The sequence below is a fragment of the Flavobacterium sp. K5-23 genome (genome assembly GCF_023278045.1).
Lineage (GTDB): Bacteria > Bacteroidota > Bacteroidia > Flavobacteriales > Flavobacteriaceae > Flavobacterium.
Window position 1 is genome coordinate 1,211,102 of record NZ_CP056783.1, and the last position, 115,343, is coordinate 1,326,444.

General features: G+C 33.3%; 92 protein-coding genes, 2 tRNA genes and 1 riboswitch (1 of these 95 cut by a window edge). Of the genes, 32 read left to right on the forward strand and 62 right to left on the reverse strand.

Translation table 11 applies throughout. The annotated features are described in order from the left end of the window. On the reverse strand, positions 1-234 hold the start of the coding sequence (pckA, locus tag FLAK523_RS05380; RefSeq protein WP_248907344.1) for a phosphoenolpyruvate carboxykinase (ATP). Its footprint begins 1,368 nt before the window's first position; the window shows 234 of its 1,602 coding nt (coding positions 1-234); its start codon is at positions 232-234; its stop codon lies off the left edge, out of view. Positions 235-315: 81 nt separating this feature from the next. Further along, positions 316-702, reverse strand: a complete 387-nt coding sequence (locus FLAK523_RS05385) for a DUF423 domain-containing protein (protein WP_248907346.1) — start codon at positions 700-702, stop codon at positions 316-318. A 153-nt stretch (positions 703-855) separates the two neighbouring features. Between FLAK523_RS05385 and FLAK523_RS05390 the strand changes: the two genes are divergently transcribed. Further along, positions 856-2,214, forward strand: a complete 1,359-nt coding sequence (locus tag FLAK523_RS05390) for a saccharopine dehydrogenase family protein (protein ID WP_248907348.1) — start codon at positions 856-858, stop codon at positions 2,212-2,214. 72 nt (positions 2,215-2,286) lie between these two features. On the opposite strand, the gene FLAK523_RS05395 is transcribed toward FLAK523_RS05390, so the two are convergent. The 5 genes from FLAK523_RS05395 to FLAK523_RS05415 all read right to left on the reverse strand — a co-directional run bounded on the left by FLAK523_RS05395 (position 2,287) and on the right by FLAK523_RS05415 (position 7,846). After that, positions 2,287-3,741: a M56 family metallopeptidase gene (locus tag FLAK523_RS05395; RefSeq protein WP_248907350.1), complete on the reverse strand. Its 1,455-nt coding sequence runs from the start codon at positions 3,739-3,741 to the stop codon at positions 2,287-2,289. Further along, complete coding sequence (locus FLAK523_RS05400) at positions 3,738-4,112, reverse strand: BlaI/MecI/CopY family transcriptional regulator (protein ID WP_248908051.1); 375 nt, start codon at positions 4,110-4,112, stop codon at positions 3,738-3,740. Before FLAK523_RS05400 ends, FLAK523_RS05395 begins: the two co-directional genes overlap by 4 nt. A 16-nt stretch (positions 4,113-4,128) precedes the next feature. Beyond that, positions 4,129-4,560, reverse strand: a complete 432-nt coding sequence (locus FLAK523_RS05405) for a hypothetical protein (RefSeq protein WP_248907352.1) — start codon at positions 4,558-4,560, stop codon at positions 4,129-4,131. Positions 4,561-4,734: 174 nt separating this feature from the next. Next, the gene (locus FLAK523_RS05410) at positions 4,735-6,297 is read right to left on the reverse strand and encodes an FAD-dependent oxidoreductase (RefSeq protein WP_248907354.1); all 1,563 of its coding nucleotides are present in this window, start codon (positions 6,295-6,297) and stop codon (positions 4,735-4,737) included. Between the two features lie 160 nt (positions 6,298-6,457). Continuing rightward, on the reverse strand, positions 6,458-7,846 hold the full coding sequence (locus FLAK523_RS05415) for a dipeptidase (protein WP_248907357.1): 1,389 nt from the start codon (positions 7,844-7,846) through the stop codon (positions 6,458-6,460). A 112-nt stretch (positions 7,847-7,958) separates the two neighbouring features. On the opposite strand from FLAK523_RS05415, the gene FLAK523_RS05420 reads away from it, so the two are divergent. Next, positions 7,959-8,040 (forward strand) — tRNA-Leu (locus FLAK523_RS05420). 901 nt (positions 8,041-8,941) lie between these two features. On the opposite strand, the gene FLAK523_RS05425 is transcribed toward FLAK523_RS05420, so the two are convergent. From FLAK523_RS05425 to FLAK523_RS05485, 13 genes are all read right to left on the reverse strand, one after another. Continuing rightward, on the reverse strand, positions 8,942-9,382 hold the full coding sequence (locus tag FLAK523_RS05425; protein ID WP_248907359.1) for a hypothetical protein: 441 nt from the start codon (positions 9,380-9,382) through the stop codon (positions 8,942-8,944). Between the two features lie 965 nt (positions 9,383-10,347). After that, complete coding sequence (locus FLAK523_RS05430) at positions 10,348-10,770, reverse strand: hypothetical protein (RefSeq protein WP_248907361.1); 423 nt, start codon at positions 10,768-10,770, stop codon at positions 10,348-10,350. 4 nt (positions 10,771-10,774) lie between these two features. Then, on the reverse strand, positions 10,775-11,050 hold the full coding sequence (locus tag FLAK523_RS05435) for a helix-turn-helix domain-containing protein (protein ID WP_248907363.1): 276 nt from the start codon (positions 11,048-11,050) through the stop codon (positions 10,775-10,777). Positions 11,051-11,138: 88 nt separating this feature from the next. After that, positions 11,139-11,891, reverse strand: coding sequence for a hypothetical protein (locus FLAK523_RS05440; RefSeq protein WP_248907365.1), 753 nt, complete (start codon positions 11,889-11,891; stop codon positions 11,139-11,141). Between the two features lie 88 nt (positions 11,892-11,979). Further along, on the reverse strand, positions 11,980-13,356 hold the full coding sequence (locus FLAK523_RS05445) for a phage integrase SAM-like domain-containing protein (protein ID WP_248907367.1): 1,377 nt from the start codon (positions 13,354-13,356) through the stop codon (positions 11,980-11,982). Positions 13,357-13,916: 560 nt separating this feature from the next. Continuing rightward, positions 13,917-14,363, reverse strand: a complete 447-nt coding sequence (locus FLAK523_RS05450; protein ID WP_248907369.1) for a hypothetical protein — start codon at positions 14,361-14,363, stop codon at positions 13,917-13,919. Positions 14,364-14,715: 352 nt separating this feature from the next. Further along, positions 14,716-15,408 carry a hypothetical protein gene (locus tag FLAK523_RS05455; RefSeq protein ID WP_248907371.1) on the reverse strand — a complete coding sequence of 231 codons (693 nt, stop codon included), beginning with the start codon at positions 15,406-15,408 and terminating at the stop codon, positions 14,716-14,718. 11 nt (positions 15,409-15,419) lie between these two features. After that, positions 15,420-17,183, reverse strand: a complete 1,764-nt coding sequence (locus tag FLAK523_RS05460) for a DUF885 family protein (protein ID WP_248907373.1) — start codon at positions 17,181-17,183, stop codon at positions 15,420-15,422. A 195-nt stretch (positions 17,184-17,378) separates the two neighbouring features. Next, positions 17,379-17,741 carry a nuclear transport factor 2 family protein gene (locus tag FLAK523_RS05465; protein WP_248907375.1) on the reverse strand — a complete coding sequence of 121 codons (363 nt, stop codon included), beginning with the start codon at positions 17,739-17,741 and terminating at the stop codon, positions 17,379-17,381. A gap of 97 nt (positions 17,742-17,838) precedes the next feature. Then, on the reverse strand, positions 17,839-18,747 hold the full coding sequence (locus tag FLAK523_RS05470) for a pseudouridine synthase (protein ID WP_248907377.1): 909 nt from the start codon (positions 18,745-18,747) through the stop codon (positions 17,839-17,841). Positions 18,748-19,017: 270 nt separating this feature from the next. Then, complete coding sequence (locus FLAK523_RS05475; RefSeq protein WP_248907379.1) at positions 19,018-19,974, reverse strand: geranylgeranylglycerol-phosphate geranylgeranyltransferase; 957 nt, start codon at positions 19,972-19,974, stop codon at positions 19,018-19,020. 234 nt (positions 19,975-20,208) lie between these two features. Next, positions 20,209-20,595: a response regulator gene (locus FLAK523_RS05480; RefSeq protein ID WP_248907381.1), complete on the reverse strand. Its 387-nt coding sequence runs from the start codon at positions 20,593-20,595 to the stop codon at positions 20,209-20,211. Continuing rightward, a complete protein-coding gene (locus FLAK523_RS05485) occupies positions 20,579-22,012 on the reverse strand; it encodes an ATP-binding protein (protein ID WP_248907383.1) in 1,434 nt (477 codons plus the stop codon). The genes FLAK523_RS05480 and FLAK523_RS05485 overlap by 17 nt, the downstream gene beginning before the upstream one ends. Positions 22,013-22,131: 119 nt before the next feature. Between FLAK523_RS05485 and FLAK523_RS05490 the strand changes: the two genes are divergently transcribed. Further along, the gene (locus FLAK523_RS05490; protein ID WP_248907384.1) at positions 22,132-22,698 is read left to right on the forward strand and encodes a hypothetical protein; all 567 of its coding nucleotides are present in this window, start codon (positions 22,132-22,134) and stop codon (positions 22,696-22,698) included. Next, complete coding sequence (locus FLAK523_RS05495) at positions 22,691-23,227, forward strand: IS630 family transposase (protein ID WP_248902447.1); 537 nt, start codon at positions 22,691-22,693, stop codon at positions 23,225-23,227. The genes FLAK523_RS05490 and FLAK523_RS05495 overlap by 8 nt, the downstream gene beginning before the upstream one ends. A 247-nt stretch (positions 23,228-23,474) precedes the next feature. Here the strand turns inward: FLAK523_RS05495 and FLAK523_RS05500 are convergent, their stop codons facing one another. Beyond that, the gene (locus FLAK523_RS05500) at positions 23,475-24,413 is read right to left on the reverse strand and encodes a mevalonate kinase (RefSeq protein WP_248907386.1); all 939 of its coding nucleotides are present in this window, start codon (positions 24,411-24,413) and stop codon (positions 23,475-23,477) included. A 61-nt stretch (positions 24,414-24,474) separates the two neighbouring features. Continuing rightward, positions 24,475-25,554, reverse strand: coding sequence for a diphosphomevalonate/mevalonate 3,5-bisphosphate decarboxylase family protein (locus FLAK523_RS05505; RefSeq protein ID WP_248907388.1), 1,080 nt, complete (start codon positions 25,552-25,554; stop codon positions 24,475-24,477). Between the two features lie 262 nt (positions 25,555-25,816). On the opposite strand from FLAK523_RS05505, the gene FLAK523_RS05510 reads away from it, so the two are divergent. Continuing rightward, positions 25,817-26,293, forward strand: coding sequence for a TspO/MBR family protein (locus tag FLAK523_RS05510; protein ID WP_248907389.1), 477 nt, complete (start codon positions 25,817-25,819; stop codon positions 26,291-26,293). 68 nt (positions 26,294-26,361) lie between these two features. Here FLAK523_RS05510 and FLAK523_RS05515 read toward each other — a convergent pair whose 3' ends face one another. The 11 genes from FLAK523_RS05515 to FLAK523_RS05565 form a co-directional block, all read right to left on the reverse strand. Beyond that, the gene (locus tag FLAK523_RS05515) at positions 26,362-27,117 is read right to left on the reverse strand and encodes a hypothetical protein (RefSeq protein ID WP_248907391.1); all 756 of its coding nucleotides are present in this window, start codon (positions 27,115-27,117) and stop codon (positions 26,362-26,364) included. Positions 27,118-27,204: 87 nt separating this feature from the next. Further along, complete coding sequence (locus FLAK523_RS05520) at positions 27,205-28,413, reverse strand: NAD(P)/FAD-dependent oxidoreductase (RefSeq protein ID WP_248907393.1); 1,209 nt, start codon at positions 28,411-28,413, stop codon at positions 27,205-27,207. A 25-nt stretch (positions 28,414-28,438) separates the two neighbouring features. Beyond that, positions 28,439-29,116, reverse strand: coding sequence for a glycerophosphodiester phosphodiesterase family protein (locus FLAK523_RS05525; RefSeq protein WP_248907395.1), 678 nt, complete (start codon positions 29,114-29,116; stop codon positions 28,439-28,441). A 153-nt stretch (positions 29,117-29,269) separates the two neighbouring features. Further along, positions 29,270-30,928, reverse strand: a complete 1,659-nt coding sequence (locus FLAK523_RS05530) for an alpha-amylase family glycosyl hydrolase (protein WP_248907397.1) — start codon at positions 30,926-30,928, stop codon at positions 29,270-29,272. 4 nt (positions 30,929-30,932) lie between these two features. Next, positions 30,933-33,308, reverse strand: coding sequence for a TIM-barrel domain-containing protein (locus tag FLAK523_RS05535; protein ID WP_248907400.1), 2,376 nt, complete (start codon positions 33,306-33,308; stop codon positions 30,933-30,935). A gap of 149 nt (positions 33,309-33,457) precedes the next feature. Beyond that, the gene (locus FLAK523_RS05540; protein WP_248907402.1) at positions 33,458-33,859 is read right to left on the reverse strand and encodes a GxxExxY protein; all 402 of its coding nucleotides are present in this window, start codon (positions 33,857-33,859) and stop codon (positions 33,458-33,460) included. Between the two features lie 130 nt (positions 33,860-33,989). Next, positions 33,990-35,825, reverse strand: a complete 1,836-nt coding sequence (locus FLAK523_RS05545; RefSeq protein WP_248907405.1) for a glycoside hydrolase family 13 protein — start codon at positions 35,823-35,825, stop codon at positions 33,990-33,992. A gap of 117 nt (positions 35,826-35,942) precedes the next feature. Then, the gene (locus FLAK523_RS05550) at positions 35,943-38,249 is read right to left on the reverse strand and encodes a glycoside hydrolase family 65 protein (protein WP_248907407.1); all 2,307 of its coding nucleotides are present in this window, start codon (positions 38,247-38,249) and stop codon (positions 35,943-35,945) included. An 89-nt stretch (positions 38,250-38,338) separates the two neighbouring features. Then, positions 38,339-38,998, reverse strand: a complete 660-nt coding sequence (gene pgmB / locus FLAK523_RS05555; protein ID WP_248907409.1) for a beta-phosphoglucomutase — start codon at positions 38,996-38,998, stop codon at positions 38,339-38,341. Between the two features lie 118 nt (positions 38,999-39,116). Then, on the reverse strand, positions 39,117-40,478 hold the full coding sequence (locus tag FLAK523_RS05560; RefSeq protein ID WP_248907411.1) for an MFS transporter: 1,362 nt from the start codon (positions 40,476-40,478) through the stop codon (positions 39,117-39,119). A gap of 258 nt (positions 40,479-40,736) precedes the next feature. Continuing rightward, positions 40,737-41,756 (reverse strand): LacI family DNA-binding transcriptional regulator, encoded by a 1,020-nt coding sequence (locus tag FLAK523_RS05565; protein ID WP_248907413.1) that lies wholly within the window; start codon positions 41,754-41,756, stop codon positions 40,737-40,739. Positions 41,757-42,102: 346 nt separating this feature from the next. Between FLAK523_RS05565 and FLAK523_RS05570 the strand changes: the two genes are divergently transcribed. The 4 genes from FLAK523_RS05570 to FLAK523_RS05585 all read left to right on the forward strand — a co-directional run bounded on the left by FLAK523_RS05570 (position 42,103) and on the right by FLAK523_RS05585 (position 50,787). Beyond that, a complete protein-coding gene (locus FLAK523_RS05570) occupies positions 42,103-45,033 on the forward strand; it encodes a SusC/RagA family TonB-linked outer membrane protein (RefSeq protein ID WP_248907415.1) in 2,931 nt (976 codons plus the stop codon). 11 nt (positions 45,034-45,044) lie between these two features. After that, positions 45,045-46,640 (forward strand): RagB/SusD family nutrient uptake outer membrane protein, encoded by a 1,596-nt coding sequence (locus FLAK523_RS05575; protein ID WP_248907417.1) that lies wholly within the window; start codon positions 45,045-45,047, stop codon positions 46,638-46,640. 54 nt (positions 46,641-46,694) lie between these two features. After that, entirely contained in the window at positions 46,695-47,840 is a 1,146-nt protein-coding gene (locus tag FLAK523_RS05580) for a SusE domain-containing protein (protein ID WP_248907419.1), read from the forward strand. 67 nt (positions 47,841-47,907) lie between these two features. Beyond that, entirely contained in the window at positions 47,908-50,787 is a 2,880-nt protein-coding gene (locus FLAK523_RS05585; protein ID WP_248907421.1) for an alpha-amylase family glycosyl hydrolase, read from the forward strand. Between the two features lie 135 nt (positions 50,788-50,922). Here FLAK523_RS05585 and FLAK523_RS05590 read toward each other — a convergent pair. After that, a tRNA-Phe gene (locus tag FLAK523_RS05590) sits at positions 50,923-50,995 on the reverse strand. 99 nt (positions 50,996-51,094) lie between these two features. Here FLAK523_RS05590 and FLAK523_RS05595 point away from each other — a divergent pair. The 5 genes from FLAK523_RS05595 to FLAK523_RS05620 all read left to right on the forward strand — a co-directional run bounded on the left by FLAK523_RS05595 (position 51,095) and on the right by FLAK523_RS05620 (position 57,341). Then, positions 51,095-51,829: a type III pantothenate kinase gene (locus FLAK523_RS05595; protein ID WP_248907423.1), complete on the forward strand. Its 735-nt coding sequence runs from the start codon at positions 51,095-51,097 to the stop codon at positions 51,827-51,829. Further along, a complete protein-coding gene (locus FLAK523_RS05600; RefSeq protein ID WP_248907425.1) occupies positions 51,822-53,072 on the forward strand; it encodes a hypothetical protein in 1,251 nt (416 codons plus the stop codon). Before FLAK523_RS05595 ends, FLAK523_RS05600 begins: the two co-directional genes overlap by 8 nt. A gap of 36 nt (positions 53,073-53,108) precedes the next feature. Then, entirely contained in the window at positions 53,109-53,663 is a 555-nt protein-coding gene (gene lptC, locus FLAK523_RS05605; RefSeq protein ID WP_248907427.1) for an LPS export ABC transporter periplasmic protein LptC, read from the forward strand. Between the two features lie 212 nt (positions 53,664-53,875). Continuing rightward, a complete protein-coding gene (locus tag FLAK523_RS05615) occupies positions 53,876-55,135 on the forward strand; it encodes a hemolysin family protein (protein ID WP_248907431.1) in 1,260 nt (419 codons plus the stop codon). 106 nt (positions 55,136-55,241) lie between these two features. Beyond that, positions 55,242-57,341: a peptidylprolyl isomerase gene (locus tag FLAK523_RS05620; RefSeq protein WP_248907433.1), complete on the forward strand. Its 2,100-nt coding sequence runs from the start codon at positions 55,242-55,244 to the stop codon at positions 57,339-57,341. An 86-nt stretch (positions 57,342-57,427) separates the two neighbouring features. Here the strand turns inward: FLAK523_RS05620 and FLAK523_RS05625 are convergent, their stop codons facing one another. Further along, the gene (locus FLAK523_RS05625; protein ID WP_248907435.1) at positions 57,428-58,357 is read right to left on the reverse strand and encodes a GYDIA family GHMP kinase; all 930 of its coding nucleotides are present in this window, start codon (positions 58,355-58,357) and stop codon (positions 57,428-57,430) included. 112 nt (positions 58,358-58,469) lie between these two features. Further along, positions 58,470-59,786 carry a hydroxymethylglutaryl-CoA reductase, degradative gene (locus FLAK523_RS05630; protein ID WP_248907438.1) on the reverse strand — a complete coding sequence of 439 codons (1,317 nt, stop codon included), beginning with the start codon at positions 59,784-59,786 and terminating at the stop codon, positions 58,470-58,472. Between the two features lie 181 nt (positions 59,787-59,967). Between FLAK523_RS05630 and FLAK523_RS05635 the strand changes: the two genes are divergently transcribed. From FLAK523_RS05635 to FLAK523_RS05655, 5 genes are read left to right on the forward strand one after another with little or no spacing between them, the layout of a single operon-like run. Continuing rightward, positions 59,968-62,136: a S9 family peptidase gene (locus FLAK523_RS05635; protein ID WP_248907440.1), complete on the forward strand. Its 2,169-nt coding sequence runs from the start codon at positions 59,968-59,970 to the stop codon at positions 62,134-62,136. Between the two features lie 6 nt (positions 62,137-62,142). Then, the gene (locus FLAK523_RS05640) at positions 62,143-63,645 is read left to right on the forward strand and encodes a peptide MFS transporter (protein WP_248907443.1); all 1,503 of its coding nucleotides are present in this window, start codon (positions 62,143-62,145) and stop codon (positions 63,643-63,645) included. A 32-nt stretch (positions 63,646-63,677) separates the two neighbouring features. Next, on the forward strand, positions 63,678-65,192 hold the full coding sequence (locus FLAK523_RS05645) for a peptide MFS transporter (protein ID WP_248907445.1): 1,515 nt from the start codon (positions 63,678-63,680) through the stop codon (positions 65,190-65,192). A 42-nt stretch (positions 65,193-65,234) separates the two neighbouring features. Continuing rightward, positions 65,235-67,040 (forward strand): peptide MFS transporter, encoded by a 1,806-nt coding sequence (locus FLAK523_RS05650; protein ID WP_248907448.1) that lies wholly within the window; start codon positions 65,235-65,237, stop codon positions 67,038-67,040. A 51-nt stretch (positions 67,041-67,091) separates the two neighbouring features. Beyond that, complete coding sequence (locus FLAK523_RS05655) at positions 67,092-67,550, forward strand: thioredoxin family protein (protein ID WP_248907450.1); 459 nt, start codon at positions 67,092-67,094, stop codon at positions 67,548-67,550. 5 nt (positions 67,551-67,555) lie between these two features. Here the strand turns inward: FLAK523_RS05655 and FLAK523_RS05660 are convergent, their stop codons facing one another. From FLAK523_RS05660 to surE, 5 genes are all read right to left on the reverse strand, one after another. Next, complete coding sequence (locus FLAK523_RS05660; protein WP_248907452.1) at positions 67,556-69,592, reverse strand: ComEC/Rec2 family competence protein; 2,037 nt, start codon at positions 69,590-69,592, stop codon at positions 67,556-67,558. A 73-nt stretch (positions 69,593-69,665) separates the two neighbouring features. After that, positions 69,666-70,292 (reverse strand): C40 family peptidase, encoded by a 627-nt coding sequence (locus tag FLAK523_RS05665; protein ID WP_248907454.1) that lies wholly within the window; start codon positions 70,290-70,292, stop codon positions 69,666-69,668. A gap of 22 nt (positions 70,293-70,314) precedes the next feature. Then, the gene (gene lpxB, locus FLAK523_RS05670) at positions 70,315-71,442 is read right to left on the reverse strand and encodes a lipid-A-disaccharide synthase (RefSeq protein WP_248907456.1); all 1,128 of its coding nucleotides are present in this window, start codon (positions 71,440-71,442) and stop codon (positions 70,315-70,317) included. Between the two features lie 57 nt (positions 71,443-71,499). Continuing rightward, entirely contained in the window at positions 71,500-71,772 is a 273-nt protein-coding gene (locus FLAK523_RS05675; RefSeq protein ID WP_248907458.1) for a hypothetical protein, read from the reverse strand. Further along, positions 71,765-72,544, reverse strand: a complete 780-nt coding sequence (gene surE / locus FLAK523_RS05680) for a 5'/3'-nucleotidase SurE (protein WP_248907460.1) — start codon at positions 72,542-72,544, stop codon at positions 71,765-71,767. Before surE ends, FLAK523_RS05675 begins: the two co-directional genes overlap by 8 nt. 273 nt (positions 72,545-72,817) lie before the next feature. Here surE and FLAK523_RS05685 point away from each other — a divergent pair, with 273 nt between their 5' ends. Together FLAK523_RS05685 and FLAK523_RS05690 are read left to right on the forward strand one after the other, a co-directional pair. Then, a complete protein-coding gene (locus FLAK523_RS05685) occupies positions 72,818-75,067 on the forward strand; it encodes a carboxy terminal-processing peptidase (protein WP_248907462.1) in 2,250 nt (749 codons plus the stop codon). A gap of 127 nt (positions 75,068-75,194) precedes the next feature. Next, positions 75,195-76,028 (forward strand): DNA/RNA non-specific endonuclease, encoded by an 834-nt coding sequence (locus FLAK523_RS05690; RefSeq protein WP_248907464.1) that lies wholly within the window; start codon positions 75,195-75,197, stop codon positions 76,026-76,028. 23 nt (positions 76,029-76,051) lie between these two features. Here FLAK523_RS05690 and rodA read toward each other — a convergent pair whose 3' ends face one another. From rodA to purH, 6 genes are all read right to left on the reverse strand, one after another. Further along, positions 76,052-77,287, reverse strand: coding sequence for a rod shape-determining protein RodA (gene rodA / locus FLAK523_RS05695; protein ID WP_248907466.1), 1,236 nt, complete (start codon positions 77,285-77,287; stop codon positions 76,052-76,054). Positions 77,288-77,302: 15 nt separating this feature from the next. Beyond that, entirely contained in the window at positions 77,303-79,228 is a 1,926-nt protein-coding gene (gene mrdA / locus FLAK523_RS05700; RefSeq protein WP_248907468.1) for a penicillin-binding protein 2, read from the reverse strand. Positions 79,229-79,230: 2 nt separating this feature from the next. Continuing rightward, a complete protein-coding gene (locus FLAK523_RS05705; protein WP_248907470.1) occupies positions 79,231-79,737 on the reverse strand; it encodes a rod shape-determining protein MreD in 507 nt (168 codons plus the stop codon). Beyond that, complete coding sequence (gene mreC, locus FLAK523_RS05710; RefSeq protein WP_248907471.1) at positions 79,730-80,554, reverse strand: rod shape-determining protein MreC; 825 nt, start codon at positions 80,552-80,554, stop codon at positions 79,730-79,732. Before mreC ends, FLAK523_RS05705 begins: the two co-directional genes overlap by 8 nt. 103 nt (positions 80,555-80,657) lie before the next feature. Continuing rightward, a complete protein-coding gene (locus tag FLAK523_RS05715) occupies positions 80,658-81,686 on the reverse strand; it encodes a rod shape-determining protein (RefSeq protein ID WP_248907473.1) in 1,029 nt (342 codons plus the stop codon). Positions 81,687-81,740: 54 nt separating this feature from the next. Further along, positions 81,741-83,267: a bifunctional phosphoribosylaminoimidazolecarboxamide formyltransferase/IMP cyclohydrolase gene (gene purH, locus FLAK523_RS05720; protein WP_248907475.1), complete on the reverse strand. Its 1,527-nt coding sequence runs from the start codon at positions 83,265-83,267 to the stop codon at positions 81,741-81,743. Positions 83,268-83,464: 197 nt separating this feature from the next. Here purH and FLAK523_RS05725 point away from each other — a divergent pair, with 197 nt between their 5' ends. After that, complete coding sequence (locus FLAK523_RS05725; protein WP_248907477.1) at positions 83,465-84,715, forward strand: ABC transporter permease; 1,251 nt, start codon at positions 83,465-83,467, stop codon at positions 84,713-84,715. Positions 84,716-84,898: 183 nt separating this feature from the next. On the opposite strand, the gene accD is transcribed toward FLAK523_RS05725, so the two are convergent. The 3 genes from accD to FLAK523_RS05740 all read right to left on the reverse strand — a co-directional run bounded on the left by accD (position 84,899) and on the right by FLAK523_RS05740 (position 89,579). Beyond that, entirely contained in the window at positions 84,899-85,753 is an 855-nt protein-coding gene (gene accD, locus FLAK523_RS05730) for an acetyl-CoA carboxylase, carboxyltransferase subunit beta (protein ID WP_248907479.1), read from the reverse strand. A 123-nt stretch (positions 85,754-85,876) separates the two neighbouring features. Continuing rightward, positions 85,877-86,944 carry a class II fructose-bisphosphate aldolase gene (gene fbaA, locus FLAK523_RS05735; protein ID WP_248907481.1) on the reverse strand — a complete coding sequence of 356 codons (1,068 nt, stop codon included), beginning with the start codon at positions 86,942-86,944 and terminating at the stop codon, positions 85,877-85,879. Positions 86,945-87,017: 73 nt separating this feature from the next. Further along, the gene (locus FLAK523_RS05740; protein WP_248907483.1) at positions 87,018-89,579 is read right to left on the reverse strand and encodes a BamA/TamA family outer membrane protein; all 2,562 of its coding nucleotides are present in this window, start codon (positions 89,577-89,579) and stop codon (positions 87,018-87,020) included. Between the two features lie 36 nt (positions 89,580-89,615). Here FLAK523_RS05740 and FLAK523_RS05745 point away from each other — a divergent pair, with 36 nt between their 5' ends. Next, on the forward strand, positions 89,616-90,341 hold the full coding sequence (locus FLAK523_RS05745) for an RNA methyltransferase (RefSeq protein WP_248907485.1): 726 nt from the start codon (positions 89,616-89,618) through the stop codon (positions 90,339-90,341). A gap of 60 nt (positions 90,342-90,401) precedes the next feature. Here the strand turns inward: FLAK523_RS05745 and FLAK523_RS05750 are convergent, their stop codons facing one another. The 8 genes from FLAK523_RS05750 to FLAK523_RS05785 all read right to left on the reverse strand — a co-directional run bounded on the left by FLAK523_RS05750 (position 90,402) and on the right by FLAK523_RS05785 (position 97,015). Beyond that, the gene (locus FLAK523_RS05750; protein WP_248907487.1) at positions 90,402-91,106 is read right to left on the reverse strand and encodes a porin family protein; all 705 of its coding nucleotides are present in this window, start codon (positions 91,104-91,106) and stop codon (positions 90,402-90,404) included. 23 nt (positions 91,107-91,129) lie between these two features. After that, positions 91,130-91,861, reverse strand: coding sequence for a bifunctional demethylmenaquinone methyltransferase/2-methoxy-6-polyprenyl-1,4-benzoquinol methylase UbiE (gene ubiE, locus FLAK523_RS05755; protein WP_248907489.1), 732 nt, complete (start codon positions 91,859-91,861; stop codon positions 91,130-91,132). Between the two features lie 571 nt (positions 91,862-92,432). Further along, positions 92,433-92,915: a dihydrofolate reductase gene (locus FLAK523_RS05760; protein ID WP_248907491.1), complete on the reverse strand. Its 483-nt coding sequence runs from the start codon at positions 92,913-92,915 to the stop codon at positions 92,433-92,435. A gap of 2 nt (positions 92,916-92,917) precedes the next feature. Beyond that, positions 92,918-93,259 (reverse strand): 2TM domain-containing protein, encoded by a 342-nt coding sequence (locus FLAK523_RS05765; RefSeq protein WP_248907493.1) that lies wholly within the window; start codon positions 93,257-93,259, stop codon positions 92,918-92,920. Positions 93,260-93,481: 222 nt separating this feature from the next. Continuing rightward, positions 93,482-94,306 carry a thymidylate synthase gene (locus FLAK523_RS05770; RefSeq protein ID WP_248907495.1) on the reverse strand — a complete coding sequence of 275 codons (825 nt, stop codon included), beginning with the start codon at positions 94,304-94,306 and terminating at the stop codon, positions 93,482-93,484. 127 nt (positions 94,307-94,433) lie between these two features. After that, positions 94,434-95,063, reverse strand: a complete 630-nt coding sequence (locus FLAK523_RS05775) for a bifunctional nuclease family protein (RefSeq protein WP_248907498.1) — start codon at positions 95,061-95,063, stop codon at positions 94,434-94,436. Positions 95,064-95,225: 162 nt separating this feature from the next. Then, positions 95,226-96,194, reverse strand: coding sequence for an electron transfer flavoprotein subunit alpha/FixB family protein (locus FLAK523_RS05780; RefSeq protein ID WP_248907500.1), 969 nt, complete (start codon positions 96,192-96,194; stop codon positions 95,226-95,228). A gap of 74 nt (positions 96,195-96,268) precedes the next feature. Then, positions 96,269-97,015 carry an electron transfer flavoprotein subunit beta/FixA family protein gene (locus FLAK523_RS05785; protein ID WP_248907502.1) on the reverse strand — a complete coding sequence of 249 codons (747 nt, stop codon included), beginning with the start codon at positions 97,013-97,015 and terminating at the stop codon, positions 96,269-96,271. A gap of 267 nt (positions 97,016-97,282) precedes the next feature. Here FLAK523_RS05785 and FLAK523_RS05790 point away from each other — a divergent pair, with 267 nt between their 5' ends. From FLAK523_RS05790 to FLAK523_RS05810, 5 genes are all read left to right on the forward strand, one after another. Continuing rightward, positions 97,283-98,263 carry a pyruvate dehydrogenase complex E1 component subunit beta gene (locus FLAK523_RS05790; RefSeq protein WP_248907504.1) on the forward strand — a complete coding sequence of 327 codons (981 nt, stop codon included), beginning with the start codon at positions 97,283-97,285 and terminating at the stop codon, positions 98,261-98,263. 138 nt (positions 98,264-98,401) lie between these two features. Beyond that, on the forward strand, positions 98,402-100,888 hold the full coding sequence (locus tag FLAK523_RS05795) for a DUF5686 and carboxypeptidase-like regulatory domain-containing protein (protein ID WP_248907506.1): 2,487 nt from the start codon (positions 98,402-98,404) through the stop codon (positions 100,886-100,888). A gap of 146 nt (positions 100,889-101,034) precedes the next feature. Further along, on the forward strand, positions 101,035-101,637 hold the full coding sequence (locus tag FLAK523_RS05800) for a DNA-3-methyladenine glycosylase (RefSeq protein ID WP_248907508.1): 603 nt from the start codon (positions 101,035-101,037) through the stop codon (positions 101,635-101,637). 111 nt (positions 101,638-101,748) lie between these two features. Beyond that, a complete protein-coding gene (locus FLAK523_RS05805; RefSeq protein WP_248907510.1) occupies positions 101,749-102,279 on the forward strand; it encodes an inorganic diphosphatase in 531 nt (176 codons plus the stop codon). Between the two features lie 112 nt (positions 102,280-102,391). Beyond that, positions 102,392-104,851, forward strand: coding sequence for a sodium-translocating pyrophosphatase (locus tag FLAK523_RS05810; protein WP_248907512.1), 2,460 nt, complete (start codon positions 102,392-102,394; stop codon positions 104,849-104,851). Between the two features lie 117 nt (positions 104,852-104,968). Here FLAK523_RS05810 and FLAK523_RS05815 read toward each other — a convergent pair whose 3' ends face one another. Both FLAK523_RS05815 and FLAK523_RS05820 read right to left on the reverse strand, forming a co-directional pair. Then, positions 104,969-105,583, reverse strand: a complete 615-nt coding sequence (locus tag FLAK523_RS05815) for a deoxynucleoside kinase (RefSeq protein ID WP_248907513.1) — start codon at positions 105,581-105,583, stop codon at positions 104,969-104,971. Further along, a complete protein-coding gene (locus FLAK523_RS05820; RefSeq protein ID WP_248907515.1) occupies positions 105,583-106,374 on the reverse strand; it encodes a hypothetical protein in 792 nt (263 codons plus the stop codon). Before FLAK523_RS05820 ends, FLAK523_RS05815 begins: the two co-directional genes overlap by 1 nt. Before the next feature lie 125 nt (positions 106,375-106,499). On the opposite strand from FLAK523_RS05820, the gene FLAK523_RS05825 reads away from it, so the two are divergent. The 3 genes from FLAK523_RS05825 (at position 106,500) to FLAK523_RS05835 (ending at position 110,730) form a co-directional block, all read left to right on the forward strand. After that, positions 106,500-107,390 (forward strand): GLPGLI family protein, encoded by an 891-nt coding sequence (locus tag FLAK523_RS05825; protein WP_248907518.1) that lies wholly within the window; start codon positions 106,500-106,502, stop codon positions 107,388-107,390. A gap of 45 nt (positions 107,391-107,435) precedes the next feature. Further along, on the forward strand, positions 107,436-110,123 hold the full coding sequence (locus tag FLAK523_RS05830) for a carboxypeptidase-like regulatory domain-containing protein (RefSeq protein ID WP_248907520.1): 2,688 nt from the start codon (positions 107,436-107,438) through the stop codon (positions 110,121-110,123). Between the two features lie 100 nt (positions 110,124-110,223). Next, the gene (locus FLAK523_RS05835) at positions 110,224-110,730 is read left to right on the forward strand and encodes an outer membrane beta-barrel protein (RefSeq protein ID WP_248907522.1); all 507 of its coding nucleotides are present in this window, start codon (positions 110,224-110,226) and stop codon (positions 110,728-110,730) included. Positions 110,731-110,794: 64 nt separating this feature from the next. Here the strand turns inward: FLAK523_RS05835 and FLAK523_RS05840 are convergent, their stop codons facing one another. Both FLAK523_RS05840 and metK read right to left on the reverse strand, forming a co-directional pair. Further along, positions 110,795-112,561, reverse strand: a complete 1,767-nt coding sequence (locus FLAK523_RS05840) for a DUF4153 domain-containing protein (RefSeq protein ID WP_248907524.1) — start codon at positions 112,559-112,561, stop codon at positions 110,795-110,797. A 104-nt stretch (positions 112,562-112,665) separates the two neighbouring features. Next, positions 112,666-113,916, reverse strand: coding sequence for a methionine adenosyltransferase (gene metK, locus FLAK523_RS05845; protein WP_248907525.1), 1,251 nt, complete (start codon positions 113,914-113,916; stop codon positions 112,666-112,668). 889 nt (positions 113,917-114,805) lie between these two features. Here metK and FLAK523_RS05850 point away from each other — a divergent pair. After that, complete coding sequence (locus FLAK523_RS05850; protein WP_248907527.1) at positions 114,806-115,009, forward strand: hypothetical protein; 204 nt, start codon at positions 114,806-114,808, stop codon at positions 115,007-115,009. Positions 115,010-115,185: 176 nt separating this feature from the next. Further along, positions 115,186-115,293, forward strand: a riboswitch (SAM riboswitch). The last annotated feature ends 50 nt before the right edge of the window (positions 115,294-115,343 follow it).

Here is a 115,343-nt window from a genome sequence, read left to right on the forward strand (position 1 = left end):
CCAAACTTTGTCTTCAGTAATGCTATCTTTTACAATAAATCGATCAAGAGGAGAACGACCTGTGAATTCGCCAGTGTTAATGGCTAATGCTCCAGTCGAGTTTTCAATTCCTTGACCTGATTGTATGGTCATATCGTGTAATTCGTCGGCTGATAATTGGTAATGAATCTTTGCGTTTTCAATTCCAAGCTCATTAAGCGAAATCGATTGCGTAAACGGTGTGTTATTATTCATAAAATTAATTATTGTGTAGTTTAATTTATTGGGCACAAAAGTAGAGATTATATTTAAGATAGGTTTAATTATCTCTTTTTTTTATGATTTTTTCTTTATGAAATCATAAAATAATATTCCCCAAGCTAGTATTAACAGTAGTCCGCCGATAGGAGTTATAAATCCGATGACTTTAAAATCAAATTGGCTGATGTTATTTGTAGCCAATAAATAAATGGATCCTGAAAATAAAATAACGCCAAAAAGCACTAAATTGTATATCGTTTTCTTGATTTTTTCTGAAATAATGCTTGTTGTTCCAATTAAGATTAAAAACAAAGCGTGATACATTTGATAGCGCACACCTGTTTCAAAAGTTAAAAGTTGTTCTGCTGGCAGTACTTTTTTTAGGGCATGCGCACCAAAAGCACCAAGTATTATGGCTATCATCCCAAAAAGGGCTCCTGTAGTAACTGTTTTTTTATCCATTTTGATTGTCTTTAATTATTTACAAAAGTATCCTAAACGATTTCAATTTAAAAACGAATTTAAATGTTAATTTTTTTTTCGAATATTTAACAACTAACAATTGTTATAAATACAACAAATATATATATTTGTGTTATATTTATACAAAACAATATGAGAGTCATTTTAATAATTGGAGCAGGAAGATCAGCCTCTTCATTGATACAATATCTTCTAGGTAAATCAGAAAAAGAGAAATTACATCTAATAATAGGAGATTTGTCTTTGGCTTTAGCTGAAAAAAAGACAAACAATCACCCTAATGCAACTGCGATAGCGCTTGATATATTCAATGACGTTCAACGTAAAGAAGCAATTCAAAAAGCTGATATCGTGATTTCAATGTTGCCTGCGCACATGCATATTGAGGTAGCAAGAGATTGTGTTGTTTGCAAGAAAAGTTTAGTTACAGCTTCGTATGTAAGTGATGAAATGCAAGAATTAGATGCAGCTGTAAAAGAGAACAATTTAGTTTTCATGAATGAAATTGGTCTTGATCCAGGGGTTGACCATATGAGTGCCATGAAAGTTATAGATGAAATAAGAGATAAAGGAGGTAAAATGCTGTTGTTTGAATCTTTTTGTGGAGGGCTAGTTGCTCCGGAATCAGACACGAATCTTTGGAATTATAAATTCACATGGGCTCCTCGTAATGTCGTTTTGGCTGGACAAGGTGGTGCTGCTATGTTTATTCAGGAAGGTGCATACAAGTATATTCCGTATTGTAATTTGTTTCGTAGAACTGAATTCCTGGATGTTGAAGATTATGGTCGTTTTGAAGCATATTCGAATAGAGATTCCCTAAAATATAGAAGTGTATATGGTCTTGATAAAGTTCAAACATTATATAGAGGTACAATTCGTCGTGTAGGATTTTCTAAAGCTTGGAATATGTTTGTACAATTAGGAATGACTGATGACACTTATGTATTAGAAGGTTCTGAAAACATGACCTATCGTCAATTTACAAATTCATTTTTGCCCTATCACCCAACGGATTCTGTTGAAATTAAAACGCGATTGATTCTTAAAATTGATCAAGATGATATCATGTGGGACAAACTTTTAGAATTAGACTTGTTTAGTAGAGATAAAAAAGTGGGTATGAAAAATGCTACTCCTGCTCAAATCCTTGAGAAAATTCTAAGTGATAAATGGACACTTCAAGAAGATGATAAAGATATGATTGTAATGTACCATAAATTCGGATATGAATTAGATGGTGTGAAAATGCAAATTGATTCAAAAATGGTTTGTATTGGTGACGATCAAACTTACACTGCTATGGCGAAAACGGTTGGTTTACCAGTAGCTATGGCTACATTGCAAATTCTAAATGGTAAGATTAAAACGCCAGGGGTTCAACTTCCCATTAATAAAGAAGTGTATTTGCCTATTCTAGAAGAATTAGAAGAGTATGGAGTTGTTTTTAAAGAACAATCGATGCCTTATATAGGTTATAAACAAGGTTAAAAGTAGTATTATTTATTTTTTAGTTAGACATATCCGCTTCTTACGAGGCGGATATGTCGTTTATACTAAGTCTTATTTTGCTGTTTGTATAGTGATAGGTAAGCTGTATAATACTCTTACAGATTTATTGCCAACAGTACCTGGGATCCATTTAGGGGATAGTTTTAAAACGCGAACTGCTTCTTCTCCCGTGCCATAACCAATGTCTCTAAGGACTTTAAATTCAGAAAGGGCGCCGTCTTTTTCGACTATAAAGGTTAGGTACACTTTTCCTTTTAAATTGGGTGATGATGGAGCTTTGTAATTTTTAGCCACGAAGTCGTAGAATTTGTCCATTCCACCGGGGAAAGTTGGTTTTTCAGTAACCGCTGCGGTATTGTGAATTGTGTTTTTCTTAACCTTTATTGTGGTTATGGCTCTAACACTTATCTCAGCATATTTTGGTCCTACCGCATTTTTTTGATCTTCAAGTTGCCTGCTGGTTTCTTGAGGGTTATTTGGTGCAGGAGGTGGAGGTGGAGGAGGAGGAGGGACGTTTTTCTTTTCTTCACTTGTAAGTTCACTGAATTTTTTATCTGCAATAATATTTCCTTTATCATCCTTAATTAGAAAGGTTGTGTTTTCGAAATACTTCTCCATTCCTGTAATTGTAGTTTCTGCTGTCTTTTCTTTCTCTACAGTTTTTGAGCAAGAAAAGAGTAAAATGCCTGAAAATAAAGGCAGTAATACTAATTTCTTTAGTATTGCTCTAGATGCCGAAGTGGTTTTTGTCATCATAATTAATCTTTTTTTAGTTATTGAATAGTTTAAATTACTGGCCAAGTAATAGTTTGAGTTCACGTTTGCCACTGATAATAATAAATTCTGGTAAAACGGAACATTGTTATAGGATTTCACAACCTTTTCATCTGCAAGGAATTCGTGGTTGAGTTGTATTGCTTTTTTGTATAATATAAAGATAGGGTTGAACCAAAACAACACCTTTAGAGTTTCGATAAACAAGATATCCAATGTGTGTTTTTGGGTTACATGAATTAATTCATGGGTATACAATTCCGCTTCAATTTTTCTGTTACGGTAATCAGTTTCATTAATGAATATCGTATTCAAAAAAGTATGGGGCAAAATTTTCTCTTTTACTAAAACTAATTTGGAGTTTTTATATTCAACAACAGGATTTGATTTTATTCTGGATGTTAGTTTCCAGATGTTTCTTCCAAACCGGATAGTTAAAGCCAAGGTTACAATGCTATAAAGACTCCAAAGAGTTATTAGCCAATAATCAGTCGATTCTTCTATGATTGTTGTTGTGGCTTCTCCAGGTAATATTGTTGTATTCCCTAATAAAGGGTTTAGCGATTCCTGAATTATCTCAATAGTTATAAATGGAATGCTGAATGAAAAAACGATGCAAAACAAAAGGTAAAACCGATTGAATTGATGCATTTTTTCTTTTTCCAATACTACATGATATACCGCTAATAGTATAGTTAAGGAAAGTGTCGATTTAATAAGAAAGTCTATCATTTTTTCTTTTTTTGGATTTCATCGTCTATTATTTTTCTAAGGTCTTCTAATTCCTTGGCCGAAAGATTAGTTTCGGTAGTAAAGAAAGAAGCAAATTGTGAAGCTGAATTATTGAAAAAATTACTAATTAATCCGTTGACATGCTTCGAGAAATAGTCTGTTTTTTTTACCAATGGATAATATTCACGTGAATTTCCAAATTCATTGTAAGCAACAAACTGCTTGTCTATCATTCTTTTTAATAATGTTGCGACAGTAGTTGTTTTTGGCTTTGGGTCTGAATAAGCTTCTAGTAAATCTTTCATAAAGGCCTTTTCAAGTTTCCAAAGGTGTTCCATTAACTGTTCTTCGGAGTTAGTGAGTTGTTGCATCTTTTTATGTGTTATGTTAATTCCCATTTGTTTTGTCAATTTCAGAGATCAATTCGCCATTATCATAATTGCGCATCTTTGTTATTTTCCCTTTTTCATTGTAATAATTCCATTTCCCTGTGTAAAACCAATGTGCATATTTAGCACTAGTATCTAGTTTTGTTTTTCCTCTAGATTGTATTTTTCCGTTTTTATGATAGAATTTTGTTCTGCAATTGTTCTGCGTGTATTTTTCTTTTTTAATAATTTTCCCGTCTAAATAATAACGCCATTTTTTAATTGGGTCATCTTTATAATACTTTCCAATTGATTTATAATTGGCACTGTCTATGGAGTATTTTTCTATCCAAAGCCCTTCTCTTTTTTTAGCGATGGTTTGATTAATGGGTTTGCTCTTGCAAGAAAACAGTATTAATATTCCTAGTAATGAAATAATTGTATAGCGCATATAATTCATTTGTTCTACAAGAATAGATGTTGCTCTACAAATGTAGAGATAATATTGATATGCGCAAGAATTTTATTAATTAATTTATAAACATTTCATTTTTAGGCATAAAACAGGGACGCCAACTTATAAAGCTGGCGTCCCTGTTTTGTTTTGATATTTTTAAATAATTATTTAAGTGATGTTTACGGTCATTTTTTCGCCTGTTATGAATTCGAGAGCCCAGTCTGATGAGTTAATGGCTCCTTCTATAAAACCGGTATAGTCTGAATACGCTTCACCTATGATGTGAACATTTTTCTTGCCTTCATTCAATGAAAAGCCTTTGAATTTTTCCTGGACTTCCCATGATTTCACACCCGGTCTCCAGCAATGGTTTCCTGCGCCGTAAGGTGTACAAGACCAATCGCGTATTCCGTAAGAAACTATAGATGCAAAGATGTCTACCTTGATTTCGTTTAGAGTCATATTAGAATATAACATTAAAGCCTCCTTTGTTAATTTCAATCCTTTTTTAGACATGGCTTCATTCCCTTGAAGAGAACGATATACTTCTTTAGAAAGGAAATTAGCAAACTGTGATTTGATCTCGTCGTTATTGTTGATTTCGGCACGATCGTGTTTTTCCTTGTCTTCAATAAAATAATTCCAAAATTCAGTTGCAGGACGATCGGTATACAAAAGAATCATTCCGTAACCATCAGTGTCATTCGTTTTGGGACGCCTAAAGTAGTGAATCTCTCTTGTAGGCATTCTGTTGGCCCTTGCTTGTGGCGATTGCTCATAGCCCCACCAAGGTTTGTCTAATACAAAAAAGATTTTGGTCATTGCAAAACCGTTTACGGTATCCAATAACTTGCCAATGTCTTTAGGTAGAGAAGCTGTTAATTTTTTTAGCGGATGCTGTGGCATAGCTAATAGCAAATGATCAGCCGTTGTGTTGATGATTTGCTCATTCTTTAAGTAATCAATAGACACTAAGTCATTATCGTCTTTAAATGAAATAATTTTTGCGTCATTAATCAAGGTAACGTTTGGTCTTTCATTCAGTTTTTTCAACATTTGAATGGTGATTTCTTCGGTTCCTTTTTTGATGGTTGCCAATATTTGCCCCTCTGATTTAAAAGCTCTCAACCACCAGATTGCCCATTCGATAGCATTTAGATTATCAGGAATCATGTGGTAAAAAGTTCCGTTATCACGTATTTTCATTAAGGCTTGGTGAGTCAATATTCCGTCTTCACTCAGCGCATTCCAGAATCCAATATTCCACATTGGCACACCATTTAAGGTTGCTTCTTTACGCATAAGGCGAAAGTCATCTTCCGTAAGGCTATCAATCCATTTTTGACAACGGTAGTCCATTGGATCGGTCGGGTTTTTTCCCATCATCAGTAAAACGCCTCGGCGCAATAAAGACAGGGAATCCAGATTTTGTTCCTGTAGCGGTAAGTCGTATTGTGGAAATCGTGATGGATTTGCTTTAGGTCCCGTAAATGGAAGCATTTCAATCTTTAAGTCGGCTATTAGTTTTCCAAATTTGGGTTGGAGTTGTGTTTCAAATCGCATCGGTCCCCATTCGGTTACAAAGCCATTCATTATGGTGGTTTCCATTCGGCCACCCCATCGGTCTGGAGAAGCTTCAATTAAGGTAACATTATACCCTCTTTCACTAAATTGTAATGCACTGTATAGTCCCGAAAAACCGCCACCTGCGATTAGAATATTCTTTTTCATTTTTGCTTTTTTCTTTCAGGGCGCAAACTTACAAAAAGCAAAAAAAATCCGCTCATGATGGAGCGGATTATTAAGGATAACGTAGTTTATTTAGTTTTTTTATCTAAAATAAATGCTATAGATAAAAATAAAACTAGGTTTATGAGTTTTCGTAGAAATATTATTTATTCAATTCCACAAAATATTTATAAAACAATGGAATTGTTTCTATTCCTTTCAAGTAATTGAAAATTCCGAAGTGTTCGTTTGGTGAGTGAATGGCATCACTGTCCAATCCAAATCCCATTAATATCGTTTTACTTTTTAATTCTTTTTCGAATAAGGCAACAATTGGAATACTTCCTCCAGAACGAACAGGAATAGCAGGGACGCCAAAAGTTTCAGTGTAGGCCATATTTGCCGCTTTGTAACCAATGCTGTCAATAGGAGTCACATAACCTTGTCCGCCATGATGCGGTTTTACTTTTACTGTAACGCCAGCAGGGGCGATGCTTTCAAAATGCTTAGTGAATAATTCGGTAATTTGTTCCCAGTCTTGGTTTGGGACTAAACGCATCGAGATTTTGGCAAAAGCCTGGCTCGCAATAACTGTTTTTGCACCTTCACCTATATATCCACCCCAAATTCCATTGACGTCTAGCGTTGGACGGATGGAATTTCTTTCATTAGTTGTATATCCTTTTTCGCCATGAATGTCGGTAAGGTCTAGTGCTTTTTTATATTTTTCCAGATTGAAAGGCGCTTTGGCCATTTCTGCTCTTTCTTCCAGCGATAATTCTTCTACATTATCATAGAAACCTGGAATGGTAATGTGATTGTTTTCGTCATGAAGCGAAGCAATCATTTTTGCTAAAATATTTATAGGATTTGCAACTGCTCCTCCATATAATCCTGAATGTAAATCGCGATTAGGACCTGTAACTTCCACTTCCACGTAACTTAAACCACGCAATCCAGTTGTGATAGATGGCTGTTGATTAGAAATCATTCCTGTATCGGAAATTAAAATCACATCATTTTTTAATTTCTCGTGATTGTTTTCGACAAAAGTTTTAAGATTTACACTTCCAACTTCTTCTTCACCTTCAATCATGAATTTCACGTTACAAGGCAAGTTGTTGTTTTGAATCATGTATTCAAAAGCTTTTACGTGCATGTACATTTGGCCTTTGTCATCACATGCGCCACGAGCAAAAATTGCGCCTTCGGGATGAATTTCAGTAGTTTTAATAACTGGTTCGAATGGAGGAGAGGTCCAAAGTTCGATAGGATCAGCCGGTTGAACATCGTAATGTCCATAAACAAGGATAGTAGGCAAAGACGGATCAATCATTTTTTCACCGTAAACAATAGGATAACCTGCGGTTTCACAAATTTCTACACTATCGCAACCTGCTTTTTCCAAGCTTACTTTTACTGCTTCGGCAGTGTCGATAACATCTTGAGAGTAAGCTGTGTCAGCGCTCACAGATGGTATTTTTAATAAATCAATTAATTCTTTGATAAAACGTTCTTTGTTTTCCTGAACGTAAGATTTTATATTGTCCATATTTTAGTTGTGTTTTTACTAGTTCAAAATTACAAAAAAAAGAGTTTAAAATTTTTTTCGAAAATGCTTTGAAATATAGAACTAATGATTATATTTGCACCCACAATTGCACGCGGATATGGTGAAATTGGTAGACATGCCAGACTTAGGATCTGGTGCCGCAAGGCGTGTAGGTTCGAGTCCTATTATCCGCACTTTTAAAACGCAAACCCTTTATTTATAGGTGTTTGCGTTTTTTGTTTTTAGAACTTGCCCAACCATTGCCCAACCATTTCAAAAACTCCCTTTTTTTTTAGTATAAATCAGTTAACTGAATTAATTAAAATATTAATTGATTAAATTTATATTGTGTCTTTTGAATGGGTTTGAAAAAAACTGATTAATCAAACATTAAAAAAGTATTTAATATTAATGTTTTCAGTCGTTTAATAGATAGTTAGATAATTAAAAAAGATTAATTAATTAATTATTCCTGTATGATTTGTCTATTTCGCTCTACTTTAGACTAAAATTAATTATTACACGCGCGTCAGATAGGGATATAATCAATACAATTCAATTAATTGATTCTATGCACGTGTAACGTATAGGCAAATAATCAAAAAAGTATTCATTAATAATTCTACGCGCGCGTATTGTATGGATTTTATAGTTGAGTCAGATAGTCGGATATGAGTATCAATGTTAAAAGTTATGTTTAAACTTAAAGATTAAAAAAGATTATTAATGATTCTTTACACGCGTAAGAGATAGGGAAATATTTAATATAATTCAATTAATTCTATCGTTCGCGCGTGTCAGATAGTACGATATTTTTAATAAATGTCTTTTTTCTTTTTATTGACCGAAAGTCTTTCTTTTTTATTGATTTAAAGTCTTAGTTCTTTGTAATAAAATCCTTTACAAACAGACTTTCAAACAAGGTGCGCGGTTAGATAAGTACCTTGATAGGATTAAAATATAAAAAAAGAGCAACTGTTTAGGATGCTCTTTTAGGGGGTTAGTTGTTTTAGGTGGTATTTTAATTTCCTATGGCTCAAAATAACATTATTAAAATCATTAGTACAATACCCACTTTTAGTGATATTTAGAATATTATAAACCTAAATAAGATAATAAATTAACCTGTTGGGGTTGGTAAATCCTGTTTTGTTTATTGTTTTGGTTGCTCTTAATGGTTCTAATGTTGTGTGCAATCTCTTTTATTTGCGTTTCAAAATCTGACTCAAACCATTGTTTAGTTAGATACGTTCTTTTGATTTGCTCGAATACTTTACGGTCTGTTTTGTAATAGTATTTTAAACCTGTATGACTTAATAAAATACTACTATCTTTTTGCATTGAAATATTAAAACCAGTTACCTGACAAAGTATGTTTTTTGTTTCAATAGTTTCTCTTTTTAAGGTGTCCGATTCGTCCGTTTTATTTGAATTTATTTCGATATTATCATTTGTTAAGACTACGTGTTTTGACAATATAATTAAAGGGTCATTTTGCGTAGTATTGGTATTTAGAAAATCAATCTTTTTACTCATAATTTCGGACGTTTGAAATTGTATTTTTTGTGAGGTTGTTGAGGTTAATTTTCTGAGGTTGTTTCTATGGTAATTAAAGAGGTCGTTTGTTTTATTATTTAATAGTTCAATCCAATAAAGGGGGTTTTTATAGTTCGATAAACTTCGAGTTTTTGATTGTATTGTGTTGTCATAAAAAAGTATATTGTTGAACTCATTTAAAACCTCATCTTTGAAATTATGCAAACCGTAATTTGCTAAATCCTGTAAATTATAAATCCCGCGTTCGTTTAGTTTTTGCATTTTAGTGTACTTAATCTCAAACCGTAATATTTCGGTGTCAATCTCGAACCCTTTTGACTTGTAATGTAGTGCCTTATTGTATATTTTTATAATATATTGAGAGTGTTGCACCTGTTTATATTTGCCCTCATCTGAATTTTTTTGATATTCAAAAGGTTTTGTTTTGTGTAGAAAACAATAGTCTAAAAATTGGTTTGTTGGTATAGGTGGGATTATGTTAACGCCTATCTCTAAACACTTCAAAATACAATGTTCGGGTGTTATATTGAATTTCTGTTTTAAGTCTTTCAAAACGCCTAAAAACGCGTCAGAATTGAAGTCGTTGTAATTGTGTGCGCCATTGTTCCAGTACTTGTGTAGACTGCCTGAGAGGGTTGTTAATCCGTTATCGTAAATCCTAAACTCTAAACTGTTATAGAACGCGTTTTTATAGGGCGTTATAGTTTGTCCTGTGCGGTTTGTGGTCTTAATTTCGCCAGTAGATAAATTGATATTGTCAAAAAATTCTAATAGGGGATTCGCCTCTAAAGTAGAGGTTTGGAAATCCTTAATTATTATTTTTATAAAGTCAATCAATTGATTATCTTTGTTTAGGTTTTTTACAATGCCTGTTGAAAACTGAACTTTGAACAAATATTAAGGGGACTTGAACAATCCCCTTTTTTTATGCCTTTTAGTTTGTTTTAATAGGTGCAAATGATGTTTTGAAGTAAGACGTTGTTGTGAGGGTAAAAGTCCCTGTAAACGTCTATAAGTAACGTTTGTTCGTCTTTATAGAATGTAAAAACGAGTAGGGTCTTTTTAGTGGTTAGTGATTTATTCAATCTTAACCAATCCCCATAAAAAACGCCCTCTTTTGTAGTTGTTCTCAATCCTGTAATCATTGCGCATTTGCTCCAGTTGGTAGTATTGCGAAGTCTTAAATAGTCGGATATATTCGAGGCGTTGGATTTGCCTTGAAATTGTTCGATTCTGAGAATGTCTGTTAATAGATTTACATTGCCCTCTGAGGTTGAGAGCTCGTAAACGGTATAACTTTTTAATTCGTTTGTTACTTTGTAAGTGTGTCGAATGTAGTCGGGTGTGAAATTGCCTGTTGAGTTCATAAGTTTACACGTTTAAAGATTGTAAACTTGCCTCTACTTCTGAACGTAAAAAGTAAACACGCGAACCAATGCCTAAGGGATTGAGGCGTTTTGACTTGCACCAGTTGTGAACGGTGCTAATATCAACACTAAACATATCCGCTACGTTTTTACGCGTCAAATACTCTTTTGGTTGTGTTGGTTGGTAGAGTTTAAAGAAATTCTCTAATTGATTTTTTACGCCCTCGTTAATTTCGTTTTTAAGTTGGTCGTTGTACTGAATGAATTGAACTGTTTGCATATCTAATTTGTTTTAAATTATTTCGATATACAAAGGTTAAAATGTGGTCGTACTATGGGAAGTACATAGTTGTACTTTTTACGGTACTCTAATGGTTTTGAAGTTTAAACCAGTCTAATGCGAGCGAAAAATCTTCCTCTTTTGGAGTAGTTTTTACATTATCGTACGTTTTTAATTGCCCTGATGTTTCTGAGTATTCTTTATCAAACCAAGTAAAAAATTCTGTTGGTCGTTGATGTATGAATTGAGGTTTATTATTATACATTTTCCAATAGTAAAATATTAAATCCGATTGACGTCCTTTTGTGTTTACTGGTCGAATGTGTTCCTTTAAAATATACTCAAACAGTTCAAAACCATTATTACAAAATATGTTTTCGTGTTTTTGTTTTTTTTGAACTTTGCTAACGTCGTTTTGAATTACAAACACTTCATTTTCGTTAAATTGATTTGCTTTTTTATTATTTAAAAACAATAATATCTTTTCAATAGATGCTCGTACTTCTTTAATTGTTCTAAATTCATCAATAGTTTTATTTTTAAAAAACAGATTTTTAAAATTGATTACTACTTCCTCATTAGAAAACGTTGTTTCTATATCTTCATTTTTAAATTCTTCTAAATTTTCAATATATTCAATAACCTCGAGCGCGGTTTTAAAACTTAAAATTTCGTTTTCAATAAATGAGTTTTGAGTGTTGTCTTCATATTCTTTTAAATGTTCAACTAAATTAATGTAATATGTAAGTTCATATTCAGAGAACACTAAATAATTACTTCTATTCTCTAATCTATCACTATTGTAAACTTCATCTAAAAAGTCTTTTTTGTTTTTAAACATTTTTGCCTGTATTGATTAAACTATTTTGAACGGTTTTTTACTGTAAATAGGTTTATTTGAACTTTTAAACCTCAGCTAATATAATTCTTTATTCGTTGCTAACAATTCTTAATTGAGGTTCTTTGTCTTTGTTGAGGTCTTCGTAAAACTTCATAAATAAATCTGCGTTGGCGTCTTTGTCTTCTCTTTTGTTTATGTAAGTTAAAAACAAAGATTCTTTGGAATGTCCACTAATGCCAATTAGTACGGCGGTTGGTATCTTTTTATAGTAATTAGTACAGAAACTTCGGCGAAAACAATGACTCGCAATTAGTTCATACTTTGGATATTTGCCTAACTCTTTGCGGTTGGTTTCGGTATTTAGTTTTGTGCCCTTTACGACCTCAACAATGCCCGCCAGTTTACAAATAACCTTTACATAATCGTTTAGTTTTTGGTGTTGTATCTCTTTGGGTAAATTGTTTTCTACTATGTCTAAAACGTGCGGGGCAATAATTCCAACCGTTACACTTTTTTTTGTTTTCTGTTGTACTATGTCAATGTAAATGCCTTTTGCAGTACGTCTAATATTCTCGTTTTTTATTTTCAGTAAATCCCCGCCACGTTGCCCAATTTCACAACCAATCAAAACCCAATTTCGGGCGTTGTTTAGTGCGTCTGTTGTAATTGCAAGGTTCTTTGTTAGTTCGGGATTGTCTATTTTAAATTTTTTAAGTAGTACCTCATCATTAAAATCAATGTTTTTGATAATATCGAGTTCGTCAAATGATAAAATTTGAATGTAACGGTCGTTTTCGCTCTCTCTAAAGTGTTGTATTGTCTTTGAGTAGGGTGTTATAGTAATTTCGTTTTTTTCGGCGTCTATGCAAACAGTTTTTAATATCTCTAATTGTTTGCCTGAGTAGTTTGTCGAGTAGTTTTTAATGTTAACTAACCAGTTCGTAAATTTATCAACAAAGGGTTTTGTAATGCCTACAAAGTGGATTTGTTTTTTTGAGGTCTTTTGATATTCTGTAATGATGTTTTTAAATAAGGTATAGTTTTTAATGGTGCTCTTACTCAAACCAATTTTAAACCCGCCGTTTGTTCTTACTTTGCGTGTGTTCGCATTGTCTATTATGTACTGGATATGATTAACCAATAAACCTGAGTCCGTTTTTTCTACTCTTTCAAAACAATCTTTAATTTGAGAGTCGAGCCAAAACGAGTCAATTAAAACATTGTTGCCTAAATCTTTGTTGAGGTTGTTGTAAATGAATGAGTCTAATTTTTTGAGGTTGCTAAAAATTAGTTTGTTTTCTGTATTGTTTTGTTTTGGGCGGTCGGTGTCTTTGCTCCAGTCTTTTGGATTAATTGTAAACCCTGTATTTAATTCTAAATCGTTGCCTCTACTTAACGTTACGCGCACTTTTATAGATACGTTTTTGTTTGCCTTACTTCTTAATCTGAATTGTACTGTTGCCATTTTGTGAACTTTTGAACGGTTGAACTTTTGAACTACTCAAATATAGTGATTTTTGTAATACGTTTCGCAAACTTGCCCAACCATTGCCCAACCGTTTTAAGTTTTCATTCAATTTCATTCAATTTCGTTCTATTGTTAGGCACTAATTAAAAAACTTGTTAAGTCATGAATTTATTGAGTTATTAAGTTATTTTTGTAGTGTTTTTGGGAGATTGTCAAAAGTGCCTGATTGTGTGTTTAGGCGTGTAGGTTCGAGTCCTATTATCCGCACATTGAAACCCAAAACATTAGTGTTTTGGGTTTTTTGTTTTTAAGAGCTTTCCAGACCATTCCTTTTTTTGTTTGAATTCAAAACCTTTGATTAGAACGAAATTAACGTAAACATTAGTTTTTAAACTATCCTAGAATTAGAAACTTTAGTAATATATAATTGTCCCAATGACTTCGCTTAACATAATTTATAACTGTGTTTTTTGTATCTCTCTATAAAGGACCTTGCATTTAAAACAAAACCCTCTTTTAGATACTAAAAGAGGGTTTTTAAAAACAAGTTGTTTTCATTAATATATATCTAGAATATCATATTCCGTTTCATTGTATTTGAAAGTAGTTCCTTTTGCAAGACCTCGCATCACTGCGTATATAGGTGCTTTAAACGACATTCCGAAAAACTCATTGCCTTCAACTTCAAATTTTTCAATAGAAACGCAAATATAAAAAGTCATTTTATTGGTTACTACAACCGCTCCGGGTTCTACTACATCAGAAACTTTTGAGGGGTCTAAGTTTTTTAGGAATTCCATTTCCCGTTGTGCGAATTCAAGTTCTTTACCAATGGCATTGAGTAATTCCATTTTACCCGCTGTGCGGCTTTCGGACTGGCTTGGTGAATGATCATGGTCCATAGCGTCCGATTCCATATTCTCCAATCGATTTGTGAAACTTTCAATTAAATCGTTCTGTTTTTGAAGACAAGCTTCAAGTATCAGGTTTTTGTCAATATTCATATGTTATTTTTTTATGTCAATTATGTGAATGACTAAATTTAATACATTTTAACCGAATAGTCATAATAGGAAATAGTAAAAGAATTGATCTCTGTCAGAAATTGCAAGTAGATTATTATTATAAGTTTCTGATGATTTTAGAAAATTCGCAATTGCATTCCTTGTTCCGTTTTTGTAACTACTTTCTTCGAAGGACTTACTGTTTTTATGTTAGTAGAAATTTGCACATATTTAAATTTTAAATCTCATTATAAAAACTAAAAAGAGGCTGTCCGTAAATTGCTTTTCGGGCAGCCTCTTCTATTTTAGTATGCAGTATTTCTGTACAAAAGTTTCTAATTATAAGTGTTTTTTATAATGTAGATATGAAATTCACAATACTTATTAAGTCCGTTTCTTCTTTAAATGAATAATTGGTTGTTTTAAAAAAGGTGTTTATTTCTCCTGTTTTGTTAGGATATATTTGCTGAATTTGTTTTTTGTTATTTGGCATAGGAATCACAGTGTTGTCACTAAGTCCTAGATAATATTCTTTATTGGCTTTAATGAATTTTGCAGGTTGGTATTTGTCGTAACCGGTTTTTGGTTGTTTTTCTGGTTTAACAATTGTCTTGTCTCTTCTTAACAAAGAAAAATTATTTGTTTTAGATATTTCTACTAAATAACCATTGATGATTGTGTTTGTGTTGACTTTGTAGTTGACCAAAATTAATTTATAATTTATTAAATTTATAAATATTGAATTGTATTTATTGTCTTTTGGCAACATGAAAATCTTTTTATCCTCGGTTTGTATTTCAATTTGGTCTGATTCTTCATTATATCTTCCCATAATTTCGAAGTCAAGCCCAGAAATATCAGCAGGAAAAAACAACAAGTTGTTATAAGGTGACCCTTCAATATTTTCATGTTTTACAAAATTGAATCCTTTATTTCTAGATATCGTTGATATCCATTCTTGTGGAAGCATTTTACTGTGATCTTGTGCTGTCAATATGTTAATAGAAGATAGAAGTCCTATCGAAAATAAAATTATTTTTTTCATTATAAATTATGTTAGTTGTTTTCAATCCAATTATTAATTTTTTTCTCCAATAGAGCCAAAGGCATTACACCTGACTCTAATACTTTTTCATGATATTTCTTAATATCAAATTTCGTTCCCATTTTCTCTTGGGCTCTTTTACGGAGTTCTATTATTTTTAATTGCCCTATTTTGTAGGACAATGCTTGGCCAGGAATTGCCATATAACGTTCTATTTCAGGAATAATACTGGCTTCGCTTTCTGCTTCATTTTCCAAAGAATATTTAATGGCTTGTTCTCTAGTCCATCCTTTAGAATGTAGACCAGTGTCTACAACTAATCGTATGGCTCTATGCATTTCATTTCCTAACATTCCAAAATATTGATAAGGATCTTGATACAGTCCTAATTCTTTTCCTAAACTCTCAGTATATAATGCCCAACCTTCTCCATAAGCACCAAACCAATTGAATTTCCTGAAATCAGGCAGTGAGCTGCTTTCCTGTTGTAATGAAATCTGGAAATGATGTCCCGGAATAGCTTCGTGTAAAAACAAATCTTCGTCTCCGTAAATGTTATAGTTTTTCACATTTGGAATTGGAACGTAAAATATCCCAGGGCGTGAGCCATCTGCAGTACCTTGCATATATTCCGCGCTGGCTGTTTTCTCTCTGAAAGCTTCAGTACGTCTAATTTCAAATTTAGTTTTGGGTTGCAATGAAAACAACTTGTCTACATTTGGTTTAATGCGAGTGTAGATACTTTGAAAATTTGCGATAACTTGTTCTGGTTTAGTAAATGGTTTCAGTTCTTTTTTATTTCGAACTTCATCAAAAAACGCAATTAATGTTCCTTTGAATCCTACTTCATTTTTCACTTTTTCCATTTCGGCATTTAAACGAGCCGCTTCTTTAAGACCTAATTCGTGAATTTCTTCCGGAGTCATTTCAGTAGTAGTCCATTGTTTTGCGTAAGCTTTGTAAAGATCTTTCCCTATGGTTAAATCCCCAATTCCACTTGTTGATCTTGAAGCTGGCAGGTATTCTTCTTTTAGAAAAGTGGCCATTTTCTTGTAACTTGGAATTAATTTTTCGTTAATTGTGGCTGTGTATTTTGTGGTTAAATCTTTTTTTACCTTATCGGAAAAATTTGCCGGCATCAGTTTAATTGCTGAATAAAACAAGTTATCTTCTATGTTTGGAGTTGCCATATCATCAAACTGCGGAATTAGTTTCACGGTTAACGCCTTAGGTAAAACCAGTTTTTTATCGATTCCTTTTTTCATGTACACCATCGCAGAGTCAATCCAAATTGTGTAGCTGTCCATTCTCTTTAGAAAATTAGTATAGTCTTTTTCAGTTTTAAAAGGCTGTGCACTTGTTCCTCCAGCAAACTGTCCCATAGTTAAATGTATACCTTCAAACTGGTTAATAGGCATCAAGTTTGTTGGTAATTTCAATAAGTTTTTACCAACTTCAACCTCCCATTTAATGATCTCGTAACTATTTTTTTCTTCTTCTGAGAGTTGGGTTTTATCAATATTTGCGATCGCTTTTCCATACTTATCAAAGAAATCTTCTTGCGTTTTTCTATAACTGTCGGTCATTTCAAACGGCAACTGATCATTGTATTCGTTTTGTCCATTTTGAGTTGCCGCTAGCGGGTTTAACACGTTTTTATCGTCAAAATAGTTTTTTGTTAGGGTCGTAAAATCTTGCTTTTCATCAGCAGATTTACAGTTAGTCAGGAAGAGAGCTAAAGCAATAGCGACTAATAAAAGTGTGGTTTTTTTCATATTTGGTTAATATTTTTTAATAGAATTTGTATCGCCATTTTTCATTTTTGTTGTGGTTTTGAATGGTGGTGATTTCATAAATAATTATTAGTGTGTTACCAATAAGTTATTAGCTAACCCATTGTAAATGAGTTTTTATGCTGTTGTAAAACTAATGGATAATCAGTTATATACTGTTAATGTTGTATTAAAAAATTAACCGTGGTATACTCTCGAAGCAATAATCTTGTTTTCCTTTACCACTAATACTTCTGCAATAAGCATATTTTCTTCATTTTCCACAGTTCTGATATACTCCATAAAAACACGGTCTCCGTTTGCGGTAAGTGATGTTACTTTGTAATTAAGGCTTGGCAATCTGTCAAATGCATCTTGCCACCATTCCCGTAATGCTTGTTTTCCTATTACTAGACCATTAGTTTGAGGTTGTCTAATTTTTAACTTCGGGCTAAAATGTTCGGCATCTTCATCGTATAAGGATAAGAGTTGCTCTAGATTGTGATTGTTAAAGGCTTCGAACCATTTGAAGGCAATATTTTGTAGTTTCTCAGGTGTCATAGAGTTTGTTTTATAAAAAAATTCCCGCTAAAAACAGAGCAGGAATTTTTTAATTATATTTATGTAACGGTACAAAAGCACTGTTTATTATTCAGTCTTAAGTATTTTTCAAGTTGATAACTTCTTGCTCAGTTAAATGTCTCCAGATTCCACGAGGTAAGTTTTTCTTAGTTAAACCTGCAAAAGCAACTCTGTCTATTCTTAAAACATCATAGCTGAAGTTTTCGAATATAGAACGTACCACTTTTACATTTGAAGATTTAATTTTTAATCCAATCTCACTTTTAGATTCACCTTCAATATAGCTTACATCTTCGATATAAACTCTGTGACCATCTATAACAAGTCCTTTGTTTATTTTTTCTAAATCTTCAAATTTTAGATTTTTGTCTAATGAAACTTGATAGATTTTCGAAGATTTTTGATTTGGCAAAGTGAATTTACGTAACATATCTGTGTCATTGGTAAACAATAACAATCCAGTTGTGTTTTTATCCATTCTTCCCACCGCTCCAATTTTTGAAGTTGTCGATCCTTTAACCAATTCTAATACATTACGAAATTCTTGACCTTCATCAAGTGCAGTCGTAAAGTTTTTAGGTTTGTTAAGTAAAATGTATACTTTCTTCTCTGGTGTTAAAACAATTCCGTCAAAGTTTACTACGTCACCTGGTTTAACCATATAACCCATTTCGATAACCGGAATTCCGTTTACTCTTACGTTTCCTGATTGGATATAGATATCCGCATCACGACGTGAACAAGTTCCAGAATTTGAAATATATTTGTTCAAACGGATTTCATCCGCTACTTTTGGTCTCTTTGGAGCCTGATTTGGCTTTTTCTCTACTTTATCAGTAGCAATATCTTCAACTTTAGTGTTGGGTTTTGCTTTTTTTGGTCCCTGTGCCCTCTTTTGCATCGCAGGTTTTGGCTTGTTAGAACTTGGTCTTGAGCTATTTACTCTTGGACCACTTCCTTTATTACTGCCTTGTTTGTTATTCATAATATTCTATAATTTGCGCAAAGATACTATTTATATCATTGATAATCAATGATTGCTGATTATAAAACGCTAACTACCTAGTTAATAAGTTTTTATTTCAGTTTTTGAAGCTATTTCGCTATTAATTATTTTCTTTTATTTCGAAAGAAAAAAATGTTGTGAATATCTAAAATTGCAGGACTCTAGATTCTAAAGATAATATATTAATTGGGTGAGTTCCTTAGAAATGTGAAGATTGTTATTTCAAGATTTTAACCGTAAAATGTTTGTTTATATGTTCATAAAAAGCTTCTTTCCATTCCATAATACAGATGGATCGATAAGTACTATGCAAAAAACACCAGCCACAATTAGAAATTTTAAAACATTATGCAACAATAGATACTGCTCCCTAGTTTCTGACTTCCACAAATAAAGGAGAAATAAAATTAAAATAATGAAGCAAGAATAGAAGTAAATGTCCATATAGCCCACATCATAAATATCTATCAATAGATACACAGGCACAACTGTAAGTAAAGTCAGTGTTGTGATTATGCTTTTTGACACGTTTTCCCCATATATTATTGGAATTGTTTGGTATCCATTGGCAAGGTCTCCTTTTATGTTTTCTAAATCTTTTATCATTTCTCTTATGAGTAATAATATGAAAAGGAAACTAGCGTGTGAAAATATCACTGCAAAGTGCCCTTTGTAATTTTCTATATCTTCAAATGTAAGTAAGTTGTAAAAATGAAGTAGTATTGCAAAAAAAGGTAAAACAGCTAGAATTGCTGCCATTAGATTTCCTATCACAACATATTTTTTTATTTTGTGGGAATAAAACCAAATCAGGAATATATAAACCGAAAAGTATAGAAAGGCTCGCCAAGAAACGATTAACGCCATTAATGCTACAAAGAAATTTAATGAAAAATAGACCTTAAGTTTGGTCGATTGACTGACTAAACGGTCTAACATTGATTTATTAGGGCGATTAATTAAATCTTTTCGACTGTCATAAAAGTTGTTAATGATATATCCTGAAGCAATTGTAAGTGAGGAAGCAAGTACAAGGATAAATAAATTGAAATCCAATATAACTGACAATGCTCTTTTCTCAGGAGCCAGGATAAATATTGCCGAAAGGTATTGAGCTATAATAATAATCGGAATGTTGTACCCTCTTACTACAGAGAACAAACTGATGATTTTCATTATAAAAAGCTTTTGCTTTCTGCTCAACATTTTTTATTGGTAGTTTTTTGTCAAGTTTCACTTTGTTATAGAAAACTTGTCTATTTATGCTCAAATTTAGGGTTTTGTTTTTAAAATCAAATTAATTTCTTTACAAAAACAGGAGTGTGGAAATTATTTTATGAGAATATTGTGAAATAGTTTTATTGTTTAGTGTGAATCTATATGTGAAATTCTGTTTTCAACTGATTCAGTAAAAAAACATTGTTTATGAAAATAATCAGGTTAAATCAAATCAACAAATTCTTTAATTGATAAGGGTTTGCTTAAAAGAGTTTTAACGTTTTTATTCTTTTTTGCCTTTATAATGTCATCAGGGTCTAATGTAGAGGAAAGCATAAAAATTGTGATTTCCTTTTTCAATTCTTCTGGGAGCATTTCATAAATCAAGAGGAACTCAAATCCATTCATTTCAGGCATATTAATGTCTAAAAGGATAATTAAAGATTCTTCTGAACTCCTTTTGTAATTAAGTAGCCATTGAATTCCTTCTTTACCATTATTAGCTGTACTTACTTCAGCTGTCCCGAGAGTTTTTTTTATTAATTGTTTCGATACAATTTGATCAATTATATTATCGTCAATTATTAAAATTTTATAGTTGGCTTTCATATTGTTTTGGTATAGTTAATGTAAATTTACTTCCAACATTCATTTCTGAATCTACGGTTATGGTTCCATTAATATTTTTAACAGCTTCTTTTACTAAGTATAAACCTAAGCCGGAACCTTTCTTGGTGTTATTGGTAACAAAAAAAATTTCAAAAATTTTGTCTAGATGTTCTTTATCAATTCCAATACCATTATCTTCTATTTCTATTTTGTAAAATTCTTCATTGGCATATGTTTTAATAGAAATATACGGATTCTCTTTTTTTTCGTCAAAATACTTAAAAGCATTTGATAGTAAGTTGTTTAAAATAATTTTTAAACTCAAACTGTCACTGTGAGCTTCATCAACGGATAAATTTTTGTTGATGGTAATCATATTGGCTCCTTTAATATAACAATGTTGGGAAATTATCTCGTCTATAATTTGATTTAAACTAAAAGAAGTAGCTATTACTTTTTTTCTTTTATTTCTTGAATAATCAATTATCTCTTTAATAAATTGATCTTGCTTGTCAAGTGTTTGGTTCATTAGGTCTAAATAAATCCTAATTTCATCCAAATCATCTTCTAATTTTACAATCTCTATTAAACCCTTCAAAGATAAAATAGGTGACCTTAGGTCATGAGAAGCACTATAAACAAACTTATCAAGTTCTTTGTTGGTAATTATTAAATTTTTGTTTCTGTCATCTATTTCCTGTTTCGAGCGCCTTAGTTTGTGGATCATTACAGAGTAGTAAATACTTACACTTCCAATGATTATCAAAGTAAAAAAAATATTAGTAAAAAGAAGGTAGGATTTAACTAATCGGGTTGCTTTCCCTAGGGAGTTGGAAAAATCACGTTGATTTATCGATAGTTTGTTGGTGTTTATTGTTATCTGTTGGTAAATATTTTCTTTTTCTTCCGTGCTTAAAGTAATGGTGTTTAATTTTTTATGGAGATCCTTGCCAATCAATTCCAACTCATCAATTAATTGATCTGCTTTTTCCCATTCATCGAAAGCTTCTGATATAAAAGAAACGGTGTGAAAATGTTTATATAACCAAATTAGATCATCAAGATCTTTTTCGTCATTTCGACCAGCTCTAAATCCATCTTTGATTATTTCAATATCGTGATTGTTATTCAAACCAATGCGTGCGGCTTTATCTCCTAAAGGAACACTCAGTTCGTCATTAAATAACTCCCATTGAAGGGGGGTTTTAGTGAATAAATAGTTAGTCAAGTGGCGGGTTGCATCTTTCTGTCCTTTAGAATAATGAGATTCTCCATTTACATACGCTCTTGATGCCGATAAAATTTTAATGGTTAAGTAGTTGATGATAATCAACGAAGAGCAAGATAATATCACAATAATCAGAGGAATGAAAATATTGTGTTGTTTGAATTCTGTAAAATATTTATTTTTAATCATTTAGATTTTTGTATGTAATGAGACGAAAAAATTAAATGCTTAAATATATATTATTTTAAATTGAGAAATAATACCAAACGAAAATATAATATATACCAATTTTGATAATTGGTTTTTTTATGTTATATTTGGACTATATTATAAAAGTAATCATGGCGCATGCAAAAATTTTGGTAATTAAGGAAACCGAAAAAGAAATAAAAAATCTGCTCAAACAATCTATTCCGTTTATTGGTCAACGTTTGAGAGTTCTGCTGATTTTGAAGCAAAACGAAAAAGTAGGGATTTCTAAACGTGAGGTTGCTAAATTAGCTGTGGTTGACCCTAATAGCGTTCAGAATTGGAGGACATTATACCTTAATTCTGGAATTGAGGGTTTGATGAAGCATCAAAAAACAGGTTTTAAGCCGTCGGCTTTTAATGCTATTGAACACAATATGTTGGAAACAAAACTCAACGACCCTCAAAATGGACTTCAAGGCTATGTTGAGCTTAAAGATTGGATTGAAAAAGAATCAGGGAAGACTTTCAATTACAATACGTTGCTTTATTATTGCATCAGGAATTTTAAATCAAGTGTAAAAGTAGCCCGCAAAAGTCGTGTCAAAAAAGACGAAGATCAGGGAATCTCTTTTAAAAGACTTCGGACGAATCTGTCAAGAAATAGCACTAAATACGGTGGGTGATTTTGACTCTGTAAACTTGTATTTTCAAGATGAATCGCGTTTTGGTTTGTTCACTCGAAACGGAAAATCAGTTACTGCTATTAGTGTTAAGCCGATTTGTGCTTTCCAACAAGTTTTTAAATCAACTTGGCTTTCTGGAGCTTTTTCGCCCATAACTGGAGACCATTTTCAATTAATACTCCCACATTGCAACGCTGATAATTTTCAAGTTTTTTTAGATAATTTCTCAAAGGAAAATCCGAAAGAACTCAAAATAATGGTGCTGGATAATGGAAGGTTTCATAAGGCAAAAAAATTAATCATTCCTGAAAATATTGTTTTGGTTTTTCTACCACCATATAGTCCAGAACTTAATCCCGCTGAAAAAATGTGGGCAAAATACAAACGAGAATTTTCTAATAAATTTTATAATTCATTGGAAGATGTAGAAGATTTCATTACTAATGTCGTAAAAGCTACAAGCAAAAAAGAGGTAATGAGTATCTGTGGATATAGCTATGTATTTTTAGATAAAATTTGGGCCATATAATACATGTGTTTGGTATAATATATGGTTTAAATTTGCTTCATTTTTTTTCGAATAATTATAATTACAATAATAGCTATTTGTTTTATAAAACAATAAATAAAACGCGAATGTTAAGAGTGTTTTTTTTGCCCGTTAAATTAGTTTTATTTTAAAATAAAACCTATTGATTTGTCTATTTTAAGTATAGAAAACAGTTGATTTATTATATATATTGTAGCCTGCTTAAATGAAATAATTTACGAATTTATTAAAATTGATATACGACTTCTAGTTTGTAGTCTTTCAAAGATAATTTTGCGCGTTCTATGTCTTCGGTAAAACCAAGGATATATCCACCGCCTCCAGAGCCACATAGTTTTAAATAGTAGTCATTAGTGTCAATTCCTTTTTGCCAGATGGCGTGAAATTGTTCCGGAATCATTGGTTTGAAATTATTCAATACAACTTTCGAAAGTTTCTTGGTGTTCATAAACAATGCTTTCATGTCACCTCCAAGGAAATTCTCCACACAGGCATCAGTGTATTTTACAAACTGATTTTTCAACATCGTACGGAATCCTTTGTCTTTCAAGCTTTCCATAAAAATATTTACCATAGGAGCAGTTTCTCCTACAATGCCTGAATCTAATAAAAACACGGCTCCTTTGCCATCAAAACTTTGATTAGGAATGCCAGTTGCTTCAATATTGTCTTTAGAATTAATTAATATTGGTATACTCAAATAGCTGTTTAAAGGATCCAGACCTGAGCTTTTTCCGTGGAAAAAACTCTCCATTTGAGAAAATATATTTTTTAACTGTAATAATTTTTCGCGTGTCAAATTCTCTAAAACTGTAATTTTGTTTTGAGCATATTTGTCGTAGATAGCTGCTACAAGAGCTCCGCTACTTCCTACACCATATCCTTGTGGGATGCTGGAATCAAAGTACATTCCAGTTTCAATATCATTTTTTAAAGCTGCTAAATCAAATTGAACTAAATCAGCTTGCTCCTTTTGTAATGTTTCAAGATAGATGGCAAAACGGTTCAAACTTGCGTTTGATGCTATTGCTTCCAGTGAAGGGTTTTCCTCTTTTTTCAGGGCTCCATTATAAAAATTATAAGGAATCGACAAACCTTTTGAATCACGAATAATTCCGTATTCTCCAAAGAGTAATATTTTTGAGTAAAATAAAGGTCCTTTCATTGCTATAGTAATAGGTTAGCGTTTAAAACAGAAGTGGTTGGTAAATATAATAATAAAAAATCTATTTGCTGGCTCCATTTCCAATTTCGTCACAAATGTACTGCCCATTTTGGCAAAAGCCAACTAATTCGTCCTTAATAAATTGTAAAACGTTTTCGCTAACGTTTTCGGGATACAAAACATGCACATTTGCCCCAGCATCAAGTGTGAAACAAACGGGGATTTGGGTTTCGCTACGAAATTTCCAAATCGCATTGATGATTTGCAAGGTGTTGGGTTTCATTAAAATAAAATAAGGCATAGAAGTCATCATCATTGCGTGCAGTGTTAATGCTTCACTTTCGACCACTTTAATGAATTCGGTTAAATTTCCGTTTTCAAATATGGTAATCAATTTGTCCAAGTTTTCATGTGCTTGTTCAAATCTTCTTTCGGCATACGGATGGTTGTGCATCAAATCGTGACCTACAGTGCTGGAAACTTGCTTTTCTCCTTTGTCAACTAATAAAATGGTGTCTTGATAGTTCTTGAAATTTTTATGAAAGGTATGTGGAAATTCAACTCCAAATAAATCAGAACTCCCTTTTATATTAGCTTGATTTCCCCAAACAACGACTTCTCCTTTTACGCTTCTACAAGCACTTCCAGAACCCAAACGTGCCAAAAAAGAAGCCTTTTGATAAAAATAGTCTTCACTCATTTCTGGATTCAACTCTTTTTCTAAACTCATAAAATTCATCGCTAAAGCTGCCATCCCTGAAGCTGATGACGCAATACCAGAACTATGAGGAAAGGTGTTTTGTGTGTCTATAGTAAAATGATATTCCTTTAAAAAAGGCAAGTACACTTCGATACGCTCCAGAAATTTCTGAATTTTCGGTTTGAAGTCTTCTTTAGGTTTTCCTTCAAAAAGTAAATCGAAAGAGAAATGGTCTTGCTTTTCTTTTTTGGCGAAAGCCAATTTAGTAATCGTTTTACAGTTTTTCAAAGTAAAACTTACAGATGGATTAGCCGGAATTTGATTGTCCTTTTTCCCCCAATATTTTACAAGTGCAATATTACTTGGGGCACTCCATTGAGAATTACCACTTTCTATAGATTGAGAATATTTTGTAGGTATAAAATCGTTTGTTGAAAACATGAATAGTAAAGTTTTGACAAAGATACTTTTTTTGGATTACAGGTTTATTTCTTTAATTGATTTATTCGATAGAAAGTTTTAGTAAATTTGCCTTGTTAAAAAATGCATTTATAAGTTGCTAAACCAAGTTAAGTATTAGTTTATTATAGATTCTCTTTTTTATGACCATTAAGAAATTAAGTTTCATTAAGTATTTACACTTAATTTTTCTAAATTTCTTAATGTTTTAGACTAATTGTTTTCAAATTTTCAAAAAATAAAAATGAACAAGATTACCAAAATTCTTATTGTTGTTGTTACTTGTATTGCCATTGGTTATTTTTCAGGATTAGTTACTCGCTCTAGTATCGAGACTTGGTACCCAACGCTTGTGAAGCCAAGTTTTAATCCCCCAAACTGGGTTTTTGCACCTGTATGGAGTATGCTTTATATAATGATGGGAGTTGCCGCAGGATTGATCTGGGATAGAATGGATTCCGACAAGGAAATAGTAAAAAAAGCGTTGGTTTTATTTGCTATTCAATTGGGATTAAATGCTTTGTGGTCTTATTTGTTTTTTGGATTGATGAACCCAATGCTTGCGCTTTTAGGCATTGTTGTTTTGTGGCTGATGATTTATGAAACTTATATTCAATTTTCTAAAATCAATAAAATAGCGGGTTATTTGTTTATTCCTTATTTATTATGGGTGAGTTTTGCCGCTGTCTTGAATGGTAGTATTTGGTGGCTGAATAGATAGTTGGCAGTGTTCAGTAAATAGTATTCAGTGTTCATTTTGCGGAAAGGACGGAATGCTGAATTTTATTTTCATCGCTTTTCAATAGATGGTAATTTTTTAAACTCCACATTTTTGGCAAACAAAAAATCCATTACAGCTAGCACATTTGTGTTTTTCGAAAGTGATTTTGAAGTGGGGTCAGCATCACAAAAATCAATGAAAAGTTCTATTTCTTCTGGTTTTAACTTTAGTTTTTCAACATAAAATTTCTGGTCACAACTTGTTGCTGCCAATGTTTTGAATTCTATTTCGGGAATTGCTTTTATTGCAGGCTCTTTTTCTTTTTGGAATAAATCTAGTATCATTCCGCCAATTCTCATTAAATCCATACCATTTTCAATGGTACCTGTATAAACACCCTGTACTTTTAGGGAACTTGCCGCTTTCTCTAAAGCGTATTGATCGAGTTTTCTTGTTTCGTGTTTTTTATCAGTGCCTAATTGAATGGAAGGCATTTTTGTTATTATAATTTCTTCCAGTTCTTCTGGTTTTTTGGTTAACGAAACGGAAAAATTGTTTCTGTTAATTTTATCTTGTTCCAAAATGATTTTCTTGATTTCATAAATTTTGGAAACAAATACTAACTCATCTTTGGTTTTAGCTAAAATGGTAAAGTTTCCATTGCTATCAGATAGTGTAGTTTTTTTTGTATTTACATTTACAACCTCAATGCCTGAAACAGCTAGGTTTTCAAATAAAACGGTTCCATTTAGCGGTTTTTCGGTTTGTGAGAAACCGAAATGACAGGTAAATAAGAGTATTGTACTGAGTAATTTTACTTTCATCTATTGGTAATTAGTTGAGAGTAAAGTTATCCGTATTGTCTTAAAGAAAACTTACAAAAGAGGTAAAGTCTTGTTAATTAATTTTAACTAAATACCATTTGCCAAGATAAACCCACTCGTCCACGCATTCTGGAAGTTAAATCCACCGGTAATGGCGTCAATGTTCACGATTTCTCCAGCAAAATATAGGTTTTCGTGTAATTTGCTTTCCATAGTTTTAAAGTTAATTTCTTTTAAATCAATTCCGCCAGCGGTTACAAATTCCTCTTTGAAAGTACTTTTTCCGTTGACCTGAAAAGTGGCATTTGTCAATTGATTGACTAGATTTTGCAATTGTATTTTTGTTAAATCTGCCCATTTGGTTTCCACTTCGATTCCTGAAGCGAGAACCAAACTTTCCCACAAACGGTTTGGGAAGTCAAATGGCGATTTCTTTGAAACTGCTTTTTTAGCGTGTTCCTGTTTTAAATCTTTTAGGATTTTCTCCGTTTCGGCACTTTCCATATCATTCAGCCAATTAACGAAAATGGTAAACTGATAGTTTTTTTCGAATAAAGTTCGAGCTCCCCAAGCGGAAAGTTTCAATATCGCTGGACCACTCATTCCCCAGTGTGTGATTAATAAAGGACCTGTTGATTCCAGTTTTGTGTCTTTTACTTTAACAGTGACTTGTGCGGCAACTCCGGGTAATTCCTTAATTCTTGAATCTTTTATGTTGAAAGTGAATAGGGAAGGGACAGGGCTTACGATTGCGTGACCGTAAGTTTGTAGCATATCCCATATTTTAGGGTTGCTTCCTGTAGCCAAAATTAATTTTTCAGCAATGTAGTTCTCGCTTTGTGTTTCTATTTTCCACACATTTTCTTTCTTGAAAATAGACTGTACGCTTTGTCCTGTCAATACTTGAATCCCTAATTTAGTTGTTGCAGTAAGAAAGCAATCTATAATAGTTTGGGAAGAATTTGAAACAGGAAACATTCTTCCATCGGCTTCAATTTTAAGTTCCACTCCGTGTTTTTCAAACCATTCGATCGTATCTCCTGAACAAAATTGATGGAACGGTCCGCGTAATTCTTTTTCGCCACGAGGATAAAATTTAACCAATTCATTGGGCTCAAAACAAGCGTGGGTAACATTACATCTTCCTCCACCTGAAATACGTACTTTTTGCAATACTTCTGAGCCACGTTCTAATATGGCAACTTTTAGTTTTGGATTTTTCTCTACGATGTTAATGGCTGTAAAAAAACCTGCTGCTCCACCACCTACTATTATTATGTCAAAATTTTGATTCATGCTTTTATTTTTTGCTGTCCGCAAATTATAGTCTATCCGGAAAATCAGTGATGATTCCGTTTACGTTATATGATTTTGTTTTTTTGATGTCTTCCAGTTCATTAACCGTCCATGGATACACTTGAAACCCTTTTTCTTGTAATTTAATCGTGTTTTCGGCTGTCAATAGATGAAAATAGGGATGAATCGCTTTAGCCTGAATAAATTTGGCGAAAGCAAAAGCCAAATCCAAATCCGTTTCCGTCAATACCCCAATCGGAATTTCCGAATTTAAGAAAGTGACTTGCTGTAATGCATTCCAATCAAAACTGGAAACCAAAAATTGGTCGTAATTCCAGTTTCTTTCCGAAACGTATTTTTCGATTAAATCCACCACTTTATTAGCGGTTTCATAGCTTTTAAGTTCTATGTTGACGAAACATTTTTGGTTTACTAATTCTAAAACTTCAGTTAGCGTTGGAATTGAATGTTTTTTATTAACTACAAGCCGCTTCAATTCCGGTAAAGAGAGTTGGTTTACTAATCCTTTTCCGTTAGTGGTTCTGTCAACTGTTTCATCATGGATTACCATTAGTTCCCCATCGGCACTTAAATGTACATCGAGCTCAATGGCGTCAACGTGCATATCTATGGCTTTCTTAAAGCTAATTAAGGTATTCTCTGGTTCGTAACCTCTTACTCCACGATGGCCTATTTTTAACATGGATTTTATTTTTGTCAAAGGTAGCTAAAATAAAAAAGTACAAACCGTGTTTGATTTGTACTTTCTAAACATGTACCGCAAATTCGCATATTTCTTTTCTTTTTGAAAAATTAATTTGCGAATTTGCGGTTATAAAGTCTTTGTATGATTAGTTTACTTTTCTAATAAAATAATATCAAAGTTACTGTCTATAACAACTTTTCCATTTGTTACTGTAGCTTCTTTTCCTGAATAGGCGTCTTTTAATTTTGTGCCATCAACAAAAACACTTCCAACGGAAAGCTCTTTTTTACCCATTGGTAAATCCAATCCTATAACCACTTGGTCTGTATAATTTCCTTTTGAAAAACTCCTTGAAAAAGTATACGGTTGAGCCGAAATTTCTTTGTGAATTCCAGCCCCAATTGCAAGATGAGTTTTTCTAAACTGACCTAATTTTTGCCAATGCAAAAGTGTTTTTTGTGTTTCGGAATTGGTTTTAATGTCCTCCCAATTCATAAATGAACGCAAAGTGGCATCGCCTTCTGTTCCTTCTATTGCTAAAGAACGCGCCGACTCGTCTCCATAATAAACCTGAGCAAGTCCAGGAGATAGCAACAGTTTTGTGGCACTCTCGATTGTTTTTGTTCTTTTGGCGTCAAATGGCGCTCCGTCATCATGTGAGGATAAATAATTCAAAACGCTGTATCCTTTCAACTCATTGTTTAGGGCATTGGAATATTTTGAAAATATGAATTCATAGTCTTTTTGAGCATCCCATTTGAATTCGAAATTGATCATATTATTAAAACCATTTTCGTAGTAATTGATTTTTTTATCTCCAAAATCAAAAGATTTCCCTGCACTTATATTGTAATTATAAACTTCAGCCATAGTGTAGAACGAGTTATTATCCAATACTTTGCTTGGGTTGTTTTTTTTCCAAGTTTCAAATGCATAATCGCATTGGGTTTTGAAATCAGCCCAAACGGTTTCATCTGTATGTTTCACTGTGTCGGCTCTGTAACCGTCAATTCCGTATTCTGTGATATAATCCGTCAACCATTTGATGATGTAATACTTTGGTGTTCTTGGGTAGCTCGTTCTTTCGAAAAAAGCATCTAGAGAAGCGACTTCTTGTTCATATCGCCCTTCTTTTTTCCACTTTTCGATTAAAAAAGGAGGGAGGGCCACTTCTTGATTGCTTTCTGTTTTGACATCAGGAAGATTTTTGACCAAGGTGCAATTAGTTGTCGTTTCATAGGTTTTGTAATCACATTGAGGCCCCGTTCTTACCCAGTCATTTGGCCAAACAGAATCTTCAGCGGTAACTGGACCTGTGTGGTTAATTACTCCGTCAAGGATTATTCTAATTCCATGGGTGTGTGCTTTTTTTACTAAAGCGGCCAAGTCTTCTTTGGTTCCAAAATTAGGATCTAATGCCGTCCAATCTCTAGCCCAATAACCGTGAAAACCATAGCTATACCCTGTTCCTTCATCCACGCCATCGTGAATTTGTTCAACTATTGGTGTAAACCAAATAGCATTTATTCCTAGTTTGTCAAAATAACCTTCGTCGATTTTATCCGAAATTCCTTTGATGTCACCACCTTCAAAACCACGAAGTTTCCCCGTTGTTTTATTACGATTATAGTTTATATCATTAGAAGTGTCACCGTTATTGAAACGATCAGTCATTAAAAAATAGACACTTGCCGCTTCCCAAACGAAAGGAGTTTTTACGGTTTCTTTATTATTTATTGTTTTTGAACTTGAACAACTAACGAAAAACGCCATTGCAAAAAGTAAAAATAAGATTGGATATTTTTTCATTTTTTTAGAATTGTATTTTTATTTTTTTCGAAGATTTCATTTCCCATTGAACAGGAATTTGTACTTGATTTGTCTCTTTGCTCCAAGAAAACGGGACAGTCTTACCATTCACTTTAATTTTTATTGGCGCTGAATTACTGTTATGGATTACTAAATCTATTGTTCTGTCCGTCGAAGTATAGTTGGTTCCTGTTTCTGAATTTAAAACAACAGTCAAACAATTGCTTTTGAGGCTAGCTTTGAAATTTAACATTTCATAGTTTCCTTTCTCGAAAGCATCTGGCGTATTCCCATCGTCAGTATACATTTTTCCTGAGCTCTCTTTTACGGAAGCATCTATATAATAATGTAAAGTTATTTTTTTTGTGCTGTAATCTCTGGTTGTTTGTACCAATTCGGCCATTGGGATAAAAGCGCCTCCACGAACGAAAACGGGAATGTGATCGTAAACCAGATTTACTTTTTCTGTCGAACCGGCTTTGTGTTCTTTTCCGGTGTAAAAGTCAAACCAGTTATTGCTTTTTGGGAAATAGATTGTTTTTTCAGTGATTCCTGCGTGCGTGATTGGACTTACTAAAAAGTCATTTCCCCAAAGATACGTTTCAGAAATGGTTTGAACAGCCACATTATTTGGTTCTTCAAAAAGCAACGGACGCATAAGCGGTGTTCCTTTTTGGTTGTTTTCAAACGCCATTGTGTAATTATATGGAATCATCTGGTATCGCAATTCGATTGCTTTTCGAGCTAGGTTTTTTGTTTTTTCTTCTCTAAAAATAGGCTCAGAAGGGACGTCTTCCTGCGCGTGCGGACGAAAAACAGGTTGGAAAACGCCATATTGCAACCAACGCGTGTACAATTCATCATCTAAATTGGCTCCAGCAAAACCGCCTAAATCCGAGTGCATATAGGCCATTCCTTGCATTCCCATTTGCAATGCGATTTCGGTTTGTCCCTGCAATCCACCCCAAGATCTATTCACGTCTCCTGACCACGGAATCATTCCAAAACGCTGAGAACCGGAATAACCCGAGCGCATTAATATGAACGGCCTTTGATTGGGGAAGTCATTTTTATAACCATCCTGAACAAGTTTTGCCCAGTTGTGTCCATAGATATTATGCAGTTCATCAGCACTTCCTGTTGCGTGTTGCAATTTTGACGGATGTACTTCTGGTTCACCCAAATCTCCCCACAATCCACCAACGCCTTCATTGATTAAATCTTTGTATATATTCCAAAACCATTGTTTTCCTTCGGGTTTGAAGATATCGATTAGTCCCGTGTTTCCAAAATAGAAATCATATTTAAAAGGGTTTCCCGCTTTATCAACAGCCAATATTTTTTTGTCAACCGCTTCTTGCCATTTGCTTGAAGTGGTCAGTATAAAAGGTTCCGTAATCAAAATGGTTTTCACTCCATCATTGTTTAAGTCGGAGATCATTTTTTTAGGATTTGGGAAGTTTTCTTTGTCCCATTCTAGATTTCCCATTGTTCCCTGAACCGTTTTTCCAAACCAGTATAAATCCAAGATAATGGCATCTACCGGAATTTTTTCGTCCCTGAATTTTTGAATAGTAGCTTCCGTTTCCGCTTGGGTGTGATATCCAAAACGGCTGGCGAAATTACCAAAAGCCCAACGAGGAGGCAAAGGTTGTTTTCCAGTTAAATCCGTATAGTTTTCTATTACATCTTTCCAAGAATCTCCTGCAATTACCTGATAGGTTTTTCTTCCGGAAATAGTTTCGTAGGCTAAGGTGTTGTCTTTTTTACTGTCCAAGTCCAAAAAACCAATCGGGGCATTATCAAAATGAATGGCATACATTTTTGAAGATAATACGATTGGCATCGTAAAATTCATCAACTCTGCACGTGTTTCATAACCATAATGGGCTCGATTGTATAATTGCAGTCGGTTGCCACGACGATTCATTCCTAATACGCGTGCGCCACCTCCATAAAGCGTTTCGGAATTGTTTAGATTAAAGTCTAAAACCTCAGTGCTGTCTTTTTTAGTATAACCGTTTTTCTCTGAAAGCAGAAAGTTGTTTTTGTACGTATAACTAATTTGGAATGGAGATTTGTTTATCGTTACTGTTATTCCTTTGGTTATTAAAACTAAAGTATTTTTCGTTTCCTTTACTTTTGAATTTCCAACTATTGGAGCCAAAACGACTGCGTGAGAAATTGGGTTGTAACGTTCTCCTTTTTGAATAAAAGAAGTCTCGACTATTTTATCCGAATAAGGTGTGATGATGTATTTTCCATCAGAAGTGTTTATTTCTAATGAATTGTTGGTTTTGGTAAAGTTCTCAAATTTCCTGTTTGCGTTTTGGGCAAAAGAAAGGGTTGAAACGAGTATTAATAAAAGTAATTTTTTCATAGTTTAATTTTGAACCATTAAGGCATTAAGTTTCTTATGTTTTGACGTGGTATCTTGATGGTTCATAATGCAAAGTTTTATATTAATGAAGCTTAATGTCTAAATGACTTATTTTTAGTATTATTCGGGGTGTTTTATTATACAAATTTTTAATCCAGCATATTGAAAAACTCATTTACAAATGGTTTTAAAGATTTTGTGATATTTACAGTGTAAAAATTAATCAATAAACCTTGAGGGATTTCTAATAGTTTCATATAGGTCAGTAATTGAGCTTCATGAATTGGTAAAATGGTTTCTACAGTTTTTAATTCCACAATAACTAAATCATTTACCAACAAGTCTAATCTTAAATCTGCATCGATTTCTAAATCATAATATTGAATCGGAACAGATAATTGTTGTTTTACATTATAGCCGTTAGTTTCTAATTCGTATTTCAAGCATTTTTCATAAACACTTTCTAATAGTCCTGGACCTAATTCTTTATGCACTTTTATTGCTAAGCCAGTGATTTCATAAGACAATTGAGTAACTTCTTTTTTTGTCATTTTTAATTTTTTTTAAACCGTTAAATTAATTAAGTTTTTAGTAATGTTTTTTCTCTATATCTTGTTTAAACATAGACTGTTAAGTTTACAAGTTTTTCTTAATAAAACTTAATTCCTTAATGGTTTAAAATTATTCCAATTCCAAGATTATAACTGATTTTCCTTCCAATGTGATTTCGTTTTCTAAATTATATGATTTTCCAGATAAGATATCTTTTCCAGTTTTTGAAATTTTAATGTTCTCTTGAAAACGTTTTGTTTTTAGGTTTTGATTGGTTGTGCCATTATTCATTACTATCATTACCGTTTTTTCATTGGTATATCTAAAATATACATAAACGTTGTTTTCAGGAATGTAATGCGTCATTTTTCCAAAATGTACTGCCTCATTGGTTTTTCTCCAATTGAATAATTTGGAAGTAAAATCAAAATACTTTTCTTGGACCGGTGTTCTTCCTGTTTTTAAAAACGCATTGTTTTTATCTCCTTTCCAACCTCCAGGAAAGCCTTGGCGAATGTCCGCATCTCCTATGTTTTTATCCCCGCTCATCCCAATTTCGCTACCATAATACAACTGTGGAATTCCTCTAACGGTGGCAATCAAAGCTATGGTCATTTGGTATTTCTTGAAATCGTTTTTGTAGATTTCATTGATGCGATTGGTATCATGGTTTTCAGCAAAAACAAGAATGTTGTTTGTGTTTGGATATAAAAAATCATTAGAGAAATTATCATACAATTTCACAATTCCTTTGTTCCAAGTTGCTTCATCATCATTAAAAACGGTTCCTAGAGCATCCTGTAAAGTAAAGTCCATCACAGTTGGTAGATTCGAATTGTAATTTTGGATGGCTCCAATTTTACTGTCTTTCTGCCAATAGGCGATTTGTGCCTGATTGTACATCCAGATTTCACCTGCAATATTGAAGTTAGGGTATTCATCCGTGATGGCTTTGGTCCATTGGGCAATTCCTTTTGGATCAGAATAATTATAAGTATCTACCCTGAAACCGTCTAAATCGGCATATTCAATCCACCAGATTGCATTTTGTTTCAGGTAGTTTAACACCAATGGATTGGATTGATTCAAGTCGGGCATGGTAGGCACAAACCATCCGTCTAAACAAATTTCTTTATCTATTGTAGCGGCATTCGTGTCGCTTATAGTCGATTTTTTATGATTGCTTTGGGTATAATTTTCAAATTGGTGAATCCAGTCTTTTGTTGGTAGATCTTTCATCATCCAATGCTCGATTCCCCAGTGATTCGTTACATAATCCATAACCAATTTCATATCTCTCTTATGCATTTCAGACGCTAAACGAACATAGTCTTCATTAGTTCCATAACGAGGGTCGATTTTATACACATCAGATTGTGCATAGGTATGATAGGAAAAAGTCTTGTCGTTATCTTCGCATAAAGGCGTACTCCAAATGGCCGTAGCCCCCAATGACGCAATGTAGTCCAAGTTTTTAATAATACCTTCAATATCGCCGCCATGTCTTCCGCCAGGATTGTTTCGGTCAGCCTTTTCAGCGAGGGTTTTGTCGCTGTCGTTTTTTGGGTTTCCATTAGCAAAACGATCGGGCATAATAAGATACATCATATCCGAGGCATCGTAACTTTTGCGTAAAGCGGAATTCTCTCTCCTTTGTTTTAAGGAATATTTTTTGGTGAATGTGACCTTGTTTTTGTTTTTGAAAGTGAAAACAAAATCAGAAGCCGGAATGTCTTTGGTATCGATAGTTACGAAAATGTAGTTAGGATTTTCGGTTTTTCGAATGTTTGTGATGACCATTTCATTGGAAACGGAAACCTCGTTTTGGGCAATATTTTTGCCGTAGAACATAATTTGTAATTCAGGATTGTGCATTCCTGCATACCAAAATGGCGGTTCTATTTTGTCAATTTGAGCATAAATTGATGAGGAGATAAAAAGGAATACAAAGATTATATTTTTCATTTTTTGTAATTAATGGTTTTTAAACAATTAAGACATTAAGATAATTAAGGTTTTGGTGTTTCTTAATCTAACTTAATGCCTTAAAGGGTTTTCTAATTCAATAATAAAAAACTTAATTTATGTTGTAACCACGCTATTTGCTTCAACAACTACCGCTTCTCCATTTACATATACAGTAAGATCTTTCGAGCCTTCTAATGTAAATTGGGTTTCATTTTGATTGATAATGACTTTCAAAATCTGGTTTCTAAAATTGATTTTAAAAGAATATCCATCCCATTCTTTTGGAATTTTTGGAGAGAAATGCAAAGCGTCGTTTTTTACGCGCATTCCACCAAAACCTTCCACAATGCTCATCCATGTTCCTGCCATCGATGTGATGTGGCATCCTTCTTCTACTTCTTTATTATAATCGTCTAAATCCAAACGGGAAGTTCGTAAATAGAAAGTGTAGGCCATATCCATTTTGTCCAAAACGGCTGCTTGAATTGAATGCACACAAGGTGAAAGCGAACTTTCATGAACCGTAAAGGATTCGTAAAATTCAAAATTGCGTTTCAATTCTTCTTTAGAGAAATGCTCTTCAAAGAAATAAAAACACTGCAATACATCGGCTTGTTTTATGTAAGGCGAACGCAACACTCTGTCCCAAGACCATTTTTGGTTAATTGGGCGTTGTGATTTATCCAAATCTTTAACTGGAACCAAATCTTTGTCTAAAAAGCCGTCTTGTTGTAAGTAGATTCCAAGTTCTGATGATTTTGGGAAGTACATATTGTCAGCTACTTTTTTCCATTCTTGAAGTTCAGTATCGGATAGTTTCACCTTTTCGATAATTCTCTTGTGGTCTGATGGATATTCAAGAGACACTTTCTGAATTTGTTCCTGTGTATAATCAATACACCATTTAGCAATATAATTGGTATAGAAATTATTGTTGATATTGTTTTCGTATTCGTTTGGCCCTGTAACCCCTAAAATCACATATTGATTTTTGTCTTTAGAGAAGTTGGCTCTTTGGTGCCAGAAACGTGCGATAGCAATTAATACTTCCAGTCCTTTTTCAGGAATATAAGAGTAATCGCCAGTGAAACGATAGTAGTTGAAAATTGCAAAAGCAATGGCTCCATTTCTATGAATTTCTTCATGAGTGATTTCCCATTCATTATGGCATTCTTCCCCGTTCATAGTCACCATTGGATACAAAGCCGCTCCGTTTTTAAAACCTAGATTTTTCTCGGCATTTTCAATGGCTTTATCCAACTGATTGTAGCGATACGTCAATAAATTACGTGCTACTTGTTGGTCTTTGGTAGCCATATAAAACGGAATACAATACGCTTCAGTATCCCAATAAGTAGAACCACCGTATTTCTCACCAGTGAACCCTTTTGGGCCAATATTCAATCGACTGTCTTTTCCTAAATAGGTTTGATTTAATTGGAAAATATTAAATCGGATTCCTTGTTGTGCTTTTACATCTCCATCAATAGTAATGTCTGACATTTCCCAAATTTTTGCCCAAGCAGCAATTTGATCTTGCAACAATTGATTGTACCCTTTTGCTACAGCTTCTTGAATTGTTTTCTCAGCTGCCGCAAGCGTGTTTTCGTGATTTAAAGAAACGGTATAGCCACCTATTTTTTGAATAGATGATTTTTTGCCTTGAGCGACAATCACATCGTAACTGAATTGAATGTTATCAGCTAATGTGTCAATTGCAGAAGGAGAAATATTGATGTTTTCACCGTTTTCCATTATGCTGTTATGCATAAACGTGGTCACCTTAAAATGAGTTTTAAAGGTTTGTGCCGTAACAAAAGCTTCGTTTGCTGATTTTTTAACTTCTAATGGTTCCCAGAATTTTTCGTCCCAGTTGGCGTCCTCGTTAGTGACACCAGCATCAATATAAGGTTTGTAAATTATTTTAGCATCCTTGTTCAAAGGAGTGATTTCATAATTGATGATTCCTGCTTCATCTAAATCCAAAGAAAGAAAACGACGTACATTTACTGCAATCTCAGTTCCGTTTTTTAGAGTAGCTTCAAAAGAACGATGGTACCATCCTTCTTTCATATTCAATTCTCGACGAAAGTTTTTTATTTCACTACACGTATTTAAATCAAAATTTTCACCGTTTATTTCGATTTCAATCCCAATCCAATTTGGTGCATTTAATACTTTCGCAAAATATTCAGGATATCCGTTTTTCCACCAACCTACTTTTGTTTTATCAGGATAATATATTCCAGCGATATAACTTCCTTGAAAAGTGTCTCCAGTATAGTTTTCTTCAAAATTAGCACGTTGCCCCATAGCCCCGTTACCAATGCTGAATAAACTTTCAGACGACTTTACTCTCTCTGCATCAAATCCTTCTTCAATGATGGACCAATTGTCTGCTTTTATATAATCTTGGTTCATTTTTTTGTTCTTGTTTAAAAGTTTAAGGTTTAAGAGTTTATAGTTGTTTATGATGACAGCTATTCTCCTTCCTCGTTTCTCTTCTTTCTTTATTTTTTCTCAATCAGATTTTCAATAAAGCTCATTTCAATATGCGTGAAATCTTTAAAGATGTATTTAGCTTCATGCAAAACGGCTTCTTCCCCAATTCCGATACTTGTCATTTTTCCAATATTAGCTGCTTGAACTCCCGCTACTGAATCTTCAAAAACTATAGCGTTTTCAGGACTTGTCCCTAATAATTTTGCGGCTATCAAGAAAACTTCAGGATCAGGTTTTGCATTTGTAACATCATTACCATCAACAATTGCGTCAAAATAATGGATGATTCCTGTTTTTTCCAGTATAGGTCTTGCGTTTTTACTCGCTGAGCCTAATGCAATAGGCTGATTGTTTTCTTTAAGAAATTTTAATATTGACATCACTCCTGGAAGAATCTCACTTTGATCCATATCCACCAAATAGGTTAGATATTCTTCGTTTTTTTGAATTAACCATCTGTTTTTGTCTTCCTGTGAAGCTTCCACTTTGCCTAATTCTAGAATAATATCAAGGGAACGTACACGGCTCACGCCTTTTAAAAGTTCATTGTGTTCTAATGTGAAATTAATATTCAATTCAGTCGCAATTTTTTGCCAAGCTAAATAATGGTACTTAGCTGTGTCGACAATCACTCCGTCCAGGTCGAATATAAAAGCTTTCTTTTTCATCGGTATTCTATTTGTATTTTATTGGATAGTAAAATTGATAACTTCATTTAATATATAAGTCATCAGTTTTTTTTCGAATAGTTCTCTCCCAAATAATATTAGGATTTACATTTTGAATTTATTGTTTAACAACGTCATCCACATCTTTGACTTTTACTACTAATACAGCAGCAATCAAAAAGCTTACTCCGCTCGTCACTAACGCAAAAATTGCATCGTCATGGTAAACGTATTTAACTAATGGACCTCCAATTAAGGCATTGATAATTTGAGGGATAACGATAAAGAAATTGAAAATTCCCATGTAAACTCCCATTTTCATTGGAGAAATGGAACCGGCTAAAATGGCATAAGGCATAGATAAAATACTTGCCCAAGCAATACCAACACCTACCATTGATAGGATAAGCCAGTCTTCATTTGGTACGAAGTAAATGGATATTAAACCTAGTCCACCGATAAACAGTGAAAGGGAGTGTGTTAATTTCCGACCCAATTTTTTTGCGATATAAGGTAAAGCAAAGGCGTAGAAAGCGGAAACTAAATTGTAAATTCCAAAAAGGACACCAACCCAGTCACCTGCGTTTTGATAGGCTTCACTTTTACTGTCGGAAATTGGTAAGCCGTAAATATGATGTGCAATTGCCGGAGTAGTAAATACCCACATTCCAAATAGACCAAACCATGAGAAGAACTGTACCCAACTTAATTGTCTCATTGTAGTAGGCATTTTTCTGAAATCTTCAAAAATGTCTAATAAACTCGATTCTTTTTTAGTTGTTGCAGTTTCAATAGTCTCTTCTTGCGCCATTTCGTCTTCAAACTGAGCTAATTCTTCAGGAGAATATTCCTTAGTCGTAAAGATGGTAATTAGAATAGAACCAATTAAAATGATAGCACCAATTACAAATGATAAAATCAAATGCATAGGAACACCTCCATTTTCATCTCTATTAGAAACACCAAACCAGTTAGTAAGGACGTAAGGCAGCCAAGAACCAATAACGGCACCAAAACCGATTAAGGCAGTTTGCACGCTAAATCCAAGTGTTCTTTGATCAGTCCTTAAATTGTCTCCCACTAAAGCTCTGAAAGGTTCCATAGCAATATTAAAGGAAGCATCCATAATCATTAACATTCCGGCACCAACCCATAACGCTGGTAACAACGCAATGAATATTTCGGCCTGAGGCATTAAGATTAGTCCAATAGAAGCTAAAACTGCTCCTATTAAAAAGAATGGTTTTCTTCGTCCAAATTTACCCCATGTTTTATCACTGTAATACCCAATTATAGGTTGTACAATAAGTCCCATCAAAGGAGCGATAATCCAAAACCATGACAGTTCGTGGACATCAGCACCAAAAATTTGAAGAATTCTGCTGGCATTGGCATTTTGAAGGGCAAAACCCATCTGAATTCCTAAGAAACCGAAACTCATGTTCCAAATTTCCCAGAAACTTAATTTACGCTTTTCCATTATCGTAATTTATAAATTGATACGATAAGCGCGATGCTTATCAAAACTTAACTTGTTTTTCGAAGTAAAAGTAAAAGCTTTGATGTGGTAAATATATAAAAGTAATTAGTTAATTATTAGGGCTAATTCTATTTTATATTCTATAATTTCAACTACAACGTGATAGTGTGAATAACATTTTGTATTAAATCCAATTTCTTAATGATTTTGAACTAACAATTTGATTTTTAGCTGTCTGAAATTAATTGATAATTAAATTTATGTTGTTGATTCTCTTTCTATCAAATGAGTTTCAATTACTTCTGTTATATAGTTTTCTTCTTCTTTTTCCTCCAATTCTAATCTTTCGATAAGCATTTTAGCAGCTTTATTTCCCATTTTTATTCCGTTTTGACTTACAGTTGTGATGGTTGGGGTAGAATATTTAGAAATAATACCATCTGTAAATGCAATAACGGACAAGTCTTCAGGAACTCTGATTCCTTTTTTATGTGCGGTTTTAATACAAGTAACCGCAAAGAGCTCATTTACTGCAAATATGGCGTCAATGGCTTTGTCCTCCAGTAATTTACTAATTATGATTTCACAGGTGTCTACATCTTCAATTTTTATAATCAATTCTTCATCAAAAGGGATGTCGTTGTCTAATAAAGCTTTGGTGTACCCATCAGTTCTCAGTTTTCCTACGCTTACATAGTCTACTGTTGTCACAAGTGCAATTTTTTTCTTGCCTTTGTCTATTAGGCTTTGTACCGCTTCATAGGCCGCTGATTTATCGTCAATAATTACCTTGTCACAAAGTATTTCATTGGTTACTCTGTCGAACATAACCACTGGCATTCCTTGGTTAATCACTTCGGTAATATGGTGAAAGTCACCTTTAAGTTGGGTTTCTTTAGAAAGGGACATAATGAAGCCGTCTATACTTCCATTAGCTAGCATTTCCATATTAAGGACTTCTTTATCAAAAGAATCGTCAGACAAACAAATGATAACACTATATCCGTTTTCATTAGCTACCTGTTCTATTCCGTTAATAACTGTAGAGAAGAAATAATGTACTATTTCAGGAATTATTATACCTATAGTCTTAGTCTTACGGTTTTTTAAGCTAAGGGCTATGTTGTTGGGTTTGTAATTGTAAAATTTGGCAAATGCTTGTACTTTCAATCTGGTTTCTTCGCCAATTTCTAAGCTGTTTCTTAAGGATTTTGATACCGTAGAAATAGACACATCAAGTTCTTTGGCGATTTGTTTAAGTGTAACCTTTCTTTTCATATTGAAGATACTGTATTGAAATTAAGCTAAGTACGATTTTATAGCAATTTAGGCTGTCTAATTTTACCTAGGATTTCTTTATTTATTATTGAATTGAAATGCAATTATATGCATTTTGTAATTATGAATTTGAAAAAAATATATTTCGTAATAAAGATAGAATTTGTTTTTAGTAATGGCAATTTTCCCATTAATTTTTTAGAGAATTAAGAAAGTTTTCAACACTATCACGTTTTCGTAGTCCAAAAAACAAGGGGTCTTGTCGAACGTGTTAATATTTACATAAATTTAACATTCGAAGTAAGAGTAAAATTTTATAAAAACCAAATTAACTTAAACAAAAAGTATGAAAACAATTTATAAAAAGTTGTTATTTTTATTACTTCTGCTACCTTTTAGTATTCTGGCTCAGAATACCCTAAGCGGATCAGTTCTTGATAAAGCATCAGGACAACCAATACCAGGAGTAAATGTAAATATACAAGGAGCCTCAAACGGGGTTTCAACAGATTTTGACGGAAAATTTCAATTGTCAAATGTTAAGAAAGGGGATAAAGTAGTTTTTTCTTTTATTGGATATGCAAACACAGTTATTACTTATAATGCGCAAAAAGATTTAAAGGTTTCTCTTGAAGAGGATGCAAACCTTTTAAATGAAGTAGTAGTTCAGGTAGGTTACGGTTCTGTTAGGAAAAAAGATGCGACAGGTTCAGTTGCTCTAATCTCTTCTAAAGACTTTAATAAAGGTGCTATAACAAATACTGAAAATTTAATTAACGGTAGAGTTGCTGGTGTTGTTGTGACACAAGGAGGTCGTCCTGGAGATGGGGCTGCAATACGTATTAGAGGTGGGGCATCGTTAAATGCTTCGAATGATCCTTTAGTAGTTATAGATGGTTTGCCAGTTGATAAGGGACTTTCATCTATTAATCCAAATGATATTGAATCGTTCTCAATCTTAAAAGATGCTTCTGCAACAGCAATATATGGTTCTCGTGGATCAAATGGAGTTGTATTAATTAAAACTAAAAAAGGTACTAAAAAAGACGGTGTTCAATACTCTTTCAATTCATTAACGACTGTAAATACTGTTGCTAAAAAAGCGGATGTGTATTCAGCTGATGAATTTAGAAATTTGATCACTACTTACGTTCCAACTCGTACGGGTCTATTAGGAAAAAGTAATACAGATTGGCAAGACGAAATATTTCATGATGGCGTAACTTCTGCTAATGATTTGTCTATGAGAGGGAATTTGTTAGGTGTAATGCCTACAAGATTATCATTAGGATATACAAAAATTGATGGAGTTTTAGCAACTTCTGCTTATGATAGAAAAACTGTTGGTTTGTCATTGACACCTTCTTTCTTTGATAATCATTTGAATTTTGAAGTAAATGCTAATTATGCATATGAAAAAAACAGATTTGCTGATGAAGGAGCAATTGGAGCAGCTATTTCTTCCGATCCTACTCAAGCTGTATATGATCCAACATCTCCTTTTGGAGGATATCATCAATCATACACTTTAAATTCACCTGGAAATTATACCACATTTGGTGCTTCTAATCCAGTAGGTTTATTAAATCAAAGAAGTAATTGGGATAGAAACAATAGAATCTACGGAAATGTTCAAATGGAATATAAATTGCATTTTGTGGATAATTTGAAAGCTGTTGTTAATGCAGGTATAGATAAAAATGAAAAGAAAGGAACTGATGTTACTGAAAGAAATGCCAGAAGTGGAATCTATAATTCAGTGCTTTTAGGAAATAACAGTTCTTCATGGGAAAATACCGAAAACACTCTTTTGGACGGTTATTTGAACTACAATAAAAAATACGAGAATACTAAAGTTGATTTTACAACTGGATATTCATATCAAAATTTTGAATTGGAGAAATTCAGTTCGTCAAATACTTTATTACCTATTGCCGAGCAAAAACCTGATGTTGAAACTAGCCCAGGGGTGAATTTACAGGCTTATTATGCTAGATTAAATTTAGATTTTTACGACAAATATTTGCTTACAGTAAATTACAGACATGATGGAACTTCAAGGTTTTCTGAAAAAAACAGATGGGGTAATTTCCCTGGAGTGGCATTAGCATGGAAAATGTCAAATGAAAATTTCTTGAAAGAGTCTAAAGTTTTTAGTGACGTAAAATTACGTTTAGGATGGGGTGTTACAGGTCAACAAGCTATTCCTTCAGAATATGATTATTTCAAGCGTTACAATCTTAGTGGCTCGCCATCAGGAGCAACATATGCTTTCGGAAATACGTATTATCAATTGGGTAAACCAGTAGGTTATAATGAGAATTTGAAATGGGAAGAGACTACCACTTATAACGTAGGTTTAGATTTTGGAATGTTTAATGATAAATTGACTGGATCGATTGATGTTTATAATAAAGTAACCAAAGATCTTTATGCAATTGTTCCTGAAGGTGCTTTGCAAAATTTCAGAACAGCTGGTGGTGCAAACATTGGTGATCTAACGTCAAAAGGAGCTGAATTAGGTTTGAATTTTAATGCAATTCGATCTAAAGATTCTAATTTAAGTTTTAATTATAATATCGCCTATAATAAAGTTGAGATAACTAATTTGAATGGATTAGAATACTTCACCGGTTCTGTTGGTTTGGATCAATATACACAAATTCACAAAGAAGGATTAGCACCATCATCATTTTGGTTATATGAGCAAGTGTATGATGCAAACGGTCGTCCTATAGAAGGGGTTTATGTTGACAATAATGGAGATGGTAAAATCACTTCATTGGATAAACATGCTGTTAACAAGCCAAATGCTGATGTTACAATGGGATTGCTAACGAATTATAATTACAAACAATGGGATTTTTCTATGGCTTGGAGAACTAGTTTAGGAAACTATGTTTTTGATAATGTTAATGCAAGCAGAGGTTTTATCTCGCAAAGTATTTCAGACAACAACATCAATGCAATTAATAATACTACGGTAGATTTTAATAATACCTTATTCAGTCAAAAAAGAGTTGAATCTGATTACTATGTAAAAGATGCTTCTTGGGTAAAATTGGATAATATTACAATAGGTTATTTATTCCAAAATCCTCTAGGGACTAAAGAGTCCACTTTGAGATTTTATACAGGAGTTCAAAATGTATTGACATTCTCAAATTACAAAGGGATGGATCCTGAAGTTTTTGGAAAGATAGATGAAAGAGGTATAGATAGTACAATCTATCCAAGAGCCAGAATGTACATGTTTGGACTAAACTTCAATTTTTAATATAAAATATCATGAAAAAAATAAAATCAATAAATATTAAATTGCTTGTACTTTTCGGGCTGTTTGCATTTTTTGCCTCTTGTACTAATGATTTAAATGTAGTGCCAAAAGACGACGATGATTTTACATCTGAGGATTTTTATTCAAGCCCAGATTCTTACAAACAATTTTTGGCAAAAATCTATGCTGGATTAGCGGTTACCGGTCAAAAAGGTCCTGATGGTGATTCAGATATTCAGGGAATAGATGAAGGTTTTGGTCAATATCTTAGAGGGTACTGGCAACTTCAGGAATTACCAACAGATGAAGCTATGGTTTCATGGGGTGATCCTACATTACCGGATTTAAATAATAATACTTGGAATGCCGATAATAGATTTGTTAAAGCATTCTATTCAAGAGTGTTTTTTCAGGTAGGAGTTGCTAATGAGTTTTTAAGAGAAACAACTGATGCTAAACTGGATTCAAGAGGTGTAAGTGCGTCATTAAAAGCAGAAGTTAAAACGTTTAGAGCCGAAGCAAGATTTTTAAGAGCGCTTTCTTATTACCATGCGGTTGACTTGTTTGGAAAAGTTCCTTTCGCAACTGAAGAATCAGCTGTTGGTGCAAAGCCTATTGAAAAAGACAGAGTTTTTGTTTTCAATTACTTAGTAGAGGAGTTAAAAGCAATGAATGCTGATTTAAAACCAGCGAAAGCCAATGAATATGGTAGGGCGGATCAAATTGCCGCAAAAATGATATTGGCAAAATTGTATTTAAATTCAGTTGTTTATACAACAGTAAATAGAGATGCAGAAGCACTTACGGTAATCAATGAAATAATAAGTTCTCCTTATAGTATAGCTAATGTTCCGTATAGCAATTTATTTCTTGCAGATAATGATAGAGCTGCAGTTCAGAACGAAATCATTTTTCCAATTCGATTTGACGGAACTAGGACTAAAACTTGGGGAGGGACTACATTTATAATTCATGCTTCTACTGGCGGTTGGAACTCAGAAATGGGTGTTGATGGTGGTTGGTATGGTTTAGCAGCTAGAAAAGAATTTGCAAACGTATTTTCTAATTTAACTGGAGCAACAGATAAAAGAGCCATTTTTGATTCTTCTTCACCTTTGACAATTGGTTCAGTATCTGACTTTTTTGGTTCTGGTGGATTAAAAGTTAAAAAATTCAGTAACAAAACATCAACAGGATCTATAGGAAGTAATCAAACACATGTTGATACAGATTTTCCATTATTAAGGTTAGCCGATGTGTATTTAATGTATGCTGAATTAGCCGCTAAAGGTTTTGGTACTGCTTCAAAAGCAACAGCTGTGGGTTATGTAAATGTTTTAAGAACTCGTGCTAATGCAGCACTTATTACTACAACAGATTTAACTTCTTCATTTGTTTTAGATGAAAGAGCTAGAGAATTGTATTGGGAAGGTCATAGAAGACAGGATTTAATTCGTTTTGGAAAATTTACTGGAAATTCATACAACTGGGAATGGAAAGGGAATACTCAAAATGGTACTGGTATTGATGATAAATACAAGTTGTTTCCAATTCCTCAATCAGAGTTAAACACAAATACTAATTTGACTCAAAATACTGGATATTAATTTAAATTCCCATGAGGGAATAACTCATGGGTGTTTTTTAAAATTATATAAATTATGAAAAAAATATTTTTAAATTTATTTTTAGTAACCGCTGCTTTAATAAGCATGGTTTCCTGTACTGACGAAACGTTAGATCCAGTAGCTACAGTAGCTAAAAATGTTGAGTTAAACACTCCAGCTGGTGGAAATTACGTTTTGACAGCTTCTACTGCAGGTGCAACTGCTCTTACTGTGAAATGGTCATCTGCTGACTTTGGATATTCAGCTGCAGTGACTTACTCTTTACAAGTAGTAAAAGCAACTGCTGACTTTTCTAGTCCTCAATCATTTGGATTAGGTAGTTTTAATGAAAACACTAATTCTAATTACGAAAAAGTATTGACACAAAGACAATTGAACTCTATGCTTCTTGGAGCTGGAGGAGCGATTGGGGCTTCAGGCGATTTTAAAATGAGAGTTGTGGCAGTGCCATCTACTCAACTTGCGACTTCAAGTAACGGAGTTACTTCAATGTCTAAAGAGGTTACTTTTAAAGGGAATCCTTACGATACTTATGATGAGTTTGACAGGATTTATGTTCCTGGAAGCTATGGTTCAGTTAGTACTTTTGGGTTTTGGGATCCTGCTAATGCAGCAAGATTGTTTTCGGCAAATAATAATGGTAAATACGAAGGGTTTGTTTGGATGAATGAAGCTACACCTGCCTTTAAATTTACACCAACCCCTGATTGGCCTGGTGATAAAGGGGATCTTACTGAAAACCCAAATACTTTCACAACTCTTGGTGGGAAAAATATTAAACCGGTAGACGGTGCGGGTACTTATTTCTTTACTGTAGACTGGGCTGCGAATACTTATACTATAGGAAAAAGACAAGTTGCTATAATAGGTCAGGCTACTCCAAATGGATGGGGAGCAGCGACTTATTTAGATTTTGACACTAATCCAGCTTCTCCTTATTATAGAATGTATACTAAAAATTTAGCGTTAGTTGCTGATGAATTTTTAGTTCGTTTAAAAGATGACTGGTCTGTAAAAATGGGGACTTTATCTGGAAATGGTGAAACTATTTCTGCTACTACTCAAAATAAAATAAAATTAGGTGGAGGAAATATGAAAGTTCCAACTGCGGGTAATTACAAAGTGGTTTTAGATATAAACAATTCCGCTAATTACAATTTAAGGTTGATACCAAATTAATTTTTGGGTTCTATAAATCTAAAAAAGGCTGTCGTTTGGCAGCCTTTTTTTATAAAAACAATTAACGATGAAAAAAACTATTCTTTTAATATTATTTTTTCTGTCAATTACCGCTTTTGCCCAGCAACAAACGGTCACCTACACCATCAGTCCAGCTGCATTTGAAGAAACGACGGCCATTACCATTACTATCAACGGGAACAGTATTAATGAGGCAGCTTGGGGGGTTACAGGGAACGCATTGTATATGTGGGCTTGGGCGTTTGATTTAAATGACACCACTCAAAAAGGAACTCCACTTAATGGTTCTTGGGCGGCTTCTGATGAAGCGAGTAGATTTACCTATAATGTGGGGAATGATACCTATACTAAGACCATAACACCTACGACTTATTACAACACAACAGGGATAGGAAGAATTGGTTTTTTAATTAAAGCCAAAGACGGAACGGGAGACAAAAAATCACAAGACATTCTTGCAGAAGTTGGATTGTTTCAAGTGACATTGACTTCTCCTTCTGAAAATAGTTCCGTTTTTATAAATTCCGGGGGGAGCTTGAGTATCGCCGCAAACAATACAGGTGGGAATGCTAGTTATAATTTAAAATCAAATGGTTTCAGCATCAATTCGAATGCTAGTACACCTAGTTTTGCTTTTAATCACACGGGTATTTTAGCGAATCAAAATTATGAACTTGAGGTGACTCAAGGCACAACTGTTATAACTAAAAAATTTAGTGTAATTGTGAATCCCAATACAGTGTCTCAAACAATGGCTTCAGGATTGCTTGACGGAATCAATTACAACACAGCCGATGCTACAAAAGCGACGTTGGTATTAGACGCGCCAGGAAAGGATTTTATTTATGTAGCGGGTAGTTTCAACAATTGGCAACCAACGACAGCTTATTCAATGAAGAAAGATGCGTCAACTGGAAAATTCTGGTTGGAACTAACTGGATTAACCTCTGGGATGAATTATACTTATCAATACTGGGTGGTTGATGAAACTCCAATTGCGAATTCTCCAAAATTAGTCAAAACAGCTGACCCTTATTCGACTTTAGTATTGTCTCCTTTTGACGATTCGGGTATTTCTGCTGTTAATTATCCTAATCTTCCTGCATATCCTCTTGGGCAAGACAGGGAGGTGACTGTATTGAAAACAGGGCAAACTCCTTATGTTTGGAGTGCGTCTACCACAAATTTCGTGAAACCTGAAAAAGAAAAACTGGTTGTTTATGAGCTTTTGGTTCGGGATTTCGATGCAAATAGAAGTTATCAAAATTTGATTGACCGAATTGATTATTTCAAAAATTTGAAGATTAACGCAATTGAGTTATTACCGGTTATGGAATATGAGGGTAATGAAAGTTGGGGATACAACACTTCTTTTCATATGGCTTTGGATAAGTTTTACGGAACTTCAGATAAGCTAAAAGAATTTGTTGATTTGTGTCATCAAAATGGTATTGCAGTTATTCTTGATGTAGCCTTAAATCACGCTTTTGGGAGGAATCCTATGGTGAGAATGTGGATGAATGATCCCGATGGCGATGGCTGGGGTTCGCCTACAGCTGAAAATCCTTATTTCAATACTGTTGCAAAACACAGTTATAGTGTTGGGGAGGATTTTAATCACCAACAACCAAGAACGAAAAATTACGTAAAAAGAGTGATAAAGCATTGGATTGAAGAGTATAAAATTGATGGTTTTCGTTGGGATTTAACCAAAGGATTTACGCAAAATGCTCAAGGAAGTGATGCGTTAACGGATCAATATCAACAAGACAGAGTTGATGTTTTAAAAGATTATGCAGATTATTCTTGGGGTCTGGATCCAACACATTATACGATTTTTGAACATTTAGGTTCTGATAATGAGGAGCAGCAATGGGCTAATTATAAAATTAATGAAACCCCATCTAAAGGAATTATGATGTGGGGTAAGATGACAAATGAATACAACCAGTTAACTATGGGGTATAATTCCAGTAATAGCATTGATAGAATGAATAGTGCCGCCCATGGATTTACAAAAAACAGGTTGATGGGTTATGCTGAAAGCCATGACGAGGAACGATTGATGTATAAAAATTTACAATACGGGAATACCTCAAATTCTGCCCATAATGTAAAAAATGTAAACGTTGCTTTGTCAAGAATGTCAGCTTTAGGTGCTGTTAGTTTACTTGTTCCTGGACCAAAAATGATTTGGCATTTTGGAGAGTTGGGAATGGAGAACTCTATTTTTATGTGTAATAACGGATCTGTAAATACGGATAGTGATGCAACGGCCGGAGATTGTAAACTAGACACAAAACCACAGCCACAATGGACAGGAAATTGGTTGACTAACGGTAGTAGAAACCAAATCTATAACGACTGGGCTAAAATGATTACTTTGAAATCAACAGAACCCGTGTTTTTAGGGACTGCAGTGATTTCAAGTGTAAATACGGTAACACCTAATATTAAAATCACTAATAATACTTTGGCAGCATCGCAACTAAAAGATGTTTTGATTCTATCAAATTTTGATGTTAGTTCCCAAAATGTAGCTACAGGTTTTCCGTATACAGGGACTTGGTATAATTTAATGGATAATACTTCTTTTGAGGTTACTAATGTTAATGCAACGATTAGTATTCCTGCTGGTGGGTTTCTGATTATTGGGAATAAAGTCGCTTCTTTAGCTGTAGCTGATTTTGAAAAAACGGATGGAATCGTTTTATATCCAAATCCGGTTGTTGATTATTTTATTTTAAACAAGGAAAGTACAAAAATTGAAATTTATTCAATTTCCGGTCAGTTAGTAAAAACCTTTGTTGGAATTAACTCTAGTGAAAATCAATATGATGTGAGTGATTTAAATCAGGGGCTTTATGTTGTAAAAACATTCGATGAAAACAATAAAATTCAGGTAATGAAGTTTATTAAAAAATAAGAATTTTAGTTAAATACAAGTAGGGCTGTCTGTAAAAAGGCAGCTTTTTTTATGGACTAGGGTTATTAGAGATCAAGTAATTAAAACAGGGGGGGTAATAAAACAAAAAACCCAAACATTGCTGTTTGGGTTTCGTGGTACCTCCAGGGATCGAACCAGGGACACATGGATTTTCAGTCCATTGCTCTACCATCTGAGCTAAGGTACCGTGCTTGACGCGGGTGCAAATATAGAACCTTTTTTGACATATCCAAAACCTTTTTTTAAAAAAATCAATTCGTACCTTCGCAAATCTAAAATGTATAATATGATTCTAGCTATTGATGTAGGGAATACAAGAATTAAAGCTGCTGTATTTGAGGCTGATATCCTTCAGGAGTTTTTTATTTTTGATAAAAATGAGCTTCGAGATAATATTGAAAAAATTCTAAAAATTTTTAAATCCATATCTCATTTGGTTGTTTCATCAGTAGGTGACGTGGATAAAAATATGTTTTTGGAATTTTCGAAAACAACAACAGTTCATTTTATTTCTCACGACGACGCTTTTCCTTTTTTTAACAAATATAAAACACCGCATACATTAGGTATTGATAGAATGGTGCTGGCTGCAGGTGCGACTTTGAAATATCCGAAAAGGAATAGACTAGTCATTGATGCGGGTACCTGTGTCACTTATGATTTTATAGATCAAGAAGATAATTATCAAGGAGGTGCAATATCGCCAGGCTTGCGATTAAGATACGAATCCTTACATTCCTATACTGCAAATCTACCTTTATTGACTTTAGAATCTTCGGTGTCTTTTGTAGGAAAGACAACATCTGAATCAATGCATTCTGGTGTTGTAAACGGTTTTGTATTCGAAATTGATGGTTTTATTGATAGATATAAAGAGAAATATTCAAATTTTATAATAATTTTAACGGGTGGGGATGCAGAATTTTTGGCTAAACGATTAAAAAATACCATATTTGCCAATTCAAATTTCCTTTTGGAAAGTTTGAACCAAACTCTTCAATATAAAATCAAAAATGATTAAAAAAATTATAATAAGCGCCTGTTTGCTTTTGTCATTAGTGTCTTTTGCTCAAGAAGGAACAGCATCTCCTTATTCTTATTACGGAATTGGTGATGTAAGGTTTAAAGGAACTGCTGAAAATCGCTCTATGGCGGGAATTTCTGTTGAACAAGACAGTATTCACATGAACCTTGAGAATCCTGCAAGTTTTGCTAATTTAAAATTAACCACTTTTACTGTTGGAGGAAGCCAGATTTCGACTAATTTAAAGTCAAGCAGTAAATCCGAAAATGCTCGTAGAACTACTCTAGATTATCTTGCTGTTGGATTGCCTTTAGGTAAATTTGGTGTCGGTTTTGGGTTGATACCTTATTCTTCTGTTGGATATAAAATTAATTCAGATGTGGATGCTAGTTCTCAGTTTTATAAAACTTTAAATGGATCAGGTGGATTAAATAAAGTTTTTTTAGGGTTAGGGTATAGTGTATCGTCAAAATTAAAAATTGGAGCTGATGTGAATTTTAATTTCGGAAAAATTAAAACCAATAGTTTGGTATTTACAACTGGAGTTCCTGTTGGTACTGCCGAATCAACTACGGCTGATTTAACTGGTGCAAATATCAATATTGGGACAATGTACCAATCAAAAATCAATAAAAAACTAAATTTCTTTAGTAGTGTGAATTATACTCTTGAGAGTAAATTGACTTCTAAAAACGTAAGAAACATATCGGCAGTAATGTATGATTCTAGTTTTAATTTGTTGATAATCGATAGCTTTGATGATCAGTCTACTACTGTGAATCTAAAATTACCAAGTAAATTATCAGTGTCAGCTGGAATAGGAGAGGCTAAAAAATGGCTTATAGGTGCGCAAATAGTTGCCGGAAGTAAAGGGAATTTGGTCAACGATTATAATACAGCAAGTAATGTGTCATATGAAAGTTCTATGAAATATAGTGTTGGGGGGTATTATATACCAAATTATAATTCCTTTTCAAACTACGCTAAAAGAATAGTCTATAGAGGGGGATTGAAATTTGACAAAACCGGTTTGATAGTTAATTCAGAGTCAATCAATGATGTAGGTGTTAATTTAGGTCTAGGTTTTCCAATCACAGGTTCTTTTTCGAATATAAATGTTGGTTTCGAATTTGGGAAAAGAGGAACAACTTCGTCTAATTTAGTTCAAGAGAATTATGCTACTTTAAGTATCGGTTTTTCTCTTAATGACAGATGGTTTGAAAAGAGAAAATTCAATTAGAACTTAAGTAATTATAATTAGTCTTGTTAAGCGTATATGGCTTTAATAAAAAAATACATAATAATTTCAGTAGTCACAGTTTTCACTGTGACTCTGTTTTTTGGATGCGAGAGTAATTTTAAAGAAGTGCAGAAAATCAACTTTACGGAGTTTACGCCAAACGGTGACGCTGACAACGTGAATTTAAAATACACTGATTCAGGACGTATTACGTCTGTTTTGATAAGCTCTAAAATGCTTGATTTCACAACGATTAGTTTTCCTTTTACGGAGTTTCCAAAAGGAATTGACGTTACCTTTTATGATAAAAATGGAAAAAAAACCCGTATTACCTCTAATTATGCTGTTTCCTATAAAAGCACCAGTATTATTGATTTGAAGGGGAAAGTGAAAATAGCTTCTGAAGAAGGGCAAACACTGGAAACAGAGCAGCTATTCTTTGATCAGAAAAACGAATGGTTTTTTACTGAAAAAAAGTTTAAATTTACAGATCTGAAGGGAGTTTCTAATGGACAAGGTATAGATTTTAGTAAAGATTTTAAAGTTATAAATTCTCAAAGAATAACAGGCGAGGTCCTAACCGCCAATTAAATTAAAAATACATTATGAGTTATCTAAAGTATACACAATACGTTTATCTTTTTTTTGGAGCTTATCTTATTTATGATGGGTTTACCAAGTTAAATGATCCTTCTCAAACTCCTATATTGAGCTTTGTTTTTGCAGGATTGGCAATTTTTATGTTTTTCTTTCGAAGAAAATTCGGAAAAAAATTCGAGGACAACAATAAAAAATCCTAATATATGGAAATTAGCATTATAATACTATGTCTGATATTAAGTGCTTTTTTTTCAGGAATGGAGATTGCGTTCATTTCATCCAATAAAATTTACCTGGAATTAGAGAAAAAACAGGATAATTTTATTTCAAAAATTATCACCAAGCTTACTGAAAAACCTTCTAAGTTTATTGCTGCCATGCTTATTGGTAATAATGTGGCTTTAGTAGTTTATGGTTTTTTTATGGGTGCATTACTGATGCGTTGGATAGATTCGATGGGGTTTCATTTTTCGGATTTTTTGAATTTATTGATTCAAATCCTGATTTCTACTTTCATTGTTCTTATAACTGCTGAGTTTTTGCCGAAAGTGTTTTTCCAAATCTATGCAAACTCTTTAATGAAGTTTTTTGCGATTCCTGCTTACTTTTTTTATGTTTTGTTCTATTTTATTTCCACTTTTTTCATTTGGATTTCAGATTTTATTTTGAAAAAATTCTTTAGAACTGATGGAGATCAGGTGCAGCTTTTTTTTAGTAAAACGGAACTGGGGAACTACATTACGGAGCAAATGAGTTCTGTTGAGGAAAATGATGAGGTAGATTCAGAGATTCAAATTTTTCAAAATGCTTTAGAGTTTTCAGGGGTAAAAGCACGTGATGTAATGAGCCCGAGGACTGAAATTGTAGCAATTGATTTGTTTGATACAATAGAAGATTTGATAGCCTTATTTATTGAAACAGGGTATTCTAAGATTGTCGTTTACCAGAATTCATTGGATGATATTGTAGGTTATGTACACTCTTTCGATTTATTCAAGAAGCCTAAGACTATAAAAGCCATCGTTATTTCTGTAGAATTTGTTCCGGAAACAATATTTATAAAAGACGTGATGAGTTTGCTTACTAAGAAACGTAAAAGTGTAGCTGTTGTTCTTGATGAATACGGTGGGACTTCAGGGATTGTTACCATTGAGGATATTGTGGAAGAGCTTTTTGGTGAAATTGAAGACGAACACGATTTAGAAGAAGAGCTGATTGAAAAAGAGCTGGGAGACGGTGTTTATGTTTTTTCGGCAAGATTTGATGTCGAATACTTGAACCAAACGTATAAGTTTACTATACCTGAAAGTGATTCTTACGGAACACTGGGCGGTTTTATTGTGGATTCCACAAAAGACATTCCTCAAAAAGGAGATGAGATTGCAATAGGGAATTATCACTTTGTAATTGAAGAAGTCACTAATACCAAAATTGAATTGGTAAAAATGACTGTAAAAGATTGATTTATTTTATAAAAATATTTTTTTTGTAAAATAAAACGTTACTAGTATAATTATTAATCATATAATTGTATTTTCGCAAACTGAATATAAAATTAACAACAAAAAAATGGCAGTTTTATCAAAAATTAGACAACGTTCCGCATTAATGATTGCAGTTATTGCATTAGCTTTATTTGCATTTATAATAGGTGATTTATTCAAGAGTGGTAGTTTCAGTAGTACATCAAAGGATGTAGGAAGTATCAATGGAAATGATATTTCATTTGAAGATTTCAGAATTAAAGTAAGTAATGTTGAAAAAAGCGGTCAAGGGATTTCTTCAATGGAAGCGGTGAACAGAGTTTGGGACCAAGAGGTTTCTTTAGCTTTGTTAACTTCTGAATTTGATAAATTAGGATTGAGAGTAGGAGAAAGCCACTTGTTGGAAATTCTAAAAGCGGATCAAAATATTGGAGGTAATCCATTATTTATGAATGCTGCAGGAATTTTTGATGTTGCAAAATTCAAAGAATATTTCAAATCAAACCCTGCTCAAGCTCAATTCTTAAAAGATAGAGAGAAAGACGCAGAACTTAATGCTAAATATCAAATGTATAATACTTTGATAAAATCAGGTATTTATACAACTGAAAGCGAAGGAAAATTTAAATATGAAATGGAAGCTAACAAAGTGAGTTTTGCTTACGTTGCTGGTTTGTATTCAACTATTAAAGATTCTGATGTTAAAGTTAGTGATTCAGAAATCGTTGATTTCATGAAGAAAAACGAAAAGAAATTTAAAGCAGATGAAACTCGTGAAGTTGAATATGTTTTAATTGAAGATAAAGCTTCAAAAGAAGATGAGAACGAAGTTAAAACTAAAATAAACGGATTGCTTTCAGGAAGTGTGGTGTACAACCAAGCTACTGGGAAAAACGATACTTTATCAGGTTTTAGAACGGCTAAAAATATTGTTGAATTTGTAAATTCAAATTCTGATATCCCTTACGATTCTTCATATGTTGCTAAAAAAGATTTGCCGGCTATTGATGCTGATCAACTTTTCAACTTAGCTCCTGGAGCAGTTTACGGGCCTTATGTATATGGAAAATACTATTGTATTTCTAAATCTTTAGGTAAGAAATTCGGAGTTAATGCAAAAGCAAGTCATATCTTAATTAGTTATGAAGGAGCACAGGTTCCTAACCAAAAAGAAAAAAGAAATAAAGAACAAGCTAAAGCTAAAGCTGAGGCGCTATTAGCTCAAATTAATGCTAATCCAGATAGTTTCTTAATGTTAGCTTTTACAAGTTCTGATGATTCATCTGCACAACAAGGTGGTGATTTAGGATATTTTGGACCAAACCAAATGGTGAAACCATTTAATGATTTCGTTTTTAACAACGGAATTGGTAAAGTAGGTTTAGTGGAAACTGATTTCGGTTTTCATATTATTAAAATTACGGATAAGCAAGACGGTATCCGTTTAGCTACTGTAGCGCAAAAAATTGAAGCTTCTGAGGCAACTTCAGACAAGTTGTTTGAACAAGCGACTAAGTTTGAAATGGATGTTGCTGATAAAGATTTCGGAAAAGCGGCTAAGGAAATGGCATTTACTATTGCTCCGGTAGTAACTGTAAAAGCGATGGATGAAAGTTTTGGTTCTTTAGGAAAACAAAGAGCTATCGTGAGATGGGCTTTTGAAGATGATTCTAAAGTTGGATCAGTTAAACGTTTTGAAGTAGCTAACTTAGGTCATGTTATTGCAAAAGTAAAAAGCGTTGATAATTCAGGATTAGTTTCAGTTACTTTGGCTAGACCTTACGTAGAGCCAATTCTTAAAAACAAGAAAAAAGCAGAATTGATTAAAGCTAAAATGTCAGGATCTTCTCTTGAAGCTATAGCTAAGGCAACTGCTTCAACAGTTCAACAAGTTGCTGATGTAACTTTAGAAAATCCAGTTTTAGCTGGTGGTGTTGGTCAAGAGCCAAAAGTTGTAGGGAATGCATTTGCATTAGCTGCTAACAAAATTTCTGCTCCTATTGAAGGTAACACAGGTGTTTATGTTGTAAAAAACATAAGTACTGTAAAAGCTCCAGTATTAAAAGACCACGCTCCTTATGTTGCTACATTAAAAGCACAGTCTGCAGGAGATGTAAACAGAGTTGTTCCTGCATTAAAAGGAAACGCTAAAATTGAAGACAACAGAAAACAATTTAATTACTAGTCGTACTGATTTAGTTAATTAATTCATATAAAAAAACCGATACAATTGTATCGGTTTTTTTATATAGCTTATTTAAAGAATTGTTATTACTCCTGAATCGATTCTAATATCATTTCTTGATATGGTATTATCGTTTCAAATCCTCTTTCTTTAAAATAGGAAGTTGGATTATCTTTAGAAAGAACCATCACAAAATCACCTCCCCAGGCGCCAAGACTTTTTATTGTGCCAACAAAATCTGGGAATAGAGCTTCTTTAACGGTTTCTATTTCTAATATTGCACTCATCACTGCCTCGTGTTCTTCCATTAGCCGCGAAAATTGTTCAGAGGTTGTACTGTTTAAAGCGGCGTGTGTTATTTTGTCAATAGTTAGTATGCTTTTATCAATATTCTTTTTATTAGAATTATGATAGGAAGTGATTGCAGTTTTGCTGCTCTGTTTTTTGTTTAGATAAACAAAGTAGATGTTTTTGGTGAATTTAGGGTTGAATTCCAGTTTTTCAACTATTGGTCGGCCTTCTTCAAGATGATACAAAATAGGGCTGTTGTTTTGCGCACATGCAATGTCATAACCACTGCCTCCAAAACTATTATAAAGCAGTTCAAATGCATCAACAGCTGTCCATTGAGCAATATTGTTTACTAAGGTGGAAGAGGTGCCTAATCCCCATTTTTTAGGAAAACTTAATTCGGTTGTGATTTTATAGCCGGATGAAGTATTGATAAATTCGGGATTCAGTAAATAAGCTTCATTTAAAATGGTAGTCAAGGTTGATTTTAACGTCTCGTTTTCGGGTAAGTTTTTTTTCGAAATAGCATCAAAACTGATGCTGTCTTCAAACCATATACTGCCGTCAGAATCATAACTTTTCCATTGAATTTCTTTATTTGTTCCTTCTTCAATAATCAGGTTTTGTCCAAATTTTGTAGGTAATGCAAATGACTTAGCTCCATCTAGAACTAGATATTCACCTGTGATTAAAAGTTTTCCGTTACTGTAAAATGTCTTTTTCATTTATCCTGAATTTATTCAGTATTTGTATTTTTAAAAGCGAGAGTACTTCATCATCTCTTTATAAAGTCTTTTTTGATGAGATTTAATCGAAAGCGAAGCGAAGTAATTTTAATTATTTTCTTAAATTCTCGATAAAACTCACAACTGAACTGTGTGAAACTATATGAAGTTTGAAATGTTTTTGAATTAAAACACGTTCGTCATCATTAGTGTTAAATTGGTTCAAGATATTATTCAAGTGCATTTTCATATGCCCGTCTTGAATTCCAGTTGTTGTCAACGAACGCAAAGCCGCAAAATTTTGTGCTAGTCCGGCAACAGCGACATATTGCATTAATTCCTTTGCCGTAGGGTTTTCAAGCATTTCAAGCGATAATTTAACTAGCGGATGTAAGGTTGTGAGTCCGCCTACTGTACCCAAAGCTAGTGGAATTTCCAACCAAAAAGTGAAAATGCCGTTTTCTATTTTTGCATGGGACAGACTTGAGTATTGACCTGATTTTGCCGCATAAGCATGGATTCCTGCTTCCACAGCGCGGAAGTCATTACCAGTTGCAAGTACAACGGCATCTATTCCGTTCATAATGCCTTTATTATGGGTAACTGCTCTAAATGGCTCTACTTCTGCAATTTGAACTGCTTGAACAAAACGCTCCGCAAAATCTTGTGGATTTGTAATGTGCTTTTCCTGTAAATCTTCAATTGGGCAAGACACTTCGGCTCTTACTATACAATTTGGGACATAATTAGAGAGGATGCTCATTACTACTTGAATGTTTTTCTCCGTTTCTAAAAACAATTCATAGTTAAGTGCTTCTTCTTTCAAAGTCTTGGCAAATTGCTCCAAACAGGAATTTATGAAATTAGCTCCCATACTGTCTTTAGTTTCAAATGTGGCATGTAGCTGAAAGTAATTAGGAAGTAAATCTGTTTTGTCTTTTAATACAATTTCCAATATTCCTCCACCACGTTTTTGCATGTTTTTAGTTATGCTTTCCGTATCCTGAAAAAACTTGGATTTTGATTGTGCAAAAAACAAGGATAGTTTTGAAACGTCTCCTTTATATATAAAGTGAACTTGTCCTATTTTTTCAGTGTTTAAAACAGTGGCTTTAAAACCGCCACGAGTGGACCAGAATTTAGCCGATTTAGAAGCGGCAGCGACAACTGAACTTTCCTCAATTGCCATTGGGATAGTTTTATATTTGCCATTGACAAGGAAATTTGGAGCTACTCCTAACGGAATGTAGAAATTTGTTATCGTGTTTTCTATAAATTCATCGTGTAGTTTCTGTATTTTTTCGTCAGTGTTCCAATAGTTTTTTAATAATGCTATGGCTTCTGAAGGAGTTGAAAAGTATTCTTTTGCAATCCAGTTTATTTTTTCTTCTTTGGATAATTTAGAAAATCCAGTAACAGCGTTATTCATTCTCAATAGATTATACGATAATTAACCGCAAAGATACTGATTTAGCCCTTTTGTATACTATTAAATAATCCGCATTAAAGGGTGCTTAAAATTACTGTTATTAATATTTAACAGATAAAATGTCATTTAATTGTAAAATTTTCACTAAAATTGGTCTCTTTTTTACATATAAAACAATAGCATGAAGTCTAAACAATTTTCGGTCTTATTTTTATTTTTATGTTTTACGGTTTTTGGTCAACAAAAAATCACGGTAGAGCAAATTTTTACTGGTGCTATGCGTACTAAAGGGATGGATAAATTGCAGTCCATGAAGAATACAAATCAATATACTGTATTGAATCTAGACAGATCTTCAGGTACTACTCAAATTGATTTGTTCGATTTTGCTACTCTTAAAAAAACAAGCACACTTATTAATACGAAAGAACATAAGGACTTGCCAAAGATTGATAGCTATACTTTTGATGCTTCTGAGAAAATGATTCTTTTAGCTTGTAACACAAATCAAATTTTTCGTCATTCATTTACTGCGGATTACTACTTATATACAATTGGAACAAAAAAAGTATCTAAATTGTTTGATTTTCAAGTTCAAGAGCCAACATTTTCTCCAGATGGTAAAAAGATAGCGTATGCAAAAGATAAAAATTTGTATGTATATGATTTAGAATCTAAAAAAACAACTCAAATAACTACTGATGGAAAGAAGAACGCTATAATCAATGGAATTACGGATTGGGTTTATGAAGAAGAATTTGCATTTGTAAAAGCATTTGACTGGAGTGCTGACAGTAGAAAAATAGCTTACATCCGTTTTGACGAAAGCCAAGTTCCTGAATTTTCTATGTCGGTTTTTGGAAAGGATTTGTATCCAAAAGTTGAAACATTCAAATACCCAAAAGCAGGTGAAAAAAACGCCTTGGTTTCACTACATATTTTTAATGTTGATGTAAATAGTACAAAATCTGTTAATCTGGGTAAATACAATGATTTTTACATTGCACGAATGAAATGGACTAATGATGCAAATGTATTATCAGCACAAGTTTTGAACCGTCACCAAGATAATCTGGACTTATTATTTATTGACGGAACGACTGGAACTTCAAAAGTGGTTTTGAATGAAAAAGACAAAGCGTATATTGATGTAACGGATAATCTTACTTTTCTAAGCGACAATAGTTTTATCTGGACGAGTGAGAAAGACGGTTTCAATCATGTTTATTTATACGATAAAAACGGAAAACTAAAGAATCAAGTTACTAAAGGAAACTGGGAAGTTACTTCGTATTACGGTTTTGATGAAAAAAACAATACCATATTCTATCAATCTACTGAGAATGGTTCTATTAATAGAGCTGTTTATAGTATTGCATTAAATGGTAAAAATAAAAAAGTGTTGTCAAATGAAGTAGGTACTAATGGTGCTACATTTAGTCCCAACTTTCAATACTATATTAATACTTTCTCCAGTGCTGTACAACCTACTCGATATTCTTTAAACGAATCGAAGTCAGGAAAACAATTGCAAGTGATTGAAGACAATGCAGTATTAGCAACAAAATTGAAATCGTATGATTTGCCAGCAAAAGAATTCTTTGTTTTAAAAACAGAAAAAGGGAATGAATTGAATGCGTGGATTATTAAACCAAAAGATTTTGATCCTTCAAAGAAATATCCTGTTTTTATGTTTCAATATTCTGGTCCTGGATCTCAACAGGTTGCTAACAGCTGGGTAAATGCTAATGATTATTGGTTTATGATGTTGTCTCAACAAGGATATATAGTAGCCTGTGTTGATGGAAGAGGAACTGGTTATAAAGGCGCCGATTTCAAGAAAGTTACTCAAAAAGAACTTGGGAAATACGAAGTCGAGGATCAAATCGATGCCGCTAAAGTGATTGGGAATTATTCATTTGTAGATAAAACTAGAATTGGTATATTTGGCTGGTCTTATGGTGGATTTATGGCTTCAAATTGTATTTTGAAAGGAAATGATGTTTTTAAAATGGCAATTGCCGTGGCTCCGGTTACCAATTGGAGATTTTATGATAGCATATACACGGAGAGATATATGCAAACACCTCAAGAAAACGCAAGTGGTTATGATGAGAACTCACCTATCAATCACGTTAATAAATTAAAGGGAAAGTATCTTTTAATTCATGGAAGTGCTGATGATAATGTTCACGTGCAGAATTCGATGCAAATGATGGAAGCTTTAATTCAAGCAAATAAGCAATTCGACTCTCAGATATATCCAGATAAAAACCATGGAATATCCGGTGGAATGACAAGAATACAGCTGTACAACAAGATGACTAATTTTATCAAAGAAAATTTATAATTATAAATGAATAATACTAGTCCAACGTTAGAAGAAATTCAGAATTTTGAAGGAAAGTACCCAAAACAATTGTGGTATTTGTTTTTAGTTGAAATGTGGGAACGTTTTTGTTTCTACGGAATGCGTGGCGTTTTAACCATATTTATGGCAGACCAAATTTTAGGTTTGGCTTTGTCTGATAAAGAAGCAAACTTAAAATACGGTGCGATCCAAGCTTTTGTATATGCTTTCACTTTTATTGGAGGTATTTTTGCCGATAAAATATTAGGATTTAAAAAGTCATTGCTTTTTGGGGGAATGGTTATGATTCTAGGGAATCTTATCATTGCATTTTCTCCACAAGGCTTTTTCTATTTAGGAATTACTTTGACTATAATTGGAACAGGTTTCTTTAAGCCAAACATTTCTTCAATGGTTGGTGAGCTCTATAAAGAAGGAGATAGCCGTCGTGATGCCGGTTTTGGATTATTTTATTCAGGGATTAACATTGGTGCATTATTAGGAGGAGCTCTTTGTGTTTATTTAGGAACAAGTCCTGACTATGGTTGGAGTTACGCTTTTTTATCTGCCGCAATTGTGATGGTAATAGGAATGATAACCTTTATAATGACTAAGAAATCCTTAGGTCCAATTGGAGATTCTCCGCTTTTAAATCTAGATGCATCTAAAAGAAAATTTAGCGAAATTGCCGTTTACGTGGGTTCGTTAATTAGTATTCCCTTGATTTTTATAATGATAAAAAACACGGATTATACGGATTACTTCATGTATACCATTGGGCCATTAGCAGTTTTATATTTCCTTTATGAAACTTTTAAAGAGAAAGATATCGCGTCACAAAAGAAATTGATGGCTGCATTTATTTTCATTCTTTTCTCCGTTGTTTTTTGGGCATTTTTCGAACAAAGCGGCGGTTCTTTAGCGCTATTTGCAAAAGACAATCTACACCATAACTTATTGTTTTTTGAAATAAATCCAAATATTGTTAACAATACTTCAAATTCATTATTTGTAATTATTTTCAGTCCAATAGTAGGATTGATTTGGCTTGCAATGGCAAAGAAAAAAGTGGAACCTAATACGGTTATGAAATTCGGTATAGGTTTCTTGTTTTTAGCTGCAGCATTTTACACTTTCTATTATACGCGATTTTTTGCTGACATAGAGGGATTAACTTCTCTTAATGTATTTACATTTGCCTATTTAATAATTACTTTTGGCGAGCTTTGCCTGTCACCAATAGGATTGTCTATTATGACAAAATTATCGCCAAAAAGATTATCAGGTATGATGATGGGAATGTGGTTTTTGGCAAGTGCTTATGGTCAGTATGCTGCGGGTCTTTTAGGAGCTGGAATGTCATCTCCTGATGAAAACGCATCTTTAATTACAAGATTACAAGGCTATACTGATGGCTATTATCAATTAGCATTATATGCTTTGATTGCAGGTTTACTGCTAATAATAGTTTCGCCACTAATCAGAAAATTAATGCAGGAAGTTAAATAACCAACAATACAATTCTAATCTAAAATTAAATTATGTCTAAAACCAACGCAGTGGATCATTCAACATCGAATTTATTCGGTCATCCAACCGGATTATTTATATTGTTTTTTACAGAAATGTGGGAACGTTTTTCTTATTATGGAATGAGAGCTTTGTTAGTGTTGTATATGACAACAGAAACAATAGGTGATGCAAGAGGAGCTGGATTAGGATGGACTAGTCAAGAGGCTTTAGCTTTATATGGTTGGTATACTATGTTAGTTTATGTAATGTCAATCCCTGGAGGAATGATTGCCGATAAATTATTAGGTCAGAAAAAATCAGTTTTATTAGGAGCTGTTATTCTTTGTTTAGGTCACGGAGTATTAGTGTTTACACAAACTTGGGCATTTTACACCGGTTTAGCTTTAGTGATTGTTGGAGTTGGTTTGCTAAAACCAAATATCTCAACAATGGTGGGTGGATTATATCCACAAGGTGATATTAGAAGAGATAAAGGATTTAGTATTTTCTATATTGGAATAAATACAGGTTCATTGTTAGCAACTATGGTTATTGGTTTTGTTGTTGCGCAATGGGGATGGCACGCTGGATTTGGTCTAGCAGGTATTGCCATGGTTTTAGGACTTGTGGTTTACGTTTGGGGACAAAAATTTTTAACGCATGTTGGTAATCTAGAAGTTCAGGATACAACTGCAGATGATAGCGCTTCTTATGGTCGTCTTTTCAAAGATTTACTTTCGTCAAAAAAACAATTAATGTTTACGGTTGTTTTTGCAATACTTTCTGTTATTGGATGGGTTAACTTAGGGTGGGGCTTTGGTTTATTATTTTTGTTTTTGACAATTATATCTGCCTTAATGATGATGATTTATAAAGAATTGACTTCTCAACAGGACAAAGATCGTTTTGTGGTTTTATTACTTTCTTTTATTATGGTAATTATTTTTTGGGGAGCATTCGAACAAGCAGGTGGTTTGATGAATTTATATACAGATACTAAAACAGACAGAATGTTATTGGGTTGGGAAATCCCAACAGTAATGTTTCAAAGTTTGAATGCTGGATTTATTATTCTTTTTGCTACTCTAGTTGCATCTTTCTGGGCGAAACGAAAATTGAAAGGAAAAGAAGCTACTTCTATCTTTAAAATGGCAACTGGTATTATTATTATGGGCTTTGGGTTTTTATTCATGGTTTTTGCAGCTATGGAATTTGAACAATCTGGGACTTCAAGTATGATATGGTTAGTTTTGGCTTATTTATTTCACACTATAGGAGAGCTTAGTTTGTCACCAGTGGCATTATCATTTATCACTAAACTTTCTCCAGTAAAATATGCGTCATTGATGATGGGTGTTTATTTTGCAGCGACAGGTTTAGGAAACAAAGTTGCAGGTTTACTTGGTGAGGCGGCAAGTGATTTAGGGGAGTACTCCATATTTTTAGGAATATTGGTATTTACAATCGTTGTAGGTTCTCTGTTTATTTTATTGCTTAAACCATTAAAAAGATTAACTCACGGTGCTGAGGATAACGAAAAATAATTATTAATCCACAATCAATATTATAAATAAATAATTAAATATATGAGTCAAAATACTACTGATCAGTTTTTTAAGAGCACAGTTCTAGGCCATCCGGCTGGGTTGTTCGTCTTGTTCTTTACAGAAATGTGGGAACGATTTTCATTCTACGGAATGCGTTCACTATTAATATTGTTTTTAACAGCTTCTACCCTTGATGGTGGTTGGGAATGGACAAGAGAAAATGCATCTGCACTTTTTGGTTCTTATGTTGGATTAGTTTATTTGTCAACAATGCTTGGAGGTTACTTTGCTGATAAGGTAATCGGTTTTAGATGGGCAGTTGTTGTTGGTGCAGGATTGATGACCTTAGGACATGCTTCTATGGCTATGGAAACTGAATTCACAATCTATTTAGGATTAGTTTTATTGGTTTTCGGAAATGGTTTCTTTAAGCCAAACATGACTTCCATAGTATCTGAAATGTATAAAGACCGTCCAGAGAAAAAGGATGGAGCTTATACTTTGTTCTATATGGGTGTAAACGCTGGAGCTTTCTTCGGAATTTTACTTTGTGGTTACCTAGGAGAAAAAGTAGGATGGAGTTATGGTTTTGGATTAGCTGGTATCTTTATGTTTTTTGGAACATTACAATTTTGGTTGTCTCAAAATATTTTTGGAGATATAGGTTTAAAACCTACAGCTGAAAGTAAAGCAAAATCTGAAGCTGCTGATACTGATAAAAGAAACCCTTTTACGACTATCGAACTTGGGATTATTGCTGTGTGTGTAACTCTTGGTCTATTATGGATTATAAACGATCCTGCTTCTAAAATTTCGGGTGGTAAAGTAAATATCTTCGGATTTTTAGGAGAAAACGGAAATAACATTGCTATCGTTTCGGCTTTACTTTTGTTTATTGTTTTACTTGTTACTCGTTTGATGAAATATTCAAAAATCACAAGAGACAAATTGATTGCAGTTACATTTTTTGCATTCTTGACAATCTTCTTCTGGGCTATTTTCGAACAATCGCCTAACAGTTTGACAATCTTCGCAAGTGATTATACTAATCGAGTATTGGTTGGGAATTGGAGTACCTTTTTCTTGATTATGAATACTTTGATTACAGTTGTGCCATTGGCAATTATAACTTGGGTATTGTTTTTATTATTCAAACAAACATTTAAAAATTATGCAGTTGCAAATATTATCCTAAGTATCAGTTTTGTGATTATTTGGATAATCGCTTTGTGGATGATTTCTAAAGATTTTTATACTGCTGGTTATTTATCTTTATCTGATAGTACATTAGCATTTTTGAAAATAGAAAAAGTTACAGTTGCTATAACTGAGGTTCCTGCTACTTGGTTCTCTACTTTAAATTCTTTATTTATAATTTCATTAGCACCATTGTTTTCTAAATGGTGGGAAAGTAAATACAATCCATCTGCAAATATTAAATACGGAATCGGGATGCTTTTGTTAGCATTAGGAATGGCGTGTGTTGCTTTTGGTGCTATGGGAATTGAGCCAGGCGCTAAATCAGCTTCAGTAAGTATGATTTGGTTAATACTGGTTTATTTATTCCATACTATGGGTGAATTGTGTATTTCTCCTGTTGGACTTTCTTATGTGAGTAAATTAGTTCCTGCAAGAATGATTGCATTTATGTTTGGAGTATGGTATTTAGCTGTAGCTATTGGTATGAAAGGTGCAGGTAAATTTGGTGAGAATATTGATAAAATTGCTAATGAGCATGGATTAAGTTACTTCTTCTGGATGTTAACAATTATATCTGTTATTGTTGCGTTGTTTTCAATTGTAATGTCACCAGTTATTAAAAAATTAATGCACGGTGTAAAATAGATGACATTTAATGGTATTGTTTTTGTTTAAATTTGCCTAAAATTAAGATTTATGAAAAAAGTATATTTTATATTGATATTCTTTACTGGAGTTATTACTTCTCAAGCACAGGATTTAGTTTGGCATACAGATGTAAACAAAGCGATTACGGTTTCTAATAAAACTAAAAAACCATTAATGTTGTTTTTCACGGGAAGTGATTGGTGTGGATGGTGTATTCGTTTGCAAAAAGAAGTTTTGAAAACTCCTGAGTTTACAAAATGGGCTAATGAAAACGTTGTACTGGTAGAATTAGATTATCCTAGGAAACCATACCAAACCGAAGAGATTAAGAAACAAAATGGTCAATTGCAACAAGTTTTTGGCATACAAGGGTATCCAACAGTTTATTTTACAAACACTTCTAATAAAGACGGCAAAGTTAACTTTGAAGGATTGGGAAGTACCGGTTATGTTGCTGGAGGACCATCAGCTTGGTTGGCAGTAGCCAATGGAATTATTAAAAAGTAATACTATTAATTCAGTTTATAAAATCCCTTTTCACCGGTTGCGTGAAAAGGGATTTTTTGTTTATCGCAACTTGCTTTCCATTTCTCTTGGATGTATTTAAAGTTAGTTGCATCGGCTACCACTATTTTTGGTTTTACTGTTTCTAACAAACGGTCTATATTTATCCTTGGTGACTGAGTGATTAAAAGAACATCAGGATTGATGTCTTTTGGATAAACACAAAGACTGTCTATTATTAGGATTTTATTTCCTTTGAAAAACAATAGATTTTCTAATCTTTGTGTTGCTTTTATCGAACTGAAATTTCCAACTAGATATGAATTTAAGGTGTTATTTTTTTTGCTGGTTTTTATAATAGTGTCTGATGAAATTAGCTTTACATTGTCCGCTTTTCTTTCAACAATTATAGTGTTTCTTTTACTGTTGAAAACGATTAACTCTTCTTGTTTTTCTATTTTCCATTTGTTATTTATAAATGAAGATTGAATAAATAATATGGATATTAATATTGCCCCCAATTTGTAATAACTTGGTTTTTTAAACCATATGGTTACTGTAAATATTAATAAATAGAAACTGATGAGTAAGTAGTTGTTAAATGGAATATCCTTAATTATGAATTGTTCGAATGAGGCAATGGTATTAATTATTTTGTTTAGAAAAAAGATGCTCCATTCCAGTGGTTTGATTATTAAAAGAGGAACAGTTCCAAATGCGGCCAATCCCATAATCACAACTCCAAAGATCATTATCAAACTCAATAAAGGGATAACGATTAAATTAGTCACAAAAAACAAACCCGGGAATTGATGGAAATAAAATAGACATATTGGTAACGTGCCTATCTGCGCTGCAAAGGAAACGGTAAGTATTCCCCAAATGTATTTTAAAACAATATTCTTGGGCTTCCATATTTCGGATAATAAAGGTTGGAGCCAGACAATAAAAAAGACAGCGATATAACTCAATTGAAATCCAACATCAAACAGGAAAGAAGGCTGAATTAGTAATATCAATAATATTGAAACTAATAAGGTGTGATAGATATTGACGCTCTTTCTTAAATGGCTTCCAATGGCCACAAATGAAAACATAGTAACTGATCTCACTACTGAGGGCGCTAAGCCTGCCACTAAGCCAAAAAGTGACAATGAAGCCAATATCATGCTTAGTTTTATAAATGATCCTTTACGTGTATTAGGTATGGGTTGAAGAATAAAGTTTAGAAAAAGCAGTATGAAACCAACGTGCAATCCGGATACCGATAAGATATGGATGGCGCCTGCATACTGATAATCCTGCATTATCTCAGAGGACACATCCTGCTTTTGTCCCATTATCAAAGCTATGGCTACATTTAATTCGGTTTTATTAAATCCGCTTTTTTCTAAGTTATGTGTGATTCTCGTCCTGATTCCTGAAGCGTAATACCAAATATCTTTCTTAAGTTCTGATTCTATTATAATTTCATTATAGTCGGCATACAATTGCCCATAAATTTGCTTTTTTTCCAAGTATTTGCCGTAATCAAATTGGTTTGGATTATTTGGAGGATTGTTTTTGTGAAGGATTTCATTAATGTGTAACTGCGTACCAGTTTTAATTCTCTTGTTTGAACTGCTTTTCGGAATGTTTAGAAGTATTCTTCCGCTCTGTTCTTGTTTGTCAATATAATTAACAATGGCAATATACCGATCGTTATATAAGGTGCTTTTTAATTGCTCTCTTATTGTTACGGATATTAAATGAGGTTTTTCGAAAATAGTTTCACAGTGGGTGTAATTGCTTTTTTGGTAATAATCAGTGTGAGCAATTTGGGTAAAACTCCCAATAATAAATGCAAGAATATAAGTGCTTATACCAAAGAGACTCGTTTTGTTGGTTTTTTTTCGAACAAATAAATAACTCAAACCAAAAGCAATACTTGAAAGGGAAAGTAAGACTAAAACAAAGGTTGGATTGGGTTTTAAATAAAAGCTAAACAATATGCCTAGGACAAATGCTATTGTAATTCTTGCTAATGGGAATTGCAGTACTTTCATAGTTCTAAAGTACTGCTTTTTAATGAGAAATAACTTGGTTTTTTTGCTATGCTTTCTCTTCTGTTTTTCGAATCTAGTTTAAGATTCTATTCAATTGTGCAAAGGCATTCTGAAAATAGGTTTCTTTTAAGGACGAAATCATAACGCCACGAGACGAAGAGGAATGAATGAATTTCACATCGTCTTCAGTTACATCTACTACCATTCCTACATGATTGATTTTTTTTCTTCGGCCGGTTTTAAAAAACACTAAATCGCCTTTTTTTACTTCTTCCTTTTCCTGGTCTATGATGAATCCAACTTTTGATTGTTTGTAGGAGGTACGTGGTAGGTTTATATCGTGGGCATCAAAAATAACACACATTAAGCCAGAACAGTCAAAACCTGATTTTGTTGTCCCTCCCATTCTATAACGAACACCGATGTTTTCTGATGCAGTATTGATTAACTCTTCTATGAAATTGAGGTCTTCTGCATTTTTAATTTTTTCTTCAGGCTCTGATATGATTAGCTCCTTTTTTTTCTTTGCTTTTTTTACTTTGACGAGTTTTCTTTGTTTTTTTACAACTATTTTTTTGTCATCAGGAGGGCTGTAAATTCCCTTGTCAATGGCTTCTTTTTTTGAAGTGACGATGGATGACGTGGGTTTGCATGCTGTAAAGAAAATAAGGGCGAAAAGTAAATAAATGAATTGTTTCAAAAGATTATATTTTTTGGTAAGCTTAATGATTTGTATTTTGTTTGAGATCTGCCACGATTAATTTTGCAGTATTTTCACTGGCTCCAATACCGCCAAGTTTTTTTTCTAGAAGATCATATTTTTCCAAAAGTGACTTCCTGTGGTTTGGTTCCAAGATTTTATTTAGTTCTATTCTAATGTTTTTTGGATTGAAATCATCCTGAATTAATTCAGTAACGACTTCTTCGTCCATAATTAGATTTACTAATGAGATGTATTTCAGGGTAATAATGCGTTTTGCTATTTGATAGGAAGCCCAGCTTCCTTTGTAGCAAACAACTTCCGGCACTTTGAAAAGAGCTGTTTCCAGTGTGGCTGTTCCTGATGTAACTAAGGCCGCTGTTGCATTTCTCAATAAGTCATAGGTTTTATTCGAAATGAATTTAATGTTTTCATTCGAAATAAAACTTTCATAGAAAACGTATTCTTGACTTGGAGCTCCTGCAATTACAAACTGATAGTCCGGGAAGTCTTTTACAACACTCAGCATAACGGAAAGCATTTTTGTGATTTCTTGTTTTCTGCTTCCTGGAAGTAAGGCAATAATTGGCTTTTCATTTAATTCGTGTTCTTTTCTAAAAACAGGGGGATCAATAAGTGGCTGATTATGGATGGCGTCAATTAAGGGATGACCCACAAATTCCACTGGAAAATTATGCTTTCCTTCGTAGAAATCTTTTTCGAATGGAAGAATCACATACATTTTGTCCACATCACGTTTTATATCAGCAATACGGCTTTCTTTCCAAGCCCATATTTGAGGAGATATGTAATAATGGGTTCTAATGCCACGTTCTTTAGCCCATTTTGCAATGCGCATATTAAAACCTGGGTAATCAATAAATATAATAGTGTCAGGTTGAAATTTAGCAATATCAGTTTTGCATATTTTGATGTTACTTAAAATAGTCTTTAGATTAAAAACCACTTCGATAAACCCCATAAAGGCAAGTTCGCGATAATGCTTTACAAGCGTTCCTCCAACATTTTTCATTAAATCACCTCCCCAAAACCGAATGTCAGCATTGCTGTCTTCTTTGTAAAGGGCTTTCATTAAATTAGCTCCGTGTAAATCTCCCGAGGCCTCTCCTGCAATAATGTAATATTTCATACGGTTGTATTTTTATAAAAAACTGCTGTATTAAGTTAGTTATGGAGTGAATTTGGTTTAAATAAATAAAGTAATAACAGTCATTATAATTACTGCTAACACCACTCCTCGAGCCATCATTTCTTTATTTAATTTGAGTAAAACTGCAAATAAAATTAAATTAGGAATAGAACCCAGGGTTATTATTTTACCTAAATATCCTTGTGCTTTCATTGTTTTGATTCCAGAAACACAATCAAATTCTGTAAAAATAGTTATAAATAATAAACTCCCTATTATTGACACGGTTATTCCTAACACAAAACCTTTTATTAAATCGATTTTATTCATTCCACTTCCAAGAGTTTAATTGTTGAGTTGCATGATAAGCAGTCAAGTCAAATTGAACAGGAACTACAGACACATATCCGTTTTCTAGAGCCCATTCATCAGTATCTTCTCCTTTGTCCTGATTTACAAATTCGCCTGTTAACCAATAATAATCTCTTCCTTGAGGCGTTTTTCTTTTGTCAAATTTTTCGGCCCACATTGCTTTCGCCTGGCGACAAATTTTAATTCCCTTAATATCGTCGAATTTTAGTTTCGGAAAATTCACGTTTAAGACAACTCCTTGAGGCAGACTGTTTTCTAATACTTCTAAAGTAATTTTTCGAATAAAAGGCTTGATAGTTTCAAAATCAGCATTCCAGTCATAATCAAGTAGGGAGAATCCTATAGCCGGAATTCCTTCAATACCCGCTTCTACCGCAGCACTCATTGTGCCGGAATAAATTACATTTATGGATGAGTTAGAACCGTGATTTACACCAGACACACATAAATCAGGTTTCCTTTTTAGGATTTCACTCACAGCAAATTTCACACAGTCAACAGGTGTTCCTGAACAGCTATATTCAGTTATTTCATCATTGTCTTTAGAGATTTTGTTTAAAAACAAAGTGTTATTAATGGTTATTGCGTGTCCCATTGCACTTTGAGGAGTATCAGGAGCGACTACGATAACTTCACCTATTTCAGCCATAACAGCAATTAGTGCACGGATTCCAGGAGCTGATATACCATCATCATTAGTGACTAAAATTAAGGGTTTAACTTTCTTCATTTATAGCGTGTTTTATTTAGTGTTTGTAAACAGTTTAAGAAATATTTTATAGTATTGTTTTTTTAAACCGTACTATTTCAGTATATTATGGTTTTGTGCTATTTGAAATAATAGCAGGAATTTGTTTGTTTTGAATTCAATAGCAAAGAAAACAAAATTATTCAAAATGAATCATTAAAGACAAAACAAAAAACATTTTATATCTTTAACAAAAAATTATGCAGACCTTATAAATGTTGGCATTATTTTTACAGTAACTTAGTTTAAAAATAGATGAATACCATACTTAGCTTTATGAAAAAACATATTAAAATACTTCTATCAGTTGTTTTAGTTTCGATTACGTTATTTGCTTTTAATATAAATTCGAAAAAAGAATCTGATCCAGAAAAAGATAAATTACTGTTGGAAATACTGACATTTGTTATTGAAAAGGGACATTATAGTCCTGCTTTGATTGATGATGCTTTTTCTAAAGGAGTTTACAAAGATTATATTGAAGCCTTAGATCCTTCTAAGCGTTTCTTTTTGCAGTCAGACATTAAAGAGTTTTCAAAATATGAAACGGAATTAGACGACCAGTTGAATCATAAAGACTTGTCTTTTTTTAATCTTACTTATGAACGTTTGATGAAAAGAATGGAAGAAAGTAAAAAGATTTATAAAGGAATTTTAAGTGTTCCTTTTGATTATAATGTAGACGAAAGTTTCGATACAGATTATGAAAAAGCACCTTACTCTAAAAATTTAGCTGAACTGACAGAAAGATGGCGTAAACAAATTAAATTGTCTGCACTTTCTTCTTTGACGGATCGTCTTAAAGCACAAGAAAACATAGCTAAAGGAATTGTGAATGACTCATTATCTGGAACAAAATCAGATGTGAAAGTTGTTGTAGAAAAAGATTTGGCGAAAAATAAAAAAGGGGACACTACGGTTAAAACATTCGAGGAAATTGAAAAAGAAATTCGTGTTACAGCACAGAAATCCTTGGATGATTATTTTGGTTTCATGAATGATTTAGACAAGGACGACTGGTTTTCTGTTTACATTAATTCTATAACTGCTCGTTTTGACCCACACACTAATTATTTAGCCCCTGATGAGAAAGAACGTTTTGACGTGAGTATGAGTGGTACATTAGAAGGTATTGGAGCGCGTCTTCAAAAGAAAAATGATTACACTGAAATTTCTGAACTTATTTCAGGTGGTCCTGCTTGGAGAGGTAAAAAACTGGAAGCGGGTGATTTAGTTATGAAAGTTGCTCAAGGGAATGATGTGCCTGTTGATATTGTTGGAATGCGTCTTGATGATGTAGTTAAAAAAATAAAGGGACCAAAAGGAACTGAAGTTCGTCTTACTGTTAAAAAAGTAGATGGTACGATTGCAGTAATTTCTATAATTAGAGACATTGTAGAAATCGAAGAAACATATGCAAAGTCAAGTATTGTTGAGAAAAACGGACTAAAGTATGGGGTTATTTATTTGCCTAAATTTTATATCAATTTTGAAAACAAAGACGGTAGGGATGCAGGTAAGGATATTGCTAAAGAAGTTGAAAGGCTTAAAGAAGCTCAAGTAAATGGAATTGTATTAGATGTAAGAGATGATGGTGGAGGTTCTTTATCTACTGTTGTTGATATTGCAGGCTTGTTTATAGAACAAGGACCTATTGTGCAAATAAAATCAGCGGGACGAAAAAAAGAAGTTTTATATGATAGAGACAAAAAAATAGAGTGGGATGGACCATTGGTAATTATGGTCAATAGTTTCTCAGCTTCAGCTTCAGAAATATTAGCAGCCGCCATACAAGATTATAAAAGAGGGGTAATTATAGGAAGTAAACAAACCTATGGAAAAGGTACCGTTCAAAATGTGATTGATTTAAATCAATTTGTTCGTAATACTGAAATGGGTGATTTTGGCGCTTTAAAAACTACTACTCAAAAATTTTATAGAATAAATGGAGGATCAACTCAACTGGAAGGAGTGAGCAGTGATGTTGTAATGCCGGACAGATATGCTTATTTGAAAATGGGGGAACGTGATGTTGAAAATGCAATGCCTTGGGATAAAATTGATGCAGCTGAATATACAGTTTGGAAAAATAATAATTTCAATCAAGCTATTTCAAATAGTAAAACTAGAATAGCTCAAAACGCACATTTTCAATTAATAGAAGAGAACGCCAAATGGATTGATAGTAGAAGCAAAGAAAATACTTATAGTTTAAATATGGAAAAATTTAAATTAGCTCAAAATTCAATTGAAGAGAAAGCAAAGAAATACAAACCTATTTTAGAATATAAGAATAATTTGAAATTTTCATCATTACCTTATGAAGTAGAACAGATGAAACAGGACGGGGTTTTAAAAGAAAAAAGAGATAGATGGCACGAAGGTTTAGCTAAAGACATCTATGTTGAAGAAGCTCTTAACGTGTTAGACGATTTACAGACTAAAGGTTCATTAAACAATAGTATGAATGTAAAAGTTAAGAAAGACAAATTAGTAAAATCATAGTTTGATTCTATAATATTCCAAGAATAGTTAAAACGCTCCAGATTTTTTGGAGCGTTTTTTTTATAAAATAAAAAATGTAGTTGCATTGATGGCATTTACATAATTATCATTAAATAAAATTTGTAAAATGAAGTGTTCAAAAATCATTGTATTTTCTATTTCTTTTATAGGAATGGTATTTATAAGTTCTTGTAAAAAAGACAGCAATTCGAATGAAATATTTACGTCCGATTCTACTTCAGTTTCTTATAGTTATCCAAATGAGCAAGTAGCACATAATATTACTTTTGATTATTTACCTACATCAACGACAAACCAGATTATAAATCATAAATATTACACGCTATCTTATAGTGAAAAAGACGAACAGCCTGAATGGGTTGGCTATGAATTAAAAGCGAATTATATAGTAAATAATAATTTCAAAAGACCCTATTTTATTGATGACCCAAAAGTTACCACGGGTTCCGCTGATTGGAGGAATTATAAAAATTCCGGTTACGATAAAGGACACTTATGTCCTGCCGCCGATATGGAATTTGATAAAAATGCTTATAATGAAACGTTCTACACCTCTAATATTTCTCCTCAAGATAGAGGATTCAACGGAGGCGTTTGGAATCGCTTAGAGCAAAAAACGCGATATTGGGCCTCAATGTATGATGGCGTATATGTTATTACCGGAGGTGTCTTGAAAGGGAGTTTAAAATCTATAGGTAAAGAGAAAGTTACAGTGCCTGATTACTTTTATAAAATACTTTTGGATAATTCCAATGGTAAGTATAAAATGATAGCGTTTTTAATGCCTAACAAAAAAAGCGAAAAGCCTTTGTATTCTTTTGTAGTATCCGTTGATAGTATCGAAAAGCTAACAGGAATAGACTTCTTTCCTAAATTAGAGGATAAGCTTGAAGATAGTTTAGAAAAAAACGTAAGTTATAATTTGTGGCTTTTTAATTAATTAAGTTTATCAGCATTATTTGATTACCACTCATTTACTTTATTGGCATCCATTTTAAGGAAAATAAACAATAAAATCGTAAATCCCCATAATCCTGATCCTCCGTAAGAAAAGAAAGGCAATGGCACTCCAATTGTTGGGAATATACCAACAACCATAGCTATGTTTACAAAAAAGTGGACAAATAATATTCCAGCTACACAATACCCGTAAACCCTGCTGAATTTGGTTTTTTGTCTTTCCGAAAGATAAATAATTCTTAAAAGTAAGCTTACAAACAGTGCTACGACTACTAGAGAACCTGCGAATCCCCATTCTTCACCTACAGTTGTGAATATGTAATCCGTATGTTGCTCAGGTACAAAACCACCTTTAGTTTGTGTTCCTTCTAGAAAACCTTTACCTATCCATCCACCAGAACCTATTGCGATTTCAGATTGATTTGTGTTGTAACCGATACCTTTTAAATCTACTGTTTTACCTAAAAGGATATTGAAACGATCCCTGTGATGTTGCTTGAAAATATTTTCAAAAACATAATTTACTGACAAAACAAATCCGGATATAAGAACAAAAACCATACTGCTTCCCACTATGTTTCTATCAGCTAATCTTGATTTCAAATGAACGATAAGAATAACAAGTAGTGCTAAGAGTATTACATATTGAGGTTCTAAAACTAGCGTTAATACAAAAAGAAGGATTGCCGAAAAGCCCGTCCATACATACCAAGCCGGAAGACCTTCGCGATATAATACAATAATAAATGTACTGTAAATCAATGCGCTCCCTGGATCCGGTTGTGGTAAAATAAGCATTACAGGTAATAACACAATAGCAAGCGCCTGTATCTGTCGGTTAACATCTTTTAAATTAATCTGTGTATCACTGAGGTATTTGGCTAAAGCCAAAGCGGTAGCTGCTTTTGCAAATTCCGATGGCTGAAGAGTGAAACTTCCAAATCCATACCAACATCTTTGTCCGGCAATGGTTTTTCCAAATATAAATAACCCAGCCAGTGACAATAATGAGATTCCGAAAATGATAGTTGCGTATTTTTCGTAAAATTTACCATCTACCGCAAGAACGATAAATATTAAAGGAATGGTCAATAAAATGAATATCAACTGTTTTTGATAAGTGTTCTCTATTGAAGAAAAGGAGGAGGAATAGATGTTAAGCCACCCCATTATCACTAATAGACTATAGATAATGACACAAGTCCAGTCAAGATTTTTCTTTACACTTTGGTTTTTCATTTAAATGAATGTCTTTTAATTTGTTTTTGTTGTGTCAATTTTTACAGCTAAGTTTTTTTTCTTAGACAAACTATCTTTTGGAGTTGTTTCAATTGCGTTAGCTTCTTTCATTCCTCCTAGAATTGCATAGCGATCTCTTAAACTTGTATTTAATATTCTTTTTTCTAAATCAACTCGCGTGATTGTTTTTCTTAAGTGCTTTTCTATCATTAAACTGGCAATTGGTCCCGCTATCGTGGCCCCATATCCTCCGTTTTCTACTAGAATGGCTATCGCTATCTTTGGGTTATCCTTTGGTGCAAAAGCGACAAAAATAGAGTGGTCTTTTAATTGAACTCTTTTTCCGCCTATTTTGGCAAAGTTTTCAGCTGTACCTGTTTTTCCACAGATATCAATTCCGGGAACATTTAAACCTCTTGCTGTCCCGTGATTATAGACATCAAATAATCCTCTAATCATTGGCTTGAAATATTTCTTGTCAATGGTAGTCTCGTGTTTTTCCGAGAATTTAGGGTCTATTTTACCTCCTTTAATTTTTTTAATGATGTGAGGAGTGAAATAGTGACCTTCATTGGCTACGGTAGCCATCATATTGGCTAATTGAATAGGCGTCATTAACACTTCTCCTTGTCCAATAGAATTTGACACAATTGTAGTGCTTCGCCATCCTCCGTTTGGATAAATTCGTTTGTATGTTTTAGAATCTGGTACATTTCCTCTTTTCCCTGTTGGTAAATCGTAACCCATAAAATCGCCAAGTCCAAAACTTTTAACGTGGTTGCTCCATACATCTACTGCGTAAGCTGGTTTCACATATTTATTGATAGTTCGCATATAAACTGTTGCGAAATAAGTGTTGCAAGAATTATAAATACCATTATTCAAACTATGAGGTCCAAAACCGTGGCATTTCATAAAACGTCCTCTAGCATAACTAAAACCATGGTGACACATAAATGATGTTTGTTCGTCAATTACCCCTTCTTGTAATCCTATTAATCCAGTTAATATTTTAAACGGGGAACCAGGCGGGTATTCAGCAAGTAGCCCTCTATCATAAAGTGGCTTTGCAATTGAATCGCGATACAATAAGGTATAGTTTTTTGATCGTTGTCTCCCTACAAGTATTGAAGGGTCGTACGAGGGAGCGGTAACAAGTGCTAATATTTCGCCTGTTTGAGGTTCGATAGCTACAATACCACCTCTTTTATTTATCATAAGCTGTTCTCCATATTTTTGAAGTTCGGCATTAATAGTTAAGTAGATGTCTTCTCCTTGTACTGCAATAGTATCGTATTTCCCGTCTTTATAAGAACCTATTTCTCTGTTGAATTTGTCTTTTTGAATGTATTTTACACCTTTAATTCCGCGTAAAATCTCTTCGTAACTCTCTTCAACACCTTGTCTTCCTATTAAGTCTCCACTGTTATAATATGGGTTTTTCTCAATAAGTTTTTCATTAACTTGGGTGATAAACCCAAAAATATTAGCGCCATAATCTACTTCATAATCACGTAAAGAACGTTTTTGAAAATAGAAACCTTCAAATTTTCGTATTTTTTCCTGGAATGCGGCAAATTCACTTTTGTTTAGTTGCGGTAAAAAAACAGATGGTAAACGAGGACTATAAACTTTCGCTTTAGCTATTTTCTCTATATAATCCTCTTTTGTAATGTTTAGTAATTCACATAACTCAAGGGTGTCGATGGCTTTTAAATCTCTTGGGATAACCATTATATCATAAGATGCCTGATTAGAAACCATTAGCTTTCCATATCGGTCAAAAATATAACCTCTTTCAGGGTAGTCGTATTTTATTTTGATTGCATTGTTTTCTGATTTTAATTTGAAGGTGTCATTAATAACCTGCAAATAAAATATGCGTATTACAAGCAAGGTAGCTGCAACAATGATTAAGGAAGGCAGCAAAAGTTTTCTCATCTCTATCTTTTGTTAGGCTTGATAAGGTAAATTATAATTATACAGCTTATTATTGTAAATACCGTACTTAATAATGTACGAATTAATATATCTAAAATGAAGCTAAATTGAAATGCTTCAAGTATGAATAATGTAAAATGATGTATTATAACTGATAATAATATGAACGAAAATCGTTCAGGTGTTAATGAATCAACTATTTTAATAGTTTGGTATTCATAACTCAAACCAAATGAAAATTTAAAGATATATGGTCTAAAATAGGCAAGAACTAAACAAGCTGTTGTGTGTGTTCCTCCTGAATTAGAAAATAGATCCATAACAATACCAAGCAAAAAGCTTGCCAATAAAAGACCGGATTTATTTCCGTTTACTGGATATAATATGATAAACAATATATATGGGAAGGGTAATAAGAACCCCATAAAGTTCATATTGTTGAAAATAATAATTTGAACGGCTAACAATAAGATGAACCGAAAAATATTGACTAACAAAGTGCTATTCATCTTTATTCCCTTTTTCTAATTTATTAATTTCATCACGATCTTTACTTTTTATGATATAGACATGGCCTAAATTAGTCATGTCATTAAATAATTTTATATCAAGTGTGTAGTAATTGGTTTTATTGTCAATGTATATTTTATGGATGGTTCCAATGTTAATGTTTTCTGGAAAAATAACTGATTGCCCTCCAGTCACAATTGTGTCTCCTTTTCTGACAGAAGCAAGTCTAGGAACATCTATAAGCTGAACAAATCCAGTGCTTTTTCCATTCCAATTCAGTGAACCAAAATGGTTTGATTTTTTGATTTTAGCATTGATTTGTGACTTGGTGTTCAAAACACTTACCACAGTGGAATATCTCAATGATGTGTTGTCTATAATCCCTACAATACCAAGGTTGTTTATCACTCCCATATCAGATTTGATGCCTTTTAACGATCCTGAATTCAGTGTTAAATAGTTTTCATGGACATTATAGGAATTGCGAATTACTTTAGCCACTACGATATCATTGGGTAGTTTAGCTTTGTCTTTTTCAAATTGTGTAATTGCAATACTATCTTTAGAGTTAAACAACATACTTTTTAATCTTGCATTTTCAACTGCAAGCGCATCGTTTTCTGTTTTAAGATTCAGGTACTCATTGATAGCATTTACCCTTTCGTAAACTCCGCCACTTAAAAAATTAGCAGAACTGATTACTTTACTTCTGTGAAATGAGTGCGACTGTATTGTGAGCAATAACGAAATGCTTATTAATAGCAAAAACAGTAGTCTACTACTGTTTTTGTATATAAAATTAAATATTTGCTGCATTTCTTGTTTGGTTATTTTGTTTCAGGATATGCTTATTTTACTTTTTTTATAATTAAATAATTTATAGGACTGGCAATTCCTAAGAACTCACAGTCCTACTGATTTATTTAATTAAGATACTTTTAAATTTACTGATGTTTTTAAGCGCCATTCCAGTACCTCGAACTACAGCTCTTAATGGATCTTCGGCGATGTAAACTGGTAAGTCTGTTTTTTGAGAAATTCTTTTGTCTAAACCTCTTAACATAGATCCACCACCTGCAAGGTAAATACCCGTGTTGTAGATATCTGCTGCTAACTCAGGAGGAGTTTGAGATAAAGTTTCCATTACAGCATCTTCAATTCTTTGGATAGATTTGTCTAATGCTTTAGCAATTTCTCTATAAGATACTTCTACTTGTTTTGGTTTACCGGTAAGTAAATCTCTACCTTGAACTGACATGTCTTCAGGAGGAGTTTCTAAATCTTCTATAGCGGCACCAATTTGGATTTTTATTTTTTCAGCTGTACTTTCTCCAACAAAAAGGTTGTGTTGAGTACGCATGTAGTAAACAATATCATTTGTGAAAACATCTCCAGCAATTTTTACTGATTTGTCACACACAATTCCACCTAAAGCAATAACTGCAATTTCAGTTGTACCACCACCAATATCAACAATCATGTTTCCTTTTGGTTGCATAATATCAATACCAATACCAATAGCTGCTGCCATAGGTTCGTGTATTAGGTAAACTTCTTTACCATTTACTCTTTCACATGATTCTTTTACTGCTCTCATTTCAACCTCAGTAATTCCTGAAGGAATACATACAACCATTCTTAAAGCAGGTGTAAACATTCTTTTTTTCAATGCCGGTATGCTTTTAATAAACATACTGATCATTTTTTCTGAAGCATCAAAGTCGGCAATTACACCATCTTTCAAGGGTCTTATTGTCTTAATGTTTTCATGTGTTTTTCCCTGCATCATGTTGGCTTCTTTTCCAACAGCAATGATTTTACCGGAGATTCTGTCTCTGGCAACAATTGAAGGACTGTCAATAACTACTTTATCATTGTGAATGATTAAAGTGTTTGCGGTTCCAAGGTCTATCGCAATATCCTCGGTCATGAAATCAAAAAATCCCATAAGTCTTTTAGGGGTTTAAAAGTTAAAATTTAATAGCGTACAAAGTTAATCAAATTAATGCTTAAAATGACGCGTTCCTGTAAATACCATTGCAAGTTTATTTTCATTGCAATAATCTATGCTTAATTCATCTTTAATTGACCCTCCTGGTTGAATAACTGCTGTAATTCCTGCTTCTTTTGCAAGAGCTACGCAATCTGGGAAAGGGAAAAAAGCATCACTTGCCATTACGGCTCCTGTTAAATCAAATTTAAAGTTTTTTGCTTTTTCAACTGCTTGCATTAAAGCGTCAACTCTAGAAGTTTGTCCTGTTCCAGATGAAATAAGTGTACCGTTCTTAGCAAAAACAATTGTATTTGATTTTGTGTTTTTGCATATTTTAGACGCGAAAATCAAATCATTTATTTCTTGTTCAGTAGGAGCTGTTAGGGTAACGGTTCTTAAGTCTTCTTTATTGTCTGTGATGTTGTTTTTATCTTGAACTAATAAGCCGTTAAGGCAAGTACGAACTTGTCTTTGAGGTAAAGCGACTTCATTTTGTACTAAAATGATGCGGTTTTTCTTTTCTTGTAAGATTGCAATTGCTTCAGTATCATATTCTGGAGCTATAACAACTTCACAAAATAATTTATTGATTTCAGTTGCAGTAGCAACATCTATTTTTGTGTTTGCGATTAATACACCTCCAAATGCTGATGTAGGATCACAAGCCAAAGCCACGTTGTATGCCTCGCTAATTGTTTTTCTAGTAGCAAGTCCGCAGGCGTTGTTGTGTTTTAAAATAGCAAATGTAGGTCCGTCGTTTTTGAATTCACTTATCAAAGTTACCGCAGCATCTACATCTAGTAAATTGTTGTATGAAAGTTCTTTTCCGTGAAGTTTACTGAAAATTGCGTCAAAATCTCCAAAGAAAAATCCTTTTTGATGTGGGTTTTCCCCGTATCTTAATATTTGTCCGTTTTCAATACTTTCTTTATAAATTGTTTCATCTGTGTTGAAATAATTAAAGATAGCTGTGTCGTAATGTGAAGAAACGTGAAAAGCTTTTGTAGCTAATAATTTTCTGTTTTCCAATGTTGTAGCGCCATCTTGATTTGTAATCAAATCTAAAAGCGTGCTGTATTGATCAACAGATGCAACAATTACTGTATCCTTAAAGTTTTTTGCAGCAGCACGAATTAAAGAAATTCCTCCAATATCTATTTTTTCAATAATATCAGACTCACTTGCTCCTGAAGCAACTGTTTTTTCGAATGGGTATAAGTCAACAATCACCAAGTCAATTTGTGGGATGTTGAACTCTTGCATTTGCTGTACGTCACTTTCGTTATCTTGACGATTTAAGATTCCTCCAAAAATTTTTGGGTGTAAAGTCTTTACTCTTCCTCCTAAAATTGATGGGTAAGAAGTCACGTCTTCAACTGGAACTACGGGGATTCCTAAATTTTTTATAAAATCTTCAGTTCCTCCTGTAGAATAAAGTGTAACATTTTGACTGTTTAGTAGTCTTACAATTGGTTCAAGACCTTCTTTCGAAAATACTGAAATTAATGCAGATTGAATTTTTTTAGTTGTGTTCATTACGTAGTTATAGTTATAAAGTGCAAAAATAGTTTATTAAAGTGAAAATTGTCTATTTGAAAATGAGATAATTTTGGAAATAATACACTTATTTGTATTCAAAGGCAATTAATTAGTGTTGGTTGTAATGAATCTGTGTTTTATTAGGTTTTTGAATGCAATTTATAGAATTTTACTTTAACAGAAATAATGAGATTATGATAGTTTATTTACGTTTATTGAAAGAGAGTTTTTCCTTCGCACTGAATGCGTTACGAAGTAATAAGTTGAGAACATTGCTTTCTTTGTTGGGTGTTACCATTGGTATCTTTTCGATTATTGCCGTGCTTGCTGCCGTAGATTCATTAGACAGAAAAATCACTAAGGATTTAAGCAGTTTAGATAAAAACACTATTTATCTGATGCGCTTTCCATTTGGTCCCACTGATATTCCGCGATGGAAAAGAGAGCAGTTTCCGGACGTGAAATATGATGAATATACTTATTTGAAGAATTCTCTAAGCAATACAGAACAGGTAGGATATCAGTTTTTTGTGAGACCTGAAAGTTTAAAGTTTGAATCTAATGTGGTGAGTGATGTAAATGTTGTTCCTGTTTCTTATGAGTTTATTGACATTCAAGGTCTTGATTTCGAAAAAGGAAGATTTTATAATGAGTCCGAATCTAATTCTGGAACGGCAGTAATTGTTTTGGGTTATGAAATTGCCAAAAGCCTTTTTGGAGAAAGCGAGTCTTTGGGTAAAAACATCCGTCTGTATGGTCAGCGATTTACTGTAATCGGTGTATTGAAAAAGCAAGGAGCCGGCTTGTTTGGCGATAGCGACGACACATCGGTTTATCTTCCGGTTAATTTTCTTCGAAAAATGTACGGAGATAACAACGATGCGATGACTCCTGTAATTATTTTAAAACCTAAAAAAGGAATAGATATGGATGCCTATAAAGCTGAAGTGTCCCAAAAATTAAGGGCTTCCCGTGGTTTGAAAGCAGGGGAAATTGATAATTTCTTTGTTAATGTTTTTTCAGGGGTTACTGATTTTATTGACGGTATTTTAGGGCAGATGAATTTTGTGGGTTGGATAATAAGTGGGTTCTCCTTATTAGTAGGCGGATTTGGAATAGCCAATATCATGTTTGTTTCAGTCAAGGAACGCACGAATTTGATTGGAATTCAAAAATCATTGGGTGCAAAAAACCGATTTATTTTGTTTCAGTTTCTTTTTGAAGCTATTATACTTTCAGTATTCGGCGGGGTAATTGGGTTATTTTTAGTTTGGATAATCTCTGTGATACTGACCAATGCATTAGACTTTGAATTTGTTCTAGGTATGGGTAATATTCTTCTGGGAACGGGACTGGCTGCTTTGATAGGGTTAATCTCCGGAATCCTTCCCGCCATTACGGCTTCGAAACTGGATCCCGTAGAGGCAATCCGAACAGGGATGTAAGATTAGATACTGAAAATAAGTCAAAAAAATAATAGTAAAACGCATTCATATTCATTTATGGATGTGTTTTTTTTCTTGTTTATAATAGATTAAAAAGGGACTCTAAATAAAAACACAAGTTTTGGTTTTTATTTATTTTCAGTTAGTTGTAAAAAAAAATCCCGATTGCTCGGGATTTTTCATTTATCTAATATCGTTGTTTTGAATCAAATCGATATACAAGTTGATCTTGTCTTTCAATACTTTTCTTGGCGTGATAAAGTCTAAGAAACCGTGTTCTAATAGAAATTCGGCAGTCTGGAAACCTTCTGGTAAATCTTTACCGGTGGTGTCTTTTACAACTCGAGGGCCTGCAAATCCAATCAATGCTCCAGGTTCACCAATGTTGATGTCTCCAAGCATAGCGTAAGATGCTGTTGTTCCTCCTGTAGTTGGGTCCGTACATAATGAAATGTAAGGGATCTTTGCTTCAGAAAGTTGGGCAAGCTTTACAGATGTTTTTGCTAACTGCATTAATGAATAAGCCGCTTCCATCATTCTAGCTCCACCTGATTTTGAAATCATCACAAATGGAATTTTGTTTTTGATAGAGTGGTTAATTCCTCTTGCTATTTTTTCACCTACAACTGCACCCATAGATCCACCGATAAAGGCAAAATCCATACAGCAAATTACTAAGTCTTTTCCTTTAGATTTTCCAACACCAGTACGAACTGCGTCATTCAGTTTGGTTTTTGACATAACATCTTTTAGACGGTCCGCATATTTCTTTGTATCTACAAAGTTCAAAGGGTCTTTTGATGTCAGGTTTTTATCCAATTCAACAAATTCATTGTTGTCAAATAAAATTTCAAAATAGGTAGCACTACCAATTCTTACGTGGAAACCATCTTCTGGACTTACGAATAAGTTGCGTTCCAGTTCATCTGCATCAATAATTTTCCCTGTAGGAGATTTGTACCAAAGTCCTTTTGGGACGTCCATTTTGTCTTCAGTAGCAGTCGTAATTCCTTTTTCTTTTCTTTTAAACCAAGCCATTTTTCTAGTATTCAGTGTTCAGTAATCAAGTTTTCAGTGTCCGGTTTTCAGTAATCAGTTTTAGTGTTCAATAATAAGTTCTTTGAGAACTGAACACTAAAAAACTGAATGCTGAACACTTTTTTAAAGTGTATTCACATTGTTCAGGTCAGTAAATGCCTGCTCTAATCTTTTGTTATAAGTAAGTTCTCCTTCACGTAACCATTTTCTAGGATCGTAATATTTCTTGTTAGGAATATCGTCACCTTTAGGGTTTCCAATCTGAGTTTTTAAATAGTCAATATTTTCGATGATATAATCACGTGTCCCTTCTGTAAAGGCAAATTGCAGGTCAGTGTCAATGTTCATTTTTATAACACCATAACCAATAGCTTCTCTGATTTCTTCTACAGTAGATCCTGATCCACCGTGGAATACAAAGTCAACTGGGTTTGAACCTGTGTTGAATTTCTTTTCTACAAATTCCTGAGAATTTTTAAGAATTTTAGGAGTCAGTTTTACGTTACCCGGTTTGTAAACTCCATGAACGTTTCCAAAAGCGGCTGCAATTGTAAAACGTGGGCTTATTTTAGATAATTCTTCGTATGCGTAGGCTACTTCTTCTGGTTGAGTGTATAATTTAGAGCTGTCAACATCAGTGTTGTCAACACCATCTTCTTCACCACCTGTGATTCCAAGTTCAATTTCCAATGTCATTCCCATTTTGCTCATTCGAGCTAAATAAGTTTTACAGATTTCGATGTTTTCTTCGATTGGCTCTTCAGATAAGTCAATCATATGTGAGCTGTATAAAGGTTTTCCAGTTTCAGCAAAATATTTTTCAGAAGCATCTAATAAACCATCAATCCATGGTAATAATTTCTTAGCGCAGTGGTCAGTATGTAATATTACAGTAGCTCCGTATGCTTCTGCCAATGTATGAACGTGTAATGCACCAGCAATTGCACCGGCAATTCCAGCTTTTTCATTAACGTTAGAAAGTCCTTTTCCAGCGTTAAATTGTGCTCCTCCATTTGAAAATTGGATAATAACTGGAGCATTTAATTTTGCTGCAGTTTCAAGTACCCCATTTACTGTACTTGACCCCGATACGTTAATAGCAGGTAGAGCAAAGCCTTTTTCTTTTGCATATCTGAAAATTTCCTGAACTTGATCTCCTGTCGCTACTCCCGGTTTTATTTTGTGTGCCATCGTCATTTTTTTAGGTAATTTGTATTAGTTTTTAGTTTTAGTTTTAGATTGCAAAAATAGGAATTAAATAGTATTAGAACGGATAATTTATTCCAAAATTTAAAACTGAATGTCCAAAATTGTAATCTTTAAACCATTTTTCTCCATTTTGATTAGCAGGATTGTAGGTTTTGAATCCTAAATCAAATCGGATGACAAAAAAACTTAAATCAAATCGAAGTCCAAATCCTGTTCCTAACGCTATGTCATTCAGGCTTTTTAATCCAGTAAAAGTTGATTTTTCATCTTCTACATTATCAAATACATTCCAGATGTTACCGGCATCTGCAAATAGTGCTCCATTAATAATCCCCTGAATTTTAAATCGATATTCACCGCTTATCGCAATTTTCATATTGGCTTCGTTAAAATCATTTGTTGCTCCGCTACTTCCAGGGCCTAAGCTATAGGGCTGCCAAGCTCTATTGTCATTAGATCCTCCAGAAAAATAACTTCGAGAAAAAGGGATGTCATCTGAGTTTCCAAAAGGCACCGCAATTCCAAAGAAGGATCGTACAGCAAAAACTTTTTCTTTTGTCAAATCCCAGTGTTTGATATATTCAAATTCGGTTTTCAGGTATTCTGAATATTCTAAATTTAATATTTCATGATTCCCTTTTAAGTTGGTTTTTTGATTAGTTGCGTTTGTGATTAAAGATAAAAGGGTTCCAGCAGATTCGATTTTAGTTTTAAAGAGATAAAAATTATTGTCTTGTAAATCATTTTTAGTAGTTTTTGAAAATGTAAAACTAGTGGCTAAAATAAAATCATTATCTGTAAGTCTGATTCTTCTTTCTTCAATACTTTTTATTGTTTTGAAATTAGCATCTGTTTCAGTTAACGGTGTTTTTAAAGACAAAACATCATTAGTGAATCCAGTTGTTCCGTCTTGGATAATTAAATTTTTATCGAGATTAAAATACGATTGATCTGCTCCATTTGCTGGATTTTGCGCTAATTCATTTAGTGCTTTATATGAAGAACCGTATACATTAAAATAATTATCTGGATTTAGATTTTTTACATATTGCGCATTAAACAAGTCAAAACGAGCCGTATTGTTTTTCTTTGGAGTCCAATTATAAGAGAATAAACCAGTAAAGTTTCCTTTGTCTAAACCTATGTTACGTTGTTTTGCAAAACCAACGGACATAATTGTAGAAGGGATCATGCTTTTAGGAATGATTTTCTCTGTGGGGAAAGGGAAGGATATTCTTGGAAAATTTAGTTTAACATCAACTCCAAACTCGAGAACATTCAAAAGCTGATTTTTAGGGTTTGCCAAATCTTTTGAAGAGCCTACATTGAAACGCCCTGCAATTTCTAATGTTTCGGCACCTTTAAAGATATTCCTAACTGTTTCCGAAAGATTCACAGATACTCCGAAATCCTGAATATTGGAATGGGTTAAATCCAATGCAGCACCAAAACTATATTTTTTACGAGGTGTCAGATATATTTTTGCAATTAATGAAGTAAGGGTGCTATCCCTTCTATCTACTTCATATTGAATACTTGGATAATTAAAGATTTTCAAGTTGTTCAGATAACGGGATGTTAATACCGTTTTGTTATCTGCAAACAAGCTGCCTTTTGTTATAAATATGGCATCAGTAATTGCAAAGGGCTTGTATTTTAATTTTTCATGACTGTATAAATTAAAATTTTTATAAGTAGTACTGTCTGTTATTTTTAGATTACTGCTATTTGGAGAATAGTCAGTGTAAATGTTTACATCACTAATTTTGTACTGCTTGAAATGTTCTGTTAAAGTAGAATCTTTGTCTTGATAGGAGTAGTCGTTAATAATCAAGTTTACATTTGCTTGATTTACTTTGTTTATGGTGTCTATGTTAAAGTTTACATAGGTTGGCTGGAAATAATATATCCCATTATTCCTGAAAATAGTGGTAATACGGTTTTTTTCATCTTCAAAATCGGAAGTTTTGTATTGGTTACCTGATTTTATTAATGTTTTAGATTTATTTCTATCGTAAAGGGAGTCTAGAATAGGAGTTGAAATGGAACTTCCTATTGAATCCAATAAATAAGGATTTCCTGTTGTTAGAGTGTAATTTACTTTTGCTCTTTTTGGGCTTATCGAATCTATCTTGTAGTCTGTGTTTACATCGAAATATCCTTTGTTGAAATAATAATACTTCAGGCGCAAAGCTGATTTGTCTGTTTTCGATTTGTCTACAATAACTGGAGCTTCCCCAGTTTTTTTTAGAAAATCGTGAATTCCTTTATACCAGAACGATTTTCCAAGACGGTCAACTTGTTTAGCGGATAACCATTTTGATTTTCTTTCGTATTTCCCGGGATTGTTAGTGAATTTAGCTTGGTAAGTAGAATCCGGGTTTAGATTTGCTAAATTATATAGATTCAGTCTCAAACGGTACCCTAGAAGTTTACTGTTGGGTTTTTGATACAGTTGGTTAACTGCGTTTTCGTCCTTTACTTTTTTACCATTTGCTTCAATATTATTTTTAATAAGCAGCTGTTTTCCCTCTGAAACTCTTTTTTCAGCGTTACAGGCAGATATAATTATTCCTATTAGAATAAATAATGATATTTTTGTGGAAATTTTTTTCAAGTTTCTAAAATATTTAATTCAAAAGTACATTTTTTTATGGTTAGTAAAAACCAAATAAAACTAATATCTAGTTTACAACAAAAAAAATACCGAATTGCAAATCAATTATTTATTGCCGAGGGTATAAAGGTAATTCAGGAATTGTTACAATCCAATTTCGAGTTGGAGCATTTGTATACCACGCAAAATGATTTTGATGAAATTACAAGTTCAAAAAAAACCTTGTTGTATGAGGATGATTTAAAAAAAATCAGTGCTTTGGCGACGCCTAATACTTGTTTAGCGGTATTCAAGATTCCAGCTGAGAGGGATATTGTTGATTCAGGTTTGATTATTGCTCTTGATTCGATTCGGGATCCAGGGAATATGGGGACAATATTAAGGCTTTGTGATTGGTTTGGTGTTAAACAGGTGTTATGTTCAAAAGAAACAGTTGATATTTATAATCCAAAAGTGGTACAAGCGACTATGGGTTCTATATCAAGGGTCAATGTGTCTTATATTGATTTAAATGCATTTGTTTCTAATACTCAGTTAGCGGTTTTTGGCACTTTTATGGATGGAGTGAATATTTACAAAACGACATTGCCACAAGAAGGAGTAATCGTTATGGGGAATGAAGCTAATGGAATATCAAAGGAATTAGAAAATTTGATAAATAATAGATTGTCAATACCTCGTTTTGGTGATTTACAAAAAACAGAAAGCCTGAATGTGGCTACTGCAACTGCAATAATTCTTAGTGAGTTTAAAAGGGGGTAGAGGTCAGTATTTCAGTTATCAGGACTTAATCCTAATTAACTGAACCCCTATCACTGTTTTCTAATGAAATGAGAAGTTTATAAAAATAGCTCTAGTTTTCAGGGATTCTATATTTCCAGTCCAAGGACTATTAGGGTCGTTGTCTCTAATTAACTCATCTGAAAGGCCAAATACTCCTCTTATAGAAGGGGAGAAAATAAAATATTCTGAAAAAACATCTATACCAAAGCCTATTTCATAATTAAGAGTCCAAGGTTTTACTCTGAATTTTTGTTCCGCATTGTCATCTTTAGATTTTGAATTGCTAGACAAGTTCAATGTGGCAGAGGTTCCCCCTACAAGATAAGGTCGAATATTTCCTGTTCTAAGCGACGAGAATTTTAATAGTAGAGGCAAATGGATATAAGTGCTATTTACTTCTCTTAAAGCATCTATTTTTCTGCTAAACCCAGGGTAATACAAATCTCTCTTTGTATAGTAAAGTCCTGGTTCAAAACGCAAATTAATATGCTCTTGTAATTTTAAATCACCAATCATTCCTACATTGAATCCAGTTGATTTTTTTACTTGAACATCTGAGGTAACTTCGTTATAGTCAAATTTAAAATCATAAGAATTGAATCCTAAGTAAAATCCGAAATAAATTCGTTGTTGCTGAAAATTTTCAAGATTTACGATTGGATCTTTACTAAATATTCCATTAGAAGATTGAGCATTCCCTTTTATTGAGAAAACAAATAAAATTAAAACGGCTATTTTTTTCATGTTTATGCTGAAACTATTCAGGATTATTTTTTTGATGCAGAATAAATTGTAGCAACGCCAAATGTTTGTGGCAAGGCTACAACATCTATAAACCCAGTTTTTCTTAAAATATTGTTTAAAGCTTCTCCATATGGAAATGCAGCCGCTGATTCAGACAAATATCCATAGGCTACATCATCTTTTGAGAATAATTTTCCGATGATTGGTAAAATATTTTTGCTGTAAAAGTTATACCCTTGTTTATAAGGTGTTTTTTCTGGGATAGAAGTTTCTAGAATTACAAAGATTCCTCCGGGCTTTAGCACCCTTAGGATTTCTGTCAAACCTTTCTCTAAGTTTTCAAAGTTACGAACTCCAAAAGCAACCGTTATGGCATCAAATGAATTGTCATCAAAAGACATATTTTCTGAATCACCCAATATCATTTCGATCGTGTTTGATAAGTTTTTAGCGGCAATTTTTTTCTTGCCTACTTCAAGCATACCTATCGAAATGTCTAAACCTATTATTTTCTCCGCTTTTGTTTGTGACATCAATATGGCAAGATCACCAGTACCAGTCGCGATATCTAATATGGATTTAGGATTTGTATTAGATACTATATTTAACACTTTCTTACGCCATTTCACATCGATTCCAAAAGATATAACACGGTTTAGATTGTCATAATTTCCTGAAATGGTATCAAACATTTTAGCAACTTGCTCTTTTTTACCTAAGACTGAATTTTTATAAGGGGTAACGTTTTTTGACATTGGATTAGTTTTTACAAATATAACACAAACTATTTTGAACTGTATTCTAGTTTTAAAATATATCTATTAAGAAATGTACTTTTATTTTGAGTGAAAAAGGGAATTATTATTTTTTCAAATATCACTAAAAGTGGGTATTGCGGCATTGTTTATTTATTGCGATTTTTACATAATTAAAAACAATATTAATTTTTACAATGATAAATAGGGAAACAATGTCTCAAATCAAGTGGTTGCTCGTTGCGCTCACAATATCACTTGTTCTTGTCTTTTGTTTTGATAGTACTGTTTGGGAAAACGGTCATGTATTTATTGCGCAACATACGTTCTTAGGGTTAAATCTGTTTTTGGAAATTTTAATTTTCTTTGTCTTTAGTACCTTCGTGGTATTTGGTATTAAAGGCTTCTTTGAGTTGTACTCACAGAAACTTTCAAATGTTATAATCTTCATATCTGGAGTTTTGTTAACGTTTGTGATTTTTGTGTTAAGCTTTCAAATCATGTTTCAAGAGTAAGACGTTTTTCCCTATCATTGTTTAAATAAAAAACATCCCTTTATCGGGATGTTTTTTTATTTTAGGATGTATGTTAGATAACTGTAATCGTAATTGTGTTTGTCGTCTTTTTTATGAAGTACGGATTCTATTAAGACCCATTTGTCTATATCTATTTCAGGAAAAAAGGCATCAGCCTCAAAACTATGATGTACTCTTGTGAGTTCTATTTTATCTGTATAAGGTAAAGCCAAATTATAAATTTCCCCTCCGCCAATAATAAAGGAAGTGTCGTTTTCGGGACAGACAGCAAGAGCTTCCTCAATAGTGCTAACAACGATACAGCCTTCGGGTTTGTAGTTTTCTTGGCGGCTTATAACAATATGTGTTCTGTTAGGTAATGGTTTTGGAAAACTTTCAAAAGTTTTTCTTCCCATAATTATGTGATGACCAGATGTTAGAGATTTGAATCTTTTAAAATCATTAGGTAGATGCCACACTAATTCATTGTTTTTTCCCAGAGCATTGTTCTCTGCTGCTGCCGCAATCATTATAATCATATTTATAAAGCTTGTTTAGTAGTGTCTTCTTCGATTTCACTTTGTAATTCGACTAGTTTTTTTTGTTGTAAGCCCACAAGCCTGTCGATTTGTTCTCTTTCCCAGTTTTTATTCATAAATCGGTCTGTAATGAATACTTTTATAAAGTGAAGTACAAATAGAAAAACCCAAATCGTAATTGCCCATATGTACCAGTTTGGATTAAGATCAGTTTCGAAAATTTTTGAGGACACATATAAAAATATACTCCCTATAAGTAATAACACAAAATGATAATAAAGTCTCTTTTTTTGCTTTAAACGTCTTCTTGCGTATTCGTATTGTTCGTGTATTTCTCTTTCCATAAGTTAAAATTTTGTTATAAAGATAAAATATAATTTGGAAAACTGTTATTCAACTACATATTTATTTAATGTGGAAATTTTTCTTTTGTTTGAATTGACAAAAGGTACTGATTACTTGTAAAGAGAACGTTTTTTATACGGTAGTTTAATCGTGTAGAATTAAGATGAAATGAAAACGGTGTTATTAGAATTTATTTTCTAATAACACCGTTTGAATATTTATTAAACAGCCACACTGCCTTTTATTCCGGCATGTGGTTCGTAGTTTTCGAGTGTGAAATCTTCAAAATCAAAATCAAAAATATTTTTTATCTCTGGATTAAGAATCATTTTAGGTAATGGTTTGGGCTCTCTCGAAAGCTGTAGTTCGAGTTGTTCAAAATGATTGTTGTATATGTGAGCATCACCAAAAGTATGTATGAATTCTCCAGCTTCAAAACCACATACTTGAGCAATCATCATTGTAAGCAGTGCATAAGATGCAATATTAAAGGGCACTCCCAAAAAGATGTCGGCGCTACGTTGATAAAGTTGACAAGATAATTTTCCATCGGCTACATAAAACTGAAAGAAAGCATGGCAAGGTGGTAATGCTGCCTTGTTATTGGCTACATTTTCATCAAAAGATTTGGTTGTATCAGGAAGAACAGAAGGATTCCAAGCGGAAACAAGCATTCTGCGACTGTTTGGGTTTGTTTTCAACTCTGTAATTAAGTCAGCAATCTGATCGATTTCCTCACTATTCCAGTTGCGCCATTGGTGTCCGTAAACAGGCCCTAAATTTCCGTTTTCATCAGCCCAAGAATCCCAGATTTTAACACCGTTTTTTTGAAGGTATTCGATGTTTGTATCTCCCTTTAGGAACCACAGTAATTCGTAGATAATAGACTTAAGATGAAGTTTTTTAGTGGTAACCATTGGGAATCCTTCACTTAAATCAAAACGCATCTGATAACCAAAAACGCTTTTTGTTCCTGTTCCTGTCCGGTCTCCTTTTTGACAACCGTTTTCCATAACGTGTTGTACTAGATCATGGTATTGTTTCATGTTGTGTTTGAAATTTAAAGTTCAGATTACGAAGTTTTAGATTGATTTACTATTTTTATAATCCAACTTTTGTAACTAAAAAAGCATAAATTAGATAATAGGACTAAAGGCAAGGCTATCCTCTGATTTAGGATTCTCTTTTTGAGATTTCGTCCCTTATTTTTACAGCCTTTTCATAATCTTCGTGTTCAACAGCCTGTGAAAGCAATTCGTTTAGTTCTTGCAAACTGTTTTTTAAATATGGGCGATCTGACTCACTACGCTCTTCTTCTAGCCCAAATGTCTCTGGATTAGATAAGACGTCATCTAAATCCTGAGTGTCGCTATCGGTTTCTTGTGGATTTGTCTTTAGATAAATACCCGCTTTGTCCAATATGTTTTTATAAGTAAATATAGGAGCGTTAAACCGCAATGCTAAAGCAATAGCGTCTGAAGTTCTGGCGTCTATGATTTCTTCAATTTTGTCTCTTTCGCAAATAATGCTGGAATAAAAAACGCCATCTACTAATTTGTGTATGATAACTTGTTTTACAACAATGTCAAAACGCTCAGCGAAATTTTTGAATAAATCATGAGTCAATGGGCGCGGAGGTTTAATTTCTTTTTCTAAAGCGATCGCTATTGATTGCGCTTCGAATGCACCTATGACAATGGGTAGTTTTCTTTCGCCATCAACCTCATTCAAAATTAGGGCATAAGCTCCGTTTTGAGTTTGACTGTATGAAATTCCTTTTATGGATAATTTAACTAAGCTCATAATTAAAGAAATGAAAAGTACATAGTACTTATTTTAGTTTGTTTTATTATTCTAAATATAGCTGCAATTTTAACCCTAATATACGGTACAAAAAAACTGCCTAAAAGCAAAGATACGATTATCTTCATTTTAGGCAGCTATTTGTTAGGTAGAATTACAATTTTATGATTGTTGTAATTTAAACGCTTTGAATTTTTCAATTAATTTAGGTAGAATTTCAAATGCATCACCTACAATTCCATAATCAGCAACTTTAAAGAAAGGAGCTTCTGGGTCACTGTTGATAACTACTTTTACCTTAGAAGAGTTGATTCCTGCAATATGTTGTATCGCTCCAGAAATTCCGATAGCGATATATAAATTTGTAGCTACTGGCTTTCCTGTTTGTCCTACGTGTTCTCCGTGAGGTCTCCATCCAAGATCAGATACTGGTTTAGAACAAGCTGTCGCTGCACCAAGTACAGATGCCAATTCTTCTATCATTCCCCAGTTTTCCGGTCCTTTCATTCCACGACCCGCTGATACAACTATATCTGCATCAGCAATAGATACTTTTCCAGACACTTTTTCTACTGACTCTACTTTTACACCAAAATCATTGTCTCCAATTGTTGGGTTAAAGTTTTCTTCAGTTAGTGAAGATGTGTTTTCGAAAATCCCGTAAGAGTTTTTAGCAAGACCTAATACTTTTACATCAGTTGATATTTCAGTAAAATTGAAAGCTTTGTTTGAGAAAGCGTTTCTTTTTACTTGAAAAGGCGATGTGCTTACAGGTAATCCAACCACATTTGAAGCAAAACCAGCTTCTAGAGCTACAGCCACAAGTGAAGAAAGATAAATACTGTCTGTAGTTGAAGAAAGTAAAACCAGTTTAGCGTTTTCTTTTTGAGCAGCTTGTTTGATAACATCTGCATAAGCTTTAGCTGTAAATCCAGTTAACTTATCATTGTTTACTTTTAATACTTTGTCTACTCCGTATTTTGATAATTCCGATACATCTCCAGCATTAACGGTTACGGCTGTAACTGTTGTCCCTAATGATTCGGCTACTTTTTTTGCGTATGAAGCTAATTCAAAAGCTACTTTTTTGAATTTTCCTTCTGCGTATTCTGCATATATTAATATTGACATAATTTTTTTGTTTAAAGTTTCAGGTTTAAAGTTTCAAGTTTTTAACTGAAAACTGCGACTGAATACTGATTTTACTAGATTACTTTCGCTTCGTTGTGTAATAAGTCGATTAACTCATCTAAATTGTCTGGTGAAATTAATTTCACTGCTGATTTAGCTGCTGGTTTTTCAAACTTCACTGCTTTAGTGTTTACTGAAGCTTCAACTGGCTCAACTACTGCTAATGCTTTAGTTCTTGCTGTCATAATTCCTCTCATGTTAGGAATACGTAAATCTTTTTCTTCAACAAGTCCTTTTTGACCACCAATAATTAATGGTAATGTAGTAGAAACAGTTTCTTTACCTCCGTCAATTTCGCGAACAGCTGTGACTGCTGAACCTTCAATTGTAACTCCTGTACAAGAGTTTAAAAAGTTGTACCCTAAAATTCCTGCAATCATTCCAGGAACCATTCCGCCATTATAGTCTAATGACTCTTTACCTGCGATTACTAAATCGTAGCCACCTGTTTTAATAACTTCTGCTAATTGTTTTGCAACGAAGAAACCGTCAGTTGGATTTGCATTTACACGAATCGCTTCGTTTGCACCAATAGCTAACGCTTTTCTTAATGTAGGTTCAGTTTCTGGTCCACCAACATTCACAACAGTTACTGTTGCTCCTTGTTGTTCTTGAAACCAAATTGCTCTAGTTAATCCAAATTCGTCATTAGGATTAATTACATATTGTACACCATTGGTATCGAATTCTGAGTCACCATTGGTAAAATTAATTTTTGAAGTAGTATCAGGAACGTGACTGATGCAAACTAATATTTTCATAGGTCTATTTTTTATTATTCTAATTGTGTCCCACAAAAATATGAATAATATTTCGAATAATTTACTATGCGTGCATAATATTTTGCATAGGCTATTTCGATTTCGTAGCCCTGATATAAGCGGTATCCTTTCTCTCGCTTCTTTAGCGAGGGAAAGATATAGCGGTTAGCAGGAATAGCTTCTAATTATTTTAAAGTAATTTATGCACATAAGTGAGATAAAATATTTATTTTTGCTTTTCGAAATTACACACATACTATATCACATATGAGAACGATACAATTTAGAGAGGCTATTTGCGAAGCGATGAGCGAAGAAATGCGTAATGATGAGTCCATTTACTTAATGGGTGAAGAAGTTGCTGAGTATAATGGTGCTTATAAAGCGTCTAAAGGAATGCTTGCTGAGTTTGGTGCAAAAAGAGTAATTGACACTCCTATTGCTGAGCTTGGATTTACTGGTATTGCTGTAGGTTCAGCCATGAATGGTTGTCGTCCTATTGTTGAGTACATGACATTCAATTTTTGTTTAGTAGGTATTGATCAAATTATTAATAACGCTGCTAAAATGCGTCAAATGACAGGGGGGCAATTTAATGTTCCTATCGTTTTTCGTGGGCCAACAGCTTCGGCAGGGCAATTAGGAGCGACACACTCTCAAGCATTAGAAAACTGGTTTGCAAACACTCCAGGTCTTAAAGTGGTAGTTCCCTCTACTGTTTATGACGCAAAAGGACTTTTGAAAGCTGCTATACGTGATAATGACCCTGTAATATTTATGGAGTCAGAACAAATGTATGGTGACAAAGGTGAAGTGCCTGATGGGGAATATACAATTCCACTAGGTGTTGCTGACATCAAACGTGTGGGTACTGATGTTACTATCGTTTCTTTTGGTAAAATCATTAAAGAAGCATTTATTGCTGCTGATGAACTAGCCAAAGAAGGAATTTCTTGTGAGATTGTCGATTTAAGAACGGTACGTCCTATGGATTATGAGACAATCTTAACATCTGTTAGAAAAACAAATCGTTTAGTGGTTCTTGAAGAGGCTTGGCCTTTTGCAAGTGTTGCTTCGGAGATTACTTATATTGTTCAAGAACGTGCTTTTGATTTTCTTGATGCACCAATTCAAAGAATTACAACTGCTGATACTCCAGCTCCTTATTCTCCAGTATTACTGAAAGAATGGTTGCCTAATTCAGACGATGTGATAAAAGCGGTTAAAAAAGTATTGTATAAAAAATAAGATTCTGTACTATTTGAAATATAGATTAGATTGTTTTAACAATATATTAATCCAGATTTCAACAATTCCAAGTCACAAATTAATTATATTTAAAACTTCATCACATATATTTATATGATGAAGTTTTTTTTTTAGGTTATGAAAAAAAATATTTTATTCTTATTGGTATTGCTGTTTGCTTTTGCAGGGAGTGTTTTTGCGCAAACAAAAGTAAGCGGAGTCATTGTAGATCAATTGAACCAGCCTGTTCCATTTGCAAATGTTGCTTTCAAAAATTCTAGCGAAGGAATTGTGTCTAATGAAGAGGGACATTTTTATTTGGAGTCAGCAAAAAATCATACCGTTTTAGTCATCTCGTCTGTTGGTTATTCTGAAAAGGAAATCACACTTGAGAAAGCGGTGAACTATAATTTAAGAATCCAGATAAAAGAAGCCGAAAGCTTAAAGGAGGTTGTTATTTTTATGGGTAAAACTTCTAAAAAGAACAATCCAGCTCTTGATATCCTTAGAAAAATATGGGAAAGAAAACGTAAAAATGGTTTGTATCTCTTTGATCATTACCAGATGGAGAAATATGAAAAAGTGGAGTTTGATATGAATACCATTGATAGTGCGTTTATGAAAAACAAGCTGTTTAAAGGGATGGAATTCATCTTTGATCATATGGATACTTCCAGGGTTACCGGGAAAACGTATTTGCCTATTTTTATTAATGAGTCTTTATATGATGTCTACGGGAATAACAAACTAAAGAAGGTCAAAGAGAAAATAAAAGCCAATAAGAATTCAGGATTCAGTGACAACCAGCAAATTTTATCTTTCGTAAAAGACCTTTATTCTAATTATGATATATATGATAACTATTTAACTTTTTTTGACAAAAGTTTTACAAGCCCTTTGTCTAAAACGGGTGTAGATGTCTATAACTATGTCTTGAGAGATAGTGCCTTTATAGATAAAAAATGGTGTTATAATATTGTTTTTTATCCAAGAAGAAAAAACGAACTGACATTTAAAGGGGATTTTTGGGTTAATGATTCTACTTATGCCATCAAGAAAATTAATATGGCAGTTACCAAAAGTGCTAATATTAACTGGGTAAAAGAAATTTATATCGAGCAAGAATTTGAGGTAGAAAATGACTCTGTTTTTCTGTTAACCAGAGATCATATGATGTCAGATTTTGCCTTGAATAAAAAGGAAGATTCTAAGGGGATTTATGGAAAACGAACAACGCTTTATGATAACCACAAATTCAATATAGAGAAACCAGCAAATTTTTATAAAGAGGAAGTGAATTATATAGATAATGAAGTATATAATAGGTCAGAAGAATATTGGGATGAAAACCGTTTCGAAAAATTAAATAAGGACGAACGTGGGGTTTATAAAATGCTGGACACTTTGCAAACCGTCAAGAAATTCCAGAATTTATACAATTTGGTTTCAATCCTTGGAAGTGGTTATATACAATCCGGTCATTTTGATTATGGCCCTATATTTTCGACTTTTGGTTACAATGAAGTAGAGGGAATCCGTTTACGTGTAGGAGGAAGAACTTACTTTGGGCCTAACGATACTTGGAGATTAGAAGGGTATACCGCTTATGGGTTTAACGATGATAAATTCAAGTATGGACTTTCAGGAAAATGGATGGTCGAGAAGAAAAACAGGATTATTATTTCAGGAGGGAATAGACGTGACATCGAGCAAATAGGCGCGAGTTTAACTTCTACAAATGATGTTTTAGGGCGAAGTTTTGCCTCGTCTTCATTATTCTCCTCTGGTAGTAACGGGAAATTAACGAATATCAACTTGAGCAGTGTTGCTGTTCAAATAGAACCCATTAAAAACCTGACTTTTCAAACAGGATTTTCATATCGTACTTTAGAGTCGGCTTCGACAACTTTTAGTCTGGATTATTATACTGATGTGGCTAATTCAGTTGTTAAAAGCGATGTAAAACAGTCTGAAGTTAATTTTCAGATGGAATACACCCCCAATAAAAAAACCATAGGCTTTGGTGTAGAACGATATGATACAGATAGTCCTTTTAGTCGTTTTTTCGTAAATTATAGCCACGGATTTAAAGGCTTGCTAGACAGTGATTTTAAATACGATAAAATACAGTTTTACTATAAGCAACCAATAATCATAGGAGCATTAGGGCGCACAAATTTGATTTTAGAATTAGGGAAAACCTTTGGTACGATTCCTTTGGGGTTGATGAATGTAATTCCTGGAAATCAAACGTATTTCACTATAGATAATACTTTTAGTAATCTTAATTTCTATGAGTTTGTCACTGATCAGTACGCTACTTTTCAATGGAATCATAATTTTAGCGGAAGGATTTTTGCTAGAATACCTTTTATGAGAAAGTTGAACTGGAGAGAAATTATAGGGATAAAAGGAGTTTATGGATCAATTTCGGATGCTAACAGAGCAATCAATGCTTCTGGTTTGATTTACAATGCTCCCGAAAAGGCGTATTGGGAATACAGTGCTGGAATTGGAAATATATTTAAAGTATTCCGTATCGATTTCGCTTGGAGAGGAAACTACTTAAACACACCAGACGCGCAAAATTTCACTGTAAAAGGTTCTTTTGGTTTTTATTTTTAAAGCTAAACTGGTTTCAGTATCTGCTGAATTGTTCGTCTGAAATTATATTAACATTGGAAAAATTTGGAGCTATTCCTGCTTTCCGCTGTATGCACGCTAAAAAAAGCGTGGGATGCCGCTACTATCAGGGCTAAAAAAATAATAATATGGAACAGGCCATTGCATTTCTTTCTAATCAGGATGTTTTTTTTAATCACATCATTGAAAAATACGGTTTGCCGGTCATCCCAATAAGACCCGAAGGTTTTGAAACTTTGGTTTTATTAATTCTGGAACAACAGGTGTCTATAGATTCTGCCAAGGCTACTTTTTTAAAGCTAAAAGCAAAAGAAGAAAACTTTCATCCCGAAGCACTATTGGTTTTGGCTGATGAAGAATATAGGAACCTTGGCGTAAGCCGTCAAAAAACATCTTATATAAAAGCATTGTCCGATGCGGTAATCAATAATAGAATTGATTTAGAATCCTTGTCTGCTAAGTCAGACGAGCAGGTTAGAGCAGAGCTTATACAAATCAAAGGTATCGGGAACTGGACTATTGACGTTTACTTGATGTTTTGTCTTCAGGCGCCAGATTTGCTTCCGCTTGGGGATATAGCAATTGTAAATACAATAAAAGAACTTCTGGGAATAGAGGACAAACAGCAAATGGAAGTTTACACACAACAGTGGAGTCCATACCGTTCTACTGCTGCATTTTTATTGTGGCATTATTATCTTGGGAAACGAGGAAGAAAGGTTTCTTATTAAGGAATTGTAAAGCTTTTGTTTTCTTGTGTTTTATGTTCAAATATACTTGTTATAAACGTGTTTTTGTACTACTTTTGCAACCGCATAAAAAGAATTTAAGACAAAAATATAATGACTGCAGATAAAGAAAAAACTTTCGATGTACTTATCGAAATCCCAAGAGGAAGTAGAAATAAATACGAATATGATTTCGAAATAAAAAGAATGCGTTTTGATAGAATGTTGTTCTCTTCTATGATGTATCCAGCTGATTACGGATTTATTCCAGAAACTTTAGCATTAGATGGTGATCCATTAGATGTATTGGTTTTAGTAAATGAGCCTACTTTTCCTGGTTGTGTAATGGAAGTTAAACCTATTGGTGTTTTCCATATGGCTGACGAAAAAGGACCAGATGAAAAAGTAATCTGTGTACCGGTTTCTGACCCAATCTGGAATTCATTGAATGACTTATCAGATATGAATCCGCATTTACTAAAAGAAATCGAACATTTCTTTCAAGTATATAAAGATTTAGAAAACAAATCTGTTGATGTAGGTGGATGGGGAGATAAAGATGAGGCGTATGCTATTTTGAAAGCATGTAAAGAGCGTTTCGATCAAATCGAAAATAAACCAGAAGGATTGTTCAGTATTAAATAATCCACATCTTTATAAATGTAAAAAAAGCAATATTCTATTGAGAGTATTGCTTTTTTTGTTTACATTCGTTTTTGTACTCTATTGATTATTAACCAAAAACCAAAACGAATTTATGAACACATTTATGATTTGGATGCCAATAGTAATGGCATTTGTTGGGCTTGCATTTATGCTTGCAAAAAGAGCTTGGGTATTAAAACAAGATCCAGGTGATGGAAAAATGAAAGAAATTTCAGATTACATCTACGAAGGAGCATTGGCATTTCTTAAAGCAGAATATAGATTATTAACCTTTTTTGTAATAGGAGCGAGTATCGTTTTGACCGGACTTTCAATTGTAGTTCCTACTACTCACATTTTAATTGTAGTTGCTTTTGTTTTCGGAGCCTTTTTCTCAGCGCTTGCTGGAAATATGGGAATGAAAATAGCAACTAAAACTAACGTTAGAACAACACAAGCAGCAAGGACTAGTTTGCCTCAGGCATTAAAAGTGTCTTTTGGCGGAGGAACTGTAATGGGTCTTGGTGTTGCAGGTTTAGCCGTTTTAGGTTTAACCTCATTCTTTATATTCTTTTTTCATTTTTTCATGAACGGTGTGTGGACTTCTACGGAAGACATGACTATAGTATTAGAAACATTAGCCGGGTTTTCTCTTGGAGCTGAATCTATTGCTTTGTTTGCACGTGTAGGTGGAGGTATTTACACTAAAGCTGCCGATGTTGGTGCGGATTTAGTAGGTAAAGTAGAAGCAGGAATTCCTGAAGATGATCCACGTAATCCAGCGACTATTGCTGACAATGTGGGGGATAACGTAGGTGATGTTGCTGGTATGGGAGCTGATTTATTTGGTTCTTATGTTGCTACAGTATTAGCCGCAATGGTACTTGGTAATTATGTTATCAAGGATATGGGTGGTAAAATTGATGATGCTTTTGGCGGTATCGGACCTATCTTATTGCCAATGGCAATTGCAGGTTTCGGAATCCTTTTTTCTATCATTGGTACAATGCTGGTAAAAATCACTGATGATAATGCAAAAGAAGCACAGGTTCAAAAAGCTTTAAATATTGGTAACTGGGTTTCTATTGGTTTAACACTTGTAGCTTGTTATTTCCTTGTACAATATATGTTGCCTGAAACTATGAAAATGGATTTCTTTGGTGAAGGATCTAAAGACATCTCTTCAATGCGTGTTTTCTACGCTACCATTGTTGGTTTAGTTGTTGGAGCTTCAATTTCTTCAGTAACGGAATATTACACGGGATTAGGAACAAAACCAGTTATGGCTATCGTGCAAAAATCAAGCACGGGAGCTGGAACTAACGTAATTGCAGGTTTAGCAACAGGAATGATTTCTACGTTTCCAACAGTATTGTTATTTGCTGCTGCAATTTGGACTTCCTACGCTTTAGCTGGATTTTATGGGGTTGCCTTGGCAGCTTCTGCAATGATGGCAACAACTGCTATGCAACTGGCAATCGATGCATTTGGACCTATTTCTGATAATGCAGGAGGAATCGCTGAGATGAGTGAATTGCCAAAAGAAGTTCGTACAAGAACGGATATATTGGATTCAGTAGGAAATACTACGGCTGCAACTGGTAAAGGTTTTGCAATTGCTTCGGCGGCATTGACTTCACTGGCTTTATTTGCTGCTTATGTAACTTTTACTGGAATTGACGGGATCAATATATTTAAAGCGCCTGTTTTAGCGATGTTATTTGTAGGAGGGATGATTCCTGTGGTTTTCTCTGCTTTGGCAATGAATTCTGTAGGTAAGGCCGCTATGGATATGGTATATGAAGTGCGTCGTCAGTTTAAGGAAATTCCAGGGATTATGGAAGGAACCGGAAAGCCAGATTATGCTAAATGCGTTGACATCTCTACTAAGGCCGCATTGCGTGAAATGATGCTTCCTGGAATATTGACAATTGGTTTCCCTATTGCAATTGTTCTTTTAGGGAAATTGGTTTATAGTGATAACAATCAAATGATAGCTGAAATGCTTGGAGGATATATGGCAGGAGTTACCGTTTCTGGTGTTCTTTGGGCTGTTTTTCAAAACAATGCAGGAGGTGCTTGGGACAATGCCAAGAAATCTTTTGAAGCAGGAGTGATGATCAACGGTGAAATGACATTCAAAGGTTCTGATGCGCATAAAGCAGCTGTAACTGGAGATACAGTAGGAGATCCATTTAAAGACACTTCTGGACCATCGATGAACATCTTGATTAAGTTGACTTGTTTAATAGGGCTTGTTATTGCGCCTATTTTAGGAAACGGTACGCATACAATATCTGATACTGCCACTTGTTGTATTAGTGCGGCTCAATGCGATTCCAAATCTAAAGAAGAATGTGTTGCTAAAGGTTGTGCAAATACAAATTGTGACTACATGGCGCATTCTAATAAAATGATGCATTCAGTGACTAAAGAAGTTACCATTGAAAAAACAAATGACAATGGAGTTGTTACTGCAACAATAACTTCTACGATTAATGGTAATGTAGAAAAAAATGTTTTTAAAGGAACGGAAGCTGAAGTTCAGGCAAAAATTGATGCTTTGAAATAAAACATCGTTTTACTTAATATAAAAATGCCTCGCGAATTGCGAGGCATTTTTTTGTTTTATAAAATAATTTTAATCCAGTTTCGGCTCCCTCTCGTTTGGAGAGGGTTGGGGAGAGGACTAAAACAAACCGTTTATCTCTGCGTCGATTCTGTTGATAATGGTTCCTAAATCTTCAGGTTTATCAACAAAGTTAATGTTGTCTACGTCTATAATTAATAATTTACCTCTATCGTAAGTATGAATCCATGCTTCGTAACGTTCATTTAAACGGCTTAAATAGTCAATAGAAATCGTGGATTCGTAATCACGCCCACGTTTATGAATTTGCCCCACTAAATTAGGTATAGAACTTCTTAAATAGATTAATAAATCAGGAGCTTTAACCGTTGATTCCATCAATTCAAAAAGAGAAGAATAATTTTGAAAATCACGATTGGTCATTAATCCCATTGAATAAAGATTGGGCGCAAAAATATGTGCATCTTCATAAATGGTCCTGTCTTGGATGATTTTTTTACCGCTTTCGCGAATTTGTTTCACCTGTCTAAAACGACTATTGAGGAAATAAATCTGTAAATTAAAGGACCAACGCTCCATCTGATGGTAAAAATCATCTAGATATGGATTGTCAACCACATCCTCAAAATGAGGTTCCCATTTAAAATGTTTCGCTAATAAACGAGTTAAAGTAGTTTTTCCTGACCCTATATTTCCTGCTATTGCTATGTGCATTACGGTATTGTGATTTTATAATTTGTAATTTCTTCGGATGTAAAAATAGATAAAATTTGGTCCTTGTATTGAAAATATTTAAAGGATTTATTAATATTAACAATTGAATATATAATATCCTTTTTTAAATCCTGAAGAATGATTTTTTCGTCTTTTAAAATTAGCGCCATATTATTGGGGAGCAACTGTATTTGTTCAAAATTTGAAACCTTTCCAATTGCAGTGATTTTTCCAAAGATATCTATCTTATACCAGTTTGATTTACTGTCTACCCACTGAAATGTATTGAAATCAGAATAGTAATATTTAAAATTTTCCTGCAAGGGAGTAGAAATGGTTTTGTAGTCGTTTTTTAAATAATCATATAGTCCTATTTGCTGGTTTAAATTATTGTATATCCACAATTGATTTTGTGATGCAATTCCTGTTGCGGTGACTGCTATGGGCACACTGTTTTCTGAGAAATTTATTCTTTTAGTCTCATTGAGTTGATTGTCAAGCAGAATTATGGTATTGAAGTTCTCGTAAAAAAGGACAATTCTTAAAGGATTTTGCAGATCTATTTTAGTGGTTTTCCCCAATGAAAAATTTTTATATTCAAATGATTCATTCGTTTTGGTTTTTAGTAAAACCTTGTTTTTTATGGAATAGTGATAGCCAAACTGATCCTTCCCGATATACTCATCAGCTTCAAATGGAACTGTGTTAATTTTTTCAGCTTCAATTTTAAGGGTTTGCCCAATCACCGGAATGTAGAATAAGACTAATAAGAATGTGATGCATTTTTTCATGATAAGCTAAATTACAATTAAACCTTTTATAAATTTATAGGTCTTACCTTTTTTAATCAAATAGCTGTAACAATAAATCAATTTTGTTGTCCTACTAAGCTTAAATCAATTAATACAAACTTGTTATGAATAAATATTTTGTAAGCGCTGCATTTGCCATAGTTTCTTTTTTAGGGATTAATGCTCAGGAATTTCAAGGAATGGCGGTTTATGAGTCTAAAACCAGCACTTCTGATATGAAAACCAGAATGGAAGGTAATAAAGACATGACTCCAGACATGAAAAAAATGATTGAAGACCGAATGAAGTCTATGTTTGAAAAAACATTTATTCTTAATTTCGATAAGTCAGCCTCTATTTATAAAGAAGAAGAAAAATTAGAAGCCCAAGGTCAAGGCGGTGGTGGAATGAGAATGATGAGCTCTATGATGGGTGGTGGCGGTTCCTATTACAAAAATGTAAAAGAGAAAACCTATGTGGTTGACAAGGAATTTATGGGTAAAGAATTTTTAGTAAAAGATTCATTGCCTAATTTAAAATGGAAAATGGAAGGGGAAACCCGTGTGATAGGAGGATATAATTGCTTTAAAGCAACAGCTGTTCTTCCTGTAAGCAAGTCTGATTTTAGAAATTTTAGACCTAAAAAGGAAGAGAAGGAAGAAGTGAAAACTGATGAAAAAGAAAAGAAAACAAACTTCATGGCAGATCTTGAAATGCCAAAGGAAACGGTTGTTACGGCTTGGTACACGCCTGAAATTCCAGTTAATCAAGGACCTGATAAATACTGGGGATTACCTGGTTTGATATTGGAAATAAATGATGGCAAAACGGTTGTTTTATGTTCTAAAGTAGTGTTAAATCCAAAAACTAAAGCGGATATCAAAGCACCGACAAAAGGAAAGACAATTTCTCAAAATGATTATGACGAAACGGTTATGAAAAAAATGAAGGAAATGCAGGAAATGAATCAAGGTCGTGAAGGAAATGGCGGAATGCGTATGCGTATTGGGCATTAATTCAATTGATAATTAAAAAAACTTGTTTATCCTATCTCTGTCTATATGAAAAAATTACTATTTATTGCCTTTCTTTTTATTTGTTCATTTTCTTATTCTCAATCTATCAAACTGGAAGGGGTCGTTACTGATACAAAAGCAACTTCTCTTGAAATGGCCAATGTTATGGCTGTGAATAATGACACAAAAGCCATGGATTCCTATGCCATTACAAATGATAAAGGGAAATTCGTGCTTAATTTAAAGCCTAACGCAGCTTATAGTATAAAAATAAGTTATTTAGGAATGCAGAATAAAGAAATAGAAATCATTACTTCTAATGAAAATATTACTAAAACAATTGTGCTTCAAGAAGGGGGTATTGAATTAAACGGAGTTGAAATTATCCGTGAAATGCCGGTTTCCATTAAAGGCGATACAATAGTTTATAACGCTGACTCATTTAAATCAGGTACTGAAAGAAAGCTGGAAGATATACTTAAAAAATTACCTGGTGTAGAAGTAAATGCAGATGGAGAAGTTGAGGTTGAAGGGAAAAAAGTCACTAAGTTAATGATTGACGGAAAAGATTTTTTTGACGGGGATACAAAACTTGGAGTAAAAAACATTCCTGCTGATGCAATTGATAAAGTGCAGGTATTGAGAAATTACAGTGAAATTGGCGCTCTGAAAGGGGTTGAGAATAATCAGGATAATTTAGCGATGAATATCAAGTTAAAATCAGGAAAGAAGAATTTTTGGTTTGGAGATGTTACCGCTGGTATTGGAGCTTATAATGAATGGGATCGTTATATCGTAAACCCTAAATTATTCTATTACAGTCCTAACTACAGTGTGAATTTCATAACTAACTTTAATAACATTGGTGAGTTGCCATTAACCGCACAGGATTATTTTAAGTTTACCGGTGGATTCAGGAGTATGATGAGAAAGGGAGGAAGCAATTTTAATGTTTCTTCTAACGATTTAGGGATTTCACTATTGAGAAACAATCGCGCCAAGGAAATTGAAACGCAATTTGGTGCTGGTAATTTTTCTTATAATGTTACAAAAGCATGGACATTAAGTGGATTTGCAATTTTGTCTTCATCAGATACGGAGCTGGAAACTAAATCTCAATCAACAATATTAGATTCTGGAAACCAGCAAAAAAGTGATGAAAATTCACGTCAGAACAACAACTTAGGATTGTTTAAATTGAGTTCTTCTTTCAAACCCAATAAAAAACTACAGTTTGATTATGATGTTCTTGCTAAATTGACAAAACAAAGCGAGATTAGTTCTTTACAAAGAGAATCAATTATAAATAATAACTCTACAACCGAAACGATAATCACAGATAAAAATCAAGATCCTACATCAGTTAATCAAAATCTAAGTTTGTATTATACTAAAAATGATAAAAACATTTTTGCTTTCGAAATGCAACATTTGTATCAGGACGAAAACCCTTTCTATAATGCTAATTTGCAAACGCAACCCTTTAATTTAAGTGGGTATGTTTCTGGGCAAAATAGAAACGACTTGAATCAAAACCGTTTTGTGAAAACAAATAAATTAGATGCAAAACTTGATTACTATTATATGGTTACACCAAAAAGTAATATCAATGTAACTTTAGGTAATACTAATTCATATCAAAATTTCAATTCCCATATCTTTCAAATGTTAGATAATGGAGTCGCAAATAATTTGACTGATTCACAAAATAACAATCAGGTTACTTATGATTTTAATGATGTGTTTTTAGGATTACATTATAAAATGTTATTAGGAAAATTAACTTTTACACCAGGTGTGAGTTTGCATTATTATGATATGAATAATGGGCAACTTGGAACTGGATTTACGCAGTCATTTTATAGAGTTTTGCCGGATGTTTTTGCTTTATACCAAATAAAAAAAGCCGAATCTTTGACCTATAATTTCTCGTTGTCAAATGACTTTACTGATATAAATAGATTGGCAGAAGGATTTGTTTTGTCTAGTTTCAATAGTTTATTTAGAGGAAATAGAGAATTAGAAAACGCCACTTCTCAAGTGCATTCATTGCGTTATTTTAAGTATAATATGTTTAATTTCGAAAATATTTTTGCTAATGCATCCTATTCTAGAAAAGTTGACGCGGTAAAATCAAGAGCTAATTTTGTTGGGATTAATCAGTCAACAAGTCCTTTCAACTCTAATCTTGCTGACGAAACGCTTTCAGGAGCGGGAAGTTACGGTCGTTCGTTTTTAAAGAACTATAAAGCCTCTGCAAATGTAAGTTTGAACTGGTCTAAATTCAATAATATTCAAAATAACCTTCAAGCGACTACTGAGAGTTATACTCAAAGTTATACCGTGAAAGCATCGACTAATTATAAGAACATGCCTAATTTAGAAGTTGGTTATAACTTAGTTGCTAATAAATACAGTGGATCTACATTTATAACGGAGAAACCTTTTGCTAAACTGGATTATTACTTTTTGAAGAGTTTCTCTTTTGTGACTGAATATGAGTTCTATCACTATTACAATAAGTCTAGAACGGTTGAAAACGAATATGATTTTTTAACAGCCAGTTTGATTTATCAAAAGAAAGGTAGTAAGTGGGAGTATAAAGTTGCTGCAACTAATATCCTGAATACACAGACATTAAATGATGATAATTTCTCTCAGTTTTCTACCAGAACTTCACAATATTCGGTTCAACCTAGATATGTTGTTTTTAGTTTAAGGTATAATTTGTAACAATTCATAAGTTTTTATAATTTAGTTCTAATGATAATGTTTTTCAATATTGAGAAACCATTACTTTTATTACAGAATTTAATTTCTAATAATTATAAAAATGAAGAATGTCGCTATAGTATTTGCTTTTTTTACTTTTGGTTTCGCTAATTCACAAGCTCCTTTAGCAGCAGGAGGGTTGCAGTTAAATGCAGGTATAGGTTCTTCAGGATGGGGAACGCCAGTTTATTTTGGTCTTGATTACGGTATTGCAAGTAACTTTACACTTGGTGGAGAGTTGTCTTACCAATCGTATAATCAAAAATTTGGCTCAAGTAATTTAAAAAGTTCGATTATTGGCATTCAAGCCAATGGTAATTACCATTTCAACGAAGTGTTGAAAATTCCTAGTCAATGGGATTTTTATGCTGGTGCAAACTTGAGCTACTATAATTGGAATTCTAAATTTGATGGAATTAAATACGATTATAATGATGAAGATAATTTTGGTATTGGATTACAATTAGGTAGTCGTTATTTTTTCAATGACAATTTTGGAGTTAATATTCAATTTGGTGGAGGTAATGTTGTAAATAGTGCTAAAGTTGGAGTCACATTTAAAATGTAAAAATAACTCATATAAACACAAAGGGCTGTCTTGATAAAAGACAGCCCTTTTTTTTAATTCAGTTTTATTTCTTTATTTTCAAAAGAGTTTTGATGTTAAAAGCATCAATAGTTGTTTCATTCTCTCGGTAGTTTATAGTTACAGATTCATATTGTAATAATAGTTCGTATTTAGAGGTGATAATTCTTTGGGTGATTTTTTTATTATTATTTTTTGCTTTAAAAGTAGCTGTTGTTTTGATAAAATTATTGATTTTTATAGGAATAACGTCATCGTTTATTTTTAAGGCAACACCATAATCAGTTGAAGTATAATTAATGGAGTAGGGTTTATTGCTCCATTGGACACAATTTTTACAAGTGTAATTATTATTGTTATTAAGTTCAAAGGCAAAGTCATAACCCTTTATTTCGGCTATTCCACCGTCATCATTATTATAATAATGGTAATATATTGGTTCTTCGGCTTCAGTTGCGCCTCTGTATGATCTTCTGTATTTGTATCCTAGTGCTTCCATAATGGCAAAACTGCTAGGCTCTTTGTCTTTTTTAGCTAATTGATTGATTTTTAATGAAAGAGGTGCTAAAGCTTCAATACCATAATGATCATTGATGAATTCAATAATACTACTTAAATCTTGCTCTTCTTTATAGGTGAGTTTTGTTTTTTTATTGTCTACAATATATTCTTTAAATCGGTTCAATTGACTTCTTTTGGATACGGAATCCGCACTTTGCGGGCCTATAATAGTAAGAAGTGCAATAACACACATGGTAATAGGAATGAATTTGATTTCGGGATTTTTTTTGAATATAAAATAAGCAGTTAATAAACTGAGCCATAATGCTAAAGCAAAAACAAAATATCTTTCGTGTGTAAAGCCATAAAGATCAATACGGTATAAAATAGCCCAAAACAAAAGCCCTAACAAAGGGACAAGTAAATAGTAAAACCATTTATGAAACGTTCGAATCCATACATTTTCGACATCTTTTGCAATAGGGTATATTAGCAATAAAGACAAAATACCAAAAACAGCAAATACAAGAATCAAATTAGAGACCCAGCCAATAGGTAACGAAAAGGTGGCTATTATTTTTAATTCGTAAGACAGCAGGATAACCAGGTAAATGCTAATTAAAGGCACTAGAACATACTGCGTAAACTTTTTTAGGCCAATGGGGTAGTTTAATGCTAATGGAGCTTTAGAATCATTTGTTTCGGGTACACCTGTCAAGAAAAAGAGTGTGTTAAATATTCCGGCTATGATTAAAAACAAATGCACGTAAATTTTATCGTAAAATTTGATTTCAAATAAAAGATTTATCGCCAGTAAGGCAAAGGATAATCCAGCATAAATAACCATACTATACAATCCAGCTGTCAAAATGCGAAGAAAAAGTTGCTTGTTGAATTCCCAAAAAGCTTCAGGATCGTATTTTTTATGAATAAATGCAGCAAACGAAACCAATAGATGTAAGCCTAGATTTAAGGCTAAAAATTGATATATCTCGTAAGTTTTAATTGGATTCGAAAAATTAAAAACAAATAAAACAATAATGCTCCCAAGTATAATACTTGAGCCAAAACGGAGGGCATTGTTTTTTAAATCCCTTGAGAAGTATAAAGTAATTGATAAAAATAGCGCAAGACATAAAGAACAGCATAATAATGTTTTTAGGTATATTTTTTCCATTGGTCCACTGTGTTCCTCGGATAGATAAATCGCCATAATAGTTCCTAAAACAGTAGTTACTGTCTCAAGAGGAAATCTTGAAATAGTGCTTAGTGTATTATCGATAATTTTTTGGAAAGAAGGAAATCGAGCCATATTTTTATTTTTTCACGAAGTAACAATAAAAACCGCAATTTGTCCTACAAAAAAACGGCTACCTTTTCAGATAGCCGTTTGTGATATTTATTATAAATTGTGAATTACAATCCAAAAGCCGTTTTAACTTGGTCAACGAAATCTAACTTTTCCCATGTAAATAACTCAACATCTACTGTTTTAGTTAATCCACCTGGAGCAGAGAAAGTTTTTGTAACGGTTTCTGGCGTACGGCCCATATGTCCGTAAGCAGCAGTTTCGCTATAGATTGGGTTTCTTAATTTCAAGCGTTGCTCAATAAAGTAAGGACGCATATCAAATATAGCTTCTACTTTTTTAGCAATTTCACCATTAGTCAAGTTTACTTTTGATGTTCCGTAAGTATCTATAAAGATTCCCATAGGTTTTGCAACACCAATAGCATATGAAACTTGAACTAAAATTTCTTCGGCAACTCCAGCAGCCACTAAGTTTTTAGCGATATGACGTGTTGCGTAAGCTGCACTCCTATCCACTTTACTTGGGTCTTTACCAGAGAAAGCACCACCACCGTGAGCTCCTTTTCCACCGTAAGTATCAACAATAATTTTTCTTCCTGTCAATCCAGTATCTCCGTGAGGTCCACCAATCACAAATTTCCCTGTTGGGTTAATGTGATATTGAATAGCAGCATTGAATAAATGTGCTTGTTTAGGGTTTTTTGCGATGATTCTTGGGATCAATATATCGATAATATCTTTTTTGATTTTTGCAAGCATAGTAGCTTCTTCATCAAAATCATCGTGTTGTGTCGAAATTACAATCGCTTCAATACGTGTTGGTTTGTTATCGTCGCTATATTCAAGAGTTACTTGAGATTTAGCATCAGGACGTAAATAAGTAATTTCCTTGTTTTCACGTCTTAAAATCGCTAATTCCTGTAGTAATTTATGAGATAAATCAAGTGCCAAAGGCATATAGTTTTCAGTTTCGTTAGTTGCGTAACCAAACATCATTCCTTGGTCACCTGCACCTTGCTCTTCTGGATTAGCTCTGTCAACACCTTGGTTTATATCAGCTGATTGCTCGTGTATAGCCGAAAGTATACCACAAGAATTAGCTTCAAACATATATTCACTTTTAGTATAACCAATTTTTCTGATTACTTCACGAGCGATATTTTGTACGTCTAAGTAAGTATTAGATTTCACCTCACCAGCCAGAATTACTTGACCGGTAGTTACTAAAGTTTCACAAGCTACTTTAGAATCAGCATCAAATGCTAAGAAGTTATCGATTAATGCATCCGAGATTTGATCTGCAATTTTGTCTGGATGTCCTTCACTTACAGATTCTGACGTAAATAAATAAGCCATAATAATTATAGTTTAAAATTAAGCGAGGAAAAATAATTGCGGGTAATACTAAAGGAGAGTTTCTGCTTTAGCATTTTTCCTACTGAAAATTTCAGCATCCATAATGAATTGTTTCATTATGAAGAGGTTGCAATCAGTTCAAATTTTTCCTCTTGTATTCGGGTGCAAATGTATGAAACCATTTTGAATTGCAAATTATACTCTTCTGTTTTTTTTATACTTATGATAAATTAATATTTTTAGTTGAATAGAATTCAAATGAAAATTTAGGAAAAGCATAAAAAAGGGATGAGATTCAAACGATTTTACACTGGAAATTCCTCTCTAATTATGACATTATTTTGTAATGAAATAATTCGACCTATAATAGAACCTATTTCCTTTTGTTGTTTTGTAACATATTCATAATGAATAGTTAATATTCAAACAAAATCCTTTTTGATATGTAAACTTTAGGTTAATTATCATTAAATAGTTTGGTGAATTCAATATTATATTCGACATTTGCAATATCAATAAAACTAAAGAAATGAATTCTATTATATGTAAAAAGAGTGTAACTGTTAAGGAGAAATCCAAAGGGTTGTAGTTGCTTACAATATTACATAGTATTATGTAAATAAAGCAAAAGCCTCCCGAAATATCGGGAGGCTTTTTTAATTTAAATATAAACCAGAATTCGATTAAATAAAATCAAATGAAAATTACTTCAAAGAAAAATAAACGGTTTAATGTCGCTGCAAATTGCGCTACCTCATTTTGATATCAAAAAAGTATAAGTTATACAACTTAAACCCTTTTGGTATTCTGTCCAAAAGGGTTTTTTTATAAAGTTAATTTAAAACAGAAGCATAATTAAAATAATAAATAATCATTAAAAAACGAAAACATGAGCACCACAAACTCTCTTTCAAGAACACTTGGTTTTCTTAGAAATTTAAGAGCCAAAAGAAATTTAAAAAATCAAATGGTAACTGAATTAGTTCACCCTAGATTAGGTATAGATGCAGTAAATAACAATAATAAAAAAGTGCAAAACATTTCATTATTGTCTTTGATGTATTCTAAAGAAAATGACACCCTTTTTATTTAATTGGGACTCTATAGTTTTAGAGGGAATTCGCAAATAATTTCTGGATAGTTATATCTAGGGATATTTTGCGCGTATATGCTATTTTTATTTTTAGCGAAAAACCTAAAGGCATAAAAATTTGGTGGTTACAAAAATAAGTAGTTAATTTGCCCTGTTAAGTTCACACACGTATTGAAATGTTATAAAGAAAGGCAGAGGGATTAGACCCAATGAAGCCTTAGCAACCCTTCGAGAAATCGGAGAAGGTGCTGCATTCTACCACGCCCAACGTGGAAAGATAACTCCAAGAATTCACTAGATAATTTCTAGCTTTTCTTTTTAATATTTCCATATA

Excerpts from the sequence above, each read along its gene's own strand:
- FLAK523_RS05425 (WP_248907359.1), bottom strand. The coding sequence starts at position 9,382 with ATGAGTAAAAAGATTGATTTTCTAAATACCAATACTACGCAAAATGAC.
- FLAK523_RS05655 (WP_248907450.1), top strand. The coding sequence starts at position 67,092 with ATGAAAAAAGTATATTTTATATTGATATTCTTTACTGGAGTTATTACT.
- accD (WP_248907479.1), bottom strand. The coding sequence starts at position 85,753 with ATGGCTTGGTTTAAAAGAAAAGAAAAAGGAATTACGACTGCTACTGAA.
- FLAK523_RS05630 (WP_248907438.1), bottom strand. The coding sequence starts at position 59,786 with ATGAATAACGCTGTTACTGGATTTTCTAAATTATCCAAAGAAGAAAAA.
- FLAK523_RS05600 (WP_248907425.1), top strand. The coding sequence starts at position 51,822 with ATGATTAAAAAAATTATAATAAGCGCCTGTTTGCTTTTGTCATTAGTG.
- FLAK523_RS05510 (WP_248907389.1), top strand. The coding sequence starts at position 25,817 with ATGAACAAGATTACCAAAATTCTTATTGTTGTTGTTACTTGTATTGCC.
- FLAK523_RS05690 (WP_248907464.1), top strand. The coding sequence starts at position 75,195 with ATGAAGTGTTCAAAAATCATTGTATTTTCTATTTCTTTTATAGGAATG.
- FLAK523_RS05395 (WP_248907350.1), bottom strand. The coding sequence starts at position 3,741 with ATGATAGACTTTCTTATTAAATCGACACTTTCCTTAACTATACTATTA.
- FLAK523_RS05450 (WP_248907369.1), bottom strand. The coding sequence starts at position 14,363 with ATGAATATTGACAAAAACCTGATACTTGAAGCTTGTCTTCAAAAACAG.
- FLAK523_RS05460 (WP_248907373.1), bottom strand. The coding sequence starts at position 17,183 with ATGAAAAAAACCACACTTTTATTAGTCGCTATTGCTTTAGCTCTCTTC.
- FLAK523_RS05470 (WP_248907377.1), bottom strand. The coding sequence starts at position 18,747 with ATGAATAACAAACAAGGCAGTAATAAAGGAAGTGGTCCAAGAGTAAAT.
- FLAK523_RS05635 (WP_248907440.1), top strand. The coding sequence starts at position 59,968 with ATGAAGTCTAAACAATTTTCGGTCTTATTTTTATTTTTATGTTTTACG.
- FLAK523_RS05780 (WP_248907500.1), bottom strand. The coding sequence starts at position 96,194 with ATGTCAATATTAATATATGCAGAATACGCAGAAGGAAAATTCAAAAAA.
- FLAK523_RS05505 (WP_248907388.1), bottom strand. The coding sequence starts at position 25,554 with ATGTTTTCAACAAACGATTTTATACCTACAAAATATTCTCAATCTATA.
- FLAK523_RS05430 (WP_248907361.1), bottom strand. The coding sequence starts at position 10,770 with ATGAACTCAACAGGCAATTTCACACCCGACTACATTCGACACACTTAC.
- FLAK523_RS05760 (WP_248907491.1), bottom strand. The coding sequence starts at position 92,915 with ATGATTATAATGATTGCGGCAGCAGCAGAGAACAATGCTCTGGGAAAA.
- FLAK523_RS05500 (WP_248907386.1), bottom strand. The coding sequence starts at position 24,413 with ATGAAAGGACCTTTATTTTACTCAAAAATATTACTCTTTGGAGAATAC.
- FLAK523_RS05480 (WP_248907381.1), bottom strand. The coding sequence starts at position 20,595 with ATGAAAGCCAACTATAAAATTTTAATAATTGACGATAATATAATTGAT.
- FLAK523_RS05660 (WP_248907452.1), bottom strand. The coding sequence starts at position 69,592 with ATGAAAGTACTGCAATTCCCATTAGCAAGAATTACAATAGCATTTGTC.
- FLAK523_RS05810 (WP_248907512.1), top strand. The coding sequence starts at position 102,392 with ATGAACACATTTATGATTTGGATGCCAATAGTAATGGCATTTGTTGGG.
- FLAK523_RS05565 (WP_248907413.1), bottom strand. The coding sequence starts at position 41,756 with ATGAAAAGAAAGGTTACACTTAAACAAATCGCCAAAGAACTTGATGTG.
- FLAK523_RS05725 (WP_248907477.1), top strand. The coding sequence starts at position 83,465 with ATGATAGTTTATTTACGTTTATTGAAAGAGAGTTTTTCCTTCGCACTG.
- FLAK523_RS05840 (WP_248907524.1), bottom strand. The coding sequence starts at position 112,561 with ATGGCTCGATTTCCTTCTTTCCAAAAAATTATCGATAATACACTAAGC.
- FLAK523_RS05530 (WP_248907397.1), bottom strand. The coding sequence starts at position 30,928 with ATGAAAAAATATCCAATCTTATTTTTACTTTTTGCAATGGCGTTTTTC.
- FLAK523_RS05545 (WP_248907405.1), bottom strand. The coding sequence starts at position 35,825 with ATGAAAAATATAATCTTTGTATTCCTTTTTATCTCCTCATCAATTTAT.
- FLAK523_RS05405 (WP_248907352.1), bottom strand. The coding sequence starts at position 4,560 with ATGCGCTATACAATTATTTCATTACTAGGAATATTAATACTGTTTTCT.
- FLAK523_RS05570 (WP_248907415.1), top strand. The coding sequence starts at position 42,103 with ATGAAAACAATTTATAAAAAGTTGTTATTTTTATTACTTCTGCTACCT.
- FLAK523_RS05615 (WP_248907431.1), top strand. The coding sequence starts at position 53,876 with ATGGAAATTAGCATTATAATACTATGTCTGATATTAAGTGCTTTTTTT.
- FLAK523_RS05685 (WP_248907462.1), top strand. The coding sequence starts at position 72,818 with ATGAATACCATACTTAGCTTTATGAAAAAACATATTAAAATACTTCTA.
- FLAK523_RS05515 (WP_248907391.1), bottom strand. The coding sequence starts at position 27,117 with ATGAAAGTAAAATTACTCAGTACAATACTCTTATTTACCTGTCATTTC.
- mreC (WP_248907471.1), bottom strand. The coding sequence starts at position 80,554 with ATGCAGCAAATATTTAATTTTATATACAAAAACAGTAGTAGACTACTG.
- lpxB (WP_248907456.1), bottom strand. The coding sequence starts at position 71,442 with ATGAAATATTACATTATTGCAGGAGAGGCCTCGGGAGATTTACACGGA.
- FLAK523_RS05560 (WP_248907411.1), bottom strand. The coding sequence starts at position 40,478 with ATGGAAAAGCGTAAATTAAGTTTCTGGGAAATTTGGAACATGAGTTTC.
- mrdA (WP_248907468.1), bottom strand. The coding sequence starts at position 79,228 with ATGAGAAAACTTTTGCTGCCTTCCTTAATCATTGTTGCAGCTACCTTG.
- FLAK523_RS05825 (WP_248907518.1), top strand. The coding sequence starts at position 106,500 with ATGAATAAATATTTTGTAAGCGCTGCATTTGCCATAGTTTCTTTTTTA.
- FLAK523_RS05575 (WP_248907417.1), top strand. The coding sequence starts at position 45,045 with ATGAAAAAAATAAAATCAATAAATATTAAATTGCTTGTACTTTTCGGG.
- FLAK523_RS05850 (WP_248907527.1), top strand. The coding sequence starts at position 114,806 with ATGAGCACCACAAACTCTCTTTCAAGAACACTTGGTTTTCTTAGAAAT.
- FLAK523_RS05785 (WP_248907502.1), bottom strand. The coding sequence starts at position 97,015 with ATGAAAATATTAGTTTGCATCAGTCACGTTCCTGATACTACTTCAAAA.
- FLAK523_RS05435 (WP_248907363.1), bottom strand. The coding sequence starts at position 11,050 with ATGCAAACAGTTCAATTCATTCAGTACAACGACCAACTTAAAAACGAA.
- FLAK523_RS05455 (WP_248907371.1), bottom strand. The coding sequence starts at position 15,408 with ATGAAAAAAATAATTTTATTTTCGATAGGACTTCTATCTTCTATTAAC.
- FLAK523_RS05715 (WP_248907473.1), bottom strand. The coding sequence starts at position 81,686 with ATGGGATTTTTTGATTTCATGACCGAGGATATTGCGATAGACCTTGGA.
- FLAK523_RS05400 (WP_248908051.1), bottom strand. The coding sequence starts at position 4,112 with ATGCAACAACTCACTAACTCCGAAGAACAGTTAATGGAACACCTTTGG.
- FLAK523_RS05820 (WP_248907515.1), bottom strand. The coding sequence starts at position 106,374 with ATGAAAAAATGCATCACATTCTTATTAGTCTTATTCTACATTCCGGTG.
- fbaA (WP_248907481.1), bottom strand. The coding sequence starts at position 86,944 with ATGGCACACAAAATAAAACCGGGAGTAGCGACAGGAGATCAAGTTCAG.
- FLAK523_RS05440 (WP_248907365.1), bottom strand. The coding sequence starts at position 11,891 with ATGTTTAAAAACAAAAAAGACTTTTTAGATGAAGTTTACAATAGTGAT.
- FLAK523_RS05795 (WP_248907506.1), top strand. The coding sequence starts at position 98,402 with ATGAAAAAAAATATTTTATTCTTATTGGTATTGCTGTTTGCTTTTGCA.
- FLAK523_RS05815 (WP_248907513.1), bottom strand. The coding sequence starts at position 105,583 with ATGCACATAGCAATAGCAGGAAATATAGGGTCAGGAAAAACTACTTTA.
- FLAK523_RS05475 (WP_248907379.1), bottom strand. The coding sequence starts at position 19,974 with ATGTTGAGCAGAAAGCAAAAGCTTTTTATAATGAAAATCATCAGTTTG.
- FLAK523_RS05535 (WP_248907400.1), bottom strand. The coding sequence starts at position 33,308 with ATGAAAAAATTACTTTTATTAATACTCGTTTCAACCCTTTCTTTTGCC.
- FLAK523_RS05550 (WP_248907407.1), bottom strand. The coding sequence starts at position 38,249 with ATGAACCAAGATTATATAAAAGCAGACAATTGGTCCATCATTGAAGAA.
- purH (WP_248907475.1), bottom strand. The coding sequence starts at position 83,267 with ATGAACACAACTAAAAAAATTCAATCTGCATTAATTTCAGTATTTTCG.
- FLAK523_RS05625 (WP_248907435.1), bottom strand. The coding sequence starts at position 58,357 with ATGAAAAAGACATTTTACAGTAACGGAAAACTTTTAATCACAGGTGAA.
- FLAK523_RS05620 (WP_248907433.1), top strand. The coding sequence starts at position 55,242 with ATGGCAGTTTTATCAAAAATTAGACAACGTTCCGCATTAATGATTGCA.
- FLAK523_RS05675 (WP_248907458.1), bottom strand. The coding sequence starts at position 71,772 with ATGAATAAAATCGATTTAATAAAAGGTTTTGTGTTAGGAATAACCGTG.
- FLAK523_RS05765 (WP_248907493.1), bottom strand. The coding sequence starts at position 93,259 with ATGGAAAGAGAAATACACGAACAATACGAATACGCAAGAAGACGTTTA.
- FLAK523_RS05390 (WP_248907348.1), top strand. The coding sequence starts at position 856 with ATGAGAGTCATTTTAATAATTGGAGCAGGAAGATCAGCCTCTTCATTG.
- FLAK523_RS05540 (WP_248907402.1), bottom strand. The coding sequence starts at position 33,859 with ATGACAAAAAAAGAAGTTACTCAATTGTCTTATGAAATCACTGGCTTA.
- FLAK523_RS05750 (WP_248907487.1), bottom strand. The coding sequence starts at position 91,106 with ATGAAAAAAATAGCCGTTTTAATTTTATTTGTTTTCTCAATAAAAGGG.
- FLAK523_RS05745 (WP_248907485.1), top strand. The coding sequence starts at position 89,616 with ATGGTTAGTAAAAACCAAATAAAACTAATATCTAGTTTACAACAAAAA.
- FLAK523_RS05640 (WP_248907443.1), top strand. The coding sequence starts at position 62,143 with ATGAATAATACTAGTCCAACGTTAGAAGAAATTCAGAATTTTGAAGGA.
- rodA (WP_248907466.1), bottom strand. The coding sequence starts at position 77,287 with ATGAAAAACCAAAGTGTAAAGAAAAATCTTGACTGGACTTGTGTCATT.
- FLAK523_RS05650 (WP_248907448.1), top strand. The coding sequence starts at position 65,235 with ATGAGTCAAAATACTACTGATCAGTTTTTTAAGAGCACAGTTCTAGGC.
- FLAK523_RS05800 (WP_248907508.1), top strand. The coding sequence starts at position 101,035 with ATGGAACAGGCCATTGCATTTCTTTCTAATCAGGATGTTTTTTTTAAT.
- metK (WP_248907525.1), bottom strand. The coding sequence starts at position 113,916 with ATGGCTTATTTATTTACGTCAGAATCTGTAAGTGAAGGACATCCAGAC.
- FLAK523_RS05790 (WP_248907504.1), top strand. The coding sequence starts at position 97,283 with ATGAGAACGATACAATTTAGAGAGGCTATTTGCGAAGCGATGAGCGAA.
- FLAK523_RS05805 (WP_248907510.1), top strand. The coding sequence starts at position 101,749 with ATGACTGCAGATAAAGAAAAAACTTTCGATGTACTTATCGAAATCCCA.
- FLAK523_RS05490 (WP_248907384.1), top strand. The coding sequence starts at position 22,132 with ATGTTATATTTGGACTATATTATAAAAGTAATCATGGCGCATGCAAAA.
- FLAK523_RS05410 (WP_248907354.1), bottom strand. The coding sequence starts at position 6,297 with ATGAAAAAGAATATTCTAATCGCAGGTGGCGGTTTTTCGGGACTATAC.
- FLAK523_RS05775 (WP_248907498.1), bottom strand. The coding sequence starts at position 95,063 with ATGAGCTTAGTTAAATTATCCATAAAAGGAATTTCATACAGTCAAACT.
- surE (WP_248907460.1), bottom strand. The coding sequence starts at position 72,544 with ATGAAGAAAGTTAAACCCTTAATTTTAGTCACTAATGATGATGGTATA.
- FLAK523_RS05585 (WP_248907421.1), top strand. The coding sequence starts at position 47,908 with ATGAAAAAAACTATTCTTTTAATATTATTTTTTCTGTCAATTACCGCT.
- FLAK523_RS05385 (WP_248907346.1), bottom strand. The coding sequence starts at position 702 with ATGGATAAAAAAACAGTTACTACAGGAGCCCTTTTTGGGATGATAGCC.
- lptC (WP_248907427.1), top strand. The coding sequence starts at position 53,109 with ATGGCTTTAATAAAAAAATACATAATAATTTCAGTAGTCACAGTTTTC.
- FLAK523_RS05645 (WP_248907445.1), top strand. The coding sequence starts at position 63,678 with ATGTCTAAAACCAACGCAGTGGATCATTCAACATCGAATTTATTCGGT.
- FLAK523_RS05520 (WP_248907393.1), bottom strand. The coding sequence starts at position 28,413 with ATGAATCAAAATTTTGACATAATAATAGTAGGTGGTGGAGCAGCAGGT.
- FLAK523_RS05595 (WP_248907423.1), top strand. The coding sequence starts at position 51,095 with ATGATTCTAGCTATTGATGTAGGGAATACAAGAATTAAAGCTGCTGTA.
- FLAK523_RS05835 (WP_248907522.1), top strand. The coding sequence starts at position 110,224 with ATGAAGAATGTCGCTATAGTATTTGCTTTTTTTACTTTTGGTTTCGCT.
- ubiE (WP_248907489.1), bottom strand. The coding sequence starts at position 91,861 with ATGTCAAAAAACGTTACCCCTTATAAAAATTCAGTCTTAGGTAAAAAA.
- FLAK523_RS05580 (WP_248907419.1), top strand. The coding sequence starts at position 46,695 with ATGAAAAAAATATTTTTAAATTTATTTTTAGTAACCGCTGCTTTAATA.
- FLAK523_RS05705 (WP_248907470.1), bottom strand. The coding sequence starts at position 79,737 with ATGAATAGCACTTTGTTAGTCAATATTTTTCGGTTCATCTTATTGTTA.
- FLAK523_RS05525 (WP_248907395.1), bottom strand. The coding sequence starts at position 29,116 with ATGTTAAAAATAGGCCATCGTGGAGTAAGAGGTTACGAACCAGAGAAT.
- FLAK523_RS05830 (WP_248907520.1), top strand. The coding sequence starts at position 107,436 with ATGAAAAAATTACTATTTATTGCCTTTCTTTTTATTTGTTCATTTTCT.
- pgmB (WP_248907409.1), bottom strand. The coding sequence starts at position 38,998 with ATGAAAAAGAAAGCTTTTATATTCGACCTGGACGGAGTGATTGTCGAC.
- FLAK523_RS05415 (WP_248907357.1), bottom strand. The coding sequence starts at position 7,846 with ATGGACAATATAAAATCTTACGTTCAGGAAAACAAAGAACGTTTTATC.
- FLAK523_RS05485 (WP_248907383.1), bottom strand. The coding sequence starts at position 22,012 with ATGATTAAAAATAAATATTTTACAGAATTCAAACAACACAATATTTTC.
- FLAK523_RS05445 (WP_248907367.1), bottom strand. The coding sequence starts at position 13,356 with ATGGCAACAGTACAATTCAGATTAAGAAGTAAGGCAAACAAAAACGTA.
- FLAK523_RS05770 (WP_248907495.1), bottom strand. The coding sequence starts at position 94,306 with ATGAAACAATACCATGATCTAGTACAACACGTTATGGAAAACGGTTGT.
- FLAK523_RS05465 (WP_248907375.1), bottom strand. The coding sequence starts at position 17,741 with ATGACACCTGAGAAACTACAAAATATTGCCTTCAAATGGTTCGAAGCC.